Genomic DNA, 115,343 nt, shown 5'->3' with positions numbered 1-115,343 from the left:
TTGCTGGCAAAACGACATGATTGCCATAATATTTGCTAAAAATAGCCAGAGACTTCAAAACAAGCACAACATGGAATTATGCGGGGAGAAAATGATAGATCGTATTTCCAGAATACTATCTGAAACAGGGCGTTTCAGTAATATAATACTATTCACAAAAAATTTTTCACTTAAATCAAAATTTGCAGTAACAGAAGAAGACGATACCAATGGCATACTATTTGATTCAATTCTCTATTGCCTTGAAAAGTACCATGAATTTCTTGCAATAGGCGGTGATATGCCATATATAGACAAAAAAAGTATCGAGAATATCTTTGATAATTATAAAGGAAATAGCGTGGCATATAAGTCAGGTAATTTTTATCAACCCCTCTTTGCAGTATACTCTAGGGATGTGGAGCAACCTATGTTAAAATACAGAAAGGAGGGTAACGGAAGCATAAGAAAATTCATGGATGAATACAGTATGCTATTCATAGAAGGTGATCAAGAAAAACTAAAGAGCATAAATACAGAGGAAGACCTTATAGATGCAAGAAAAAATCTAAGGTGCCCTTAATATTGAAATAATTTTATTAAACTCCTCCGGATACTTTATGGATTCACCTTCATAGGTTCTGTTTGTAGCTGTTATCGTATAATCATGCTTTATTGCAAGGTAATCTTCACTGCCCAGGACAAGAAATTTAATTGATTTGTCGAATGCCTTGAAACCCTCAATAATGAAAATATCAACATCATTTTCTTTTTCTATAATTTCATCAGTGCTGGTTTCTTTCTCAACCATACTATATGTTCTTGACGGTGCTAACCCGTAAATTCTGTAGGCTCCAGCATTCTCCATCTTCCACGTATCTTTATATTCGGTATCCAGTGAAATATTATCATGTGGAATATTTTTGATATACCCTATTTTCATGCTTCCCGACAGTTCGGAAATAATGTTAGCAATTATAGTAGTCTTTCCAGAAGATGATGAACCAAAAAAAGAGAAAATTTTCATATTTCCTTATTAATTAAAAATATAAAATTTTATCACAGGAATAAATGGTATCCCAGTGCAAAATTAAGTGTTGCGGCAAATGTAAGGTACATTAACCATGTTCCTGTTATAAGCTGGAACAATGCCTTTCCCCTCTCCCATACTGGAGAATGGAAAAGACTTGCAGGTATATCGTTGATATATACCAGTGCCAGCAATATGAACAGTATTGTCACGGGGATATCATGGCCAAGTCCGAAAACCACTGCTCCTATTATGGAAATCCAGAGGAATCCAACTGCCATAAACCCATCCACTGTTGTATCCGCACCCTTATATTTGTTGTATCCCAGTGCAAACCAGTGTACACCATAAGATGTAAACGCAAGTCCAGCCATATACAGAATCGGTGTAGATCTGAACGCCGGAAATATGGTCAATCCGAGGAATATATATGTTCCCGCAATAAACTGCATAAATCCAGGCATAAATATTCCCCAGAGACCCATTGCATGGTTTATATTTTCATTGTTCTCCCTGGGGAACCTGAAAAAAGTGGATCCGCCAAACACAAAATAGCCTATTCCAAGGCCAAAGAATCCGATTGCCAACGGTGGCAAAGCAGCAAATACTACCATACGTAAATACGCTTTCATTAAATATAATCTTATTGATATACATTTGACTACATTACGGACAAATACCTATTCATACTGTTTTATACATGTCTTCAGGAAAAATTTTTATTGATGGCATTCCTTTGAATATTAAGGGCGAGGAAACAATATTGCAGGCAATGATGGATAACAATATCGATATACCGCATGTCTGCTACAATCCTGCACTGGGAGCCATAGAATCCTGTGATACGTGCATAGTCAATGCCGATGGAAAATATGTCCGTGCATGCACCACTCAAGCTAAAAACAACATGAAGGTTCTGTTTAACTCTCCAGATGTAAAAGCAAGGGAAACCGAGGCTGTGAACAGAATATTGCACAACCATGACCTTTACTGCACTGTATGCGAAAATAACAACGGTGACTGTGCATTGCATAGCGCTGTTGATACCTTGCAGGTAACAAGGCAGAAATATCCCTTTACCAGCAAGGGATACGAACCAGATTATTCCAATCCTTTTTACAGGTATGACCCGGACCAGTGTATTCTCTGCGGCAGGTGCGTGGAGGCATGCCAGGATGTGGAAGTCAATGAAACGTTGCATATTGACTGGTCTCTGGAAAGGCCAAGGGTTGTCTGGGATGACAATAAGGCAATTAATGATTCTTCGTGTGTATCATGCGGGCACTGTGTTACAGTATGCCCTGTAAATGCACTTATGGAAAAATCCATGCTTGAGGAAGCCGGGTATTTCACTTCACTTACCAGGAAAGCAAAGTATAACCTCATAGAGTTTGGAAAAGACCTTGAAAAGCCTGTTGGAAATGGCATGATAATGAAAATTAGCAACATAGAGGCTAAAATGAGGGAGGAACAGATAAAGAAGACAAAAACAGTATGTACCTACTGTGGTGTTGGCTGTTCTTTCACCATGTGGACCAAGGGGAGAAAAATATTAAAAGTACAGCCAGAGGTTGAATCACCTGCAAACGGAATATCCACCTGTATTAAAGGCAAATTCGGATGGGGCTTTGTTAACAGCGAAGAGAGGCTTAAGTATCCATTAATCAGGAAAAATGGAAAATTTGTCCAGGCATCATGGGATGAAGCCATTGACTTTGCTGCTAAAGGCCTGAAAAAGGTAGGTGAAAAGTATGGCAATGAGTCATTGATGTTCATAGCGTCATCCAAGGGAACCAACGAAGAATCATACCTTCTCCAGAAAATGGCGAGGCAGATATTCCACAATAACAATGTGGACAACTCATCCAGATTCTGCCAGGCTCCAGCAACAACCGGTCTGTGGAGAACTGTGGGATACGGCGGCGATGCAGGGTCAATACAGGATATATACAAATCCGAACTGGTTATGATAGTGGGTGCAAATACAGCAGAATCACATCCGGTACTTGCAACAAGGGTAAAGAGGGCACATAAATTAAACCACCAGAAACTTATAGTATCCGATTTAAGAAAAAATGAAATGGCTGAGCGTGCTGACATATACCTTCACCCCTCCCCGGGAACTGATATAGTACTCCTATCTGCACTATCAAAATATATAATAGACCAGGGATGGCATGACAGAGAATTTATTGAGAAGAGGGTAAATGGCTTTGATGAGTATTATAAGAGTTTAGAGCCATTCACACTGGAAAATGCATCCAGCATAACAGGAATTCCTGAGAAGCAAATTATCGAAACTGCCGAAATGATACACAGCGTAAAGAGCATGTGCATACTGTGGGCAATGGGAATAACCCAGCATTCTGCAGGATCAGATGAATCAACAGCAATATCAAACCTTCTTGTTCTAACAGGAAATTACGGAAGGCCTGGCACCGGTGCGTATCCATTAAGAGGACACAACAACGTCCAGGGAGCAAGTGATTTTGGAGCAATGCCCACATACCTTCCGGGATACCAGCCAATAAAGGACAAAGAAGTAATAAAGAAGTTTGAAAAGGCATGGCATACTGAGTTGCCAACTAAACCCGGAATAGACAACGTATCATGCATTGAGAATATAGATAACGATAAAATCAAGGCAATGTACGTGGTAGGTCAGGAAATTGCATCAACAGGGCCCGATTCCAATATGATCAGGGATTCCCTTGAAAAACTTGATTTCCTTATAGTAGAGGATGTATTCTTCTCAGAAACCGCAAAATATGCTGATGTCGTATTGCCTGCAACTGTAAGTCTGGAAAAGGAAGGAACATTCACCAACACGGAAAGGCGTATACAGAGGATATATCAGGTTATGGAACCATATGAACAAACAAAGCCAGATTGGGAAATTATACAGGGAATTGCAAAATCCCTGGGTTATGACTGGAACTATAAGCACCCATCCGAAATAATGGATGAGGCAGCATCATTATCTCCTATGTTCCATGGAGTATCATATGAGAGGCTTGAGGGATTCAAGAGCCTGCAGTGGCCAATGAAAGAAAACGGCGAAGGATCAGAGTACCTCTATGAAGACAGATTCAACTTCCCTGATGGAAAGGCAAGGCTTTATCCATTATCATACAGGCCACCACTTACAGTCTCCGAAGAATACCCGCTGCATCTTAACAATGGCAGGATGCTGGAGCATTTCCATGAGGGTAATGAAACATTCAAAACAGAAGGGATAAAGGAGAAGGTTCCTGACACATTCCTGGAAATATCTGAAAAACTTGCCGCTGAGTATAAAATACAAACCGGAGATTTCGTAAGGGTCACATCAAAGTGGGGCAGCATAAAGGCCAGAGCATTGATTACAGAAAGGGTGAGTGGCAATGAGCTTTACATGCCAATGAATGCTGCATCTGATGACGCAACGGTAAATCTGCTCACATCATACACAAGGGATCCAGATTCAGATACACCTGCCTACAAGGAACTGCCTGTGAAAATTGAAAAACTGAAGAAAAATGGCGGGAGCCCGCTTCCTGCAAACAATTCCAGGTACGGAAAGCCGGAACCACAGATTGGAATACTTGTCAGTGAGAAATGGAAGAGGAAAGATTACTCAAAGTTAACGGATGATTAAAATGTCGAAGCCTATAGAATATGTTGAAACGGAAGAAGATAAATTGCCTGCGATGATACCGGATGAGTACAGGGAAAGCTTCAATAATTTACTGAAAACTATTAAACGTCTCAATGATTCTGGATTTTTAACCCTGGTAAATGCCATGTCTGTAAACTATAAGTACATAATAGACACATTTTCAGAACAGTTCAATTCTGACACAACCAAGAAATCACTAACCAACGTAATGAGTATATTTGACCTCCTTTCTAAGCTCGATCCGGATATGATGGTAAGCCTTATGAATCGGCTCGGTGATTCTATAAACAATGCAGGAAAGCCGGAATCAGGCGGTTTAATGTCTATTGTCAGAATGATGAACAGCAGTGATGTGGCTGGCCCAATATCTGTATTATTAAAAATTCTGGCAGGCATGTCTGAAAAGAAATGAGTGGATACATAAAACGCCAGATTATCCACTCCGTGTCCGGTAGCCGGGAGCAAACATACGATAACGTTACGGTTGAGGAACCACTGGAGATAAGAATAGACTATGAGAATAATACATACGATGTATCTGTAATTATGAGGACACCAGTGGATGATTTTGCACTTGCTGCCGGGTTTCTATTCACAGAGGGAATAATAAAGCCAGAAAATATAATAGATATTAAATATCCCACAGATGCTGGTATTTCTGAAAAGAATAACATAGTAATTGTTTCTGTTAATTCGTTTGAGAAACAGTTAGTAGGGAACAGGAATTTTTATGTGAACTCCAGTTGCGGTGTGTGCGGAAAAACTAACATAAATGATATTTTTCTCAAGGCTGAGCACCTGATTAGCCAGAGGAATAAAATACATTATAATCAACTGTTGAAACTTCCCGGCATCATGAAAAACAACCAGAAAATTTTTAAAAATACAGGTGGTGTGCATGCTGCTGCTATACTTGATTACTCCGGCAATATTTTATCGATGGGTGAGGACGTAGGCAGGCATAATGCAGTGGACAAAGCAATAGGAAAAATGGTCTTAAAAGGGATAAACAGAAGTCCGGAAGCAGTGTTGCAGGTAAGTGGCAGAGCAGGCTTTGAAATCGTCCAGAAGGCGGCTATGTATGGAATTCCTGTGGTCAGTTCAGTATCTGCCCCATCATCGCTCGCAGTAGAACTTGCAGATGAATTCAATATGACTCTTGTATCCTTTGTTAGGGGAAACAGTTTCAATATTTATACCCATTCTGAAAGGATAGGCATGAAATAAAAATTTATAGTGGCACGAAGTGTAATCTATTTCAATGTTTATACACACAGGCTTACTGTTTATAAGATATCTTATTTATTATATATCGATATAACTTGATTCTCTCCGTATAAGTTCAATATTAGTATCATCAGAATAATTATATATCTTTTTAAACGTCCGCACATATAAAAATATTAGAGTGAAAATCAGGTAGAAACGCCTGTGTACCTTTGCATTTCTCATAAAAAACATAAGATTTCTCATATTATTGCATCCTACACCCCTCAAAACATCCACTGCAGACCTTGACTTCCTTTTATAATATTCAATGCCTTTTGCGTATCTTTTTTCCCTGTCGAATTCTACTGGTTCATTTTCCCATAACACAGGATTATTAGAAGGATAGGTTAGCTTATATCCAAGGTTAATAAACCTCGCCTCTCGTTCCACATCCTCCGCTGCCGTGAGGTCTTTCCATGGAACTGCATGGTTTACATCATAGTAACACAAATGATTGTCTAGAAAGACTGTTTTATGGTCTATATGGGCATATGCGTATTCAACCAACCTGGCAAATTCAGCGTTATATATTGTATCTAGATCTATAAACATAAACATATCATCATTAGATGCCTTTTCCTCTGCCTTTTGAATTGCGAGATACCTGCCCCATCCACGTGTGCAATGGGCCTGAATTACAACCATATTATACTTATCCTGATTCTTCCGCAATAATTCGAAGGTGCCATCGCTAGAATAATTATCTACTATGTAAACAGATTTTTCAATTTTTATGCCTATTATAGAATTCAGAGATTGAAGTACACGTTTTCTGGAGTTATAAACAGTTCCGTATATATACAGCATAAAAAGAGGATAATTATAATATATATAAATCTGAAGTCAGGATTAACATAACTTTTTAAATTCTTTGACTATATCCAAAAAATTGCCAGACAAAGAAGAAACATTCGGTTCTGGAGTCGCTCTCCAATATGGTGCAGTAGCTTCAATGTTCTTGTCGTCCACCGTATTTTATTTTCTCATAGCACATTTGCTTTCAACCACGTTAGTAGGTTCAATTTCCCTTCTCTATGCTATAATGAACATTGCTGGAGTTGCTTTTGTCCTGGGTTTTTCCCAGGGGCTGGAGCATTTTATATCATACCATATTTCAAGGGGAAACTATAGAAATGTAAGGGCAATGATACGAAGAATCGGAATATTTGCAATAATTTCCTCTATTGCAGCAATGACTATTATATATTTTATATCGCCATTTATTGCAATAACACTGTTTCATTCAGACTTTTATGTGGAATTCATCAGATTAATAGGAATAGCCATCTCGGCATTTATCTTCAGGGACCTTTTTTCATCTATTATTCTTGGATTGAAGCGTTACCGCACCTATTCATTGAGCTACATATTTGTAAATATATTTTCTTATTTCTTTCCAATACTATTGCTATTTTATTCCGGAAAGGCAATTTATGTAATAATAGGAATAGCACTCGCGGGATTAGTAAATGCCGTAATTTTTATAATTATGGTCTTGAGAATTTATCTCCATCTGGAAAGAACCTTGAATTCTGAAACCATTGATCCTTTCAAAACACTATTTATTTACTCATTTCCACTATTCTTCGCGTCAATTATGACAACAGGTGCAAATTATCTTGACAGAATAGTAGTATCTTATTTTCTAAATTTATCTTTTATTGGAATATACAACTTTGCACTGGTTATCAGCAGTGCAGCAACTGTTTTCATAATGCCCATTTCTAATATGTTGATACCGAGATTGTCATCTTATTTCTCACTGGATGATATTAGAGGATTTAAGAGAAGTATCAGGATGTTGCTTAATATAGCTTCACTTGTATATATTCCGGCTGCAATGGGAATAGCCGCCATGTCAAGGATTACACTTTATAACTTTGCAGGGAAAAATTATACTATAGCATACATTCCCATCATTATAATAATGATCGCAACATCTTTATTTGTGGGGTCAGTGATACTGGCTTCAGGAATAAAAAGTGTCCGGAAAACAAGAATATTTTTATTATCATCCGGCCTTGCACTTTTAACAAATTTAATATTCTCAATAGTTTTGATTCCAAGATTTTCCATTATTGGTGCTTCCATAGCATACTCATCCATGACCATTGTTAACTTTATAGTTATATATGTCTATGCAAGGAAATTTAATATTTCCAATTACGATATTAGAACTATAGGCAAGATATGGGGGTCTTCATTGATCATGTTTTCTATTTTATTTTATCTGCAAAGTATATTCAGTTATAATATACCCCTGGAAATTTTATACATATTCCTGGGTATAATCATATATACTCTGGAACTGAAACTTTTCAGGGTTATAAAGCCAGATGAACGTGATTTCCTCTTCACTATAATTCCAGAAAGATTCCGGAAAATGAGGGATATGCTAAAATATATTTCATCCTGATTTTACACAGACTTTCGGATAATATATATCATAAGCCTGAAAATATCTGAATTGGCAATATTTATAATTAGACTACAAATATCCTTTTCATGGTAGATGCCTCTGTTGTAATATTTGATTATGATAGAAAGAATTTCATTAAAGATATTGTTAAGTCCATTGCCGTTAATATAGGCGATAAGAATATTGAAATTTTAGTAATTAAGAGTTACGAGGATCCAGAAATAGATAATTTTTTAAAAGACAATAACATTAGATTTTTTACATTATTGGACCACAAAAAACAGAGCGATTACATTAAATGCGCAGTGAAGGAGTCTCTGGGAGAAATCTTGATGTTTCACGATGATGACGATCAATTTATAGATGAAAAAGTAAGTTATGTATACAATTTATTCTGCCAGCATGAGGATCTTGGATATTACCATAATAATTTTGATACCATAGACCAGGAAGGCAATGCTGTCTATAACAGAAATTATAAAACACCTAAGTTTGTATCGTTATACATTAAAAATTCTGAAAAAACACTGTATTTTAATAAAAAAATTGAATTATTAAACTATATCAGACCTGATTTTAATGCTACTTCTATCTGTATAAGAAAATCTATTATTACAAACTTTCAGAAAAACTTTGAATTCAATGTAAGGCCAGACACATTTTTACTGATTATGGCATTGCTCTCTGATCTATCACTTTTTTTCGATAGTAAAGTACTGACACATTACAGGTTATACGCAGATAACGTGAGTACTTCTTACAATGCCCCCGTGACTAAAATGCGCAATACATTCATGAGAGCTTTCTCGGAAGGAATTAGAATTTTCTGCTATTACTCAAATTTTTTAGAAAATACGTCATATTCAAGTTACATGAAATTACGTATAATTAATCTTAAACTGGCCTACAATTTCTGGGCACTGAAGAGAAAATATAAAATTATGCGTTCGGAATTAAAAATAATTTTAAAGGCAGATCTGCTACATGAATCGGCATACTATATAATATCTATATTGCCGGGCAGATTGAAATTATTGGTTATGAAGTTTGCCTATAAGGCCATTAAAGATTGAATTTAGAAACAAACCGTTTTTCATTTTTTTATGTTTAACATAGTGTTGCACTATTAATACATGTAAATCTTTAACCAAAGTAAAATTTTTAGTACTTATTATTTTTATAGAAGTATGTAATAATATCTTATGACGAAAACAATTGAACTGAGGGTATATGGTATGACATGCGACGATTGTCCGAAGCATGTTTCCACCGGTTTGAAGAATCTCAACGGTGTAAAGGAAGTCTCCGTTTCGCTTACAGATGGCATTGCACATATCAGAGCTACTGATACAGCTAATTCCATGATCTCATAAACTGGACGTCTTAAGGCCAGTACAGGGCACAGTAAGGAGTGTTAAAAATGACTGAATATGATCTAGCCATTATAGGCTGGGGTGCAGCGGGTTTTGCAGCGGCTATAAAAGCAAGCGAATTAACATCTAACCAGATGAAAATAGCTTTGATCGGGACAGGCGAATTAGGTGGTACCTGTGTAAACGTTGGTTGCGTTCCATCAAAGTTTTTAATAGAGGCATCAAAGAATTATAAGGAGGCTAAAAGTCCGGCATACGCCGGGATAACGTCTTCTGCGACCCTTGATTTTTCAGAATTTATGGAATCCTTGAATCAATTTGTTTCCGGAGAAAGGGAGACTAAATATACCAGCGTAATGAAAAATTTTGAGAATATTGACCTGATAGAAGGTCTTGCAAAGTTCATTGATAATGATACTATATCGGTAAACAACACAGAACTCAAGGCCACTAATTTTATTATAGCAACGGGCTCAAGGACATTTATACCGGAGGTCAGGGGGCTGACAGATTATTATACCAGTGATACAGTGTGGAAAATGAGAAAACTACCTGGAAAGTTAGCTGTCATCGGTTCCGGAGAAGTGGCACTTGAACTGGCATACGCCTTTTCAAATTTCGGATCAGAAGTTCATATATTTAACAGGTCTAACAGGATACTGAAAGGGTTTGATGATGATGTCAACAGCCAGCTGATGGCTGCTCTAAAATCTAATGGTATAGTGTTCCACCTTGGAGTTAATTTCTATGAAATTAAGAATGAGGAGGGAAAAAAGGATATAGTTACATGGACAGGGACATTTGGCGATTTCGATGAAATCATTGTAGCTACCGGAAGGATGCCCAACATCGATGGATTGGACCTCAGGGCAGGAGGGATTACAGCAGACAATGGTATTGTTGTTAACCCCGATTTTAGAACAACAAATCCGAAAATATATGCAGCAGGGGACTGTGTAAGGCAATCCCTTAAGCTTGAAACACTTGCAGGAAAAGAAGGCGTAATAGCAGTAGAGAATATACTTGGAGGGAATAGGAAGATAAATATGCAGGAGGTACCATGGGTAGTTTTCACTGAACCAAATGTTGCATCAGTTGGTTACACGGAAGCAGAACTGAAAAAGAAACACATAGAATACGATGTACGCACAGTAGAATTGAAAAATGTGGTAAAAGCAAATATTCTCAACAGTTATACTGGAATTGCCAAAATAATATCCGGAAAGGACAAAAAAATTCTTGGTATCCATGTGATAGCCCCCATGGCAGCTGAATTCATAACAGAAGGTGTATACCTTATTAAAAATGGTTTAACCTACGACGATCTTATAGACACTATACACGTATTCCCTACTGTGGCAGAGTCAATTAAAATCACAGGGCAGGCATTTATAAGGGATATATCAAAGATGAGCTGCTGTATGGATTGATATACTAACTTTTTTTGTTATGGGAAATCTTATATTAACATTTTTAATAACTAGTTATAAATGTCACACGAAAAATTAATTGGAAATATTGTCAGTAAGTTAAAAAAAGACCCGTACCTTCTGTGGATTTTCATTGTATCACTGGTATTCTCAATACTCTTTACAGTTTATTCATCAATGGCATTTAATCTTGTAGAGATGAGCGGCTGGGATATGGGCATTTATATGCAGGCATTGTCCTCAGGCATTTCCGGGCATCTTTTCTATTCGGCACTTGTTCCGGGGAGTTACCTTGCCGAGCATTTCTCACCTATTCTCTTCATCTTATTGATTCCGTACTATTTATTCCCATCAGCGTATACCCTTATTGTACTACAGTCATTTGCCATAGGATTTTCAACACTTGTGCTTTATCTGCTTTCTAAAGAAATACTTCAAAAGATAGAAATTATTAAAACAGGAAAATGGCTCAATACTTCAACAATCTCATTTATAATATCGATGGCATATATTATGTCTCCGTTGACAGAAAGCCCGGTTTTTTTTGATTTTCATTTAATGGTTTTTCTCCCCCTTTTCTTCTTTCTTGCCATCTATTCATTTATGAAGAAGCAATATATACTTAACATCATATTCCTGGCTTTGATAGTATCGCTCCATTCAACCTTTGTATCAATTGCATTGATGGCAATATTGTTTGAAATATTCCTGAACAGGACATTTATGATAACTAGTATTCATTCACCGGTCAGAAGTTCTATTTATTTTTTTATTTCCCTTGCGATTTTAGGGCCTTATTTTATACTTGCAGGAATTTTAAAAGGTGATATTGCGGGAGTACCAGCCTCAGTATTGCGTATACATGTTAGCGGGTCGGTAGGGCCCACAGCTCTAGTTATTGATACCTTTACCAATCCTGCACTTATCCTGCACCTCCTCGTACAGAATTATATTTTAAAACTTACATTATTATTTTTCGCATTCGGCGGATTTGCATTTTTATTCGTAAGGTATCCAGCATCCATATTAACATTTATACCTTACATTATTTATTCTATGTTTTCTACTTACCCCTCATATTATACGATAGGCTATCAATATACTATGATGTTCATTCCCATGGTGGCTGTAAGCGGGGCGATAGGAATATATATACTGATAAAGAGCCAGATGCATAAACCTTCATTTAAATTACAACTCCGTATAGCCCTGAGCGTTATAATAGTTATAGCACTTCTGGGATTTTCAATTGCCACTCCAATAGTATCGGGAGACACTAATTCCAATAGCATGTATGCCTCAGTTTCACAGTACGGAAATAATACATATATGAATCAGGTAATATTTGAACATAAAATAGCAAATTCAATTCCAAAAAATGCAACACTGGTAACATCAAATAACTTGTTCCCTTTATTTGGCAATGATCTGAATGCTACAGCATTTCCCTTTACGCCTGATGTAGTCATAAATGCTGATTATTACCAGTATCTTGTTGATAACCAGAATAGTATGTGGTCAATTGAAACAGCTAACATATCAGGAACAAGCATATCCCTGAATATGCTGGAACATGAATATATGGCATCTGGTAATTATAAGGTGTATGCAGATAACTATGGAGTAATTGTACTTGAGAGAAATTAATATGGCAACATTATGATACTGTTTCTATTCTGCTATTTCGAGATAACCTGTTTACAATATTATTTATTCCTGCCTCATATGAATGTTTGAGGGAATAATCGTAACATTTTTCAGCATATATTCTTTTAAATTTATCATAATTTTCGTATATTTCTATACAACTATCAAGCAACTGTTTCTGATTACGCAACTCTACAGGAACTATAAGATCCTTAACATCTATATATGTGTCCAGCAGGTAAGAAACAACAATATTGCCATAACCCCAGGCTTCATAGAATGTGATAGGTATCCCATCTTCCATGCTCGGAAGTATGTATACCTTAGCCCGTGAATATAAATTATATTTCTCCTGTTCGGTGAGATCCGGATGTATTTCTATATTTTCAATATTATTGGACTTCATAAAACTCCTTATTTCTGAAAGTGTTTGTTCCGTAGCAAAACCGCCCATTGCAAATTTAATATTATTGTATTTATTTGACAAGCCAGCAACAAGGTTAAGAAAATCATACATTCCCTTGTTATATGTAAAGGAAGTAAGGAATAAAAAATCAATATCTTTATTCAGGTTTAATATGTATGAAAGTGGCTTTAGATATTTATTATCAATTCCCGGACTTTCAACAATGATATTTGCCTTTGAATTTATTGATTCTAAATAATGTTTCATATAGGAATTTTCAGTGTATATGGCATTATAACTAACCGCCATAAACCAGATTCCAAGTTTATAATCAGCGTAATGAAGGAACTGTTTTATAAATTCCTTATGCAGTGCAGGTTTCGGTGGAATATGGTATGCAGGACCATAAATCATTATCTTTCTATTAAATATTTTAATCAATAGAGCAATTAAAACATCTGAAAAATATTCGTTTTCCATTATAATCTTATCAACTTTATTTTTTAATACATAAGTTAAAAGCCGTTTTATCATGGTCGTGTAACTTTTTTCGAAAATCATATATTTATCACCTGACCATGCTTTGTATATGGAAGTAAAAATTGCCGGGCCTCCTCTCATTCCGGTATCTGCGTGGCCAAGAAATAAGGTTTTGCCCATGCTGGTTTATAATAATAGGGTATAAAATATATTTGACTGTTAAAGAAAAATTATATATAAACATTCTATCGGTTTCTATTGAGAATAGCAATATTTGCAAATGGAATATTATTTAACCGTGTAGGTGGTGCTCAGAAGCATATGCGTGAGGTTATTGAAAGGCTTGCTACACATTATGAGATATATTATTTCCCCGAGCCACAAGCATATTTGGATAGATCTAAGTGCAATTCAGAGTATATTGTACATCTGGCAAAACTCAAAGTTGTAATAAGTGAATATTTTATCCAATATAAGGGAGATAAGATAAATATTAATGGCATTATTGAAAAATACTCTAAAGACATAAGTACATGTGAATTAATATATGATCTGGATTTTCAGTATTATTTTGAGAATATAAAATATGGAGGGGAGCTTTCATTATTAATGAGCAATAAAACAGGTATAAAGCTTGGTGTGTGCCTGCAGGATCTTGGTGATGTGAATATGCATTTTGTGCCAGAAATTTACTCCGGGTATAAATTTGCCAGGATTGCCCCTAAATTGTCTGGCCTGGTAGCTGGAATTGCCCTTTATGACTATACAAATAGAAAATTAACCATGCTAAAACTTACCGGTGCAAGGAACCTTGGCTTTATTACTATGGTTAACCGTTCATATACAACAAATATGAAAATTAATTTTAAAAATATATACATGCTTGAACCGTCAAATGCCCTTGATACCGGGATAAAAAACTTCAGAGGGAAAGAAAAGGAAAATAAAATTATATTTTTTGCAAGGCTTGTGTACAGGAAGGGAATATTTGATTTCATTTTAATCGTAAAGGAAATAGTAAAAAGTTTAAGAGTAGAAGTAGTAGTAGCTGGCCAGTTCCAGCATTCCTATGAGGAACGCTATTTTTTTGAACTATTGTCAAAATACCATCTGGAGAAATTTGTCAAATATAAAGGAAAATTAACAGATGATGAACTTTACAGTGAACTTTCAACAGCTAAGGCAATGGTATACCCATCACACAGTGATTCATTTTCCATTTCGATACTTCAGGCAATATACCTGAATACTCCTGTTGTAGCATATGATATAGCTGGCATTTCTGTTTATAAAAAATTCAACTGCGTAAAACTTGTAAAGGAATTTGATACAACAGCCATAGCAAATAAAACAATAGATATCATGAATGGAGAAAAAGTAGACTTCATTGACCCTGCACTGGATAGTTTCATTGAACAGCATATCAGCTGGGACAGAGTTGCTAATGCACATATGGAAATTATTGATAAATACATAGCCTGATCCATGCAATATAATCTTTATTCCATCCAATACTGAAAAATTTAATATATGCAGTTTAAATAATAAATTTCAAATGAACAAATTTATTCTTTATCTACCCTATTCAGAATTTATAGATGCCTATGAGCATAAAGCACTCGGTGCAATACCTGTTGGTTTCAGGGATACCGGTTACGATTCACAATTAATCGTTGGGATAATGAAATCAGAGAGATATAAAAAGCTGGGCATAAAAATTTATGAAACTGGAAATCTTGATACAGAATATGTTGATGATTATTCTGAAATGAACCTTATGAAGAGAATTAAAAATTTTTTAAATATACGGGAACTTATTCCTGTCTTGAAGATTTTAATTCGTGAAAAGCCGGATATTTTTATGGCTTACAATAATTCAACATTAACAGGGCTTATAGTATTTCTATATAAAGTGTACTGTAAAATCTTCCTGGTACACACCAGGCTTATATTAAAACTTGATAACGATGGATCCTCTATTGCAACTATGCCAGGAGCAAGAAAAAAATTAATAAATTTATATTATGGGTATCTGTCAGTTATATTCCAGCGCATATTAACCGAAACAACCTGCGGATATGATGTCTTTAAAGAAATGCCAGCATTAAAAAAACGTTTAAGAGTTGTTCCCAACAGTGTATCGAATGAATTTTTGAGTAAATACGACCCGGTTAAAAGGCAAAGAAATATCATAACAGTTTCAAGAATAACACCAGATAAGGGTCTGGATATTTTAATAAAATCGTTTTATCGTGTATCTAGTAGTTACCCTGCATGGAATCTTGAAATTATAGGCGAAATCACAGACAATGAAGAATATAATAAACTCATAAAGCTTATAGATGAATTAGGTCTCGGAGAAAGTGTAAAATTCTCTGGCATATTCACCCGGATACAATTAATAGAAAAATACAGAAGTTCAGCAATATTCTGCCTTGCATCGTTACATGAAAGCTTTGCCATAAGCAGGTTAGAAGCGATTTCCCAGGGAATGTATGTGATTTCAACCACCGCTGGTTGTGCAATGGATTTTTTAAAATATGGATTGCACATTGTTCCAGAGAGTGATATACAATCACTTGGTAATGCCATCAAAGAAGGAATACAAGTTATAGAATCAGGCGAGTTTAAATTCAATGCAGAAAACAGCATAATTTCATACGCCGATATAGCTAATATAATATTAAATTCTGATTTTTAATTGCCTGAAAATTCTTATCCGGATAAGTGGTATGGGAAGATTGTAAAGAATTTTAATATACAAATAACATATGCCTAATTATGAAAACGGCATTGATAACAGGGATTACAGGCCAGGATGGGGCATACCTGGCAAAGTTGCTTCTTAAAAAAAATTATAAGGTATATGGTTTGTACAGGAGAGTAAGTACACCAAATTTCTGGAGGTTGCAGGCTCTTGATATATATGACAGGGTTAATTTAATATCTGGAGACTTAAGTGACTTATCATCTATCCTTAATGCGTTCAAGGCATCACAGCCAGATGAGGTTTACCATTTAGCAGCCCAGAGCTTTGTTGAAGCTTCCTTTGAATCGCCATTGTCAACTGCTGATGTTACAGGTTTATCGGTCACAAGAATACTTGAAGCCGTTAAGCTATTCTCAAATTCCACAAAGGTATATTTTGCAGGAACAAGCGAAATGTTCGGCTCATCATATACCGGAGAACCATTAAATGAAAACCATCCATTTAACCCCATGAGCCCATATGCTGCAGCAAAACTATATGGATACTGGATATCAAAAATCTACAGGGAAGGATACGGCATATATGTTGCTTCTGGAATTTTATTCAATCATGAATCTCCATTGCGGGGAATGGAATTTGTCACAAGGAAAATAGCAAATGAAGTTGCAAAGATAAATCTCGGGCTTGAAAAGAAAATACATTTAGGGAATATCAATGCCAGAAGGGATTGGGGATATGCGCCTGAATATGTAGAAGCCATGCATTCCATGCTGCAGCTTGATAAAGCTGATGATTTTGTAATAGCAACAAACGAGACGCATTCCGTGGAAGAATTTGTAAAATATGCATTTGATTATATTAAAGAAGATTACAGAGATTATCTGGAAATAGATAAGAGATTCATCAGGCCGCTGGATGTCCCCGCACTTCAGGGCGATTATTCCAAGGCAGAAAAGACATTTAAATGGAAGCCTGAAACTAAATTCAGGGAACTGGTAAATATGATGGTTAAAGCTGAAATAGACAGGTGGAAGAGATATACCGAAGGTGAGAAATTTGCATGGGATGTTCCAAACTATCCTAATGAGAATAATCTGTTAAAAACATACAGGGGCAATGTAAAATGATTCCAGTATCAGAGCCTGATATAGGCGAGAAGGAAATAGAATATGTGGATGATGCGGTAAGATCAGGATGGGTAAGTTCACATGGCGAATATATAAACAGATTTGAGGATAATTTTAAGTCATTCATAGGCACAAAATTCGGGCTTACAACGTCAAATGGAACCACTGCACTGCACCTTGCATTATCTGCTATGGGCATTAAGGAAGGGGATGAGGTAATAGTTCCTGATTTAACATTCATAAGCCCGGTGAATGCAGTGCTATATAACCATGCAACACCTGTTTTATGCGATATTGATCCTGAGAACTGGTGCATTGATGCAGAAAAAATTGAAAAATTAATTACAGAAAAAACTAAAGCAATAATAGTGGTACATCTTTATGGCAACTCTGCTAATATGGATAGGCTTATGGAGATAAAGGAAAAATATAATCTTTATTTGATCGAGGATACAGCAGAATCACTTGGTACGGAATATAAGGGGAAAAAACTCGGTTCGTTCGGTGATGCCGGATGCTTCTCCTTTTATGGAAATAAAACAATGACAACAGGAGAAGGTGGGTTCTGCACAACCAATAATGAGGAAATTTACAGAATGATGCTGCTGCTCAGAGACCATGGAATGAGGCCTGAAAACAGATACTGGCATGATTATATTGGATATAATTACAGGATGACAAATCTCCAGGCTGCACTGGGAGTTGCTCAGCTTGAGAGGTTAAACTCTTTTATAGAGAAGAAGAGGCATATTGCATCAGAATATAAGAAAAACTTACCGGGAAATGTATTGCCACATCCTGAGGGGAAATTATATAAGGGAACCTACTGGCTCTACTCTATACTCGCTAAGGATAAGGATGAAAGGGAACGGTTAATAAGCTTCTTATTCGGTAAAGGAATAGATACAAGGAAGTTCTTTTATCCTGTGCATGTTATGCCACCCTATAAGGAGTTTAATAAGGTGAATTATCCCAATAGCACCAGCATCTCAGAAAGGGGAATCAATTTGCCCAGCAGTGTGAAATTATCTGACGATGAAATAGGATATATCTGTGATTGCATTAAATCATTTTATAAATTATAATAAATTTATCAGAACATTATCCAGATATTTTTTTCCATAAATCTATTCTCTAACATCTTGTTTATAAGTTCTCTTTGACTATTCTGTAAGTATATTTCCTATTATCCTATAATTATGCAATATCATGCGTCATTTTTTCGAAATGTATGCCAGTTGTTCTAAGCAGTTTCATAATATCTATCCTTTTTATAGTGTACATGTATTCATATAATTCACGGTAAAGAAGTTCCTGAAAAGGTAAAGAATAATAAAATTATAAATGAATTAATTACGGGATATCACACACTGAACTCAGCATAATTAACCTGAATCATTGCTGTGCGCGCCGTGCCTTTCTCTCACTATCTTCCTGTTCGATAGTATCCATCTGCACTTTATTTTTCCTGCTATAGGTTATGATAATAGCAAGTATTATCAATCCGGGAAGGAATATATACGCCGCTGATAATGGCCATACAAGGCCAATTAATGAATAATATATTGCTATACCGATCATTACTGATGCAGCAGTAGGTGCTATTATATGTGTCACTGGATTTAATTGTTTTAGCCTGTGCATTAAAACAGGGAGAGTTTCGTTTACTATTATGTGATAGGACAGGGTGAATACAGAACCAATAATTGAATTGATAACAAGTAAATCAAATAATCCATTATTTTCTCCATAGTAGTATACCAGCGGAACCAGCCCCAGGCTTATGCCGACTACAGCCACAACGAATACTGCTATGACAGCCATATACGGGATGCGGTATTTTTTATGTATTTTTGTAAAGGTTTTTGGCAATATGCCATCTCTTGCCAGGGAATATAAATCTCTAGCTGCACTGTTTCCGAATATCACCGTTGAAATAAGTGCAGAAACCAGGAATACACTGAATGCCAGTAAAGTTATATATATGCCATAATAACTATCGGTTACGTATAATCCTGGAGCAAAATAAGCCAATCCAGCCGGAAGGTTGGGGCCTAATCCTCCAACATTAGCGTATATAACAAATGTATCATAGGCTATCATTATAAGGAGCGATGTAACAATAGCCTTTTTTATAGTTTTGCCTGGCGTTTTTGTTTCCTCGGCAAGTACAACTATAGAGCCATAACCTGAGAATGCGACAAAACCTCCGGTTACCATTCCAAGGAAAAACCCATGGAATCCGTTTGTGGAATTAAAGATATTAAAGTACTGGATTACATTATATGGTGATTTGATTACTATAGCTACTGATAATGTTAAAAAGAAAGCCAGATCAAATAATCCTACTACTATGGCTATTTTCTGGCTGTAATTTAATGCTAATATTCCCACTACCAGATAAATTACCGGAGTTATGAATGAAACAAGGACAACAAATACGAATGGTAGGGTATAGCCAACCATTACCTCCAATCCTATATAGAGAAACCATCCAAGAAGAATGCTGGAACCTATAATGCTGCTTAAAACCATAAACAGGTAATAAAATCCAACGCTTTTGCTTAAGTATTTATTATGTGTTGCAACTTCCACATATTTGTAATAACCTCCGGCATTGCTAACTTTTTCGGAATAAATATAAACTGCTATAACCGCAAGGAAAAGAATTGCACCGCCAATTAAAAATGTAAGTGGGGCTATCTTACCGGCATATTCCATAGCACTGGCACCGGTGAATGCAAATGGCCCTGCAGGTGCAATAACCATTATGGCATAGAATACAAGGCCCCAGAAAGTCATGCTATTTCTGTTAAGAGCATTATCCATAATTCAATCAGACAGAATTAATATTTAAATAATTTATAAAGCGTGAATTTATGCAGAATTATCGGCATTGGTTTATACATACTTGATTAATAATGAATTATATATAATAAATACTATTTATATATATTTAATTACATTGAAGAAAATTTCAGTTCTACATTACTGGACTTATACAGTAAAAATATATTATTTGAATAGTTCCTCTTTAATTACCTTATCCCTTCTAAGTTCAATAAAGAAATAATATAGCATAAACAGCAATAGTATTATTACAACCCCTATATCCAGTGCCTCCCTGGGCATCCCAAGTATGAATACAATCAGCAGTATTATTCCGGCAATAATGGTAAATGGATACAGTGGAGTTTTAAAGCTCCCGAATTTCTTAATTCTCCTGAAATGTATTATTGCAAAGCTTGCTACCAAATACGATAAAAGCAATCCAAAATTGCTTATTGCGGCTATAATGTAAATATTTCCGGAGAATAGCATAACTATCCCGATTAATGATGAAATAATTACACCGTTAACCGAAACATCCTTTTTATAGTTGAACTTACGGAAAAATTTCGGCAAAAGCTTGTTGTCACCAATCTGGTATAATATTCTGGAAGAGGTCATAATCATGGCGAGTGTAGCTGAAGTTGTTGCAATAAGGGCACCGATGGTCACAAGCGCATAGATTGAATAGGGTGCATGGACATATTTTAAGGCAAATGCAAGCGGGTCAGCCGATATGGTATATTTAGAAGCAGGCACCATGAGTATAAGGGCCAGTACCACTAAAATATAAAATACCATACTGATAAGCACGGATAGAATTATGGCCTTTGCTGCCTTATTGGCTCCACCCTTTATATCTGATGTAAATGTTGAAATGGACTGGAAACCTGAATATGCAAAAAACACTGCAATGCTGGCAGCAAATATAGCCGATATATTGTCTTTAGCAACCGGCGTAACAAAATTTGAAGTGTTTAGTGATTTGGTTGTGTATGCGAGAATAACTGCAGCTATTACAAATATTGTTAATATAGCTAATTTGACCATAACAAGGTAAAAATCTGCTTTTGCAGCCTTTTTTATTCCTACAATATTTACAATTGCAAGTACAAATATCAAGATAATGGCAAATATGATAGGGTAATAGCCGGTGTGCAACCCTACCAGGGAGCCAAGATATGACCCGAAGCCCAATGCAATTGCTGCTATGGCTGTGGAGAAGCTAAAATATAATAATATGCCAGTAATAAAACCCATTTCACTGCCAAAAGCCTCATAAATATAGGAAAAGGAAGCACCTTTGGCATGGGGCATTATTGAACCCAATTCACCTAATTCCATTGCAATAATAATTGCAAGTACTCCTACAAGAACAAAAGCTATAAGTGCATTAGCCCCTGCCAGTGCTATGGTAGTCCCACTTAAAACAAATATGCCCGCGCCTATTATAGCCCCCAGTCCAACTGCCGTTGCCACAGGAACACTGATAAATTTCTTATCCTTCATTTAAGTATAAGAGATTATCCCGGTACAGTAAATAAATATTGTTGTTTATTAATTTTCTAAACCGGGCAATTCAGTATAATATTGACAGCATGCGCATACGCTTAAACATTCATATCTAATATAGCACCATTAAATACAAAAAATAATATACAGATGATACATATTTTTTTATGGCAGGAATATTAATTCTAGCATGGGAAGGAATTTTATATGGGTGATATCCAGGATGTAATCACGGTTACCACGCCAGAGGTATCGGGGATGACTATCGTGCGCACTATCGGCACAGTGTTCGGGATCGTAGTAAGAAGCCGCGGATTGGGAGGCAATGTGGTAGCAGGGCTCCGGTCCCTTGCAGGTGGAGAGATCAAGGAATATACAGCTATGTTGACTGAAGCCCGTATCCATGCGGTCGGGCGGATGAAGGCCAATGCCAGTGAACTGGGAGCTAATGGAGTTGTTGCTATGCGATTTGACTCCTCAGAGATCGGCCAAACCATGAGCGAAATTGTAGCATATGGGACGGCAGTAGTGTTGGAGCTAGACTCCAGGAATCATTAAGAACTTCATAGTCACCAGGGCAATAACAATATGGGAATTTAGTCTAATGAAAAGAATGGTCGCCAGCAATTTATGTGGGGATTTATAAAATTATTTTATGGGCTGGATATAAAATAAGTAATATATGCATTCCTGGCTGTACTCCTGCAATTTTTATTTATCATACTCCAGGGGATAAAACCTCACTCCTTCAGGAGAATCATATTTTCCAAATCGGGTATTGTATGTTTTTTCCAGAGTTTCTACAGTAATTGAGGAATCAGGCGGCCCGTATGAAACCATCTTTCCCTTTGCCATTAATATAGCAGTATCGGACATATTAATAGCTATATTAATATCATGCAAAACGAGCAGGATGCCTTTCCCCATTTTCTTTAATGATTTTATAATATTTTCAAGAAGGTGAATTTTATCTATGTCTAAAAACGATGTTGGCTCATCCATTAAAATATAATCTGAGTTCTGGTAAATTCCGCTGGCAATGGATACCATCCGTTTTTCACCTCCGCTAAGTGTGGCAAAATCCCGATCTATAGAATCTCCCATTTCGCACAGGTCAAGTGCTTTCTGAATATCTTCTTCCTTATTTTCCCGGGTATATCCTGCTATCTCCATAATATCCCTTACTGTTAATCCCATGGGCTCCGGTATTTCCTGCTGGACGTATGCTATCTTTGTTGCAATCTGGTTTATTTTCATATTTTTAATATTATTGCCATCAACATTGACTTCCCCCTTTTCCAGTTTAATATAATTATTTGCTGCAACCAGCGTTGATGTTTTACCGGAACCATTTTTCCCGCATATGGACAGGATTTCTCCTCTGCCCAGGCTAAATGAAAGAGGGCCGACTGTAAAATTGCCCCTTTTAAACTCCACATCTACAAGTTCAAGCATTGTAATACCCCTTCTTTGAAACCCTTGCCATTAAAATCATGAAGAATGGAACACCTATCATGCCCGTTATGACTCCCACAGGGAATACGATTCCTGTTATAATTAAATGTGCAATGTCATTGCAAAGCATAAGAAAAGTGGCTCCAAGTATTGCGGATGCAGGTATAACATACTTATTCGAGCCGCCGAATATTAAACGTGATACATGCGGAAATATTAAGCCAACAAAGCCGATCAGGCCGCTTATGGAGACCGAAGCTGAAACAGCTATCGTTGTAAGACCCAGAGCCCCGAGCTTGGATCTCTCCACATTAATCCCCGCTGATTTTGCATATACATCACCCATCTGGAGGGCATTTAACTGCTTATACATCATTCCCAAAATAACAGATGTAACAATTACCAGCGGGACAACAATTTCATCCTCTGACCACAATATCCCTGAAAGGGAACCGAGGAACCAGAAAAATATGGTATTTTCAAGTGCTGGCCTTGAATAAAGCATTATTGCCACAAGGGATGTAGCAAACAGTGAGATTGCAATTCCTGTAAGGAGAAGTATCACAGGAGGAGTTCTGCCACTTCTAATTGAAAGCATATAAACCAAAGACACTACTATGATTGCAAATACGAAAGCAAATATGGGAAGGGTAAACAACCCGAATATGGTAATGCTGAATACTATAGCCAAAACGGCCCCAAGTGCTGCTCCACTGGAGACACCGGTAACATATGGCTCTGATATTGGATTTCTAAATATGCTCTGAATCACCGCCCCTCCAACACCTAAAGCCGCACCCACAGCAGCGGATGCAACAACTTCTGGTTCCCGTATCATTGCTATTATTACATAATTCCCCTGTGTGGCGGTAAGCTTTCCAGCACCAATCTGGAATAAAATTATATTCACAATATTTTTTAATGAAATATGGACTGGCCCGGTATCCAGGGAAACAATAAACGCAATTATAAAAATAGCTATGGCTATGGCGAACATAGTGTCTCGATGATGTTGCATTTCACTGTACTTATTGCCAGGCATTTCTTTTCACCTTATATCAACGTCAGGTTTTTACCTTTTCCACTGTAGATGTGGGATTAACATTATATTCCAGGTGCAATGGAAACTCTGGAATATTAACTGTTTTATTATAAACAGACTGGATAAGGTCCTGTATTGCGAAAATATCCCTGAAGTTAGGTTCCGAGTAGACATCAGCATCAGTTATCTGGAAAACGCTGTCGTTTTTATAAGCAGGGGTGGACTCATATGTTGGCGTATTTATCTGGCTTAGGTTAACACGTGTGCCCAGAAGCAGAACCTGCGGTGAATCATTGGCAACAACCTGGGTAGATGCCTGGAAGAATCCGCTATCCGTCATAACGTTCTTTAAATGGGCATAATTAAACATACTGTTAATGAACGTATTATTTCCGGATGTCCATGGAGCATGATTTTCTATGCATAAGGCATAAAATACAGATTTATTTGTTAAACCGGTATCCTTAAAATCATTCAAAGAGGTATTCATCCAGCTATTCAATTTTGAAGCATTGCTCATGGTGCCGGTTAATTTCCCTAACAGTGTATCCTGTTTTTCAATAAGGTGAAATGTCGATCCGCTGCCACTATCCAGATAAATATAATTTATTCCAGCATCCAGAAGTTCCTGTACTTCTGTTGCCTTATAACTGGATGAAGAAATAACAGCATCAGGTTTTAAGTTGATAATCTGCTGTGCACTGAAGTCTGGATAACAGGTAACTTTCTGTAGGTTTTCTGTTACATTATAGGGAAAATGTGTACATGGGCCAACAGCTATAATATCGCTGGATACACCAAGGGCATACAGTGTCCCTGTTGCAGCCGGTGAAAGTGAGACAATTTTATTGATATGGATTCCATTGACATCTGTTCCGACTGTAATCTCTTTTCCCTTATCTACAGTGCCAGGATGAATTAAATCAATGTAACCTGCAATACTGAAAACTACAATCACAGCAACAATAACTCCGGTAATTCGTAAACGTTTAGTATGATCCATTCAAGGTCACTTGACGGTAAATCCATTTAAGTTTAATAAAGTTAACTTTAGGAAAAAACACATTTGCCATTTTAATTTTTAACGTATTGCCGGGCAAATATTCTACATCAAGAATACAAGTATACTGTTAAATAAAGGTTATAAATAGGCGTGGATTAATAGAGATAGAGTAATTTTAAAAGGTTCTATAAGCCAGTACATGGTTATTGATTTTAACAATATTCATGTACCATTGTTATGCCCATGGTGTTCCATGTATTCTTTTCCTGCTGCATAAACAGAATCATAGATGCTTTCAATAATTTTGTCTCCCAATGCAGTTCCAAATCCGCAGTAGCGTATACCCTCTTCCCCAGCAAAAACAACACATACTGCATCTGAAACTGTTCCCGGGGATGGGATATTCCCGAATTTTAAGCCCAGAGCAAAAGCAGCCATAGATTTCGCCTCTGTAGCTACTCTGAACATATCTGCCATAGCATTGCCTTCAGGCTTTCTTTTCACAATGACCATGACATTTATTGTTCCGGGTTTCCTGTTGCCTTTAAATGATGCTGGTTCCGAGATTCCTGCTGTTACGGCTATAAGGTAATCCTCCGTATTTATTATCTTCATATGGTTTATATCTACAAGTGTGACAAATACAGGGGTATTGGCTCCCAAACCGTAATTTTCCAATATTTTGTTTATATATAAATCGAATTTATCTTCCTGTATATATTCCTGAAGGGTGTTGAATACAATTGACCGGATATGCCCTCCTCCACTGATGGTAGAAGACAATGCAACTCCATCTGTGTAGAATATCACATTGTTATTTTCATGTACTATTTTTATGTCCATAAATGGCGGTATTCTTCTAAAACTAATAACTATTCTTTCCGCCTGGCTTATATGATGTGCCAAAAACATAACAGGAATGTATAGCCTTTATACAATGTCAGAAAGATATTCTATGTTAATTGTTTATAAGGACTTATGTGATTTCTTCAATATTATCTAAAAATCTTTTATACCAGTTGAGGCCATTATTATCCACGATATGTAATTCCACAGGCGCATCAATATACTTCAACACTTTAATATTTATTTCATCTTTTAAGTTCTTATTACTTTCCAGCACCAGTATATCTATATCACTTGATGCGGTTGTATTTCCAGTTAAAACTGACCCGAAAACGAAAACCCGTGCATTATTATCTATGTTTTTTACAAATATATAAACTTCTTTGCACACTTCCCGATAATTTTTCAGATAATTTAATTTTTTTAACTCATATTCTATTGACATATCTATTAAATACCTCTACTATAAATTTATATACATTTTTTGTTTCTTTTTCGTCAAATTCAAACGGCATATATCTTGCAGAAATATAAGCGTCTGTTAACCTGCCTATATAAAGTAAATCTTTCTCATTATTAACAAGGTCTTTTATATTATCATCAAACTCGGATAATTTATTTATTAATTCTTTTAATGAATGTGTATCAAGATAGAAACCCAATTTTGTCAGGATTTTATATTTTAAAATTAATTCGCAATATTGATCCAGATTAAAGATTGCAAGGTCATATTTTTTAATATCTATTAAGTGTGCACCCTCTTCTAGAAAATCATTGGCTCTTTTCTTTAAAATTTCAGCTTCACTAAATGACACCTATATCCTCTTAATATTTTATAGCCTTATTTAGATATTATGTATAAAGTTGTTGCCCTTCTATGTAGAATTGTATCTACAGTTTTGTGTACTAATATAAGATACTATTTTTTAAATATTGTCTTTGTTTCGGTTTCCAGTTTCTAAAAGATGTTTATTTCCTGTGAATTGCCTTTATAGGCAAACATTCTACACATATAAATATATAATTTGATAGAATATATAACTTCTTGTTTTTAAATTAAATATAATATTTTTATAACCAGATTGTTGTTCTGCACGTTTTGCCAGATCATTAGTGAGCTACCTCATGCTAAAGCATAGAAGCTTCCTGCTTCATTGACCATGCTTAACCTTCACATAGGGGCTTATATTAAGTCCTTCAAGATCAGAGGCAATAATCTGCCCAGGCGTTAATTCCCTACTATCCTCAGGTACAATAGCAATAAAGACTTGCAATAATATGTAGCTTTACATATTTTATAATATTTTATGCCCGATATATCATCAAGCATACTTATAATCCTCCCGGGTTATATCCAATTTGAATACATTTATATGATAAGAACTTCATTTCCATTAGGCATTTAAAATGTTAATATTGTACTCTGGAAACAACTATTACTACTTCATGATATTTTTAATCTCTTTATTTTATAATTTTTATTCAGAGATTTCTTCTAAAATGATTTCAACAGACTGGTACACAAATATTTAATAAAAAATTTTGCAATTAATAATTAAAAATTTAAAATTTTGGGATTGCATTTGTAAATGCCATTTCAATATTAGCTATAAGTGTATAGACCGTCATGAACCCAACGCTACTTGTCAACTTTCCTGTGTAAGTCATCTGATTGTAGAAATACGAATCCATTATGGAATTATATACAAATCCGTGAACGTCTGGTGAAACAAAAAACACCCCGTTGACCATCGGCAGCCAGATATACGCGTACTGGTCATAGACTAATTTTGAAACATTGTTTTTCATCATCTGTTCCTGGGTGGTTTTGTTTTCAAAATCAAGAGTTTTAAAGTATGTGTTTAATGTGCTGTTATCTACCCATGCATCATTGCCACCAAATGTACCACCATACAAGGGGCTGTAGATATCTATCAACTGTTGGCCTATTGGATCAGGATAATCTGGTAGCCAGTAAATATCGTAAAACTGTGGAGTTGAGTTATTAGTTGTATAGGTATCGGCTATGGAGTCAGTAACGAGTTTAGTTGTGAATGCCAATCCAATTTGCTCAAATGAACTTATTGCGGATGATAGCTGGGCCGTTTCTATACTTGTTGCCGGGCTTATTGCGGTTAGAGTGAATGTATGTGTAGATAGATCCGTTCCAGTTTTATCACCATATCTTGTGCCGTTGGATAATTTAACATAAAAGTGCATTGCATCTCCTGCTATAGATATGTTTTTTAGTGCTGCTGTAATGTTCTGTGAAGGCATAGGCAAATTATCGGGATTATAGAATGCGTGCCCATATATTGGCGATAATGGCCCCAATTCCGCGTAAGCTTCAGGTGTGCTGTTATAGTTATTGTCGTATATTTTTAACTGTGCAGAGTAGTTCATGGCATCGTACAATGCTTCCCTGAAATTGGTATTATTTGTGTAATTGTCGGCGACGTTCATAGATATATAGTATGTTCCTGCTTCACTGAATGATTTAACAAGAGCGCCTGTTCTTTCTGTTTTATTATGGAATCCGTCTATCATAGATTTAAATGACGATGGTGCTATTGTTGATATCTGCGATATTCCCTTATCAAAGTCTTCAAGCCTGTCTGCATGGGATAAACCGTAGTCTATTACCACAGTTTTAATGCTTGCCGGCTCGGCCATTACACTTATACTGCCATTTTTAACCATTGCGCTTGTTACCCAGTAATCAGGATTTGCCTTAAGGACTATTGTTGAGAAGCCTTTAACAACACTTGATATAACATATGGCCCAGAACCTATTGCGCCATTCGCATCTATATAAGAACTGGGAGTATTGACCTGTACACCGCCGTGGGCGTCAACATAACTTGGCTCCACTATATCCCCCCAGCTGCCACCAGCCAAATCACTGAGCAGATACGCATATTCATGTTCAGTATTAATGGTAAATGTGCCATTTGTATTAACAACGAGTGCCTGGTTCGGGTATTCCATAACTTTCATTTCAGTTGTATTATAGTTAAAGTTAGATAGCATGTCTGCAAGGTCAGTCGCAGCAATAGTGTAATTATATCTTGTTATTGTAAGTGTACTATTAACATGATACGTTACCATTGGTATATTGTATCCTGCGTTGACAAGGGCGTATGTTATATTTACAGGAAGATATATTCCAGTTATTCCTGCCATAGTTGCATTGAACAATGTTCCCGAATAATCAGATGAAAAAGGGCCTTGTCCCATTACAATTCCCCTGGCAAGTGAGAACCATACAGATGTTGCATTTAAGGATTGCCCATTGCTAAATTTAGCACCATTCCTCATATCAAATAGGTAGTGAGTGTCATTGATGTTTGTATAATGGCTGGCTAAAATTGGGACAACTGAAGTTAAACTACCATTATATGCTACTAGGCTTTGAAATGTCGCTGCGAAGAGAGGGCCGTTACTTATAAAAAATCCTGTTGCAGGATCTAATTCTTCTGGAGGGCACGCCTGGGATGTATCTGTGAATGGCTCCGTTGGATGGTATAAAACTAAAAATGCTGTACTGATAAGGATTATTGCAACCACAACTACTATTATTATCTTTAATTTATTTTTCATTAAATATTTAATTTATTATTATATTTAAATCTTGCTTAACAAATAAGAATAGGCTTTATATATTCAAACAAATTTTCTCGACAATTCACATATTTTTATTTGTATGAAATATGGGTATTTACACAATGATATAGCCTATTCATCCATTCACAGGGAGTTATTCAGTGGGTGAACTACTTCATGCCAAAGCATTGAAGCTTCCTGGTTCATCGACATAACTTTCCTTCACATATGGAGTATTACGTCCTTCGAAGGTATCGGTTAATGTTTCCCCGGGCGTAAATTCCCTGCTATCCTCAGGTACTGTATTTTTAAACTTTTTTGTTTTCATTCCATAATAAATCATATTCAATGAAGAATTATAATCCCTATCAATGATATAGCCACAGCTAGGACATTTATAAATTCTTTCATTTTTTTACGATTAGACGGTGTGTGAATTCGTTATACCTGGCTATAGTTCTATTCATTCAATTTTTTTATTATCCTATCTATACCGGCAAAATCCACATTGATTGCTTCGTTACTCTTTGTTTTAAAAGATTTTGCAATAATCATATAATACTCTTTATTCCTTTTAATATTAACACTTAATGACTTATATTTTAATTCGTTGTATATTTTTATTCCGTCAACATCTGGTACAAATTTAATTTCTATAAAGACAACATCATTTTTGTCGTTAGTAGCAACTCCATCTATTTCAACATCTTTATGCCAGAATTTGTTAACCTGGAAATTGTGAATCGGGATAGGTATTATTCCCCTGGAAACCATTTCAAGTGCAATTCTTTCAAAGGTATGCCCGTAGAATGTATTTAAATTATTATTGATTTTTTTAAAAACGCTCTCAATATTCCCCAGCTCCAGGTCAGACCTATTTGGATCTACAAACTTATAATAAAAATTTAAAAAATAATCATTAATTTCATAGATTCCACGCCTTTTTTGATTAAGAGGGATAATATATTTGATGAATCTACTGGAAATAAGGGTTTCCAGATACCTGGAGATATTTCCGGAATCTAGATGGAGTGCATTCTGCAGCTCTCCATATGTATTTTTACCCTCCGATATTCTTTTTAAAATCATTTCATATATCCTGGGTTCCCGGAATTCTTCTTTCAACAGTATTTTTGGTTCTTCATATAATATCTCCCCCTTTGAGAGTATTATATTTTTGATATTCCATTCAATATTCTGATTTTTATCTATCAGGGAAAGGTAGAATGGGACATTTCCAAAAATTGAATGTATTTTCACAATATCTTCGAAATCTCCAGGATAAAAATATTCTATTAAATTCGGATCGAAGCCAGATATTTCTAAACTACCGGTTCTCCTGCCATATACCGGCGACTTGAAATTTAAAATCTCATCCTCCATCATGCTTATGCTTGAACCTGAAAAGATAATAAACAGTCTGGAATTTACCATTAATTCATCATATATTTTCTGGAATATGGATAGAATACCTTTATTTAATGAAACTAGATAGGTAATTTCATCTAATGCTATTATGATTTTTTCATCTTTAATTTCATCTATTAGGTATTTAAACAGGGTAAACAGGTCCACTTCAAGATTCAAAAAATACGACTTGCCTGTAATACTGGAAAATTCTGATTTTAAATATGTTATATTCTCCTCTATACTGTCTGCTGTGCATAAATGATATACCGTCTTTTTTCCGGAAATAAACTCTTTGATAAGTTCAGTTTTTCCTATTCTTCTCCGGCCATATATTATTATTAATTGTGGTTTATCCTCATCATATTTTTTATTAAGAAAATTTAATTCATATTTCCTGTTTATAAATTGCTGTATCATAATTATCATAATTTGATTACAGGTTAATATAAAAAGTTATTTACTAATATCAGGGGATAAGACAATATAGAAATTGAATAGGCTCATTAATATAGTTAGCTGACTCTCTATGAATCCAGACATAGATAGGATCTTTAAATGCTGTTCTGGATAAAATGACCGGGGATTTCCGGTTAACAATGTTAAATTATCTTCTATTGTTTATATGACTATTTATGTTTAAATTCTTCCTGTCCTTGCATTGTTTCCGTAATGCACTACCTTTTTCCATGGCACATTAATAAAGATTCTTTTTTATATCTTAGTCTTATCATTGAAATCATACCGGCGAATGCGCCGATTGAAAGAAATGAAAATGCCCAGTGCCAGCCTACAATATTTCTCAATATATCTATAGCATAAATTGATCCAACGGTTATTAAAAAACCTACAGCCATTTGAAACGTTAATGCACTCCCCCTTATTGCATCGTTACTTAATTCTGTGACAGCGGTAGAAAATTGTGCTGAATCTGCTATGGCGGTTATTCCCCAGACAATACCTAGAATTATTGTAATATACGGGACAGCTCTATATGTTAATCCTATTAATATGGCGGCTGTTCCGCTTATACTGAGGTATATGGACGTAGATAAGGTTCTCCCTATCCGGTCAGATATAACCCCACCAAGGACAGACCCTGTTACACCGGATAATCCTATAATTGAAAATGAAGCAATTCCCGTTATAAACAATAACCTGCTTCCCGTATAATAAAAGGCAAAACTTGATAGGAGAAATATTGGAATCCACGTCCACATAGCATACAGTTCCCACATGTGTCCAAAATAACCGAAATTTGCAAGCATCACCGGTTTATTTTTTATTATCTGTTTTATTGTATCCCATTTGAATTTAGGTGCTTTTATCTGATTTTTATCATCGTGCAAAGCAAATAAAACCATAGCTCCACCCAGAATGGATAACAACGATGAAAATTCCATCAATGCCCTCCATTCCGTAATAAATGGCAAATCCAGTATTATATGTGGCAATGCAGTTCCAAGCGTTAGCCCGGCTATTACTATACCAAGTGCTAAACCTCTTCTCGTGGGAAACCAGCTTGATACAATTAAAACTGCCACAGGGTAAACCCCTGCCATCATAATTCCGGTTGATAGCATTAAAACCATTTCAATTAAAAAATGGCGATATAATAGAACAAATAACAGCGTAAATATCGCACTCATAATTGAAGAAAAGGTGAATAATTTTCTTGGGTTAACTTTATCAGCCAGCCCCAGAGTAGCACTTATCAATGCACCCAGAACAAAGCCTATCTGTACCATTAAAGTTACAATAAGGGTACCTAATCCGGAAATACCCCATACAGGTTCCAGTTCGGGTGCTATGGTGGATGCACTAAACCATAAACTCATCACCATCAATTCAGAAACGCTCATTATTATGAGAACAAACCATTTATATTTTTTAGCCTCCATACAACCACCACTATAAAACTATCTGCACAATTCCTATAATTATAAACACAGTTCCCAGGATTTTATATGTTGATAAGGGATTTATGTTATTTCCAATTCTGGAAAAGATAAGTCCAGATAATATTGATATACTGCCTATAATGAGAGCCGCTATTATCATGATATGGCCGGCAATTAGATATCCGACAGTTCCGGAAGAAGCAGATATAATCATAGAGAAGGTAGATGTTCCCACAGCTGTTTTTATATCAAGTTTTAATATTAAAATTGATATTATCAAAAACATTATTCCACCACTTGCTCCAAGTATCCCGGTTGCAAGCCCTACCGGTATTGTAATCAATACAATTTCCCAGGGCTTGATATTTAATAATCTTTGAGTATCTTTGGTATTTTGCATTTCTTTTCGTCTTATGAGTGAATAAATACCCATAGCAATTATAAAAACGGCAAAACCAATTTTTACAGATTCAGCTGGAATAAGAAATGCTATTCTTACACCAATCTGTGAACCTATGATAGCTCCCAGGATCATAGGTATTCCCTTTTTGATATTTACCCTGCCACGTTTAAAATATACATACGCAACCATAACTGATGTAATTACATCGATTAACAGGCTTGTGCCAATGGCCTCCTGGGGTAATTCAGAATTTATAATTATCAAAGCAGGAACAACAGCAACAACTCCACTGGAACCAAGTACACCGGTTAATGCCCCCACAATTATTCCCAGTATGATGAATTCTAAATAGAAGAGATAGAACATAAATATATATTTTAATTTACTATTTAATAATTCTTAATTGTGATTTACTATTTATAATAATCTTAAATGAGATTAACCCCGATGCAACGCCCTAATATAAAAATTTCAGGATAAGGTTAAAGGTATCTGTTTGATTTTATTGCTTCTATTAATCTCAGCACCATGGGAAGATACCTTGCGCTGATAAATAATTCAAAGCCGTCATTTGATATCATAAGCTGTGAAACATTTATGTAATTGAATGACAAAGTTTCCATAAAGGTCTGTATTGATTCCTCATTTATTTTCTCCCTGTCTATTGTTATGTTAATTTCTATAAAATCACCATATAACTTTTCAGGATATGTTTTTTTTATATTTTCCGGTGTTTCCCCTGAAATCATAACCCACATAGTATGGCTCTCTGGCGTTATACGTATTGCACGTGAATAAGGATAATATGCTCTCATAGCCTCATCGTCATAATCACAGTATAAAAGTGAAAGCCCTGTAATAATATTAATTTTCATGTCAGAAAAAGGGTTGTTTGTAGTTTTTTGCCTGGTAGCATCATAATCTTTCCTTAAAATTGTTGAAATTGTATTAATTTTGGGGGTATAATTATATTTCTCTTTTATTTGATTCTGGATTATACGTGATAATGAATTATAATTAACAACACCTGTATTGAGCATCCATTTAAAGGCTTTATTTTCATTTAGAATGTTAATTACGTCATTTTTAATGTTTCCCCTTTTTGTTACTTTTGGTTTTTTACCGGATTGCTGCATATATGCATATATTCAGAATCTATATATAATAATTATTGGATATTATAAATTTCATGCAAATCAAATGGTATTTTCCCTATCAATATAATATAGCCATTATCAAAGCTATGGAATTATATAGCAAATCCAGGCAAAGTATCTTGAGCATTCAATAAACTTATTAATTTACACTTTTCCGCATATCAGGCAATTTAAAATATACCGGTTAAGTTGAATTATAATGCGATTTCCATGGCACTATTCAATTTTGTCTGTTCAGACTGCTTATAATGTAAATTAAAATTTCGGAAATAGAAATATTATTATCAATTGGAAAAATGCAATAAAGTCATGCTTGAAAAGGGATTGTATGAAAAACTGATAAATTTTTGCCTGAGAAATGAGCTAAACAATAACACAGAAATTGAATCACTGGAAAAGGCACTTGTTAATGATCAACTATCACGGATATTAGCTGCATATGTTGGTGAAAGAACGAAACATAGGCTGGACATTATGGAAGATAAACGTCTACCTGTTTCAGACCGTCTGGATTTCGTCAATAATCTTTTAGATAAAATAAACAGCGATGGGAGAGAAAGTACATCCAAAGAGAAAATTCATATCAATAATCCTCTGGACAAAATAAGCAGCAAGACAGAACAAAATTGTGATAATATAGAATCACCCCCAAAGATTTTGCTTTCCGCATATCCTAAAAATAATGAAAATAAAAAAATCGATTTAACAATCAGGCCGGACACATCTGTTGCATACAGTTCCCTTTTCACCGGTTCATCAAATGAGCCACAATTTTATTATGAGTTGCAGAAAGAGATACAAACATCTGATCAGGTAGATATGCTGGTATCATTCATAAAGTGGACTGGATTAAGGTTAATAATAAAAAAGTTGAAGGAATTTACAGATAATGGTGGGAAATTAAGGGTCATAACAACCACTTACATGGGAGTAACGGATATTAAAGCTATTGAAGAATTAGCCAAATTGACCAATACAGAGATAAAGATATCATACGATACAAAAAATACAAGGATGCATGCGAAAACATATATATTCCTAAGAAACACAGGATATTCAACAGCTTATGTTGGCTCTTCTAATCTCTCAGGTGCAGCGATATCCAGTGGACTTGAATGGAACTTGAAGATAACAAAGATTGACATGCAGGATGTTTTTGATAAAATAGATGCAACTTTTGATTCATACTGGAGTTCTGAAGCGTTTGAAAGTTTCTCGCCGGATCAACTGGCTCAATTAAACAAAGCCCTGAAAAATGAATCTTCAATTAACAATAGCGGCAATGAATATTCTTTTGATTTTCATCCCTACCCATATCAATCAAAAATCCTGGAAGAATTGAGGGCAGACAGGCAATTACGGGGAAATTACCACAATCTTGTTGTTTCAGCTACAGGTACTGGAAAAACCATCATTTCAGCATTTGATTATAAACAATTTGTTAGAGAACATCCTGATAGCTCCAATCGCCTTCTCTTCATAGCCCATCGGGAGGAAATCCTCAAGCAAAGCATTGCCTGCTTCAGAAATGTGCTGAAAGATCCTGAATTTGGAAATTTATATGTTGGGAACTACAAACCATTATCAGATGAACATCTCTTCATGTCAATTCAGACATTTGAATCTATAAGGCCAGATCTACAACTGGATAAGCATTATTATGATTTTATTATTATTGATGAATTCCACCATGCCGCAGCTAAATCCTATGCAAATCTCCTGAATCATTTCAATCCAGAAATTATGCTTGGACTTACTGCCACTCCAGAAAGGATGGATGGAAGGGATATCCTGAAATATTTCAATAATCATATTACATCAGAAATAAGGCTTCCCGAGGCTATAGATCAGCATCTTCTCTGCCCATTCCAGTATTTCGGAATAACAGACTCTGTTGACCTTGAAAACATAGCATGGAAAAAGGGCTCATATGATGTATCTGAACTGGAGAACTTATACGTTAAGAACAGTGGAGCCAGAGAAAGAGCTAAATTAATCATAGACGCTGTACGGAAATATAGCACAGATATTAACAGCATGAAAGCCCTAGGATTTTGCGTTACAAAAGCCCATGCAAAGTTTATGGCCCACTATTTCCAGGAATCTGGAATACAATCCATCGCATTAACAAGCGATTCCACACACCAGGAAAGAAATGATGCCAGAATAAAACTTGTGTTCGGTCAACTACCCACAGCTAAAGCAGTGAGCTTGCAACTGGGCTGCCACAATGGACAAAAAAATCACCCGCTACAATAGGCTGGTTGGCAACAGCCCTGTTCCTGATATTAAGGGAAGCAATATAATCCGCTTCTCCCTTTAATCCACAGGAAATGCATTTAAATGTAGATCTCTCAGGCCTGTTCTTTTTAGATATAGTATGGCAGTTGGGGCATTCCCTGCTTGTGTTATGTGGGTCTATAACCATTACCGGAATTCCTGCTTCCATAGCTTTGTACTCAATAAATAGCCTGAGCTGGTAGAAAGCCCATGAATTATGCATATATCTATTTCCTTTCTTAACAGTTTCCCTCATTCTTATACCACTGAGATCCTCAATGGCAATAGCGGAAGAGGTGCCTTTGGCTTTATTTACTATTTCTTTAGATATTATATGGTTGGTATTTGTAGCAAACCTATGCTCCTTTCCTGAAAGCTTTTTAAGATGCCTTTTTGCTGATTTAGTATTAACGGATTGCAATCTGGAGCGTAGATCTAAATTATGCTCCCTTACTTCCTTTACTTTTTCTCCGGAATAGTATTTGCCTGTAGAATCTACTGAAATATTAGCAATCCCCATGTCTACCCCTATAACATTCTTAGGTTCTATAACTGGTTGTTCGGGTACATCAACACTTACCATTAGATAGAAGAGCTTATGCTTCCTTACAAGGTCACATTGGCCCCTCATCCTATTGAATGGTATTTCAACGTATTTTCCAATGGTTACCGGTATTCTTATTCTTCCCTTGATGGTGTTAAGGCTTACTTCATCCATGCTTTTAAAGCTCATAACTCTCTGGTCATATACTATTGAACCGTATTCCCGGAACTCATGGAATACTGACCTATCAGTTAAATAAGTGTCCACAACCTTTCCAATAACTCTTATGGTTAACTGTGCTGATAATCCGAATTTGTTTCTGATATCATAATATACCAATTTCTGGAGGGATATTTTATTGTATATTTTATTATCCCATGCTATTCTGGATACAAAATTACATGCTTCATTGAACTTTTTAAATGTGCCAAGGAGTATATCTTTCTGATTATCCTCTGGAAGCAATTTGATTTGAAGGGTTTTAAGCACATTATTCAAATATAAACTCAATATATAAAATTGTCGCAATTCCTCCTGTGACTAAAGTCGTAGGCTTCCTTGCGAGGGGATCGTGAAATTAAAGTAATTTTCGCCGTTGATTTGTATAACGAAGGCGTAGATATACCGGAAATAAATACAGTATTATTTCTGCGGCCAACAGAGAGCCTGACAGTATTTATCCAGCAACTGGGTCGTGGGCTACGGCTTTTTGATGGGAAAGATTGCCTCACAGTGTTAGATTTTATTGGGAAGGCAAACCAGAATTATAATTTTACAGAGAAATACCTTGCTCTTTTGAAAGACGGCTATATGGATCCAGGGAACGAGATTACCAATGGATTTTCACATCTGCCCGGAGATTGTTATATTGAACTGGAAGAAAAGGCTCAAAAATATATACTGGAAAATATAAAAAAATCTTTCCAGTCTTCATCAGGGCTGGTTATAAAGATCAGGAATTTTAAAGCCCATTCAGGCCTTCCCCTGACACTTCAAAACTTTTTAGAATATTATCATATAACCCCGGAAATTATATACTCGAAAAATACATTTTCCAGACTTTGCGCCAATGCAGGAGTAATAGATAACTTTAATGAAGATATAGAAAAAACCATGGCAGGGGCATTCAAAAGAATCTGCCAGATCAATTCCTATTCATGGATTTCATTCATAGAAAAAACTCTGGAAGAAAATAATAAAACATGGGAAGAGTTAAGTGCAACAGAGCGCAGGATGGTCAATATGTTTTATTTCACAATATACAACAGTCCACCGGAGAAGCTAAATTATGCCAATTCCCTTGATGCACTCAATGAAATAAGTACATATCCCGTTCTGTTTTCCGAGTTGAAAGACCTATTGTTATATTTATTATCAACAATTAACTTTGTTGAATCTTCTAAAAATATCAATGGTGATATTCCACTTCATGTACACAGTGAGTATTCGAGAAATCAAATTCTTGGAGCACTGGATATTATGGACCCGGCTTCCATGCGTGAAGGAGTGAAATATATTAAGGAAAAGAAGATAGATATCTTGCTTGTTACCGTTCACAAGGAGGAAAAATCATATTCACCCACTACTATGTATAAGGATTATGCAATTAATGAGAATGAGTTTCACTGGCAAACACAGAGTACTGTATCATCGGATTCAGATACGGCCAGAAGATATTTTGGCGAGACGGGCCAGGAACATAAAATTTTACTATTTACCAGGGAATACAGGGAGAATGACCTCGGCGCTTCTCCGTATGTATTCCTGGGGCGGGTACGTCATGTCAGGCATACTGGAAGCAACCCTGTGAGCATAATCTGGAAACTTGATGAGCCAATACTGCCACAGTACCTGGAAAAACTCAGTAACGTACTTCCATCATGAAATAGCGGAAATGTAATTGCTGTGCTTAATAATTCAAATTGTCAATGGGTCTCAGGCGAATTTAAAATTTTATTTCATTATCAGTAAATTTTTGATTGTATTGTTATATATTTATTAATTGTTCAGATTTAATTTTTCTGATTGTACAAAAAAGAGGAATGAAATAGATGGAATACTCCTGGTAATCAAAACAGTTTCTATCAAGATAGAGTTATAAATAAACGAAATTAAAAAAGACTTAGAAGGCGGGATTAAAATCCAACAGTCTCTGATTCCCGGTATTTTTTATCAAAACGGGTAAATTCAGTAATATTATTGGTAAAGGCTATGCAAGATAAGAAAAATCAGTATGAATTGATGGAAAAGGGATAAAGCCCAGGAATCAGGCAAATGCACCTGATATGGCCTATATAATTATATAATGCACATAGCAAAACTTCAGCAATGCTGTTCTCTTTATTTTTCTAAAAATACAGGGAATAATTAATATTTATAACAAATTATGAATGATATTCTATTATCAAATGACATAATATTTAAATATAATGATTTATTTTTAACATTATATGACTAAAAAAGTAATAGAATATAAAAAAAGAAAACTTAAAAAACGAGAACGGTGGGATATTATTAAAATTTTAGGTTCATCATTTACCCTCTCAATGATATTCTGTTTACTGATATTCGGGCATATGATATTCTTATATCTTTCAGTTATACCTCCAATTATGATGGCTTTTCCGAGGGGAGAGGATAGGAGGAAACCACTGGTTACAATGATATTACTTGGATTTGCAATGATTTTTTCATTTCCCACAACAGAAGGGTATTTATTTAACCAGAACTACCTTATAACCCGCGAAGATCTATTTATAATTCTTGCAATGATTCCACAATCAGTGTATATAGGAACAAATGTTAGAAAGATTGTAACTCTTATAAAAAGGCCTGAAAGAAAGCATATTGTATTACAGGAATAATACATTTTCATAAATAATTGTGTCTATAATTCTGTTGATTTAAGAAGGCCACTGCTATATGAAAAATTTAATTTATAATATAGAAAATTCTGTGAATGAGTATCGATTATACCTGTATGAACTAGTTTTTTGCTTATAAATTTAACAGTGTAGAAGTAATTTTACTTTCGATAAACCTGCATTCGCATTATTCAAGGATGAAAAAAACGGGAAATAAAAGTATTTGCAGAATCTGTCTAACAAAGGATTATATTTTAGTATCGATTTTGCCGTAATAGGTGGAGAGTCTAAATACTTCAAAGTCATTACTATGTTCCCGGAAAGAACAGGAGGGAATAAAAAATATATTGAGATAGGCAGTAGCGATGTGTGCCGGTTTTTATAACCAGTTTGCCGTCTATATTATCTATCAGCAATGCTAATTTATATTTAGGAAACAGTGTGGCGGTATACGTAATTAAGAGTAATTACGGGAAAGGTGGATAAATGACAACAATTTCAAAGTTAATGAGTGGGGGAGGAACATTCTCTAAAATTAGAAAGCAGACCCCAACCGTAAAGATACTTGCTCTGGTATCCCTGCTAAGCAGTGCAACAAGATATCCAGTGTGGATTGTCCTAACACTACTCCTTTCATCCGTTTACCATACACCGTTCCTTATTATCGGGGTGATATTCTTTCTTTCATCAGCGATTTCTTTCCCATTCAATATACTTGCTGGAAGAATTATGGACAGGATAGGGAGAAGAACATTGTCTCTTATCATTCCCATTCTTATTTCCATAACATATTTTCTTTTATTTTATACGGCATACCGGGAACTGCAACTCATATACATAATCATTGAGACTGTTGCTTCAACAACTCTTCTTTCTGTACAGAACGTCCTTATAAACGCAATAACAACGGATATGTCTATTGACCAGGAGAGGCTAAGTGCATTCAGCCTCATCCGCGTGGCTGCAAATGCAGGGGTTGGCATAGGCTTAGTTATAGCAGGTGTTATGTCATTGATATCGCCCTATGTATTCTTCATAGTTCCTGTAATAGCTTCAATATTTGAATTTTACATATTTTACCGGTTTGTGCCTGAATCGCTAAATAGAGTATTGGAGAAGCTGAATACCATAAAAAAGAAGTTTACGGTGCACAGGGATAGGCTCCTTGTAGCTGTTTCCATATTTATGGCAATATCCATGTTGTTTGCTGACCAGTTTGAAATGCCAACCCTTCCACTATATCTTGAGACTTACAGGCACATAACTGAATTTTATATAACCCTGATTTATGGTGTGAATGCGCTTGTTGTGATCCTGCTGCAGTTCAGGCTTAATTCGATAGGGGAAAGATTTGGCTATATAAAGAGCTTTTCTGTGGGCATGCTCCTCTACGCATTCTCCTTCCTCGGGTTTGCGGCAACAGGAAATTTGGTATTGCTTGCTGGAAACACTGCTATGCTTACTGTTGGAGAATGCCTTTGCAATCCGTTCCTTTCAGTAACAATATCAAGGATATCTCCTGCCAATAAAAGGGGAGAATATTTCGGTTTTAGTTCATCGCTTATTGGAACCATTTTTCCACTGGGGCCTCTTGTGGGAACAATTTTCCTGACATATCTATTTAATCCACAAATCTTAATGTGGGCACTGTTTTTCGCTATAAATGCCTCTCTGGCCATTATTTCTCTGGTAGCGAGAAAATCCATAAAGAGCAGGGAACGCCAGCTCGGTAATTTATCGCACAGTTGATTAGAGCAGCATTCTTTCAATTCCATTATATTCCTTTTCATTACAGGTATGAATTGTTATATATGGAAAACGTTTTAAAAGACAAAATTGAAATTATAGCCGGGGCCAGTTCTGGAGTCCGAAAAGAGATAGCTATGTTATTTGGAAGCTAGGGTCTAAACCTCCTGCGCGCAGATATTGTCCAGGAAAGGCGTAAAGATATTGAATTACTTCTGACGGATCGTAGAATTGATTCTAAAACACTGGCTTTAGACATCAGGGATATAGAGAGTGTCATGGAACAACTGGACATAAGGTCATTAGTTGAGTTAATAGTTGCCAATTAAACAGAGAAGTTACATCCATGTGCCTGAAACATAATATACTGTTATTCTTCCATTAATCCCAGAAATGCCTGAAAACTTTTATTTTTATTTAACCTGTTATAATCCAGTTTGCTGCTATAGGATGGTAATTTATCCTTCCTGTATTTACCAGAATGCTCTTTTTCAAAATCGTTTAAAGCCTTAGCAGGGGGTCTCTTAGCACTATATTTAATTTTTAATGAATCACATATCCATTCTTCTATTTCAAATTCTATTCCAAGCAAATAAATATTATTCTGGTACTCCTGGCCAAGAATATTTTTTATCTGTTTTGTTATCCTGCTACAATTACCATCACAATCATACTCTATTATAATTTTATTACATTCCTCTTTACCTGCTGTCACAGACCTGATAATACGCTTCAATTTAGTGTTTAGTGTTAGCTGTGCCAGGTACTCTACCTTAATATTTTTTTTAATTATATTTTTATTTTTCAGGTCTTTTATGATATTTTTAAAGAATTCGCTGCCAAAAGCATCCTCATAAATAATACAGATTTTAGTGATCTATACCACCATAAAGCAGGGATTCACTGGGCGTTATCCCTTCCTTAATCAAACTTTCCGCTTTCCGCCGTGGATTTGATATACGTTCTACCTTTGTCTGATTATTAACCATTTTTACTATTAATATATTTTTAAGGTCAACAAGGTCAACCACCATTGGGGAATGTGTGCTAATTATAGTTTTTATGCCTCTAGCACTTATTGCATCTAGAATATATTCTATCATTTTTTCATGAAAAGAATTCTCAATCTCATCTATTATAAGAAGTTCGGGTTTTTGTTCTATAAGTTCGAGTACCATAATTAATTTATAGAAACCAAGGGGAAGATTGGGGGGATAAAAATAACCATCGCCGTATTTGACAACAAGAGTTACGGTGCCATCTGGCATTGCTTCAAAATTTAATTCCCATCCGGGGAAAAAGGTTTTTATTCCATTCTCGACCAGTTCTGGCAGTGACCTGTTTTTTAAGAAATATTGATATAGCATTCTAACCAATCCACTGCCATCTTCGGAAATTAATGATGGGCCTGCAACCGGCACACGGTTTTTTATAGCCTTATAATCTATTGGCCCGGCTGCAATTATATTGTTAAAAATATTTCTTAGTCCTGAGAAGAATACGAAATCTGCCAAATTATTATACATATTTTTATTATCAGGTTTTAAAATAGGTGAAGCGACAATTATGTAATTTTTCATATCAAAAAAATTTTGAGTTCCCATATTTCTGTTTATATTTAATCTGGAAATTCCAGAACCCCCAGCGTTCATGGATGAACCAACCAGGGTCATCGAAATAATGCTTTGATTGGTACTTATATCATTTATATACTGCGTTTTTTTGATTTTGGAGAATATTTCTGCCTCATCTATATTTAAATACTGAATATTACCAAAATCTGTTTTTGAGAGTTTTTCTATGGCATTATCAAGGTGCTTAATTTCGACTTTTGAACCTTCCCTCAATATATCTACATAATTCTCAATTACAATGTGTTCTGATATAAAATTTGGAAGTCCATTATTATCCATTATGTCATATTCATAGAATAGTTTATGGCCATCCACTGTAAAGTTAAAAGAAAACGATATTGGCTCTTCTATATTGTGATTATACACTAGATTTGAATACCCCCACCATTTTGTAAAGGGAGATTTAATAGGCTCCGGTTTAAAAAGGACTTTATTAAAATTTATAGCTTCAATTATGTTTGTTTTTCCTGAGCCATTTTTTCCAACCATCACTATCAAATCATTAATATTTAAAGTAATATTTTTAATACTCTTAAAATTTTTAATTATAATTTTCTTTATTTCAATATTCATTTATAAACAAATTTTAAATTAATATTTAAATATTATCTTAGTGTTACTTTATGTCATATTACTTCAAAAATAAAAAAGATCAAGAATCGAAGACTCTTCAATTTCTATCTGTTTCTATGAACTTTTTAATTCTACAGGAGTCTACCAGATTTATTTCAAAAATTATTAAAGTACCGGGCATACAAATTCATAATTTTTTATATTCCATTACCCTTCCATCGCCGTATGTCCTGTAATAATATTTGAATTCTTCATTTCCGGATTTCGCTGTACATGTCCTTCCACTGCTATAATTTCCATGGAGTTCCAGGTAATCTATTTTATTCCATCCCGTTTCATCCTTAACCTTGTTTAACATGCCTTCCAGTATATCTGCACATATATTGCAGCAGAAAAACATCTTTTCTCCTTCTATTTCCCTGTAGTATTCTCCCCAGGTTGCGTTGCATAATGCGCATCCTTCAGTATTGTTTGTTTTCAATCATTTCGCCCCTTTCAATCCTTGCCTCAAGATAGTTATAAAACACATAGGTGGAAGCCAGATAGGCGTCCTGTATATTTTCAATATTGTAATCCCTGCTGTATTTTTCTATAATATTTAATGCCTCTATGGAATGCGCATTATCACTATGGTAACCTTCCATAAGGAATGCTTTAACAGTTTCCGGCACATTATTGTTGTCAAAGGCACCAAGATTGAAATAATCATATCTGGCTCCGTATGGCCTTAATGCACTATTAGCTATAAGTTCAAGGGAATGCATTGCAGCCATAATTTCTATCCACCCATTATTCTGTGCTATTTCACGCCACCTGTTAATTGCGTTTTCTGTGTTTTTTAGTGGTTTTGTTTCCATAATCTTTTTTCTGCTTATTCCAAATCCCTCAGCCATGTCCAGCAAAAGTTCAATATGTGGCTTTTTGCCGTTTCCAAAATATTCTGTAACCATATTCTCCATTTCATATGTCTGGACATCATTATAATCTGTTTTGGATATTATAGCGGAACATGACCTTACCCATTGCTTCAGGAAAAAGTAATGTTCCACAGCATAGCCTTGCAGAATATATTTATTATAATCCTGCATTTTTATTATAAACGGGTGTGGATTATTTCCCCTGTATTCTGAAACAAACCGGTTAATGATCCAGGATTTTATTCCTCCACCATTGAGATCATAAAGGTTTCTAAATAAGGGCTCTAATCCTTTTTTATCTGCCTTTGTTTTTGTAAGGTTCCTGTTCAGCCACATAACATGCAGGGGATCGCTGTCTTTAGCTTTCCCTATGAAATGTTCCGATAGTGCCAGAAAATCATTATTGCCGAATTTTAAGTTGCATACAGGGCATATTGCCATAGATAAAAATATGTTAAACAGTATATAGGGTTTCAGCTAAGGGATAAAATAACAAAATTTTAAAATAATTATATAAGTCTTGATATAAGTGTGTCTTATTTTATCGATAGTACAAAGCTGATTTTCAGTTCGTTTATAATTGTTCCCGCACCTTAATTACAACAAAAATATCAAATAAATAAGTAAAAGTTATAATATAACATTCACTTACTAACACGAAACCCATTGGATGATTCCTTAGCGGCCAGAGATTAAAACTTGCGGAGTTACAGGATTATGTAATAGATATTATATACGAATATTCCGGGAAGGATACATTTCTATACAGCGGTACTGCTATCTGGAGATGCTTTGGAGGAATGCGATTTTCTGAAGGCAGTGATATTTACCTTGATAGAAAGGAATTTGATAAATTTCTTCGCTCGCTTGATGAGTATAGCTTAAAGTTAATCTGGCAGTATCCGGAGTTACCAACCAGAATCAGGGTTGCCGGGGATGAAGCAGATCTCCTTATAGAATCAAAGCCAGGTATTGCAGAAAATGAAATAAGGGCTTATTCACGCGTTGATGGGAGCGTTAAAACGATAAGTGTCCTCAGCGCTACTGAATTGATGTCCAGAAAAATAGAGGCCTATCAGAGCAGAGGTTTTGTTAGGGATATTTATGACCTCTATGTTTTGACAAATTGGCTGGATAGGTCAGCCTACATGGTAAAATCAAAAATTTCCAATTTTCTGCATGGAATACAGGCACCTGTGGATGAAAATATATTGCCTTCATTGCTCTATGCAGGTTCTGGCAATTTAAATTTTCATAGAATGGTAGACTATATCAGGAGGTGGGTCAACGAAATATAAATCCTCTTTTATTGAATTTTTTTCAAACCAGATAATGTTCACTACGGGTGATGCCCGGAGATTTCTCACAAAACTGGGGGCTGATGAATTTTATATACGCCTGATGCTGCATTATCTTGTTGAGTCTGGAAGCCTGTACAGTATTGGTAAAGATGCATATACGTTTCATAGAAATGAAGCTGCAATTGGATTTAAATTCAGGCCTTTTGACTACGGGCTTCAATACGCGCTCATCATAAGAAAAATCTGGACCCAGCAATCTGTTCCCGCCATTGTGACAACAGGCAAAGCCAATCCAGGAGCCAGGGAAATCATGGATACAAGGGTAATCCTGCACAGAATAGATAGAGCCAAGTTTTTTGGTTTCGAGTACGTTAATTACGGAGAGGTTTTTGTTCCCGTTTCAGATTTAGAAAAAACCCTGCTTGATTTTAACTATTATCATATAAAACTGAGCAATGAAACACGGGAGTCAATAAGAAAAAAGATTGATAAAGTAAAATTTCTAGAATATGAAAAAAGGATGATAAAAAGTTCATAGAAGAGTTTATAACTTAGTTCTTGAGTCCTTTTATTTCCAGTTCTATCCAGTTAATTACTAAATATTTTAATACCTCATTATAATTTTATCTCAATGGATGCTTCTTTCAAGTTAATTATATCACTTTTGCTTGCAGTTCTAATGGGTGCTGTGGATTCTTCTACCATAGTCCTGCTTTCACTTCCCACCATAACAGATAGTTTAAAAACCCAGCTTTCCCTATCAATATGTATTATTCTGATTTATCTGCTGGTTATTGCTGTGGGTACAACACAGCTGGGGAGGCTGGGTGATATCCTGGCAAGAAAAAATATTTTTATATCGGGAATTGCTATATTTACAAATCTATCTACCAGAAATAAAGCCACTGAGTTTACGATGTGGATGAATTTCTGGAATTGTTAAATATTCAATAATTAATATTTAAACAATTTTCAAATCCCATGAATGGCATAATTTTTAAAATAACAATAAATTGAATATTTTTAAGATAATTATAACATATGCATATATAACAGCAAGATTTATACAATAATATTATATACATATGAGAAAAAGAGCCATGATGCCTGAAGAACGAAGAAATAAAATTAAAAATTCGTTAAGAATAACAGGAGAAAGAAGAAAAACACAGGATGTAATAATACTTAAACTAAAGATAGACAATGATAAATTAAATAACAATACTATAAAGGCATTAAACACAATGTTTTTAGAAGCTAAATGGCTATATAATTATATACTAAACAAAGAATTCAACAATGATATTTTTAATATAGATTCTAAAATAAAGAATGTAAATGTATATGTTAAAGACCATTATGAAACAAGGGAATTAAAATATTTATCATCACAGATGAAGCAGGAAATAATCAATAGGGCAAAGGACAATATAAATGGATTACACAAATTAAAAGAAAAGGGATTTAAAGTTGGAAAATTGAAATTTAAATCATTTATAACATCAATACCATTGAATCAATATACTATAACATATAAAATAATAAACAATAATTATATTAAAATACAGGACATAAAGCAGTTATTAAAAGTAAATGGCCTGGATAATTTAGAATGCTATTATGAACCGGCAAATGCATTGTTAATTAATAACAATAACAATAATTATTATATTAACATAACAGCATACAAAAATAAATACATTTTAGAAAAACCGGTAAATAACCAGAAAATATTATCATTTGACCTGGGAATAAAGAATCAGTTGACATGCTCTAATGGGTTAATATTAAACTATAATATACCAAAATCCAAAAAAGAAAAAAGACTGCAAAGGTCATTGTCAAGAAAAGCTGAATATGTGGAAGGTTCTAAGAATAAACTCAGTAAAAAACAATCCAAGAACTATTATAAAAATAAAAACAGATTAAACAGAGAACAAGATAGGACAAAAAACAAAAGAAAGGACACTATTAACAAAATAACCCATTATCTAACATCCAATTATGATATAGTAGTAACACAGAACGACAATATATCCGGATGGCAGAGGCTATTCGGAAAGAAAATAGAATCTACAGGTATAGGTGGAATAATAGATGCACTTAAACATAAGGCATCAACACTTATACTTATAGATCGTTTCATTCCTACAACAAAGGAATGTTCTAATTGCCATAATAAATATAATATAAAATTGGATGAAAGAATATATAAATGCCCTAATTGTGGTTTTATTATAGATAGGGATTATAATTCTGCATTGAATATGATTTATTATGGAATAATAAAATTAAATGAGTTATTAAAAATTAAAAATAAAAAATTAAATAATTATTTTAAGAAATATAATATAAATTTAAATGTACCTATGGAGCGTAGGGAACTAACGCCTGTGGAGATTATTGCCTCTGGCTTTGAAGGGCTTAATATAAGCCCCTATGTGAAGTTAAGCATGGTCAATGAAGCAGGAAGCCTCTATGCTTTAGCATGAGGTAGTTCACCGTTGGATCTGCACTATGCGGTGCATCAGCAGATATAATAGAACTCATATTTTTCAGGGTTATACAGGGTGTTGGAACAGCTATGGTCCAGTCAAACGGTGGCGCAATAATAGCTGATAATTTTCTTCCAAACAAAAGGTGAAGAGTGTATGGGTATACAGCGGTAGGTCACAATGTCGGTGCAATGCTCGGAATAGTTTTAGGTGGAGTAATTACCACATTTATTGGGTGGAGATATATATTTTACATAAACGTCCCAATAGGCATATTTGCTATCTATTACGCGATTAAATTCATTAACAGGAGCACACCGGTAAGGAACAAACTTGATTTGCCTGGCATGTCAACACTTGGAGTTGCTTTAATATCCATATCATATGCGGGTGTAAATATTTCAACTTCCGGCATTACAACATTTAACCTCGCATTAATGGGTTTTGGAGCGCTTTTGATTTTACTGTTCATATACATAGAAACGAAGGTTGCAAAGCCATTATTGCCATTAAAAGTATTCAGGATTAAAATATTGTCATATTCATTATTCGCATCCTTTTTCCAGAGCCTTGGATTTTTAGCAGTTGTTTTTATTATTATAATGTATTTGCAGGGTGTGAGGGGATTGTCCCCGTTTGATAGTGCATTGCTGTTATTGCCAGGATATGTAATAGGTAGCATGCTTGGCCCATATTTTGGAAGGCTTGCGGACAGGATAGGTTCCCGTATACCGGCAACTGTGGGGCTTTTAATGATGGCTGGTGCCATTATAGTTTATTCACTAATTACTGTTAATTCTACGCTTTACATAGTTTTAGTTGCATCAGGGATTTCAGGTACTGGATCATCAATGTTCTTCCCTGCTAACAACAGTGCGGTTATGGCAAATTCCCCAAAAGAACTTTATGGGATGTCTTCCGGTTTCCTTCGCACTCTGGCAAATATAGGCATGCTGGGAAGTTTTGTTATCTCGGTCTCCATTGCAAGCCTGAGCGTACCCAGAAGTGTTGCATTTGAAGTTTTTGCAGGTGTTGGCAAACTTGTTGGAGGTGTATCTACATCATTTATGTCAGGAATACATTATTCGTTATATGTTTCTATGGCAATACTACTGTTCGGTGCTTTTCTATCATTCTCGCGGGGGAAAGAGGAAAGGAGAAGCAGTGATATCACTGTTAAAAGTTAAATTTATTTTTATTATTGTAACAAATCATAATTTGAAAACCATGGGTATACATTACTTCCGGATGTTTTTACCGTGAATTGCAGTGTTTCTATATTCAATAGACAACATATTTTAAAAAAATATTATAACATATAGTTTATCAATTATGATAAACAATGGTGCTATATACTTAATTAAAATATTGAAATATGAATACAATAAACTTACTTGATACAATTAAAAATGACTATAAAGGCGTGTTCAGAACATATGATATAGAAATAATAGAAAATAGCAATATAAAGTATTCATCACTGGTGGCGAACCGTTTAGTAGAACACGGCTATGCAAAAAGAGCAGGCAGGAATAAGTTCTATCTGCCAGGAACAGATATATTTGCAATAGCCTCTAATATTCTGGAACCATCCTATATAGGGATATCGTCTGCTTTTTCTTATTATAACCTGGTAACCCAGATATACGATATAATATACGTTATTTCACCAAAAAGGCATAAAGATATAGAAATTGAAGGGTATAGAATAAAATTTATAACATTAAAGAATACAAAAATTTACGGTTACCATATAGATAAAAACACATACATATCTATTTCCAATCCGGAAAAAGCAATAGTTGATTCTGTGTATTTAGCAAACCCACCAATCTCATATATAGAAGAAGCTCTTGATAACGGTATTGAAAATAAATTAATAAATATAGATAGATTATTATTTTATTCAGAAAAAATACACTCAAAAAAAACATATGAAATAATTCTGGCATTAATTAATAAAAGGCGGTAATTTTATGGATAATATTGAAATCAAGAAATGGAAAGATTACACAAAAATTATGGGATTTAAAAATTCGTACAGTACAGAAAAGGATTATCTTCAAGAAATTGTTCTAAACAGTCTTTTTTATATTAGTCCAGTTAATGATATAATATTTATCGGTGGCACTGCTATTTCAAAAGTTTATGGTTCCGGAATATTTTCGGAAGATCTTGACTTTATTTTTGATAAAAGTTATGATGTATATGTTGTAGAAAATAGAGTTAAAAAAGCTATCGATGAAATAAATAATTTTTATTCTATGGAATACGTTAAAAGTAAAAGGAGGGATATGCTTAGATATAATTTAAAAATTAAAGGGCCTTTTTATGAAATGTCCCATAGTGTGAGAGCAATACAGACCATAAAACTGGATATAAATTTGTATGTACGTCCATTTTATAATCCTAAAAAGGTTTTAAGAACTACAATTTATCAGGAATTAAGGCCCTATTTTCTTTTTACTCTGGATACCGAGGAATTCGCAGCAGAAAAAATAAAAGCTATTATGGAAAGACCGACACCGGTTGCCAGGGATTTATACGACTTATGGCTACTAATCACAAAATATAATGTTAAAATAAATATACAAATGATAAATTATAAACTGCAAAAATATACGCAAGTTCAAGGATTTAATATAGATGAATTCCTGGAAAAAGTAATTTCAATAGGTGAGATCTGGAATACAGAAATGGAAAGTTTATTGAATGTAATTGTTCCGTTTGATACTGTTAAAGATACCGTTATTGGTTATGTAATTAAATAAAACAATTACGATATAAAATTTTAACATTTGCCAATTTTTTATTATATTTTTGAAAATTATTATACATGAAGAATATGTAATTTTACGAGTGATCAGGGAAAAAATATTTAAGTCACGTGTATATAACAATATTGTTATTGTGGTATGATGAAAGAATTGACATTATACAAAATCAGAGATATGGCATTGAAAAATAATGTTTCGGTATATAATGTAAATGAATTTGCAAATCTAATCCAGAAAAACAATAAAGTAGCTATTGTATACATGAATAGATTAGTTAGGAATAACCTTGCAACTAAGCCTGTAAACGGGAAAATTTCATTTATTAATGACGATTTTATTATGGCATCGCAATTAATTTATCCATCGTATATCTCTATAAATTCTGCATTACTATTCCATAAATTGGCGCAGCAGGTTCCTGGTAAGGTGGAATGTGTTACTACGATAAACTCAATAAATTACAATAAATTAGGAATATCATATCATAAAATAAAGCCTGAATTATTTTTCGGATATAAACGGTATAATTATAATAATAGCTATATTTTTGTTGCGAATCCAGATAAAGCAGTCTTTGATGGATTATATCTGAATATTTTTTCAGAAAATGATATTAATGAATTCAAAAATAATATAGACTTTTCAGATCTTATTCGGAATTTAAAGAATATTAAGATAAGAAAAATAAAAAAAATCATGGAGATATTAAAATGATTGATAAGGATGATATAATTAAACTATCAAAATTGCATGGTCTAAGGCCATGGCAGGAGGAAAAAAGGTATATGCTTTCAGTAGTCTTAAATGCAATTTATGGTGAGCCTTTGATATTTAAAGGTGGCACATATTTATGGCTTTTCCATGGTTTACGAAGATTTTCAGAGGATCTTGATTTTACAGAAAATTCAATGTTAAAAGGTAATTTGCCTGATAAAGTTTCGGAGAATCTGAAATTACAGGGGATTAATAATGAGTTAAAAATTGTTAAAAATGATAATATAACATTATCATTCAGGCTCCTTTCAGAAGGGCCATTGTATACAAATATTTTGAGTATGGTTCCTGTTTATGTTGAAATAAGTAGAAGAGAGAAAATTATTAAACAGGCAATGGCATTAAATTTTGATTTTCCAGAATATAATTTGCCAATAAGAATATTATCAGGAATGAATGTTGATGAAGTGGCAGCAGAAAAAGTAAGGGCAATATATACAAGGAAAAAAGCGAGAGATATATATGATTTATATTATTTAATTTATTTTAAAAAAGTAATTTTTGATCCAGAATTAATTAATATGAAGCTAAAGTTTTACAATATAATTTTCGATAAAATGGAATTTATTAATGAAATATTAAAACAGGAAAAAATATTCAGTAATGAATTAAAACCAATAGTAATGGGAGAAATACCGGAAATACAAAAAATAATTGAAATTGTATCATCATGGATTAACATCTAAAATAGTTTATACTTTAAATATGGAATTCACCAAATAGATACACCTATATATACAGGATTACTGGATATATCTTACTTTTTTCTCCTTATTGCTACTATTGCGGCAGAAATGATTATTGCAATTGCTGCTACCACTCCAATCCCATAATATAGGCTATAATTGTGTTCCGGTGTATATTTAATATTATTAACTGTAACATTTTTACCGTTTACATCTACATTTCCTGAACTGCCGGATATTTTATTTCCATTTACCCCGCTTACGGTGTATGCATATGTTCCATTGTGCAAGGCAAACAGTATAGTATTGTTATCGGACAATTCCGTAGTTCCATTAAGTGTAACTAACCATGTTGTTCCAGCAGGCAACCCGTTTTCAACAAATTTTACAGTGTAAATTCTGGAGAATGTTAGCGTTGTTGAAATATTGCCCCCATTTACAACTATTCCGGAAGAGGATGGTACGGGTTCATATGGTTCATTTGCAATGGAAGTTCTATATGTATACGTGCCATTTATAAGTGCAAATGAAAATGAATTCCCTGTTATTGGGCCTGATTTCACTGTACTGGATAAATTGACATACCATACTGATCCGCCCGGAAGTCCCACCTCTATAAATTTAACTTCATAGGTTACCTTAGAGAATTTTATTATGCTCTTATAGGAATAACCATTTACTATGATATCCCCAGAATAATGTTCGGCTTTATAGATCTTGTCCAGCGTTTCTACCATATATGTGTATGTGTCGTTAGCCAGTACAAATACAATGGTATTAGTATCGGATGATTCTGTCTTTCCGTTAATAGTAACTGACCATGCTGTTCCTGCAGGCAATCCTGTTTGTGTAAAGCTAATATTGTATTTTGGCGCCACATTTAATGGCAAATATTCTCCAGCTGTAAGATTAACTGTTAAATTTTTATAAAGTATAGTCCCATTATAAATAGATAAATTATATTCACCAGGAGCAAGAGTCAGGTTAACTTCGTGTTTTACGAAACTATATTCCGTTCCGTTCACACTTATACTCCCGCTTGAAAATGGTGTTGAGATATTCAATAATGATATATCTGCTGAACTGTATACCTGTGATAGAGAACCGTCTCCCGCAGTCACATTTTCGAAAATAGTTCCGTTTGAAGTGTAGTACTCTGCGCTGGATTGAACGTTGCTTATGATTTCTGCAGTATCACTGCCATAATTAAAGGCATTTGTTATTTCCTGGTAATTATGCCCATTCCAGTATTCTATCCCTAGTTGAATGTTTGAAGACATATCTACGGTTGAAGAACCATCGCCGGGTCCTCCAAGAATGAGTTCTGCATCATAGAAAGAATAACCGTCCGGTTCATAATTATAGCCATCAACAACAAAACTCTGATCTGAAGTTACATTTGTTGCAAAGATAAAAACCGGGCTGTCATAGGTCATCCATCTGTATCCATCATTATACATAAGCTCTACTTCAGGACTTCCGTTTTTCATGGTGCTATTTACCATAAAATTTATGGTTGCCGGATTTGGTAATTTAATATCATTGCCCGGTAAAGTACAGGATGCTATTGAATAATAATAACCGGAATCTGAATAATTGCCAACTTTTCCGGCCCCATTAACAGTAGAATTGTACATGCTTGCACCACTGGATGTCATATTCCAGATATTGTCAATAAAAGTGATAGCCCTGGAGGATGTGTTAATGAACGCAACGTCCTGGACCCAGTATACATATTTATTATTGCTATTATTAAAAACAAGATTGATATTGAATTGGACTGACATGCATTTATTTCCTGATGAACTGTTAGCTACAGACAGATTATAGATTTTAGCTGAGCCTAGGAATGATGTTGTATTGTATTCATATGGAGTATACCCGCCAAGTAGGGTCTCGGTACCAAGTCCGTAATCAGCCATGCCCACAGGGGCAGGCTCATTCCTGTATAAATTCTCCGGGTTTACAGAGGAATAATTACTTTCATTTGAGGGCAATCCTAATGAACTGTTTGTTACCCCGGAGCCCTCAGAAGTATGCGAATTAACAGATGATGAAAGAAAATGAGTATCCTGATTCGTTATAGAAGAGAAGGATATTAAAACAAATAACAGTGCAATTGCTATGGGAAGTATTTTCTTCCACTTTGGTTTTTTTCCGTGCACCATTCATCATTAAATAAACGTATATATATTTCATTCTTCGAATATTTTCTAGCGCATATATTATCCATTGCAAATATTAGTTGATAACTATAATGCACACAAATGACCAATAAAATTTGCCATTACTTATTGTTTTCAATTAAAATAAATTTAAGGTGAAAATTCCTCCTGAAGCTCAAGTATTACCTCATTTAATACTTCTTCTAATGTCATACCGTTGTATTCACGCAAGCCACCCATGTCGGTTCGCAACCTGGCGCTAAATCCATTTTCATCCTTTTCAAATTCAATATTGCAAAGTAGCTCTTCCATGCCAATCACTCCATAATTACCTGTGGTATTTAAAAATTGTTATTGGCACGCCCGAAGAACCCGAGCATTATATCAGATACATTATTTCCGGTCCTACCAGTTATTATAGCGCCATGGGCTTTTGATAAAGCTGTATATGTATCATTATTGGCAAGGTACTCTTCTAAATTGTCAATTCTTGTGGAATTGTCCACTATCCCTCCCGCTGCAATGCTCTTTCCATCTATGCCATCCGTACCCATGGAAATAAAAAGAAAATCATTATTACTTATATCTTCCATTATCCTCACTGCGAGTTCCTGGTTTCGCCCCCCGCTGCCGTTTCCTGTTACTGTTACAGTGGTCTCACCCCCACATACAAACCAGAAAGGTTCTCCCTTGATTTCCAGTATATTCTTTAGAATGTCAGTTATATCCCTGGAAACTACCTTAACATCTCCGTTGATATTGCTTCCAAGATTTATCTTTTCACCATCAAGTTCAGAATAAATATAATCCACAAAATCACGATTTTTTAAAACAATTGTGTTTTTCACATTAGTAAAATATTTACTATCCAGTGTTTCTGAAATATCTACTTTTTCGATTATATCTCTCAATCTATTATCTTTAATGTACTTCTTTGCCAGTTCTTTCAAGTTAGCTGGTGCTGGAACATTTACCAGAGGCCCGGAAGCGATTATGTTCAGGTTATCGTAAACCACGTCTGAAATAATATAGCCAGCCACAGATGCTGGGTATAGATACTTCGCCAGTTTGCCGTTTTTGACTGCCGAGAGCGATGACCTGAGACGGTTCAATACGTATATGTCACCATCATTTTCCATGATTTCAGCTGATATATCCTTGAGGTCATTGACATCTATTCCGGTTTCCAGTATCTCGAATAGGGATGAACCTCCCCCTGAGATCAAAACAATGACAAGGTCATTTTGATTCAGCCTATCTAAATGTGAAAGCAATTTTTTTGAAGATTCTACAGATAAACTGCTAACATATGGATGCGTACCACGCAAAACCTCCAGTTCCGGATATGACTCATTGTGTACTTCATCATCTGGTATAATAATTCCAGCGTATGATAGTTTTTTGAGCACCCGTTCACGTATTCCGGAGTACATGCTAAATGAAGCTTTGCCGAATCCAATTACATAGACACGGTCAAATTTTTCTGTGTCCACATTGAAATTCCTTGACATTGCAGCTGATGGATGAAGATTATTAATAGCATTCTGAATTTTTTCCAGTGCATATACCCTTCTTGAATTTGTTCCAATATTATCCATGTTAAGAATCTGCATAGTGATATATATTACCGGTGGTTTTAACTTTTTTCAATAGGGCAATATGCCTGAATTCTAGACAGTGCAACCTGAGATATGCCCGGTTCCCTATATATTCTACATTTATTGCGAAATCCGTAACCAGTTAAAATCCGGATTCATAACAAAAATTAAAATATAATTCAGTTATTAACTGTTACGTGATAAAGGAAGAAGTTTTTCGTCCCAAAAAGGAATATAAACATCTTGGATATAATCAGCTATCACTGAGGCACGCTGTGTCTCAGGCTGTTGGGCTTAATGCGCCTGGAGGGACGATCGTCCTTTACGTGGCCGGAACGGCAGCGTTGTTGACCTTTACATTTTCCAAATATCCTGATGGTGCTTTCTCAATTCCTTTAATATTGTTGCTAGCCCTTATTGTTTATTCAATGATGAGTTATTCATCCTTTGAATTTTCAAAATACCTTTCAAGTTCCGGTGGATATTACACATTTGTGGCAAATGGACTTGGAAAGGGTTTCGGCCTTACCACGGCATTATCTTATATAAGTTACCAGATTTTGAGTTTTACAGGCTTTGGAATACTGGGTTTTATTGGATTTGCCTATGCAATTCTTCCCAGCCTTGGCATTACAGTTCCCTATGTTAACATATTATGGATTCCTGTTACCATTATTTTTATTTTATTTGTGAGTTTTCTTATTTATAAGGGAATCAAGCCCTCCCTGAAATATGTCACCTATGCCATCCTTATTGAGGTAATTTTCTTTATTGCCAGCTCAGTCTATCTCATAGGCGTGAACCATACTAAAATCAGCATCAAGCCATTTACAGCTATTCCGGTTGGTGGAAATTTTATAATTCTGGCGGCTATGATGGTTTACGCAATTGGTTCATTTGTTGGTGTTGGCGGTTCAATACCCATAGCAGAGGAAACTAAAAATCCAAAAAAAACAGTTCCCAGATCCATTATAGCAAGTATAGCAATTCTGGGTGTAACCATTATTTTAGCAGCATATGCTGAGGTTATTTCATGGGGATATGGAAATATGGCTTCATTCGGGACAGGGAGTGGCATAGGCGCATATCCGGTACTCTCCATATACAAATATGGATTCTCGGGCATGGGGCTTGTTCCCTTCGCAGTATTGCTTATAATTGTAATAAATTCCTTTTTCACAGCTACAGTCTCACTGGGTACAAACGCATCCAGGGTAATATTTTCACTATCAAGGGAAGGCGTAATTCCTGAAAAGCTATCAAGGACAAACACAAGAGGAGTTCCGGTATATGCCATTTTATTTATTACAATAGTCTCACTGGTGATTGTCCTGGCTACAGGAATATCCTTTGAATTGCTGTATCCCGGAAAAATAATTGATGCTTTGCTATATTCGTCTGTATTTTTACTGGTACTTGAATCCCCGATTTCATACATAGTACACATTCTTACAAACACATCACTGCATATGTACCTGAAAAAAAGAAAAATGAAAACACACATATTCAGGCATATTATTATACCTGGAATTTCCAGCATAACACTTGTTGGAGCAATAATTGCTGCAGTATATTTTGACCTCAGCGCACCATACATATACGGTGTTTACGGTGCCCTTGTATGGGTAATTGTAATAGCAATTGTGGTTATAATAATGTATACAAAGTATAACAAAAATCTTGATGATATAGGGAATTTTTCCCTATAAATTCATAATATTTTCTATCTGCGCCAGAGATCTTTGCCTGACTGTTTCTATATCTTCATTTTTTATAATTTTGCCCTTTTCCATATATGGCTTCAATATATTTTCCATTGTCTCACCACAATGGCAGATTGGTTTAGTATCAGAATATCCAGCAATAACATCATTGCAATTCTTGCAGCGGTAAACACTTTTAATGCCTGAAAATTTTCCACGCTTTGTTATATCTGTGCCATCTATATTTACTATGTCCATTCCAAAATCTACCGGTTTTGCGGATGATATTGATGTGCCTATTCCAAATGACTCGACACCTGCAGATATGAGTTCAGGTATATCCTCGAGCTTTATTCCGCCTGATACCATAATTTTAATGTTTTTATGGCCGCGGATGTCAAGCTCCCACCTGATTTCCCTTATAAGGTTTGGAAAGTTCCCACGCCTTGATGATGGTGTGTCCAGCCTGATAAAATCTATGTCCGGGAATTCATCCGCTGCCTTTATTGCGGCAAATTTTTCATCCATGAATGTATCAATCAGAAATACCCTGAAACTTGCATTGTCATGCTGTACTTTCCATGCATCATGGTCTCCAAGGATCAATGAGAGTGCGTGTGGCATTGTACCTGATGGTTTAATGCCAAGGATTTTAGAACTGAGTACCCCGGAAACGCCTGCAGCACCGCCAATATATGATGAACGATCTATCATTGGTGATATAGCAGGGTGCATTCTCCTTATTCCAAATGATATAAATGGTATATTCCCCAGTGATTTTTTAAGCAGTGACGAATATGATGATATCCCGGATGCCTGGCAGAGGAATCCAAGCAATGGTGTTTCAAGCTCGGCGAAATCTAAGTATTTCCCGGATATTCTTAAAAAAGGAACAGGAATTCCATTTATATCCCTTGCCTTTAATACTGTACCCTCTGGAATTGCATGGACATCCACATTGTGAGATTCAAGTAATGACAGTACATCATTTAGCCCTGTAAAATTTATATATCCATATGTTGATGACTGTGTAGTAACCTCCATTGTTACATAGGGATTTTTTTTAAGCATGGTAAGATATTCCATAGTTTTTTCAAAATACACATCGGTGACCGATCCATTCATTATATCCGAGTCGTTTGCCATGGTGAACCTGTTCATTTATATAACCTCTTTTAATAGTTCCTCTGATTTTATACTGGTATATCCATAATTTATTTTAATGTTGGTTAAGGCGGAAATCTGGTGTGACGCGTCAATGCACGCGCAGAGGTCGGATATAACTTTCACATTGTAATAACGGTAAAATGCACCTGCACATGTGTGCTCAACACATATATCTGTGCTTATTCCGAAGATGTAAATATTGGTTATGCCAGATGCACGGAGGAGAGAATCGAGATCAGTATCGAAAAAAGCATCGTAATGGCGCTTCTTTAGAATATAGTCAGGAAATGGCTTTAGCGCATCTACTATTTCAGAGCCCCATGTTCCATCTATGGCATGTTCCCCCCATACTTCGAATTCCGGGTCATTCTTTATGTGAGAATCCTTTGCAAATATTATAGGAATATTGCCCTTTAGCTGTTTTAATGCTATTTCTGCAAGTTTTAAACTCTCAACTGCATTACTGTTTCCAAACTTCCCTGTAACAAAATCATTGATCATGTCCACAACAAGAACACAACTTTTAGTTTTATCCATTATTTACTGTTATAGGAAATATATATTAATTCTTTATCCACCAGATCGTTTTATTTCCATTGTCCTCTATGTAGATATTATTCTCCTCCAGTTTCTTCCTTATGTAATCCGATATTGCATAGTCCTTCTGCGATCTTGCATGGTTTCTTATATCTATTATAATGTCCATAATATTTGATTCCTGATTCTGCTTCCTGTAGATTATATTGAGAAATGAGTCTACATATTCCACAATATGTATAAGTTTAGAAGCAGCAGCAGATGAAATATTTTCCATGTTCTTATTTGCATCTGAAATAAAAGCAAGAAATTCCCTGATAAGTGACCTGGTATCAAAATTTTTGTCCATAACAGCGTTGAAATGGTTTATAATTTCCTCTGCATCTATATTATAACTTCCTTCCGTAGAATTAAGCTCTTTCATTTTGTTATAAAATATGTTAATCCTTTCCACTGCATCCTTTGAGCTTTCCATTAATTGCGCGGAATAATCTATAACTGTATTGTAATTGGAATTAATCATGGCAAACCGCAATTCTTCCGGTTTATAGCTCTTCAGTATGTCTTTTGTCTGGATAAAATTCTTTAATGATTTGGACATTTTTTCCTTATTAATGTTTACCATGCCTGTGTGGATCCAGTACCTAGCAAGGTATCTCTTTCCACTTACAGACCTCATCTGTGCAATTTCTGCCTCATGGTGCGGGAAAATAAGGTCGTTTCCACCGCCGTGTATATCATATTCAGAGCCAAAATATGCCTCTGTTATAGCTGTATCCTCTATATGCCAGCCCGGGCGACCCTTTCCCCATGGAGATTCCCAGAATGGTTCACCTGGCTTCATCTTTTTCCAGAGAACAAAATCTTCAGGGGACTTTTTTTCTTCCTTTATAACACCCCTGGCATTTTCCCTTATCTGGTCCATATTCTGATTTGATAATTCACCGTAATCAGAAAATTTCCTTACATTGAAGTATACACCATCAGCGGTCTCGTATGCGTACCCGTGTTCCATAATTTTTTTGATCTGACCTATAATTTCATCTATATACAGGCTTGCCCTTGCGTAGTAATTGATACTGTCTATTCTCAGTTTGCCCATAATTTCCTTATATTCTTCGAAGTAATGATCAGCAACCTCACTGTATTTTTTGCCTTCCTCAGCTGCCCTGTTAATAATTTTATCATCTATATCTGTAATATTCTGCAGGTAAAATACAGAATATCCTCTGGCCCTGAGATACTTTGCTATAACGTCAAAGAATATATTCGTCCGGGCATGGCCTATATGTGAATGGTCATATACTGTGGGGCCGCAAACAAACATATTAATTCTGCCTGGATGCATTGGTTTAAAATCCTCATCTTTCTGGCCAAGTGTATTATGAATTATCATCCTGTTGTAATCAGCAGATTATAAATAAATTTAATGTATAATCCAGTAGATATTATATCTATGATGAGTCAAACCTACATTCTTTATATTATGCTACCGCACCTGGAAATATTAAATAAATTTAGCAATAAACGAAAAATAAGAGATAAAAATATGTTTATCCGTGTTTATTCATTTAAATCTTGTAAATAATTCATCATCCTTGACGGAATCTATTTTATTCGCATGGATACTTTGATTGCCCGCATAATTGTTATTCTTATAGCCGCTGGCATAATTTTTTCCAGTATTAAGATCGTTTATAAATTTAGGTGAGGTTTTAAGGACTGAGGAATCCAGTGAAGATTCCTTAGACGTTCTGTTCAATACAAATACTGGCATTAACAGCACAAACTGGTAGAATCCCCAGAATGCCGTTATAAAATCTAATATCCCGCCTTTATACACGAGCATTGTTGATGCAACAAATAGAACTATCATTATTATTATCTGTGGGGAAAATTTATACCATGGCAATTTGCCACCGGTTCTTGCGGTTTTAAAAGACCTCCCACCTTTGAAGATGACCCCAAAAGTAGCAGATATACTGATGGGAAACAGTATTAAATTTGCAGCTAAATTATAAAAAACGGTTTTTAATGGCGCACCTCTATCCATATATACCAGCACAAAACTCATGGTTAGAATTAAGGGATATAGTATCCATGCCAGCAAATATACATAAATGTTCAGTGCTGATACGTATATTCCAAAAATGTTGAACAGTGGAGAAAGCAAAAATACCAGATAAAACCAGCCATATAAATACCACAGGGAAGTGGCCAGCCAATCTATTTTCATTCCTAAACTATATTTCTTTTTAAATAGAATATTTTTAAAAATTCTCTTTATTAACCCTATGGAGCCGGCAGCCCATCTATATTGCTGGTTTACATAGCCTTCCATTGTTACAGGTGCCCTTCCATAAACCAGCTTTTTATTATAATATAGGCCTCTATATCCCATGGAAATCATATTAATCGATGTTGCCATATCTTCTATAAGGTTGGTGTCATCGAAATAATTTACTGCTGCCAGTGCAGATTTCCTGTATATAACATTTGTGCCACATGAGAATAATGAACCGGAAATACTTTTACCCTCTGTCAAGATTTCATAAAACATAAACTGCTGCGCCTGTGCCATTTCAGCTAAAACGTTTGCATCTGTATTTGCATAATACTGTGGAACCTGGACAAAGGCTATATCTTCATTATTGTCAAGCAACGTGACAACTTCCTTTATAAAATCATGTGACGGCATCTGGTCTATATCTATTACAGATACATATTCCTCATTTACAAAATTTTTTAATGCATTATTCAGGGCACCGGCTTTATATCCTGACCTGTCTGTTCTGTGTATATAAACAGCGCCTATTCTACCAGCTATTTCTTTTATTGCTTCCGAACTGTTATTTGTTGAATCATCTAAAATATATAAATTAACCATTTGCGATGCACTGCTATGTATCGCCATTAAATTCCTTGCTACCATATCTTTATCCTCATTATATATGGGAACAAGAACTGCTATTTTTTTTACATGTGATCTTAAAAAAATGTTTGACTTTGGCACTGTATTACTATATTTATATTTGCTCCTCCTGTAAGAAAGCATTAGCGCTAAACTCTGTATTCCGAAAAATAAGGTTGCAAGCCAGAAGTAAAATGAAAATAAAAAGGTTATAATGCTATTTTTATAATGCAATATTATAATAGAGTAACCTAGAGAAAATATGCCGATAAATATGAAAATAATGGACAATAATGTGATTATATTCATTAAAAAAGAATATTTTTTCATATACCCTCACTTATATGATTTAAAAAAGGCATATTCATCAACAGGTTCTTCCTTCTTAGTATAATTATTTACGGCATTAACCTGATTGGTAACTTTTAGCTTATTCTGGTTAACTACGTAATTTACCTTTGATGTGATTTCTATTCCGCTGGAAGTTATGGCAAAATGCATAGGCATAGTATTGTTCAGTGGAACGGGCATTTTAGGTATCATCATTGTCCTATCAATCCCTTTTGTGCTTAATTTATAGTCCAGTTTTATTATGCCAGCTACATAGTTCTCTTCAGAACCATAAACACTTAAATCGGAATTCTTTAAAATGCTTGTTATAATTACTACTACACCTTCCATGGCAAGGCTATTTATAAATAAATTAATATAATCATCATCCGGGATAAGTAATGGCATTACCATATCTATAACCACCCTTTTAATGTTATTTGCCACTATAACTTTTTTTAACCCGGAAATAACTTTTGTGATAAATTCTCTATAATCTGCTTTATTTTTCATATTTTCCAGTTTCAATGATTTTGTCTTGTCAGAAATTTCCATAATTTCTATCATGTCGTTTTTATAGCTCTCATAGAAATTTATATCCATTGTCCTTATATTTTCAACAAATGCCTCAGGAAATGTATCTGTTAAAATAATCAGGCCTTTCTCACCATTTTTTGCACCTTCGGCAAGAAAAATGCTTGATAGTGTTGTTTTTCCTGAACCTGTTTTCCCTGATATTAAATAAACAAAACCCGGGCGCAAGCCACCTGAAATAGCCATGTCTATTTTATGTATTCCAAAACTATAACGATCGTCTAGACCCATATAATTCCTATAATCGACGGCTTTTATATTATAAGCCTTTAAAACTTTCTGCTCATCGCCATTTAATTCTCTGTCAGTGATTGCTATACTGTTTTTAATATTGCAATCTTCCAACTCGGCATAAAATCCCATCAAATCATGTACTGCGTCCTGTTCATTAATAATTTTAATAGGAATATATACATCATTTAAGGCAACATAATCAAATTTGTGAGGTATGATTTTACCCTGTATTTCATAGTTTTTATGTATATTGTTTACGGTTACATCAAATACATCTGACACTATTTTCTTGATTTTATATTTACTTATCGTAATATCCATAATATCAAAGCAATAGCCTGTACATATATAATTCTTTCTATGGGTACCTGTCGGACAATAAGTGTCTGCTGTGTTTTCTATTACATTTGTTTGGAGCTTTTCGCTTAAAAAATTATTCTAGGGGAATCCTATGTTATAGCATTTCATTATATCTGTGGCATTTGCGATCCAGAAACAGGAATATTAAACCACTTATCCATGGTGGCATCCAGGATAACGGCTTTTATTGCATCATCCCGGCAAAACATGTAAAAAATAATTCATTATGGATTAAATATAGTTATTCTATATATAATCCAGGGCGGTTATAATTAAGTTAATGCCCGGACTTCCACTTTTCATATTCTCCTGATATGATACTATATGCATTAAATGAACTCTCGGTGGCTAAAATTTTTTCCTTTAGTTTAAGTGTGTTATCCGACATTGATTTTAATTTATCTCTGTTTCCTGTAAGTTTCAATATTGCTTCCCTGAAATTTTCTGATTTTTCAACTACCACAGCACCGGACAAATCATACTGTGATAACCCCCTTATGCCGATCTCTGTGGATATAACAGGCAGCCCGTGCATAATGTAATCGATCATCTTCACATTCCTCCCCCCTCCGGTAAATATAGGATTCAGTGCAATACAGGAATTCCTGAAGAGATTATCCTTTTCTGCATCCTGAACCAGCCCGTGAAATTTTACGTTTCCCGGTTTGTGGGGAAATCCATGTGTATTTACATTTCCTATTATATGGAATTGAAAGTCCGGCATTGTTTTCGCCAGTGATAAAATAAACTCCGCAGCTTCTATATTCGGCCCATAAATCGACCCTATAAATATTATATCAGTTGAATTCTCTCCATTCCATTGGTATTCAATGTTTTTTAGCAAATGTGTTAAAAGTATTGCATTTCCTGGATTAAATTTTTCTTTGAAATATTTAAGGTCATTTTCAGATACAGAAATTAATAAATTTGACCTTTGAACGAGTTTCCCTTCAATCTCCTCTGTATAATCATGGTATTTATTTCCTTTTCTGAGAAGGCTTTCCACATTATGGGCATCGTATACTACAAATTTATTTTCCAGTGACTTTTCAAATAGAGAGTATTCCCATGGCCCTTCAAAAATAATTGCATCAGCCTCTGAAATCAGGGCTTTAACCGAATTGATATATTTCTTCCTTAAAAGTATCCCTTTCGATATGGCAATTTCCAGCGACCTGTTTCCTTTTAGTACGGAATAGGCTGTTGACATCAATGACCTGTATTCCTCAACGTTGTTTTCTTTTTCATCATGGAGTATTAAGCCGCCAACAGAACATATCTTCCATGAATTGCCGTCCAGAAGATGGTTGACCCTCATGGCATATGCAGATATGTAATCAGGGATTATTTTCCCATGGGAAAGCTGGAGGATTTTAATCGTGGCCATTAAGGTTGATATTGACTGATATATTTAAAAGTTCTTTTCCTGTAAAGGCAGTACATGATTAAAAATTCAACTTTGCTGCTGTTTGCCCTTTCTTTATTACGGCGATCTTTTCCTATGGCTCTATAGAGCATTCAAATAATTAGTAACCCCGGAATCATCCTATAAAGCCATAATTTGCTAATTGGGCACATATTATATAGTAATTGGGCATTAATAAATGATTTAAATGGACGATGTTAGAGCAAGCGTCCTGAGCACCATCGGGAATACTCCCCTGGTTAAGCTTAACAGGACCGGCTGCAGAAACATAGAAATTTATGTTAAACTGGAGTACTATAGCCCCGGTTTCAGCATTAAGGATAGGATAGCAATAGGAATGATTGAGGATGCAGAACGGAAAGGCATACTTAAAAAGGGCGATACGGTAATAGGAAAAACATCTGGAAATACTGGCATAGGCCTTGCAATTGCATGTGCAGTCAAGGGATATAAATTTATTACTGTAATGTCTGCCGGCAATTCCATGGAGAAAACAGTAATGTTAAAGGCACTTGGGGCTGAAGTTGTTCTTGTACCGCAGCAGCCGGGAGAAGGGCCGTATGTTGTATCACGGAAGGATAATGAAGCTGTTGAGAAGAAAACAGATGAATTGACAGAGGAGCTCCACGCCTACAGGCCGAACCAGTACATAAACCCTGTAAATTACCTAATCCATGAATACACAACTGGAAGTGAAATTATAAAGCAATCTGATGGAAACATAGATGCCTTTGTTGCCTTTGTTGGCACCGGTGGAACATTTGTAGGAATATCAAGTGCACTTAAAAAATTCCGCAAAGATATAAAATGTTACCCGGTTGAACCTGATTCGGCACAGTTTTTAGCAGGAAAGCAGGTTATAACAACCAGGCATAAAATTCAGGGTGGCGGGCATGCCGTGAAACCACCATACTGGGATGAATCACTTGTCGATGGATATCTCAGTGTAACCGATGATGAGGCTATTGATACAGCAAGGCATCTTGCATCAAAGGAAGGCATATTTCCAGGTTTCTCCGGCGGTGCAAATGTTGCTGCTGCCATGAAGCTTGATAAAACAATGGATCGTGGTTCAATTGTTGTAACGGTACTGCCTGACAGTGGATTGAAATACCTTTCCTCCGACCTCTATAAATTTTAATTTTTTTATAAATATTTATTCTTCGGCCGCATGAAAATCCATGTCTGTAATTTTTCTGAATATTTCTTCCCCTTTTTCAGGATCAAGATTGTATATCATGTGGAAGAACAATGTTTTCTTTTCAGGGTTCTGTTCAATCAGGTTAACCAGATAATCTACAGCCTTATCCCTGGATTCAACTGCAAGCTCCCGTGAACCGGAATCTTTTCCGGCATTCTTATGTATATTTTCCAGGTCTGAAAGGAACTCATCTGCTACTTCCACATGCACAGGGCATACGTTTAGATGGATAGTTGAGGGTAATCCAAGTTCCAGGTTTGAAGGCTGGATCTGTGGATACCATCCCTTTTCAATCATATTTACTCCTGTGGTAAATATGCTATTGTTGTTGTCCTGGAATGCGAAGATGGTTGCATCCGGTTTTCCTGTAATTTCATAGCCAATATTTTCTATTCCTTTTGTCAGTGTTTTATATGCAGATAATGTTTTTGAAGCCAGATCAGTATATCCTTTATACCCGAGATAGTTCATAATTGACCATGTGCCTGCTAAAGGCCCTGCAGATTTTGTTGCCTGCATCCCTGCGTTTGACATGGGATAGCCTGGCCACTTTGCGTTTACATAGATCTGGTGCTTTCTAAGTTCCTCGTTTTTATACATAATAACAGATGAACCCTTAGGAGTAAACCCGTATTTGTGCAGATCGACGGAAATGGATGATACACCAGGAAGGGTGAAATCAAAATCCTGGACATTGTGGCCAAGCCTTTTAAGAAATGGAAGAATCATTCCACCAACACAGGCATCAACATGCAGCCATAAATTATTTTCAAGGGCAATATCTGATAATTCCTTAACAGGATCAATTGTGCCATATGGGAAAGAAGGTGCTGAACCTACTATCATTGCTGTATTTTCTGTAATTGCTTTTCTCATGAGTTCCGGGTCAGCCAGATAGTGTTCATCAACAGGCAGGCGTATTTCCTTAAGCCCCAGGTATTCAACAGCCTTGCTGAATGATGGATGTGCCGTTACAGGCAATATTACCTCAGGAACACCGTGGTGCTTTTCAAAAAATCTATCTCTTGCAGCTTTCATTGCCAGAATAATGCTCTCCGTTCCACCGGTGGTAAATGTCCCGGCGCTTCCTTCTTTGCCATGCAACAATGAAGCCATCATGGCTATTACATCATTTTCAAGTTTCAATGTACTGGGAAATGCATGGTAATCCATTCCATTCCTGTTTGAAAATTTCAGGAAAATATCCTGGAGTTTATTTAATTCATCTATTCCCGGGTCATAGAAATATGTAAATAATCTTCCCCTGCTATTTTTTATATCATTTTTTCCAAGTTCATCAAGCGTTTCATGGATTTTCTGTATGTCCATGCCATTCTCCGGAAACTGTTTTAACATAATTTAATATCCGTGCAAAGTTTAAAATATTTTCCGGCAAAGTTTATTTATTATAAGGCTTGAGCCGTTTTCCCGCAGATAATATTATTTTCTCAGCAAGGATGCGGTCTGAATCTATCAATGGCAGTTCTGTATCCTCCCTATTCAGTATAACAGGTATTTCAGTGCATGCCATAATAATAGAATCCGAGCCATTATCTTCAAGTTCTTTAACCACTGGCTTCAAGGTAGCCTTTGCCCTGGAAATCTCTCCAAGTTTCACCAGCTTCACCGCTTGCATTACTGTATCCTCCTGTTCCGGAATTATGGCAGAGATACCGGCTTCTTCCAGATTTTTAATGTAAAGCCTGGATTTGATAGTTGCAGTAGTTGCCAGAAATCCTGGATGTTTGTATCCAGAGTCTAGTATAGCTTTTACTGTAAGGTCAACCATATTTAGCAGATTGACACCTGCTTTAAACTCACTGAACCATATATGTGCCGTATTGCAGGGTATAGCTATTGTTGTTATGCCGTTCCTTTCAAGAAAATCTATGCCTTTGTTTATGGCATCCACCGGGCTTTTGGTACCGTTGAAATAAGCGCCTATCCTGTCAGGAATCTCAGGATCACTGTAAAGTATATATCTTACATGTTCCTGGTCATTCGCTGCATCTGTCAATTCAGTAATTCGGTCCAGAAACTGGTTTGTTGCCTTTGGGCCCATGCCACCTATAATGCCAATATTTATTTCCATGAATCTCAATATTAGAAATAGCAAATATCATTTAAATTATTCCATGGCATTCAGTCTGCTAGTTCAATAGGTATTCCCTTGCCTGTTTCTTTGCCCAGAATATACCATGCAACAGCACCTGCAGAACCTATAACCCATACAAGGATATTGAATAACATATACTGATATATATTGTATGTATAGGTAATATAAATTGTAGGGATATATAGGCCTATGCCAAGAAATCTTACAAGAGCAGTAAGGCTCCCTCTGGATTTTGTAGCCCATACTTCAGATTTTAATGTATCCTCAGCCAGGTAACCTAACTGTACAAAGGCATTCAATATAACGACGAGAGCCCAGAACAGTATAATATATTTAGACCAGGTGCCTATAAGTTCATACGTTATAATAGTAAAAGCAAGTGCACCCAGATTTCCCCATAGCAGCATTGATTTCCTGCTGATTTTTTCGCCGAAAAATCCTATTAAACCCATTGCGAAGGCTGCTACACTGGAAACCAGAAGTATCAGATCTGTGAGGTTTGGAAAGATTATAGGCCCCAGTTCATAGGCTATGAGCCCGAATCCTGTGGTTCCTGCAAATGCTGTTGTCAATGTGGCAAAGAACTTAAGCCAGAAGTGGCTGGTTTTATTCAGATCTCTGCTATCCGAGAGATCCTTTGTGTTGTCTGTCCTTTCCAGATAGCCTGCTTCGCCATAATATTTCTTTGCATCAGCTATTGCCTGTTCGTTTTTCCCTTTGCTTGCGAGCCATAGAAAACTCTCCGGCAAATAACGGCGGGAAGCAACAAGGACAACCAGGACTATAATTATTGTCAGGGCTACCATAAGCCTCTGGAAATAAATAGAACTGTATAAACTTGAAAATGCAACCGCAGCAAGAACCAGCCCGCCAAGTGGAATAAAATTTAATTCCAGCAGCATAGTTGAACTCCTGTGCTGCCTGGGCATAATTTCCTGCGATAACGCCATAATTGTATTCATTTCCCCTCCTGAGGCAAAGAGCAAAATTCCAAGGAAAATTAATATAAGGTAAAATGTGTAACTGAATGTTATCCCTATTGCGCCGATAGCGTACAAACTCATTGTAATATAGAAAACCTGTTTCCTCCCAATGCGGTCGGATACAGGGCCTGCTATTCCTATGCCTATTATCAGCCATAAGGGAGACCTTGATAATAGCAATGCCTTATAGCTGTCTGGAATTTTAACCCAGGTAGTGGCTATAGAAGACATTCCGAATATATATGATTCTATGAACATTCCCATGGCAAATGAGATAAATGCCCATGTGTCAATCCGGCTCCAGTTTCTGTGAGGTAAACTTTTATGTTGAGAATCCATATTAATTAGTAGGGATAAACGAATTCCATATTAAAATATAATGTTTTAAACCATTATTTTTATACAGTGTAATGGATGTATCAGCCAGTAAAACATTGATAATAAGAAATTTTGTTAATATAGAAAAATAGTTACGGGTCTGATTCCATATTTCCATCATTTACCGGGCCATAGGATTCCAGGGTAAGCCATGCAAAATTATTTAAATCAATTTCAGTATCTATTATCTGCTTAAAGTAATCTTTTGCCCTGTAGGTCGGCAGAATAAAATTAATAACTAGTCTGTCACCATACACATACAGAAACATAAAATTTAATGTAAGATTATTACTCATAGCTTTAGATGCAAGCAAAAGCAGTATGCTATCGTTTGTCTTTGTCTCATATATGTGGTCTCTTTCTGATATTACAGTCATGTTCTCAACACTGCTTAAATCTCTATCTGAATAGATGATGGCCCTGAAAGAGCCATGGATCGGATTATTATCCACAAACTGCACGGTAGCATTTGTTTCTTTTAAAATTTTAATTACCCTGTATTGTGAAAATTCGGCAACTGGAAGGCTTACAATTATGCTTTGAAGAGCTGTGTCTGTATTTTTCATGAAGTAGTAAAAACCAGGTGATGGCTTTAATGTTATTTGTACAATATTAAACTCTGTATAGTTATATTTATAAATCAGGTTGGAAAAATCCATTTCAGAATTCTCATGCATAAAGCCTTTTATTATCATATTTCCGGATTCTATCCCGGCATAGGAAATTACAAGCCCATTTATGTTGTCAAGGTCAGTGAAAAATTCCACCAGTGCAGGGTCTGTCATTTTTTCCCTTACCAGGAAGTAGTGTTCCCTTTCATTTACCTCGGCTAATTGAAATAAAGGCTTTAGCCTCCCGATATCTTCTGATTTAAGTATAAAAAAATCAAAAAATAAATCATCGCCATCCCTGAAAAGGGCACCAGCCCCCTCATATCCTGTTGCCTGGCTTAATGCAAGGTGATTTGATTTAAAGTTAAGTGCAATTTCGAAATATTTGTTAAGTTTTGTATCAATACGGGAGAGTTTCATTTATCTTTATAATATATATGTATATAAAAATATTCTTATCATCTTTCCCGGACGATTATGAAATTTCAAATTGCCGGGATTTGCCATACCTGGTTGTTTATTTTATAAAATATGCAATAGTGGCAATATTTAACTTTTCAATAGGAAAGTGGAGAAGGGTCTAGAAACAGCAGGTTGAAATTCAGTTTAATCAGGCTTATAATAAACAGGAGATTGGATAAATAATGATAATGGTAATTATTGCACGTTTAAAGTATTATGGGGCTAAAATCCATAGGGGGCAAATTTTACAATGTTATAGTATTTACCGGAATATTCTGGCGGGAAATCCAGTTATTTATTAAATAAAACTAATTCAAATCAATTAAGTATAAAATTATTACGGCTATATTTATAGGGAGTCATGCAGAGAGGGGTCAAAATCGGTACAGTTTTCTAATCTGATAAAATTTTTCCCATACAGGCCCATAGAGGAAGCAAATGTTAATTTTAAATATTCCATCGCTCTATATGTATTAACGGAGGAACTTGAATAAATTCTTCCATCCTTTATCTTAATAAATAGCTGATTCCTGAATATTCCCCTTTCATTTGCCTTATTCCTTATTGTACTGAGTAACTTATTTGTGGAATATGCCTCATAAATTTTATCTTCGCGTGATATAACACGGATTTTGTCATTTTCTTCTACAGGATTTTCCAAAAACAGGTGTAACTTAAAATTGTCCCTATCATATGGGCTTTCCACAACCTCTGCTATTCCATTATTTTCTTCAAGTATTCTTGAGATATCATCTCCATCATGGATAGAAAGGGGGAGTGAATACTGAATTATGGATAGTGGCACTCTTTTATTCTTTTTTTCGAGCAAATATGTGAATCCTTCATTTTTAGTTAGTATGATGTCATCAATAAAATATGGAATTACAAGGTATCTATTCAGTATCAGGGATAAATCTTTTTTGTAATTGCTGTGGAATATTATGCGCAGGATTAGTTTTCCATTCTCAACTGTAGTTTCACTGAAGGAAATAGATGGTACAGTCCATAACTCCTTGATGAAATTTAATATTTTTTGGTTTACCAGTGGGCGTACGACAAGAAAGAAATGTTCTGATTCTATAGCGCCATATGCGTCTATAAGCTCCTTGAATCCAGCAATTTCCTGGTCTTTTGCTATAAATGCCTCGAAATAATAATCTCCACTATTCTGTGAATCCTCTTTTATAAAAATGCTCATAGTTATGTTATGCAACTTTGACCATCGAAAAATATCTGCATTACCGGATATGACAAGTTTCATCTTCATATCCATCTTTAAATTGACATCTTTTCTATCCATCAATGATTAATTATACCGGTATATATATAATTACTCTATGGTAGTAATCAATAATTATACATAATTTTCTTTTAAACTATTATAATCCTCCGGGTTTTATACTCTATATATTTCTAAAAATACTTATATCTTTCCGGTATTATTTCCGGATGCTTACTATAATTATTTCTGATGACCTGAGCGGCGCGGCTGGTATGGCATCCTTAATCGCCCCCCATATTCCTGTGGTGCCATATAACAGATTACATGACCACGGCAAACCGGATTCAGAAATTGTTTCCATTGATCTGGAGACCAGGAATTTAGAAGATCCGCGGCCAAGACTGGATATGGTTAAACACACATTTCCTGGTGCACGCATTCTGGCACGAATTGATAGCCTGTTCAGGGGTAGCACACTGGATTTTGTGGCATTTATTGCAGAATACGGAAATATACTCCTCACAGATACAATTCCTGAATACGGCATGTATACCTTCAATGGTTCCAGTATAAACAGAAATGGAAGCATAAATATAATTAAAATGCTACCTGACAACTTAAGCCCCTATGTTAAAATTGCGGATTCGCAATCCTATGGAGATATTGAAAAACTGGCTAAAAAATGCGTGGACGAAAATTTAATGCCTGTAGATCCTGGTGTGCTGATTAAATATTATCTGGAGATGAAGTAAATGGATAAAATAGGAATTATTATAGGCAGTCTCACCGTCATAACAGAAAAGCAGGTGGAGTATCTGAAACGTACTTTGCGCTCAGATAGCTTGAATATTAAAAATTGCCCGGAAATTAAATTATTTTATCTCCAGGAAACAGATTTTTCAACTGTAAAGGATATGGGCTTCATATCATTGCTCATGGAATGCAATGCATTAATTATGAGCGGTGGAGAAACAGCATTTTGTGTACTGAATACTTCCGGTTTTAACTACCTTGAAAGTGAAGAACAGATATTGCCACTTATCTCCACAGGAACTGTGCATGGCGGTATGCTTGATGGGAAGAGATATGTGATCAAAGGAGGCAGCCTGGGCGACGATGATATCTATATAAAATTGATTCAACATCTATCTATAAATACAATGTAAAAATAACATGCCATGGTTAATATAGGGATTACACTGGGCGACCCTGCTGGAATAGGCCCGGAAATTGTTGCAAAATCAATTAACGCAATAAAGAACAGGAAATTCAAAATAACTTTATTCGGTGACATGGACAATTACAATAAAACACTTGATTACTGCAGCCTGCATATGGAAAACCAGAAAAATCTTAATTTTATAAATACAGGAACAGGTGAACCGGTTGAAACTGGCAAGGTAACTGCAAATGCCGGGAAAATTGCGTATAAAAGCATAGAAACAGCTGTGCAGTTTGCATTAGCTGGAAAGGTTGATGTCATCTCAACTGCCCCCATAAACAAAGAGGCTATAATAAAAGCCGGATCGCCATACATAGACCATACAACCATGCTCAAGGCATTGACAAATTCAAAATTCACCACAACTTTATTTGAAGTAAAAAAATTGAGGATAACCTTTCTTTCAAAACATATGTCCTTAATGGATGCAGTTAAATTTGTAAAGTATGAAAATGTGTACAATGCTATAATTGACACTGAAAAAAGCCTTAAACTTCTCGGCTTCATGGAACCTGACATTGCTGTTGCTGCACTTAATCCACATGCTGGTGAAGGAGGCATGTTTGGCATGGAAGAAAAGAATGAGATTATTCCTGCAATTGAAAAGGCGAGGGAAACTATGAAAGTCACAGGGCCGGTTCCAGCTGACTCTGTTTTTTACCTGGCATCAAAGGGGAAATATGATGCAGTTCTCTCACTGTACCATGACCAGGGCCATATAGCTGCAAAAACCTATGATTTTGCCCACACTGTAAGCATGAATATCGGCCTTCCATTTCTGAGAACATCTGTTGATCATGGAACCGCATTTGATATAGCGGGAAAGAATATGGCAGATTATGTTAGCATGAAGGAAGCCATCCTTACAGCGGAAAAATATGGTGTTACCTACAAAAAAAGATTGAAATTACTGGGTTATTAGCTCCTTTTTTTATTACACTGATAATTCTAAAGCCATAAATATACTTTATAGATAAACTGTTTGTTTTAGTAACTATTAAATACTCTATTATCATTAACTATAAGTATTGTCCTATAGCAACTAAATGGGATATAGAACAATGTATTGAAGGGTAATAAAATGGAAGAACAAACATATGATAAAAAATATGCCAGATTCGTACTGGCATTGTTCGCTATGATAATCGTTGCTGTTATGTATGTTGAGGGAATGTTGACTCCATCACTTCCATCCATAGCAGAGGGTTTTCATATTACAGTTGACCAGGTGAGCCTGGTACTTTCCACATATCTGTTAACCGGTGTGGCTCTAAGCCCTATCGTTGGAAAACTTGCAGATCTCTATGGGAAAAAGAAAATGATGTCAATAGTAATGTTGATTTATGCCGGAGCTGTATCCGTAACAGGATTTTCTCCCAATTTTACATTTATGGTGATATCCAGGGCAGTCCAGGGCGTAGGACTTACTATAATGCCACTTGGAATGGCTATGGTAAGGGAAGAGTTTCCAAGAAAAATGGTTCCAAAAGCCCAGGCGCTGATTAGTGGAATGTTCGGTGTTGGATTTGCTGTTAGCCTTCCACTGGGGTCATTCATATCCAATTATTATGGATGGAGAATGACATACCATACTGCTATACCATTTATAGTAGCCCTGGCTATACTCACACTGTGGAAAGTTAAGGAATCCAGATACAGAAGGCCTGATGTTAAGGTAGACTATGTAGGAGCTATAGCACTCGGTGTGCCACTGGCATTAATAGTCCTGGCAATGTCAGAAGGTTCATCATGGGGATGGCATTCATTACTATTCCTGGGCATGGCCATAACAGGTATTGTACTGCTTATTCCTATGTTTATATACGAAAGGCATTATTACCACCATGGTGGAGAAGCCATATTCGATATGAAATTACTATCAAAGAGGAATGTGCTTATTGCAAATATTTCACTTACGATATCAGGAATAGGAATGTATCTGTCAATGCAGGCATTGTCATACCGCTTTGAAACACCGGAACCATACGGATTTGGCTTTTCTATACTGGAAACAGGAATTTCAATGGTGGCATTTGCTGCAGGAATGATAGTATTTTCCATTGTCACTGGAAAACTTATTTCCAGGACTGGAATAAAACCGCTGGCAATAGCAGGATCAATTGTTTCAGCAATAGGATTTTTCATGCTCTCAGCATCCCCGGGGCTTGTTATGACACTTGCCGATGAAGCCATAATAGGGTCAGGAATGGCAATAATGAATGCTTCAATTATCAACCTCCTTGTATTATCGGTAGAAGCAAGGGATATGGGGCTTGCCACATCTATGAACAGCACATTCAGATACATAGGAAGCAGTATAGGGGCTCCCATAGCAGGAACAGTACTTTCACTGTATACTGCAGTTGACGTTGTACATTCTGCTACTGGAAATGTGATATTTTCCTTCCCTGATGCGACTGCATTCAAATATGCATTCATGATAGGTGCCTTCACATTCGTGATTTCTGCATTTGTAGTACTCCTGTCAAAGGAGGTTCTTGGAAGGAGGATGGAAGTTGTGAAAAAAAGCACCGTTACTCCTTCTGAGGAGTAAGTTTTTTAACTTTTTTAATTTCTAAAATAGTTTAGTTATTTTATTAAATTTTATATTGAGTTATAGCCACATAATTTATATTTCTGTAAATTTAATTAACCTTTTTACATTACACATCTATGGCTACAGTTTCTGCTAATAAATCCATAATTTTTGACCTCGATGGTACAATATGGAATTCAATAATATACAGGATAAAGGCATGGCAGCTGGCGTTTAAAGATTACGGAATAGATACGGACCCTGAAGTAATTCGCCTGATGATAGGCTATTCTGGCTCCATGCTGATTAAAAAAATGAACGCACGCGACCCTGCAATAGAAAAAAGGGAAGAGATGTATTTCGAAAAAATGCTGCCGGATGTTAAATTTTATCCGGATGTGGAAGGTACATTCTCACAGCTTAGAAATATGGGATTTAAAATTGCAATAGTTACCTCATCCAGAAGGGATATGATTGAAAAAATCAATGTCCATGCAGAAGCTATAGTAACCATGGATGATGTGGAAAAAGGTAAACCAGACCCTGAGCCATATAAGAAGGCTATCAAAATTATGGATGGCACACCGGAAAGAACAATAGTTGTGGGGGATATTGACAATGACCTTGTCCCTGCTAAATTGCTGGGATGCGTAGCGGTTCTGGTTTCACATGGGACTCAAAAACGAGCAGAACACAAGGATTATGAAATATCCGAAATAGGTGATATTATAAAAATAATTGAAACGCTAAAATGGCGGTGAAACCCTTCCAACTAAACACAAGCCTCCTGCTACAGTGAGTGTTTTGGCCTTCTAGATTAGTTCTGATAATTTTTTCAAATCCATAAGTTCTGTACACCATAAAACAATATTGGTATCCCCTTCAGGAGAAATATGAAATAAAATAATCCTTTATGTTCCCAAATTATTGATATTTTGTACAACCATGAGACAGGTAAAAAGCCTGAACATAGAGATAATATTAATAATAATATCATATTAAGTTAATTGAGATGGTCACTTATCTAGACGAAGACGAATATGCGAGATGGATGTCTAATGCAAAATATACTTTGAAGTCTGCAGAAAATGATAAGTCAGCGGAATTTTATAACTGGGCATGTTTTAAAGCACAGCAGGCTACTGAATATGCAGTTAAAGCGTACATAAGAGGTACGGGAAGCGATTCATTTGGACATTCAGTATCCTTATTATTAAATAAAGCAGGGTTTGATAAGAATTTAGTTAATATTGCCAAGGTTCTAGATAAGTATTATATACCAACCCGATACACAGATGCCTGGACAGAAGGTGTGCCTGAAGATTATTATACACTCGATGAAGCAAATGAAGCCATAGCTAATGCAGGAATAATAATAGAGGAGGTAGAAAGCAAATGGAAATCATTGAAAAAAGAATAAAGGAGAGGAATAGTGTAATAAATCAATCAGGCGAGTATGCAAAAACCCTTGACTTTAAATGTACTGTGATATTAATAGGCTCCTACGCCCGCGGAGATTTCAATTTGTGGAGTGATATTGATATATTAATTATAGGGCATTTTGATGCTAATCCTTTAAAAAGACTAAAAAATATTGATTTTCCTGCGGGTTATGAAACTGTATTGTTAACTCCGGATGAAATAAAAAAAATGGCAGGTAAGAATAACAAATTTATAAAGGATGCATTTAGCCAGGGAATAGTATTGAGGGATGATTTTGGAATTGCCAATATTAGTATTAATTCATGGTAAATTTGTTATATATACTATATAGCTATAAATTACAATTGCATTAGATAATAAGTGTTGCAATGGTAACATGATAAAAATTTATTTCATTCTGATAAAATTATAGAACGCCAGCTTTATATATTGTAAACTGGTAAATAATGATATATTCACCACATTAATATTTTTTCCTTTGTAGAGGATGGTAACCCGAAAGTTTTGCAGAAATCCGGATGGTTCCATGGTGGAAGTTCAGACCTTACAGAGCCTGGTGAATGCGGGTCTATGGTCGCAAGCCTTCTTGCTTCGTTATCCCTAATTTTAGTCCTCCAGACCTGCCCCCATGATATGAAAAATCTCTGCTCAGGTGTTAAACCATCTATTTTTATGTTCTTAGCCGGTTCAGCCTTAAGCCTTTTCTGCAGTGCCTCATAGGCTATCAAAACGGCCCCAAGGTCAGCAATGTTTTCACCCAGGGTTAATTTCCCATTCACGTTCAGGCCCGGGAGGATTTCCACGGAGGAATAAAGTTTGACTACTTTTTCAGCCATCTCATCGAAACGCTTCTTATCCTCGTCTGTCCACCAGTTCACCATATTTCCATTTTCATCGAAATGGCTTCCCTGGTCATCGTATCCATGTGTTATTTCATGTGATATTACGCCACCGATTCCACCATAGTTTACCGCATCATCCATTTCAGGGTCAAAAAATGGCGGCTGCATTATTCCTGCAGGGAATACTATTTCATTGCCCATGGGATTGAAATATGCGTTAACCGTGGGAGGGGTCATGTACCACTCTGTTTTATCTACCTTGGTTCCAATTCTTTTGAGCTGCCTGTTCAGTTCGAATGATGCTGCACGTTCAACATTGCCTATATAGTCATCTGGATTAATTTCAATGGAAGAATAATCCTTGAATTTTTCAGTATATCCTATTTTGGCATTGAATTTGGAGAATTTTAGCAAAGCTTTTTCCCTTGTTTCCTTACTCATCCAGGGATTGTTTTCCAGCCTTTCTTTAAAAATGGCTTTTATATCATTGACCAGTACGGTTATTTTTTCAACAGCTTCCTTTCCGAAATGCTTATCAACATAAACCTGCCCCAGAGAGTCACCAATAGAGGCATCTACTACATTGACTACCGTTCTCCACCTTGGAGCTATCTTTTCCTGCCCTAGCAGTGTTTTCTTGAAAAAGTTGAAGTTCTCATCAACTGCTTCCTTATGCAGAAACATTGCGCTGCCGGCTAATACCTTCCACTTTAGATAGGAAACAATATTTTCAATTGCTGTATTTTTCAACAATGCACCTGCTTGTTCAAAGAACTCCGGTGCATCCATTATGGCATAATTCATATTGCCTGAACCGATTATTTTAAAATACCGGTCAAAGCCTAGTTCTGGGAATTTCTGGAAAAGTTCCTCCATACTATATTTGTTGTATGCCCTTTCTACATCCCTTAAATCAGTTTTGCTCCTGCTAAACTTAGCCAGTTCTGTTTCCAGTGAAACAACTCTCTCTGCCGTATTTTCTGCATCATTCTGAGTATAGCCATATAAGGTAAACATCCTGGCTATATGCTTTTTATATGCATCCAGGATTGGTTTCATCTGTTCGTTTAAATAATAATCCCGATCGGGAAGAGATAGCCCACCCTGGCCAATATATAGTGAATATATTTCTGCATTTTTTGCATCCTCTGCACTTCCTATATCGAAGGGAATCTGGACGCTTTTCATGGTTAATTCTGCGAAGAGTTCGGGAAGTTTTTCCTTTGTAACATTATTAATATTATCCATCTCACCCTTAATGGGGCCGAATTTTAATTTTTCTATCCTCTCTGTATCCATAGCGGATGTGTAAAAATCGCCAAGCTGTTTTTCCATGCTGTTATGGGAACTCTTTTTAAGATCTTCAAGTATGCTTTTCAATATATACATATTTTTTTCGTAAAGCATGTCGAAAGCCCCATATCTTGATCTATCTTCGGGTATAGTTGTCTCTTCAAGCCATTTCCCGTTGCAATATCCATAAAAATCTTTTGCAGGATTTTTAGACCTATCTATATATTTGACCGAGAAACCAATATCTCTTTTTAAAATACTTTCAGCTTCTTCCATTCCTTCCTATAACGGGCTTTTATAAAAATATTTGTTAACCGTATGGTATAAGGCTAGTTTTCCCATCCAAAGGATATAGCTACTGCCTGTTTCCAGCCAAAATATCCTGAGTGTGCACCTCCAGAACTATTATCAGGAGAAAACTTTCTTTCAGTCGATGACATGGCACCCAGCTGGTCCAGCTTCCAGAAACCTGATGCAAGCCCTGCTATATATGCAGAACCTGTAGCTGTAATTTCAGTGGTATTAGTTTTTATAATATTTAAGCCGGAAAGATTTGACTGGAGTTGCATAAGAAATTGGCTGCGGGTCAATCCCCCATCCACCTTTAATTCCTTCACCGGTGTTACTTTTTTAACTTCCTGCAAAACGTCCTCTGTCTGGTAAGCTACTGATTCGTATGCCATCCGTGCCATCTCATTCCTGCCGGTGGAATGGGTCAATCCAACAATAGTTCCCCTGGCCGTAGGATCCCAGTATGGAGAGCCAAGCCCTGTAAAGGCAGGGACAAGGTATGCATTGGAACTGTGCGCCTTCAATGCCATTTCTTCCAGTTTATCGTAAGATTTCACATTAAGAATATTCTTCATCCAGTCAATAGAAGAACCCGCACTGAAAATGCTTCCTTCAACAGCGTAACTCACTTTTTTATATTCTAACCCGTATGCTATAGTCCCGATCAGGGAACCGGTTGCCGGGATGTTATTTCCTGTGTTAGCCAGCATAAATGAACCTGTACCGTATGTGTTTTTTGCCATGCCTTTTGATATGGCAGCATGACCGAACAGGGCAGACTGCTGGTCTCCTATAATTGCGTATACAGGTATTTCCTTTCCTGGAGAAATAGAAATTGATCCAAAATCATTGAGCGATGGCTCAACGTCAGGGAGCAAGGAATCTGGAATATTGAATAATTCCAGCATTTCACTATCCCACTCCAGTTTACGGATATTGTATAGCATTGTCCTTGATGCATTGGTATAATCGGTAGCGTGGGGCCCTGACCCCGCCATATTGAATAAGAGCCATGAATCTACGGTGCCGAATGCTAATTCTCCCTTCGATGCTTTTTCCCTCGCACCTTCCACATTATCCAGGAGCCATTGTATTTTTCCAGCGCTGAAATATGGATCTGGCCTGAGGCCTGTTTTTTCCTCTATAACGGTTATATAATTTTCCATTTTTCTCATAACATTTTCAGTACGCCTGTCCTGCCATACAATTGCATTGTAAATCGGAACACCAGTTTTCCTGTTCCAGATAACAGTAGTTTCCCTCTGGTTTGTAATTCCTGCCGATTCAATATCTCCAGGATCAATGCCAGCTATTTTTATTGCCTGTGAGATAACTTTTTTCACTGCAGAAATAATAAAATATGGATTCTGTTCTACCCAACCTTCCCTGGGATAATATGATACCATGCGTATGGATGATTTGCCAGTTATTTCACCACTTCTATCAAAAATAACGGCTTTGCAATTTGTAGTTCCTGCATCTATAGATAATATGTATTCTCCTGCCATACCTTTACAATACAAATCAATTATTATAAGTTTTTACAAAAAAATAGAATAATTCGAAATTTTCATCGCTTTCTTAATTTTTAAACATAACTACCTTAATTTGATGCCAGATATTTACAATTTAAGTTGAATATAACTGATACAAAAGGCTTATAAATAGTGATTTCATAATTAATTATAGGGTGGAACAATGCCAGAAGTAGTTATAGGCCATTCAATAACTGTGCAGTTGCCACATGGTTTCAGATTAATAAAGGCATCCGATACAGGGAAAGAATTTATCTCTGAAGATCGAAAAATGCGTGATTACAAAATATCTTATTTTTATGACTGGAGCAAGGAGGACAATAACATTGTCATAGTCCATGAATCCCCCGATGGCAAACTCAGTGGAGTCGTTATGTTCCGGCTGGTGCCAAATATATATCATCCAAAGAGAATAGTGGTAGAAATGCTTGCAAGGAATTTTGCCAGTGCCGGGAGTTCTGGTTCAGGATATGATTTGCTAAAAGTCATAGAAAACAATGTTGCCAGAGCTCTGCACATTAAAAGAATAGATATTGAAGCGGTTAAAAGCCTTAAAGATTATTATAATTCGCTGGGGTATGAGGAAACGGGGGAAAATTATTACGATTCTTCGTGGAAAGAAATAGTAAATATGAGCAAAAGTGTTTGATTTGTATAGGTTTGAAAAAGAATTATGGCAATAGCAAAGTCAATTAAATGCCGAGATAGAGTTCTTAAGGTCATTTTTGATAAGCAGAATCAACGGAAGGGTAACAAGTGGAATAATGCCTGTAACGATCCAGGATACGCGGTAACTGTAGCTATATGCAATACCTGTGAAAATAATGGGGGCTATGGCAGCAATTGCTAGCTGTATGGAGTTGTTAAAGGATAAAGATAAGGATACTAAGTCTCTCCTTGAAATATACCTGATAAAAGTATACATGACAGAGAAACCATATATTGTAAGCATTCCCAGGGCAATAGTAATGAATACAATAATTATGTAATTGTGGACGAACCCCAGTGATATAAGAAGAAAAGACAGCATTAAATTAATTATGACAAACATTGCTATTTTATGTCGTGTCCTGGAAAAATGGTATCCTCCAAGTATGCCGCCTAAAAACCCTACGAGCAAATATATTGATGACACCAGGCCTGCTGATGATGGACTGAACCGTATTGTTTCAAGGTGAACTACTTCATGCTAAAGCATTGAAGCTTCCTGGTTCATCGACATAACTTGCCTTCACATATGGAGTATTAAGTCCTTCGAAGGTATCGGTTAATGTTTCCCCGGGCGTAAATTCCCTGCTATCCTCAGGTACTGTATTTTTAAACTTTTTTGTTTTCATTCCATAATAAATCATATTCAATGAAGAATTATAATCTCTGTCAATGATATAGCCACAGTTACTGCATTTATAAATTCTTTCATTTAATTTTATATCATATTTATTATGGCAATTATTGCACTCCTTTGTTGTAGGAATGAAACGGCCTACAGGTATAAGATTTGAAGCCTTACTTTTAAGTGCTTCAATAATGCTTCCTATACCTGTATTTTCTATTTTTTTGCCAAATAGTTTTTGCCATCCGGATATATTGTCATTCTGCGTTATTATTATATTGTAGTTAGATGTTATATAATGGACTATTTTATTTTTTACATCTCTTTTCTTATTGTTTCTCTTTTGCTGTTCCCTGTTTAATCTGTTTTTATTTTTATTATAATTCTTAGATTGCTCTCCACTTAGTTTTTTCTTAGATCCTTCTGCATATTTAGCTTTTCTTGATAACTCTCTCTGCAATCTTATTTCCCTTTTAGATTTTGGTATATTATATTCCAATTTTAGTCCATTTGATAATGTCAGTTGAGTTTTAATCCCTGAATCTATGCCTATTATTCTATTATTATTTCTTTCTTCCTTTTTTGTATATGCTGTTATATTGATATAATAATTATTGTTCTTATGTATTAGCATAGCATTTCCAAAATCTAAATTATTAAAATCATATTTTAATTCTTTATGCTTTATGTTTTCATTATCAGTAAAAGTTTCATAAAAACCGTTTACTTTTAATGGTTGTTCTATTCTCTGAATTTTAATATAATTAAAATTATTTATTATATTATATGTTTTACCTTTGCCGAATTGTCTTAGAGGTATAGAATTTATTTCTTTTTTAAATTTTAATTTGCCTGTTTTAAAGCCATTCTCTTTTAATTCGTGTAGCCCGCTTATATTATTTTCAGTTCTTTTTAATAAATCCTGTTTCATCTGTGCTGATAAATAATTTATTTTTCTCCTTTCATAATGGTCTTTTACATATACATTTGCATAATTTGTTTTATAATCAAATTTAAAAATATCATTGTTGAATTCCTTATCTAAAATATAATTATATAGCCATTTTGTCTCTAAAAACATTGTGTTTAATGCCTTTATAGTATTATTATTTAATTTATCATTGTCTATTTTTAGTTTAAGTATTATTACATCCTGTGTTTTTCTTTTTTCCTTTGTTAGTTTTAACGAATTTTTAATTTTATTTCTCCGTTCTTCAGACATCATGGCTCTTTTTCTCATATGTATATGATATTATTGAATAAACCTTGCTATTATATATGCATATAGTATAATTATCTTAAAAATAGTTAATTTATTGTTATTTTAAAAATTATGCCATTCATTAGATTTGAAAATTGTTTAAATATTAATTAATTATTGAATATTTAACAATTACAGAAATTCATCCACACCGTAAACTCAGTGACTTTCTTTCTGGTAGAGAGATTTGTAATATACAAAAAACTGCCCTATTATTGTTTCTGATATTCTGGCACCGATCCCGATTAATGCTATAAATATTATAACTTTAGATGTGAGCACATGCTTCAACCCTTTTTTCAGTGCTGCCCTATCTGTCTTTATTTTCCTTACATCTCTGAAGGAAATTTCAACCAGAATAAATGTAGCCAGTGTTATTATCCCTGCTATTATGAACGGAATTTTATAGCCTATGTACTGGTCAAGTATAGCCCATCCAAATATTCCGATACCACCGCCTGCAGCAAATGCCCCATTGTAAACACCAATATGGAATGCAGATTTGTTTTCCGGTATAACAGAGAGTAGAAGGCTTAAGGTCGATGAAAAGAAAAAAGCTCCGGATAATCCGGAAAAAAATCTTGAAATAATTAATTCGGTGAAGTTGGTAGAGAGACCGGAGATAATTGCGAATATCCCCATGAGCAGCAATCCTGTTAACGATGTTTTTTTATCACCTATATAGGATGCAAGTAACCCACCCACTACCTGAAATATAGCTATGCCAAGATAGAATGAGGTAACCAGGGCACCCAGTGCAATTAAGTCAATATCGAAGCTGGATTTTATGTATTTAAGTGCCGGGGCAATGTCCATCCAGTTAAGGGCATACAATGCCCTAGCATTATAGATTAAACCTGCCCTTGCATGGTAATTCATATGAAATGGGACTAAACAATATATATTAAATTTATATTGGAATGGTAATTAAATACCATTCTATCCTCTTAAAACAATTTTCTTGCGGCGCTGTCCAGCCCTTCGAAGGTCATAGGGTGCTGGTGTGGCAGTTCTGCGAAATCCCTGGCTGTTAATCCCTTTGAAAGTCCCATCGATATTTCATTGATTATATTCCCCGCATCATTTCCGATAACATACCCACCTATTATTTTCATATCTTCATCAAAAATTAAATCTAGCTCCCCTCCTGGCTCATTGTATATCTCTGCAAGGGAATCATCCGCCATTTTATATTTTGACTTTATGTATTTTATGCCCAGTTCTTTTGCCTTCTCCGGTGTAATTCCGGTAAAAGACATATTTGGAATAGTGTATACGGTAAATGGTACACAATTGTCCTGGAAGCGATCAACAGGCATATCTCCTGACATGATGCAGTTTGCGGCTATCAGTGACTGCCTTTTTGCGGCATGAAATAATGGTGCAATGCCATTCACATAGCCTGTTGCATATATATTCGGTATATTCGTCTGCATTGATGAGTTTACTATAATTCCCTTTCTGTTAAATTTAATGCCCGCTTCTTCAGTTCCTTCCGGAATAAGTGGTTCACGGCCAGTTGCCATCATTACACAGGCAGTAATAACACTGTCACTTTTTCCGTTATTATCAATTATAGTAGTTTTGTAGCCATCCCCATCTGGTTCTATTGAAATTACACTGTTGTTAAAATGTACCCTCATATCAGGCAATAATGGCTCTAATTTTCCAACTATCTCCGGATCCATGTCCATCAGGATTCTATCAGAACGTTCAATAAGCTCTACCCGGGAACCCATGATAGACATGTATGAAGCTGTTTCTACACCTATGTAGCCTCCGCCTATAATAGCTATAGACTCTGGAAGGTCCTTGATTTTAGGGTCAATCCTGAAAAGGTCTGCACTTGTTATTGCGTATTCAATCCCTTTTATTTGCGGCATATATGTGTATGCCCCACTTCCAATGATTAAGTGCTTATAATTGAGTTTTATATTGCCAGCCTCAGTTTTTACCTCTACTGTGCTGGAATCTATAATTTTTGCAACACCCTTTAAGATTTCTATTCCTGCTTCCTCCAGTTCTTTTCTGTGGAGCCCGTTTCTTAAAATTTGAACTTTGTCCTTTCTTTTTAAAATATCCCTGTAATTTATCCTGAAGTCGCCAAAATCGCTTATACGCTTATAAGTGTGGACTGTTTCTATGATTGCTTTTGAAGGCACACATCCTTCAGCTAGGCAATTTCCAGACATTATTCCCTTATCATCTATCATAATGACAGAGAATCCCGCCTTTTTGAGCCTGAAAGCTGCAGGGTAAGATGCTCCACCTGCCCCTATTGTTACCACATCGAATGATTTCATCTTATTGCATTATACGATTCTATAAAAAAATAGCCCATTACCGGATAATATTCAATATGATATGTTTCAGGCAATCAGGCTACGGGCTCTTTAACTTCAGTTAGTTATATACAGGTTAATTAATCACTTCATGAATCTGCATATCAATTCTTCCTGTAGCTTAATTTGCCTATTAAACTAGCATAAATTATAAGAACACAAGGTAGAAATGCGTGATAAGGTGTACCTGTGGGAAGTGAGCTACCTCATGCTAAAGCATAGAGGCTTCCTGCTTCACTGACCATGCTTAACTTCACATATGGGCTTATATTAAGCCCTTCAAAGCCAGAGGCAATAATCTCCACAGGCGTTAATTCCCTACGCTCCATAGGTACATTTAAATTTATATTATATTTCTTAAAATAATTATTTAATTTTTTATTTTTAATTTTTAATAATTCATTTAATTTTTTAATTCCATAATACATATCATTTAATGCAGAATTATAATCCCTATCTATTATAAAACCACAGTTATGGCATTGATATATCCTTTCATCTAATTTTATATCATATTTATTATGGCAATTAGAACATTCCTTTGTGGTAGGAATAAATTTATCCAGTAATATAAGTGTTGATGCCTTATGTTTAAGTGCATCGATTATTCCACCTATACCTGTAGATTCTATTTTCCTGCCAAAGAGATGCTTCCATCCTCTTATATTGTCATTCTGTGTTATTACTATATCATAATTGGATGTTAGATAATGGGTTATTTTGTTAATAGTGTCTTTTCTTCTGTTCATTGTCTTATTCTGTTCTTTGTTTAATTTATTTTTGTTTTTATAATAATTCCTGGATTGCCCTCTACTTAGTTTTTTAGTTCCTTCTGCATATCTGGCTTTCCTTGACAATGACCTCTGCAATCTTATTTCTTTTTTGGATTTTGGTATATTATAGTTTAATATTGATCCATTAGAGCATGTCAACTGGTTCTTTATTCCTAAGTCAAATGATATTATTTTTTGATTATTGACAGGTTTTTCTAAAATGTATTTATTTTTATACGCTGTTATGTTGATATAATAATTATTGTTATTATTGATTAACAATGCACTTGCCGGTTCATAATAGCATTCTAAGTTATCCAGGCCATTTACTTTTAACAACTGCTTTATATTCTGTATTTTAATATAATTATTGTTTATTATTTTATATGTTATAGTATATTGATTCAATGGTATTGATGTTATAAATGATTTAAATTTCAATTTTCCAACTGTACTGTCCCATTATTATTTCCTTTATATACTGTATGAATTTATATTTTTTCATTTTACCACCATTTTATTTTTATATGCCATTGCTGGTGTAACTATATTATCACCATCTGACAGTGAGTCATGCATCCTTTCATAGTTGTAATGGTATACTACCTCTTCCCAGGTACTGAAATATGGCCTTAAACGTTTTATGGTATAGTTTAATCTCTCCAGTTTTCCATTTGTTTCAGGGTGTTTTACCCTTCCAAGTATGTGTTTTATATTACTGTTATCTAAGTATTCCTGGAACTTATTGTGATCTCCAGGTATTCCATTCTTACCATTTGAAAAGAACTGTGTTCCATGGTCTGTTAATATCTCTTCAGGCTTACCGTAAGTGTTTATTGCTATTTCCAGTGCTTCTATTGTATTATCTATTGTTTCCTCACCGTATATTCCCATTCCTACTATGAACCTTGAAGCATCATCTTCTATTATTATTAACTTCTCACTGTCACTGTATTTAGTCCAGTCCATATGCCATAGTGAGTTGCTATGTTTCCTCTCATATTTTATATATTTTCTCTGTTTCTTCTTATTATTGCTGTTATCAACCATATTTAATAATAACAGTATTCTGTATATATTGTTTTTAGCTATTATTATCCCCTTTCTTTTAAGGTATTTCCTTATTCTTTCAGGTCCTGACATAGGGTATTCATATCTTATTTTTTTAACTATTTCTATATCCTTGCTGTTTAATTCCCTATGTTTCCTTTTACCTATTGTATATTCTCCATTATCCCTGTATTTTTTGTATATGTAATTTACATACCTTGTTGTTATTTTCATTTCCTTAGCTATTTCTGTAGATGATCTTCTCTTATTTTTCTCCCTTATTATATATTTTATTTTTTTCTCATTTAACTTCATTCTGGGCTTATATTCTTTTATTATATTTTTAGAGGGTATATATAGGAAATATTTACGGGACAATATATTTCAATTTTCCAACTTTAAAGCCATTCTCTTTTAATTTATGGAGGCCTCTTATATTGTCCATTGCCCTGTTAATAATTTCCTCCTTCATCTGTGATGATAAATAATTTAATTTCCTTGTTTCATAATGGTCTTTTACATATACATTTACATTCTTTATTTTAGGGTCTATATTAAAAATATCATTGTTGAATTCTTTGTTTATAACATAATTATATAGCCATTTAGCTTCTAAAAAGATTGTGTTTAATGCCTTTATAGTATTATTATTTAATTTATCATTGTCTATTTTTAGTTTAAGTATTATTACATCCTGTGTTTTTCTTCTTTCTCTTGTTATTCTTAAGGAATTTTTAATTTTGTTTCTCTTTTCTTCTATCATACTTTCTTCTATTAATTTTATTATATCAATTTAATATATAAATTATTTCCATTTATTTCTTTATTTCCAGAAATCCATCCACATCTTAAACTCAGTGGCTTTCTTTCTGGTAGAATGATTTGTAAAATAAAGGATTTTGAGAACCCCCATATTATTTATTACCTGACCGGTCAAACAGAACACATAAATGTTGTTAGCTCTATGCAATTATTCCGGAACTCCCACCAGTATCATTTTTAATGCTATACTTACCATTATCTAATTGATTTCCTCTTAGTTAACTATGTTCCCCGGCAATATTTCTATTGTTTTTTTCAATAATATTTATTAGTGTATTCTATATATTAGTTTATGGCCACAGAGCATCTGGAAATTAAAAAAATCAAGGGCCAGAATTACGCTTACAGTACAGTTAACCTCTGGGACAGGGAAAATAAAAAAGAGATAAAAATAAGCAAGTATATCGGTAAAGTAAATGGAAATAATGAGATCATAAGAAAGGTGAACCTCCCCGACAGGTCATACCAGTACGGTGATGTGGCATTTCTGGTTTCAATGAACTATAACTTAATTAAAAAAATATCGGAAAATTACGATAAATACTGGAAAGAAATTATTACATCTGCCTTGATAACAATAGTAGGGCGCATTCCACTTGAATATGTAAAGGGATACTACAGAAAAACCATACTCTACCATTACTGGCCAAAATTGAAACTTGAACCAAAAAATATTACCTCAATGCTAAGGTATCTGGCATATAACAAACTTGCATTTGAGAATCTTGAGGAATATGACGATAGTTCATTAATAATGCACGTTGAAATAGTAATACCTGTATACGCATTTAATGGAAAAAGCAGATATGCACGTGATAACATCACACTGGACATAGTTTTTGAGCCTGCCCAGATGCGGATACTGAATGTGGAATATTTTACTGGGTCCGAGTATATGCTTTCCAGATTTATTTCAAGGACTGAAGAAGCCGCAAAATATGACGGGGTTCTTATACTGGACTCCTTACATTCTACTAAAAAGGACATTAACCTTTTAATACGGGAAAATAAATTTTTTATTGTGGAACTTTCGCCGGATGAAACAAAAAAATTTCTGGATAAGGTAGACCCGTCAGGGAAAACAATGCTAAGAAGGTCTTTTAATTCGCTTTTGAACAGGTCAATTTATTATTACAGAATCAGCATGGGCAACCTTCATTATTTTATCATGGATGATGCATATCACGGGGAAAGTGAGTCCATCAAAGTATCCGGCAACAGCTCTATTATGGTTGCACTGTCCAATATGGATATAGACCAGGGATTGGTGTACCAGGCAATTAATATTAAAAGATTCATGTATTCATCCATATCAAGTTCTAAATACCGCCTGGATTCAGACAGAAAGATGATATCAGGTAAAATGGAACTGGATGGATATGTACTTTTTAACATTATTGCCATGAAATTCTATATGTCACTGTACAGGAATACTATTATTCCAAATCCCGGGAGGCACAAACTGGTGGATTCACTTATGATCGAACTGTCCACGATAAATATGTATCTTGTAAAGGGTGAACTGTACCTGCCCCGCATAGGAAAATCAATAATGTCCGATTTGAATTCAGTTGGTGGCGGTATTGCTGATAAAATATTTTCTAAGGACCTGTTCAGTGAGTTAAATAATAAAAAGTAAATATTATATGAGTTTATTTTTCCCTGTATATATCATTCTGTACTTCCATATCTGTAGACCCTGCTCTCTTTATTGCTTCCGGATGTTTAATTGCGTAGATGACTATGGCTATTGCTGAAATAATTATGAATACCACCGCAGTTATTATGGAATAGTCAACAGGGTATGCCGGAGGCACGAAGCTGTAAAACATTGCAATTGCAAGTATTACCGTTGCAATAGCCGGAATCACAGCATGTGTTAGTATTTTAAATTCCTTTAATTTTTTATAGGTCACGCCAAGGCCGAAATTGCTCAGTATATGGCCTACGAAAAGTGCTGCAGATGATGCGGTAACAAGATAAAGGAAACCGTCTTCCGGGCCAATAAGCAATCCCGCTGCCAGAGACACTACATAGGCTACCCCGGCCATTGTTATTATTGCTATATATGGAGTTTTGTGTACAGGATGCACTTTAGAAAACATGGAAGGGCCAAGGCCGTCCCGGCTCATGGAAAATATCATCCTTGAACTTGTGTTTAATGGTGCAAGGGAACCGGCAAATAAACTATTTATGATAAATACGAAGAGCACTATGGTAAATGGCAGCCCCAGATATTTATCTGACACGATGAGCCCGGGTACGCTGGATGTAAAGAAGGTGGACATCTTCGATACACCCCATCCAACGGTAAGCGCATATGAAGTAAGAACAAATACAACCCCGGTAATAATGAAACTGATCAGCAATGCCTTTTTGATATTTTTCCTTGGCTGCTGTGCCTCTTCGCCCAGTGTTACGACTGCAGATGAGCCTGACATGGAAAATATTGCAAGCACCATTCCCACTGCTACTGCGGCAAAGCCATCTGCAGGCCCCGCGGTAAATGGTACATATGTGTTTTTTGAACCCAGTGCTACAATTATAACCACCGATGTAATAACAAGCAGGGCTATTTCTATAACGGATGCTGTAAAGCTATATGCCAGTGATGGCTTTATTCCAAGATAGGCAATTACAGTCAATATTACTATAAATGCTGTCATAATTGGAATCCAGGTATATGACCCTATGTTAAAATGCAGGAAGTAGGATATGGTTCCGGGTATAAACACCCCGGATGTAAATAGTATGGCGTTTGTTATGACCATAAAATAACTGAACCACATCATATAACCTATTATTAAACCATAAGTTGGGCTTGCACCCTGGGAGTTAAATGTATAAAACCCGCCTGCGCCGTTTATCTTTTTTGAGAACTGGTAGGGTGTATTAATCCATATTAAAACACCAAAAATAGAAATTATATAAGCAAGTGGCAATGAACCCTTCGCGAATTCGGCTGCACCTGTCATTGTGGCTGCCACTGCACCGAGCGGAGAAATCATAGCGATGGATTGCCCGAGCAACGAGTAAAATCCAGCCGCCCCCTTTTTCAGGGTTCTGCCTTCAGAAATTCTTTCCATGAATCCCGTATTTTATTATTAATTTAAGGCTTTCTGAAAATTACATTTCTATTCAGCGTATTCATCAATATACTGTTCTCCAGATTCGATCATATCGGTAATTTCAGATGTCCTGAATCCTGATTTTACAGAAAGGAAGTAAAATATCAGGGATACCACCATTACTACAAGGAAATCATATGGAAATGGAAACAGATTTATTCCTCCAAAGTTGGATTCACCAAGGTATGAGAGAATAGTTAATGCAATTATTAAAAGTGGCACCCAGTATCCGCCTTGTATATTTTCCTTTGTGAATATATTGTCAACATGATGAAATGCAAGGAATACCAGATAAACAGCGAAGCCGGCAAATAATATTATAGCGATATACGCAACGGTTGGCCACCCGGTCCAGTAGACTATCAGGGAAGCACCTATAAAAGCAACAGGTGAGAGGATACGTGCGTATGGCAGTTTAAATGGCCTCTTCAGATCAGATGCCTCTCGCCTCAGTACCATTAATGTTGAACCACCCAGTATATAAGTAAAGCCTGCCACACCGGAAACAAGGCCAACAACCACATACCAGCTTGGCAATGGCACCAGGAAAATTAAACCCAGAACAAGGCTTATTAATAATGAAAATACTGGAACCCCTGTCCTTTTGCTTACCTTTCCAAACGTACGGGGAAAATATCCAATTTCTGCCAGGCCATACAGAGATCGGGTAGCGGTCCCTGCTGCAATATTAAGTGTTCCGGCAGGTGATATATATGCATCTGCATAGAGAAGGTATGTTAACACAGCCAGAATGGCTAGGCTGGAGGATTTTGCCAGGAATGCAAAAGGAGCGCTATCAATGCTTTTTGCGTATGTTCCGGCAGAAGCTGACGAAAGCCCCAGCCACCCACCTGATGCAGTTAACAGTGATGGGTTGATGGCGGAAATGAAGGCAAACTGTAGCAGCACATAAACTACTATAGATGTCAGCATAGCATAAATTAATGCCCTCGGTATGTCCCTCTGTGGATTTTTTGCCTCCCCTGCAAAATTCAATGTATGCCTGAATCCTAAATATGAAAAGACTATCCCATCAGTTGATATGGCTTCAAACACTAATGAAATATTGTTATGTGGAAGAAATCCACCTAATGCAGGATTGTTAAAGTTCCCTGCATGGAATAACAGGAAAACCATCAGTATTATGGTAATTGATGGAATGATGAGTTTCCACCAGGTGATGCCCTGGTTTGTCTTCCCCATTAACTTTACGCCAAAATAGTTCAGAAAATAAAAACCCGCTATCAGTGCAGCTGCAATAAGAATGCCGTAGCCTGATAATAGGGTAACACTTGACGAGGGGTCAAGTGGATTTTTTGCGTAGTATATGAGTGCTGGTTTTGTTATATATGATCCGGCATATGTTATAGCGGCTTCAGCTTCCAGGGCGGGTGCTGCAACCCTTGCCGCAAAATATCCCCATCCAAAAAAAAGCCCTGCAATGCCTCCATGGGAATAATGCCCGTATCTTGTTATAAATCCACTTCTGGGTATCATTGCACCTATTTCGGCATATACAAGTACCAGAACCAGGACTATAGCACCCCCTATTATCCAGGACAGTATAGCAGCAGGGCCAGCTGTGCCAGCAGCTGCTGATTCGGCAAAGAGCCATCCTGATCCAATTATAGCGCCAAGGCTTAAGAAATATAAATCCCATGAAGTAAGCACTTTCTTTAATTTTTTATCATTGGATATAGAACCTGAATGCAGGCTATCAGTATCGCGCATTTGAAAGTATGGAAAAACATAATATAATATTTTCCCTGTAACTGCCAGACATATGTTGGCAATAGTATTATTCATAATATAAACTCCGGCCTCGGTGAAATGTTGAGGCGAAACGTTTTATTATGGACAATGTTGTGAGGTTATTGTTTGAAAAGTTCTATCATTTAATGAAATAATTTATAATCTAACCTTACACCCTGCCTTTTATTTCCTGATAAAGCCTTATAGCTGCTGGACTTGTTTTCCACATTCTGTTTAACCTTATACCAGGAAGCCTCTATGATTTGCCATGAGGTAGTTCACCGCATATTATACTATAGTCCATGATTACCTTAACGTGCCTGGAATAATATTATTATAATATTTAGTAATGTCACGGAATGGTTTCATTTTCATCAGATATACGCAACAGGCAGGTAGTCATAGTAAGCCTTTCTTCTATGATGCGATCCCTGGGCATGGGTGCTTCATGGCCTTTTATGGCCATCTTCCTGAGCCTGTATATCCATCTAGCTGTTTACATTGTGGGAATCATATTTACACTTCTTTCACTGATGTCAATGGTATTCAGTATCCTGGGAGGGTATCTGGCAGATCTGAAGGGCAGAAAATTTACACTTATGCTTGGAAGCATTTCCGGTATTTTTATTTACCTTTCCATTGCCCTAACATTTCTGTTCCACATCTATACTTTAACCATTATATTATTTATATTCTCATCATTTTCAGGGTCTCTTGTTTACCCTTCGGCCAGTGCCCTTATTGCAGATGTAACTAACCCGGAAAGCAGGGAAGGCGGTTATTCAATATACAGGATACTGTCCAATGTGGGATGGGCTGTCGGGCCGTTGATGGGTTCTTTTATTTATTCTACAGGCATTATTTACATATTTTATGCTTTAGTTGTGGCAAGCATCCTGCAGACTATAATAATTCTTTTTGTAAAGAAACAGAATGTGCTTAAAACAGGAAAAGGAACGAGAAACCCGTTTCTTGTGTATGATAAATACCTGTTTATTTTCAGTATTGCAACTTTCTTCATAATACTGCTTTCCTCACAGTTTTCGGTCTCACTTCCATTGTACAGCGAGATTGCAATAAAAATTAACGTTGCAGACCTTGGCTATATTTACGCGATTAACGGATTGGTTGTGGTTATCGGCCAGTATCCCTTAATTCAGCTATTTGCCCGTTTCGGGGATCTCATTACCTTCATAGCCGGGGCACTTTTTTATGCCCTAGGTTATTTTATAATAGCATTTTCAACCAATTTATACGGGTTAATGTTTGATATGGTTATTATAACAATGGGAGAAAACCTGACTACACCTACAATTAATACTGTTATATCAAAAATGTCTCCTCCTGGAAAAACAGGAAGGTATATGGGATTTAACTCAATGGTAAATTCCATAGGGCGGGCATTCGGGCCATCCATGGGAACATATATAATGTATACATTCCATTATAACGGGCTGGCAACATGGTCTCTCATAGCTATATTTGGCGTATTCTCTGCGATTGTCATTGTAATATTTGCAATAAGCTACAATAAATCTGGAAATACATACATTGCAAGGGGAACAAAAACCTGAATTATCAACATTAATAACATTATATATTTTAGAAAAATAAGAAATTCACAATCTAAAAAATTAATACATGATGTTAATATTAATTTCCTGTATTTAGCCTCATAGCAATAATGTCACAATTATTTTGGTTCCAGTGCCTCCTCCTCTATGGACATTTTAGCTGCATTTCTTACCTTATCTGGATGTATTTTGTACTCAATAAAGGTTAAAATCCCGGCAATGGGAATCCATGAAATTCCAATATAAACGGCAAGATTCTCCGGGTATTTACCTGGCGATATTACTGTGCCTGCCATTATTATAACGAGAATTACAATACCAATAACAGGAATAATTAAATGCTCAATCACCTTAAATTTGTGTATGCGCCTCATCATTACAGGCAGTGATATTGAAGCTATAATATGCTCCACATAAGCTGCATAGGCATTGATAAGCAGCATCATAAGTCCACCCTTCACAGGCCCGAATAATACACCAAAGATTATTGCAATTACAAGAGAAAATGCAAATATTGCAAGTGCGGCATTTGATGGAGTTTTGTATTTTTTATGAATCCTCCCTATACTTTCAGGGAGAAAGAGAATTCCATCCCTTGCAAAACTGTAAAAAATTCTGGAATCCGCATTGCTTACAGATATATTATATCCCATAAAACTGTTCACAGTAACCAGAATCAGCAGGATGTATATTACAGGGTTGAGTTTCCTGAAGAGAATGATACCGGGGTCAGGGCTGGTTGCAAATGATGCCATAGCAGATGGTCCCCATCCGATTGTAAATGCATATGATACAATGATAAGTGTTATTCCTGAGAGTATTACTGTTCCTATAAGGGCCTTTTTAATTGTCTTCTGTGGCGATACTGCCTCTTCTCCCATTGCAGTTATAGAAACAGTGGTGCCGAAATAAAGAATCATGGAGTAAATCATGGCAAAAAGAAGCTGAGATGCACCTGAAACATACTTTGTTGTAAAGACAGCCAGAGTATTCAGGTTTCCTGCATGAATTATTATAAGAGCAGAGCCAATAAGAAGAACTGCAACTTCTATCACGCCTCCTGCTATCTGGTAATCCGTGGATACCTTCATGCCCCGATGGGTGAAAATAAATGATATAAGGGCAGCAAAAAAGGCAACAGGAAGCCAGAAAACAATGCCTTTATAAGCAGGGTCGAGCAGGGTTATAAAAGCTGCAAGCCCCAGAAATCCGAAGCTGCCATATCCAATTAACCCGTAAAAAGCCATATTCCACGCCTGAAATGTTCCGGCTATCCCTCCCAGGCCTTTCCCGGCAAATGTATAGTACGACCCGGCTGAATTCACATGCTTGGAAAATTGATAACCGGTATTCATAATAAAGAGGTATGCAAAAACGCCAAGCAACAGTGCAAGTGGAGTGGCCCCCAGTGCATATTCTACTACTCCAGTTAATAAATATGCAGCATCTGCTGCAACAGAGAGAGTACCCATCGCCTGCCACACTAATCTGAAACCTCCAAGTGAATTTCTCTTTAATTGATCCACTTCAACCATAGAGGCTTAAGATATATCTATATTTAAAACTTTATAGGCGAAAATTAACTTTCTATTTTAGTTTTCTTCATAAAAGCAGTAAATATAAATCCGAGGATAACGAATATTACACCGATTAGATATATATAATTATACGCCGTACTATCAGGGAAAGGTAGCTGGATTTTTGTCGGTATGCCATTTATTATCTGTACACCAACAGTTACCTTTAGTGTATACATTGTTTCAAGTGCTCCTCCCACAGCTGGAGCAATGGACATTCCAATATCCCTGAATACCGTATTCATTCCTGTAGCTTCTCCGGCATTTGCCCTTGGCGTGGATGTTAAAAGTACGTTTATAATTCCTACCAGCATTAAAGAAATCCCTGCGCCAACGAACATGGTGTCCAGCAGAATTTCCGGTATAGTTGCCCGGTATAAGTACAGCAACCAGAATCCTACAATGTCAACTGAAAGGCCTATAATGATGGATAGCCGGGGGCCCCTGTGCTTTATAATTCTGGCGGCAACGGGTGCAAAAACCATATTCATAACTGTAGCAGGAAACATTATCAAGCCGGAATAAAATACGGTCTTCCCGAATCCCACAGGAGACGGATCCTGCAGAAGCGTAGGAACGGTAAAGAAAAGGAAATACATGGCAGCCATTGCAAATAATCCTACTATATTGGAAAGGAATATGTTCCGTTTCTTCAATAGTTTCATGTTTATAAAAGCATATTTGTAATGGCTTTCAAAATATGTAAATGCCGCGAAGAGGATGAATGCCAGGATAAACATTCCAATTATAAGATGTGAGTACCATCCATAATGTTCACCTTCGGACAATCCGAATATAAGCAACACAAGCCCTGCACCCAGCATTGAAACACCGGCAAAGTCGATCTTCTGCTTGCCTGTTACAGTGTTTTCCCGTATGAATATGTACGTTAATATTAAGAGAATTATTGCTACAGGTATTGCTGTATGGAAATCCCACTGCCATCCAAGGGTTTCTGTTATGTATGACCCGAGAACCAGCCCTATGCCTGACCCTATTGCAAAAGTTGCACTCATTATTCCCTGTGCAAGTGCAAGTTTTTCCCTTGGAACAACGTCATTTATTATGGCAAAGGCTATTGGAATCATTCCAAAGCCGATCCCCTGAACAGCCCTTACAGCTATGAGCTCATCCAGCGTATGTGCAAACCCGCCGAATGATATGGCAATTGTATATATTATTCCTAGAAGCAGGAAAACTTTTTTCTTTCCCACTATATCAGCCACCTTCCCGAAAATAGCAGCGGATACGGTACCTGTAATAATATAAGCAGTAAGTATCCACGAAACGTTGCTGTAGGTAGAGTGGAAAAATGTTATAAATACAGGAATTGCAGGGACAATCATAGTCTCTACATAGATGATAAGCAGGCCGGAAAAAGCCATTAATGCAATGGTGATATTTATTGATCTCTTAGACATTTTAATTTCAGACATATGTTTGCATATATAAAATTTATAAATAAACATTTTTTAAAACGAAACAATACAAATCCGTATTCAATATTAAAAAATTTGATAAATAAATTCAATATTAAGACTTTATACGACGAGTACAGGAATCTCCATTTCTTCCCTTAAAAGGCCACTATGTGCACCCTTCATCGTATATTTTCTCTGATTGAGGGGAAAATGGTATATGTCATTGTTTTTAGCAATCCCAATTACCCCCGGAAGGTTGCTCAGTGTATTTGCATCCACTTTTCCAAGAAGCTGGTAGTAATTCTGGCTTCCCTTTTCCACTAATTCCAGGTTGGTATAATGCTCTTCCAGATAGTCTTTAATATCCTTCCTGTTTTCCAGGAATAATGCACGTGAATCTCCATATGGTGGGAGTATCGAGATGTCCCTGAGCCCGGAATCATTGCCGAGATTTATTGTATTTCCAACCTCAACATGGCCATGGTCAGCTGTTATAACATAATCATATTCAGGATATTTTTTCATGATCATAGAAAGCTGCTGAAGTATATACCTCGCGTTTTCAATGGTATATGGATTGTTCGGACCAAGTTTGTGTGCTATCTGGTCAACATCAGCTGCATAATAGGAAATGAAATCCCTTCCCTGCTTTAAATTTTCTTCAAGGACATAGAAGCTGTGCACCATATTTGCATATGTGTCGGTTGTATTGTCTCCATATAAAATATTTGAGAATGATGTTTTGTTAATAAACCCCGGAATAATATTAACGGTAGAATAGCCTGCACGATTTAATGATGTTACCTTAGACTCAAAATTAAATATGCTGCTCATTGGATATGCCTTTTCCATTGAATCCCGCATATATGCAGCGGATGAAGTATAGCCCAGTATATTCACTATAGAGCCCAGCTGTTTGATATACAGCTGATATCCTATAATCCCGTGTTGCCCTGGAAATTTATTCAGAAAAAATGATGACAATGCATTTGATGTGGTTGAAGGAAAAACTGATGTGCCTTTAATCTCATTTTTAAACTCAATGCCTGTTTGCCTGTATATATTCCACCCAAGGCCATCCAGCAATATGAAACAGAGTTTTTTATTTTTATAATTCAGGCCAATGCCCTCCGATTCTGTACGCAATCCAAAATGCCCGAATATATCGCTTGAAAGGTTTACCAGTGTCTTTTCTTCCGGCAAAATAAAATTTTTATCCATGCTTCCATATGTTTTTTTAATATATTATTCCACGGTTTTATTTTTATATTCCACGCACTGCTTTACAAATCTTTTCGGAACGTTCTGGTTGGAAGGGAAATATAAATGTGCATATCCTGAAAGTATGTTTTTAGAGGAGTAGCCCTCTGATTTCCCATTCTCAAATTTATATGCTTCACTATGGCTTTTATTGAAAACTATACGTGAATAATGAAATTCGTGCCCCATTGCTTTCTCACCTTCTTTCAGTATTTCTCCCGGTGCTGCAGGATATATTTTCCGGTATCCCAGTGATAATCCCTCCATATGTGTTCTTGCAGGTATTGCCCCGACCATTGGATATTCAGCATCGCCATAATTTATGGATTCAGATAGGTACATATAACCCCCGCATTCAGCAAATACAGGCATGCCATCATCAATTTTTTCTTTAATTTCGGCAAGCAATGCACTGTTGCCAGAGAGTTCACCTGCATATAATTCAGGATAGCCGCCACCGATGTAAATTCCATCCATATGTGGTAGTTTTCTGTCAATTACTGGATCAAAATATATGATTTTCGCACCAAATTTTTTCAACAGTTCAATATTTTCTGGATAGTAAAATGTGAATGCCTTATTGTATGCTATTCCTATTGTGCACTTTTCCTTCTCCCGGCGATTATAAATAACTGGCTTATATTTTGATGGTTTAGATGCCGTAGATGAAATTTTTACAATCTGTTCCAGGTCAATACTTTTTCTTATAAGGGATGATAAATTTTTTAAATATGCATCGTTTATTTGATTTTCAGCAGCGGTTACAAGCCCCAGATATCTGGAACCGAGTTTTAATTCATTATTTCTCTTTATGCACCCCAGAACTTTTATCCCGGTTGTTGTTTCAATTGCCTCCTTTACCATGCTACAGTGGTAATCCGAACCTGCCCTGTTGAGGATAACCCCTTTCAGGAGGGCTCTTTTATCAAAATCCCTGAACCCTTTTACCACTGCGGCTGCACTTCTTCCTGAAGCTGAAATATCTATTACCATTACAATGGGAATTCCCAGAATGCGTGATATCTCGAAGGAACTGCCTTTCAGTGAATTGCCTGCCTTTCCATCAAATAGGCCCATGACTCCTTCAATAATTGATATGTCCTTTCCTTCTGAATTATGATAGTATATTTCCTTCACGGTATTGTTGCTTCCCATGACACTGTCAAGGTTATGTGATTCATTTCCTGAAGCAAAGTAATGGAATCCTGTATCTATATAATCCGGGCCAACCTTGAATGGCTGTACTTTCAGCCCCATATCGGTTAATGCCTTCATGATTCCAATTGACACTGTAGTTTTGCCCGTACCACTGGAAGGTGCAGCTATCATCAATCCCTTAATGCCCATGCAAAAACACCGATATTGTTGTGTTATTAATAATTTCCTTTGATACAAGCTCTTTACCGCCTGATGAGGATATCCTTGCAGATGCGTTGCTAACAGAGTATGCGCCTGTTGCCCTGTAAACTGCCGCAGACCGGGTTACTGAATTTTCATTGAGTTTTTCCGGTGGATAATAATTGAGCATACAATTTAAATCTCCAGCAAGCACTTTAAGGTCTGTATTCCCTTCTTTAATTGTAATGGTTGAAATGGACCTTATTGCTTCAAGATAGAGACTGTACTTCCTGAAAACTGATTCTATAGCGTTTTTCATATCAGTATACGTGGCATCTGTGGAAAAGCCGATACCAACATCAAGCACTTTTGGAATCAATATTATTCCATATTTATTATCCTCTATTTCATAGGAAACTGTTATCCTTTTACCACTGCCTGAATTATTCAATTCAGGTATCACAATATTTGTATTATTTGTTACCTGTACTGGAAGGCCGTCTATCAGATCCATGGAAACCGCAGGGAGATTTTGAGTATTTTTTATAGACATTGAATATTTTTTCGCCAGCATTTCCAGTGATGGAACTCCATTTACATCGGAAGCAGTGGTTATCACCGCTGAAGCATTCAATATTCCTGCAATACCCTTTGAAAGTTCATTTGAACCATGATGCCCCCCGATAACCGGAATAACAAATTTACCCCCGTCATCTATGACAATTATACAGGGATCCTCAAATTTATTTTTGATATATGGGCTTATAAGGCGGACAACCGCGCCCAGTGCCATTATAAATATTATAGTTTCATAACCGGTGAATAACTCCTTTATTGTTTCTTTCAATGAAACAAATATCTTTACTTTATTTTCAGGCTGGAATCTCTGGCTTGCAAAAATATCTGCCGGAAAACTCTCTGAAATCTTCCTGCTAATTTCCAGGCCATTTTCAGTGATTGCCACAATTGCCAACCCGTATTTTTCCATTGGGGATTATTAAATATATTATAATATATTTATGCTGTATCCCATGGTAATTATAGCCCGATGTATAAATAAGGGTAATAATGGAATTTTCCTTAAAACGGAATTGCTTCATAATTTCATATATTTGTATATGATTACCTGAAATTGAGAATTGTTTGATTGTGTCCAGAATTCTGTGTATTTATAAAGGTGATCTGCACCACTTAATTTAGGACAGTTATCATTGAGAATATATAAAGATATGACAATATCCTAAGAGTCTGCTATATTAATGATTATTGCCATATATAGAATATGCAGGTTAACCATTCTAGGAACTTAAAATATCTGGCAACCCAGTAAAAATCACAAGGATATACTGCAAAAATATGATGATAGTGTTTGCCTATGTAGATATAGTAAAATAAAGGATTTCATTAATCTAACTATATCATTCAAAGTGTCCAAATGTAAGTGGGGCGCACTATACTTATTCTCCCATTTGTATTTAAAATCATTGAATCTTATTATAGCTTCTTCCTTATTATCACATTTAAACATCTTATTTGCGTCTATAGTTATTTCCTCAATATCTTTCTCCCTTACATTGGATTTTAATCCTCTTGCATAGTGTATTGTACATAGCTGGAACTCTGATCCGGGATATATTTCCATTACTTCTTCATCTAAATTCTTTATTCCATCTGCTACAATTAACAATGGCTCCTTTAATCCTCTATTATAGAGGTCTTCCAGTACATCCTTATATGCATTATGTGATTCTTTAACTGTTAAATAGAATCCTAATAACTCATACTCTCCTGTTTCTTTAATTCCTAATGCAAATATTACGGGTTCTTTATCTACATTCCCCCTTCTTAAATAGAAGAATAAACCATCTAAAAATACTGCTATATACCTTTTATCCAGTGGCCTGTTAATAAACTTATAAACCTCTTCCATGGTTAAATCTGTTATTCTTGATACTGTGGATTTAGAATATTTATTTCCTAAAATATCTTCAAGTATACCTGCTATTCTCCTTGTAGATATGCCATTGGAATACATTGATACTATAAGATCTTCCATTCCTATAGACCTGTTATATGGTTCTATTACCTGTGTATGGAAATTGCTATCCCTGTCCCTTGGGATATTTAATTGTTTTATTTCACCATACTTTGTTTTTAGGTCTCTCTTATATTTTCCATTCTTTACTCCTGGATTCTCCTCTAAATATGCATTTAACTCTATTTCCATTAATTTCTCTATTTTCTCTTTTATTGTTTGCTTCAGTATTTTATCTATATCTACATTATCAAGAGCCGATATGTTTATATGTGTATTTTCCATATTTTATTACCTCCCTGATCAAAAGAGGTATCCTTCCCTGTTATTTAATGATTAAATTCATTGATAACAGGGGGTTTATATTTACACAAAATTACATACACAACCTATATACTATAAAATGGTATAAAAAATAATTAGTTAATGGAATATAATTACCCTAGTATCAATGGATAAATATTTATATTTTCTAAAAATAGAGTTATACCGGGGAGCTAAAATGCTGAGAGGATAAGGATCGACCCGTGCAACCTGATCCGGACAATACCGGCGGAGGGAGATGGATACGAATAAACAGTTTATAAATGAAAGGTGTATAATACGCTAAGTTCGAAGCAGCGCTTCATGTTAATGTCAAGCGCATCCGGACTTACTTTCTGGGGCATAGTCGCTACATTGGGGCCACTGGCTGCGGCTGGTTCCATCATAGGTGTTCTTCCACATAGTTATAAGGTTCTTGTTCTTCTCATAGGCCCATTGTTTGTGCCCTTCGGAAACTTTACAATGGGGATACTCACAGATCGTATTGGAAGAAAGAAGATTTTTTTAATCACCATGATTATGTATGGCATCGGCATTGTAATAATATCTTTAAGCTATACATTTATCCCTCTTATTATAGGGCTTATGCTTGCTGAATTCGGGGTTGGTGGAGAAGAAATTCCTTCCCTTTCCCTCGTTTCTGAGGATTCCCCAATATCCCAGAGAGCAAAATGGCTAACAATAATATCTGATTTTGACAATATTGGAAGTGCCATAATTGCAGGGCTTTTCCTGGTTCTGGTAACTTCCTTTGCAGATAGGGTTGTACTGCTTTTAGCGGCATCTTTTCTGATTATTGTAATGATATTTTCCCGGCTATCCTTGCCGGAATCGTTCAAATGGGAAAATATCCATGGAAAAGTCGAAAATTCAATAAAAACCAGATCCAGCCTTTATATAGATTCTGCCGGGGAAACTGTTAAAAAACCATCCTACACATTGACCCTTTCCGTGCTTATGGCTATGGCAATCTCACAGTATACAACGTTCGGGCTTATGGCATATATAATAGGGCCGTATGAATTTCCCGGAGTTTTTACGGACGACATGATTATATTCGTTGCACTTCTAGGTGCCTCTGTTGCAGGATTTATTGCTGCACCGCTTATTACAAGGGGAAGGAAAAAATATACATTATATTCATACGGGCTTGGGTTTATATCAACTGTTGCTATTTTCCTCGTTATTCCACTTCTCAATAACGTTTTGATATTCTACCCGCTTCTGTTTTTTAATATGATGATGAGTGAATTTGCCTGGGCTTCAAGAACTACCCTGGAGCCGGAACTCTCGCCAACACGGATACGTGGAATTTTTATGGGTACCGTAAGGCTTGCACCTATGATTGTATATCCCTTGCTTGTGTATCTTACAAGCAATGTCTCAATTAGAGTGTTTATAATCATAAATGTAGGCCTGTGGCTACTTGGATTCATAGCAGCTATAGTATGGCACCACTATGGAATTGAGACGGCTAAGGTCAATATAGATTATCCGGAAGCCTGAATCGGGATTATAGTTTCTCAGATAAGTTAAAGCCACCTTTAAAAACAATAGTCCCATAGATACATAAACTCCGCATATGAATATGAATCATTTATACAGATAACAAAGGCCTGAGGAATGTTCAATTTAATAATATCTATTAGAAACTGAAATCTGAACAGATAAGCTGACATATTTTGATTTTGTGAGTCTTTTTTTATAAAAATCCCCGTGATATTCTGGGAAAAATATTCTATTTTTTAAGTAAAAACTGATTTGACAATAGCACACGAAAATTAATATATACTTTTCTTTATTAAGATAAGACCTTTAATGGATATAGATATAGACGAGAGTATTAAAAAATGGGAAAAAGATGTTATAGACACATCAAAAAACAACAGGCTGCTTTATTTTAATCCAGAATCATTTCTTAAAATAACTACGCCATCAATGTTATTCCTCTTTGATGACCTTGTTAACAAGGACAAAAAAATGAAAATACACCTCTCAGGCGCAGAGGAAAACAGGAAGAAAGACGAGCTCATATTTTCGAAGAATGAAGATATATCGAAATCTTTAGGTAATTTGTTTTACCAGGCTAATGCGTCATTAAAGGAACACGGTTCAAATGTACTGTATATATCATTCGGTGTCCTCAAATGGAGCGATGAAAATGGTAAAGAGGTGGAAACACAGCTTTTCTTTGTCCCTGTCACGCTTAACAGGAAAATGTATAATAACTATTCAATAGAATCCATGGAAGGCGATATATTTTTTAATCCGGTTCTCAGGGAAAAACTGGAACAGTTCGGTATAAAGTTTGATTTCAACTTTGATGATAACCTTAACCTGTCTGAAGCAATCAAAACTTTCAGGCTCACGGTAAAGGATTCTAAATGGACAGTTGGGAGGAATTCCTATCTTGGCATAGTCTCATTCACAAATAACACCATTTATAATGATATTAAAGGAAACCACGACGCAATAAAAAAGAACGACCTGACAAGAGCACTCGCCGGGGACTTTGAGGTAATTAAGAAACTTAACGATAAAATGCCGGCTGAAATAGATTATAATATCAATACAGTTATGGATGCCGATTCAAGCCAGCTTATGGCTATATATGCAGCCAGAAGCGGCTCGAGTTTTATTCTTAACGGCCCTCCTGGAACAGGCAAGAGCCAGACCATTGCGAATATCATAGCGGATTCAATGAAAAATAATAAAAGCGTATTATTTGTTAGTGAGAAAAATGCAGCTATTGAAGTGGTAAAAAGGAGGCTGGAAGAGGTTGGCCTGGGGGATTTCATTTTAAATTTTCATGGAAATACCCCTAAATCCGAAATAATTAAATCACTTCACCGTTCGGTGGAAAATGACACACATGCCCAGAGAACCCTTGTGCCAACAGACAGGTATTCAGGAACACTGAATTCCTATGTACGTGCAATACATGAAAAAAGAGGAAAGCTCGGGCGGTCCATCTATGACGCATGCCAGATAGAGCTCAAAAATAAGGGAAATCTGGATATAAAAATAGACAGGCGCCTTCTTGACCTTACAGGTGAAGAACTTGATTCCCTCGAGTTCCAAATTTCCGAATTCAACGATTACCTTGACATCATAGAAAATTATGGCAAGATACCTGAGAATTTCAGGCTTGACAGATACCGTGAAGACCCCGAGCATTACTACAGAGGATTGGAGTTAATTCAGAACGCGCTGGATCGAATTGAAGAAATAGCTCCAGCTATACTCACCACAACTGGGGTAGATATACAGTCAATGGAAGATATCAATATGCTATACAGATTCGTAAATGTCCTTAACGCTGGAATAACCCTGGATGAAGCATATACGAACCCGGATTTCATTAAAGAAACTGCTGCCTTGCTGGATTCCGGGGATAAAATCAGGTCTGAACTGGATTACATGATGGGGATATTCCTGAAAAAAAGGAAAAAGCAATTTCTGGACATGAACCTGAATTCCATCAGGAAGGACATGGAGGAAACCTATTCATCAAGATGGAAAAGACATTCAGGAGAATACAAAAAACTCCTGAATGAAATCATGGAAAATACAGAGGACAAGTCCAGGAAACAATACGAAGAGATATTGGAAGACATTACATTTGCATTAAAAATAAAGGCAAAACAGGATGAACTCTCCGTTGTAGAAAAAGAAATTTCGTCCAGAGATATTGGCGCTTCCAATGTATCAGAAAAAATAAGGTATGCCAGAAAATTAATTTCAATATTTCCGGAAAATGCATTGAAGGATGGCCTGAGAGAGCTTATATCCCATCCTGTTGACCCAGAATATATTGAGGACATAAAATCAATTCACAGCTCACTCATAGATGGAATAAATTACCTCTCGGATATATTCCCGTCCTACAGTGGATTAAACACAGCCACCATGGAACAGATGCGGCAGGCAATTGATGCGGCTTCCTCCTTTGATATTGACAGGTATGTTAAATTCAGGGAACTATACGAGGGGGTAAAAACTTCCGGAATTGATATTGCCCCACTTTTAAATACAAGGGTGCACATGAATTCTATTCTCCATTCCTTCAGGTACATTTTTAACCATGAATTCGCCACCTATTATGTAAGAAATGATCCCGAATTAAAGAATTTCAGAGCATCTTCACACGAAAGGCTCATAGGCATGTTTATAGATTTTGATCGGAAGAGAATAGAAATAAACAGTGCAAACCTTGTTGTTGAGTTATCAGCCCGGAGGAAAGAAGCACTTTCCAGATATCCGGGGTCAGCCATGGTGATCAAAACTGAAAATGCCAAAAAAAGGCTTCAAAAACCGTTAAAAGTTTTATTTTCGGAATTAAAAGATATACTGCCCGGATTGAAGCCATGCATTATGATGAGCCCGGATAATGTTGCTGCTTATCTGGAAAATGATGCGAGCTTTGATTTGCTTATATTTGACGAAGCATCCCAGCTCACCCCGCCGGATGCTGTTGGTTCCCTCATAAGGGCAAAACAGGCAATAATATCCGGGGATACGCAGCAGTTGCCACCCACCACATTTTTTGAGTATGTTAATCCATCAAAGTATGAAGATGACTATGTGGTTCTTGATAATATACTTGACCAGTTCGATGCCATAGGGCTCTCCAAAATATGGCTCAAATGGCATTACAGAAGCGTCGATGACCGTTTGATAGCTTTCTCCAACAGGTATTTCTATGATAATTTGCTTGAGACATTTCCTTCTTCCTATAGAAAGTCAAAGGAGTCTGGAATACAGTTTGTCCGGGTTGAGGGAGTGTATACCAGAGGCAAAAGCAAGACAAACAAAGCCGAGGCGAATGAGGTTGTAAGGGTAATAAAAGAGGAACTTTCAAATACAGATTCCATCGGCGTCGTTACACTCAGCGAATCACAGAGAGTTGCCGTGGAGGATACATTAAATTCCTATTCGCGCCACGACCCGGTTCTGGCTGAACTTCTTAATAATGATACAATTTTCATAAAAAATCTGGAAAATGTGCAGGGAGATGAAAAGGATGTCATTATACTCAGTACCGGCTATGGAAGGGATGAAAATGGAAAAATAACAATGAATTTTGGCCCCATCAATACGACTGGGGGTGAAAAACGGCTGAACGTGGCCATAACAAGGGCACGGAAAAAATTCATAGTTGTGTCGTCCATGGATCCTGAAGATATAAGGGTTCCGGCAAATTCTGGCAAAGGCCCTGACCTTTTGAAGCAGTACATGATTTATGCAAAAAATGAGGGAAACAATGAGCATCTTGAAGAATTCAAGAATAATGATGCAATTATAAACGATATTGCATTGAAATTGGAGCAGGAAGGATTCAAAGTAGCTAAAAATGTAGGTTATTCAAGGAACAATATACCACTGGCCATTATAGACCCGGATGATCAGGACCATTACATACTTGGCATAGAGACGGATGGAAAAATATACAATAGTATGAAAACCGCATCGGAGCGTGAGCGCATAAGGAAGAAAATCCTTACAGACAGGGGATGGAACCTGTACCGTATATGGTCTATTGACTATATGAAAAACCCTGAAAAAGTATTGCATGATTTAATTAACTCGGTTGGTAGGCTTGGAAATGGCGAAAATGCAAAAAGCGCTGGGAGGGAGATTTGAACTCCCGGGCACTTACGTGCACAGGTTTTCCAGACCTGCGTCTTACCAGGCTAGGCTATCCCAGCTTTAACCCTTAATAGATTTTTCTTATAATACCCTTTCGAATAATGGAATGGTTACACTTTTCTCTATCCCATCCATTGTCCTTAGCTGTTCAAGCACAAATTTTGATAGATCCCTCATTGATTTCTGTGCGGTAAGCAGCACTATATCCCAGTCACCGGTTACAATTGAGGCCGATATGACATTGTCCATTTTTGATAAATTTAAACACAGTGTCCTCTGGTCTATGGATGCTTTGGGGTTATACTGTATCATAATATATGACATAACAGAATACCCGAGTTTGTCATAATTAAGGTCAACTGTATACTTTTTAATAAAGCCGTCCTTCCTCAGGCGTTCCATCCTCTCGAAAATAGTAGCACGGGGAATTTGAAGTGCGTTGGAAATATCAGAAATTTTATCCCTGCCGTGTTCCTTCAAATATTCAATTATTTTCATGTCCTTTTTATCGATATTCTCTAACATTAAGGCAAAATGATATAGCAGTATATAAAAGATTTGTTTTAAACACGGAAAACCATGTAAAATGTTTATAAATTGTGATTTAATTAATATGTTATGGAAACGATAAACAAAAATGAAGAGTATGTAAAGGAAGAAATTACAAGATCAATGCAACACCTTTCTGATAAGCGTGTGCAGCATGCAATAAAAGTACAGAGCTATATACGGTCATATGTGACAGATTTCCTGAGGGAAGCAGGATATATTGAAATTGCACCGATTATTATTTCTCCATTGACAGACCCACTGAACCATCCGGTTTATGACCCGAAAATCCATGCTTACGGCGGCGATATGTGGATTACCCAGAGCATGATATTCCATAAGCAGATAGCTGTCCAGGAACTTAAAAAAATTTTTATCATGTCACCAAACGTAAGGCTTGAAACAGAGGAAAAATCAAAATCCGGGCGGCACCTCTATGAATTTACCCAGATTGATGTTGAGGCCCTAGAGAAATCAAGAGAGGAGATGATGTCACTTGCAGAGGATATGATAATATATACAATATCAAGGTTGAAGAAAGAACATAAGGAAGAGCTGGAATACTTCCACAGAACACTGCCAGATTATGCAAAGCCATTCCCTGTGATAACATTCGAGGAAGCGGAAAAGAAATATGGAAAAGGATTTGAAACACCATTATCAAAGGAGAGCAGCACGCCTGTATGGGTTGTAGATATCCCATTGAAAGAGAGGGAATTCTACGACCGTGAATATCCTGAAAAGCCGGGAATATTGAGAGATATGGACCTTATATGGCCTGAAGGGTTTGAGGAGGCATCTTCCGGTGGTGAAAGGGAATACGAATTGTCACAGATACTGGATAGAATCCAGAAGAAAGGGCAGACAGAGGAGCAGTTTAAATGGTTTATCGAGCTTGCAAAACAGGGCATAAAATATACAGCCGGATTTGGAATTGGCATAGAAAGGTTCACCAGGTTCGTCTGTGGCGTTGAAAAAATAGAGGATGTTACAACATTTCCAAAGGTTCCAGGAAGAATTTCCCTGTAGAAACACAATATTTATTTTTTAATTTATCTATATTAAAAGAATAAAATTTTAAAAATATTCAATCAAAGATCGTCTATAAGCGTTGCAAGGTTTAATGATATTTTATACAATTCCTTTCCCTTATCTGTCAATGAGTATTTTACACGCACAGGTTTTGCCGGTATTATAACTCTCTCCAGCAGGCCATACTTTTCCAGCATTCCCAGGGTAGTTGAGAGTGTTGTGGAATTTATGCCCCTAACATCCTTTTTAATCTGGTTAAAACCAGCTTCCCCGTGCCTTTCTATAGCCAGCATAATAGGTACTGTCCACATGCGCATAATATCAGAATATTTATCCAGGAACTCTTTTCCTGAACCTATCTCCTTTAATTCCAAGTAGGTCAATTCAACTTCACCTGATCGTTTTAATAATACTTTCTAATATTTAAACTTGAATATAATTAACATATCATGAACAACATAGAAGAATTAAACAACAACACAGTAGAGATAGCAGAAAAAGCAAGCAGGGCTGTGGTAAGCATAAACAGCACAATCTACAGCGGCAATTTTGGCTATGGCATAACACCTGTGAAGGGAGCAGGGTCAGGCTTTATTATCAGCCATGATGGGTATATACTTACAAACAACCATGTTATTGAAGGAGCCGAAACCGTTGATGTGGTACTCAATGACGGAAGAAAATTCAAGGGGGAAATAGCCGGAACAGACCCCCAGACCGATGTGGCACTTGTGAAAATCCCGGGAGATGACTTTCCCGTAATAGAACTTGGAGACTCTGAAAAGATAAGGGTAGGTTCAATAGTACTGGCTATAGGCAATGCGCTGGGGCTTCCCGGCGGGCATACTGTATCAATGGGCGTAATAAGTGCCAAAAACAGGCCAATGCCATGGGCAGACTTCATATTTGAAGGGCTATTGCAAACAGATGCTGCAATAAATCCAGGAAACAGTGGCGGCCCTCTGGTAGACTTAACAGGCAAAGCTGTTGGAATAAATACGGCAATGATAGCACAGGCAAATGGAATAGGATTTTCCATTCCGGTAAACACCATTAAAAAGGAACTGAATGATATAATAAATACCGGCAAAGTTAAAAGGAATTATATAGGCATCTCCGGAATTGAGATCAATGAATCATCCCAGGGAAGATATGGCGTCAAACTGGAAAATGGTGTTATGGTTGCAAGAATAGACAGATATTCACCTGCTTACGATGCCGGGTTGAGGCCAGGGGATGTGATTACAGAATTTGCCGGAAAACCTGTAAAATCTATGAGAGACCTTATTAAAGGTGTAGCTGAGATGAAAGGCAACACAGATGTTATATTTATCCGCGGAGGTTCAAAATACAGGACAACCATAGAATATAAGAAGGAAACTAAAAAACGTATAGAAATACTGGATGCATAAAAATTTTATTTTTTATAAATATATGAATTTATAAAATCCAGATCCAGCAGTTCTTCTATTTTTATTCTTTTTTGTTCTGCCGTATCCCTTGACCTTACCGTTACTGTATTGTCTTCAAGTGTCTGGTAATCAACGGTTATGCAGTATGGGGTTCCAATCTCATCCTGCCTGGCGTATCTTTTTCCTATTGTGCCCGCCTCATCGTATACTATATATTTATCCTGTTTTTTCATATTTTCATAAATATATTCTGCCTTTTCCTTCAAATTTTCTTTTTTCATCAGTGGAAACACTGCAAAATGATATGGGGCTACAGGATAAGGGATTTTAAGGACATTCTTTCCATCCCTGGTTTCAAGTGACTGTGCCATCAGTGTGAGAAGAATCCTGTCTATCCCGTATGACGGCTCTATGACATATGGAATGAATTCTCTTTCCTCTATTTTTGTTGTCATGGTCTCACCGGAACTTGACTGGTGGTTGTTCAAATCGAAATCTGTCCTGTTTGCAATCCCTACAATTTCGAACCATTCATTGTCTATTAACCCTTCAGCATCCCATGAATCAGAAGCATAGTGCGCCCTTTCATCTGGATCATGTTGCCTGAATCTCAGTTTGCTGCTTTCAATGCCGATATTTTCAAGTATGTTCTGGGTTTTAAGTACAAAATATGCAAATGCCTGGCTGCTGATTAATCCTCTCTCAAATGCTTCCTTTACAGTAATATCCAGCTCCTCTCCGGTATTTGGCTTTATTTTAATTTTTTTATAATCGTAGAGGCTTTTAAACTCAAGGTTTTCAGGGTCAAGAAAAACCTCGATTTCACACTGATTAAATTCCCTGAGCCGGATAAGGCTTTGCCTGGGCGAAATTTCATTTCTGAAGCCTTTCCCTGCCTGCCCCACAATCATTGGTAGCTTCCCCCTGTTATAATTGAAAAGCAATTTAAAATTTACAAATATTCCCTGTGCAGTTTCCGGCCTCAGATAATAATCGCCAGATACTTTGTACATAAGGTTAAAATCATAAATGTTTGTTATGCGGCTCCCGCATACAGGGCATTTGAGATATGTATCGGATGCCATTTCCTTTGCTTCCTCAAGATTTGCAGGGATAATATCCTGTTTATTGAATGCCAGCACTGATTCAAATTTAAATTTGCTCTTGCACTTTTCACATTCAGCAGCCAGATCTGAAAATCTTGCAAGATGTCCGGATGCCCTGAAGACAGGTTCAGGAGTTATATTCGGCGAATCAAGGAATATTGCCCCATCCTCCATGTAGGATTCCTTCCATGTACGTATAATATTGTCTTTTAATAATACGCCAAGGGGGCCATAATCATAAAAACCAGCGAACCCACCGTATATTGAAAATGATGGCCAGAAAAATCCCCGCCTTTTTGCCAGTTCAACTATATCATCGTACATATTAATCCTTGAAAATTTTCATGATTTCTATATCGTATAGCATACCGTAAATCTCACCATGGCCTGTAAGGACTGGTAGCTGGTTATAATTTTCGCTTGACATCAGTTTAACGGCGTCCTCCAGGTCAGATTCCAGGTAAATTACTTTAGGTGAACCCACCATAAGTTTTTTTACAGGTATGTCAGGAACTGTAATATTTGATTTTGCTATAAAATATGTAAACACATTCTTTATTCCATCCCATGACCAGGGGTCTTCATCATCTGCTATTCCTGATTCCGAGGATTCTATGGTCTGGTACATTTTAACCTTGTCAAATATATCACGGTCCGTTACAAGGCCAGTGAATTTGCCTCCCCTGTTTACAACAGGGAAGGAATAAATCTGGGACAGGTTCATAGTAAGAAGTGCAACAGATAAAGGTGTATCCTCCCATATGGGCACTGATATGTACTCCAGAACCTCCTTAACCTTTACTTTCCCGTATTTTTCCTTTATAATGTTTAAAAAATTCTGCGGTGTGAGTATGCCTGTTACTTCATTTTTATCATTAACCACTACAAGATGCCTTTTTTTCTGCGTATAAAGCTGCCTGGCTGCTGTGTTAATGGAATCGTTTTCATTGACAGTAGGAGCTTTTCTCATCACCAGTGCTGTCTGTGTCTCATCCGGATTATAAAAAATATCCCTTCTCGTTATTACGCCCTGATAATGATTCTGATTATCCTTTACCGGTATGCCTGTTATATTATTTTTAATAAGTACCTGTATTACGTCTGAAATTGCACTGGGAACAGTATAGCAAAGCGGGTCTCTTGTCATAATGTCTGAGACTTTATAATC

The 115,343-nt window shown here is 36.0% G+C and carries 102 protein-coding genes and 1 tRNA gene (2 of these 103 only partly in view); 44 read left to right on the top strand and 59 right to left on the bottom strand.

All coding sequences use genetic code 11. The features are described from left to right. Both FACI_RS09530 and mobA read left to right on the top strand, forming a co-directional pair. Window positions 1-20, top strand: partial view of a molybdopterin molybdotransferase MoeA gene (locus tag FACI_RS09530; protein ID WP_009888111.1) — the end only. 1,735 nt of this gene lie to the left of the window's left edge; 20 of the gene's 1,755 nt are visible here — the last part of the coding sequence; its start codon lies beyond the left edge, outside the window; the stop codon is at window positions 18-20. Further along, the gene (mobA, locus tag FACI_RS09525; RefSeq protein ID WP_009888105.1) at window positions 17-562 is read left to right on the top strand and encodes a molybdenum cofactor guanylyltransferase; all 546 of its coding nucleotides are present in this window, start codon (window positions 17-19) and stop codon (window positions 560-562) included. Before FACI_RS09530 ends, mobA begins: the two co-directional genes overlap by 4 nt. Here the strand turns inward: mobA and FACI_RS09520 are convergent. Continuing rightward, window positions 548-1,006, bottom strand: a complete 459-nt coding sequence (locus FACI_RS09520) for a molybdopterin-guanine dinucleotide biosynthesis protein B (protein WP_009888103.1) — start codon at window positions 1,004-1,006, stop codon at window positions 548-550. The genes mobA and FACI_RS09520 overlap by 15 nt on opposite strands. A gap of 32 nt (window positions 1,007-1,038) precedes the next feature. After that, window positions 1,039-1,623 carry a hypothetical protein gene (locus FACI_RS09515; protein WP_009888102.1) on the bottom strand — a complete coding sequence of 195 codons (585 nt, stop codon included), beginning with the start codon at window positions 1,621-1,623 and terminating at the stop codon, window positions 1,039-1,041. A gap of 86 nt (window positions 1,624-1,709) precedes the next feature. Here FACI_RS09515 and fdhF point away from each other — a divergent pair, with 86 nt between their 5' ends. Genes fdhF through fdhD form a run of 3 tightly spaced genes read left to right on the top strand, consistent with a single transcriptional unit; the run spans window position 1,710 to window position 5,894 of the window. Further along, a complete protein-coding gene (gene fdhF, locus FACI_RS09510) occupies window positions 1,710-4,646 on the top strand; it encodes a formate dehydrogenase subunit alpha (RefSeq protein WP_009888100.1) in 2,937 nt (978 codons plus the stop codon). 1 nt (window position 4,647) lies between these two features. Further along, window positions 4,648-5,079: a DUF1641 domain-containing protein gene (locus tag FACI_RS09505; protein WP_019841824.1), complete on the top strand. Its 432-nt coding sequence runs from the start codon at window positions 4,648-4,650 to the stop codon at window positions 5,077-5,079. Next, on the top strand, window positions 5,076-5,894 hold the full coding sequence (fdhD, locus tag FACI_RS09500) for a formate dehydrogenase accessory sulfurtransferase FdhD (protein WP_009888097.1): 819 nt from the start codon (window positions 5,076-5,078) through the stop codon (window positions 5,892-5,894). Before FACI_RS09505 ends, fdhD begins: the two co-directional genes overlap by 4 nt. 78 nt (window positions 5,895-5,972) lie before the next feature. Here the strand turns inward: fdhD and FACI_RS09495 are convergent, their stop codons facing one another. Further along, a complete protein-coding gene (locus tag FACI_RS09495; protein WP_009888095.1) occupies window positions 5,973-6,743 on the bottom strand; it encodes a glycosyltransferase in 771 nt (256 codons plus the stop codon). Between the two features lie 82 nt (window positions 6,744-6,825). Between FACI_RS09495 and FACI_RS09490 the strand changes: the two genes are divergently transcribed. The 5 genes from FACI_RS09490 (at window position 6,826) to FACI_RS09475 (ending at window position 12,805) form a co-directional block, all read left to right on the top strand. Further along, window positions 6,826-8,352: an oligosaccharide flippase family protein gene (locus FACI_RS09490; protein WP_009888093.1), complete on the top strand. Its 1,527-nt coding sequence runs from the start codon at window positions 6,826-6,828 to the stop codon at window positions 8,350-8,352. A gap of 89 nt (window positions 8,353-8,441) precedes the next feature. Then, complete coding sequence (locus FACI_RS09485) at window positions 8,442-9,428, top strand: glycosyltransferase family A protein (protein ID WP_009888091.1); 987 nt, start codon at window positions 8,442-8,444, stop codon at window positions 9,426-9,428. Between the two features lie 129 nt (window positions 9,429-9,557). Next, window positions 9,558-9,728 (top strand): heavy-metal-associated domain-containing protein, encoded by a 171-nt coding sequence (locus FACI_RS10060; RefSeq protein WP_019841821.1) that lies wholly within the window; start codon window positions 9,558-9,560, stop codon window positions 9,726-9,728. A 47-nt stretch (window positions 9,729-9,775) separates the two neighbouring features. Beyond that, on the top strand, window positions 9,776-11,158 hold the full coding sequence (gene merA / locus FACI_RS09480; protein WP_009888086.1) for a mercury(II) reductase: 1,383 nt from the start codon (window positions 9,776-9,778) through the stop codon (window positions 11,156-11,158). Between the two features lie 60 nt (window positions 11,159-11,218). Then, window positions 11,219-12,805, top strand: a complete 1,587-nt coding sequence (locus FACI_RS09475; protein ID WP_009888084.1) for a DUF2079 domain-containing protein — start codon at window positions 11,219-11,221, stop codon at window positions 12,803-12,805. Window positions 12,806-12,815: 10 nt separating this feature from the next. Here FACI_RS09475 and FACI_RS09470 read toward each other — a convergent pair whose 3' ends face one another. Then, on the bottom strand, window positions 12,816-13,871 hold the full coding sequence (locus FACI_RS09470) for a glycosyltransferase (protein ID WP_009888082.1): 1,056 nt from the start codon (window positions 13,869-13,871) through the stop codon (window positions 12,816-12,818). A gap of 78 nt (window positions 13,872-13,949) precedes the next feature. Here FACI_RS09470 and FACI_RS09890 point away from each other — a divergent pair, with 78 nt between their 5' ends. From FACI_RS09890 to FACI_RS09450, 4 genes are all read left to right on the top strand, one after another. Continuing rightward, window positions 13,950-15,173 (top strand): glycosyltransferase family 4 protein, encoded by a 1,224-nt coding sequence (locus tag FACI_RS09890; RefSeq protein WP_009888080.1) that lies wholly within the window; start codon window positions 13,950-13,952, stop codon window positions 15,171-15,173. A gap of 73 nt (window positions 15,174-15,246) precedes the next feature. Continuing rightward, window positions 15,247-16,392, top strand: coding sequence for a glycosyltransferase (locus FACI_RS09460; protein ID WP_009888078.1), 1,146 nt, complete (start codon window positions 15,247-15,249; stop codon window positions 16,390-16,392). A gap of 80 nt (window positions 16,393-16,472) precedes the next feature. Then, the gene (locus tag FACI_RS09455; protein WP_009888075.1) at window positions 16,473-17,528 is read left to right on the top strand and encodes a GDP-mannose 4,6-dehydratase; all 1,056 of its coding nucleotides are present in this window, start codon (window positions 16,473-16,475) and stop codon (window positions 17,526-17,528) included. Further along, the gene (locus FACI_RS09450; protein ID WP_009887995.1) at window positions 17,525-18,613 is read left to right on the top strand and encodes a DegT/DnrJ/EryC1/StrS family aminotransferase; all 1,089 of its coding nucleotides are present in this window, start codon (window positions 17,525-17,527) and stop codon (window positions 18,611-18,613) included. The genes FACI_RS09455 and FACI_RS09450 overlap by 4 nt, the downstream gene beginning before the upstream one ends. Window positions 18,614-18,923: 310 nt before the next feature. Here FACI_RS09450 and FACI_RS09445 read toward each other — a convergent pair whose 3' ends face one another. Continuing rightward, entirely contained in the window at window positions 18,924-20,357 is a 1,434-nt protein-coding gene (locus tag FACI_RS09445; protein ID WP_009887994.1) for an APC family permease, read from the bottom strand. Window positions 20,358-20,543: 186 nt separating this feature from the next. Beyond that, window positions 20,544-21,866 carry an APC family permease gene (locus tag FACI_RS09440; RefSeq protein WP_009887993.1) on the bottom strand — a complete coding sequence of 441 codons (1,323 nt, stop codon included), beginning with the start codon at window positions 21,864-21,866 and terminating at the stop codon, window positions 20,544-20,546. 210 nt (window positions 21,867-22,076) lie between these two features. Between FACI_RS09440 and FACI_RS09435 the strand changes: the two genes are divergently transcribed. Further along, entirely contained in the window at window positions 22,077-22,427 is a 351-nt protein-coding gene (locus tag FACI_RS09435) for a heavy metal-binding domain-containing protein (RefSeq protein WP_009887991.1), read from the top strand. 153 nt (window positions 22,428-22,580) lie between these two features. On the opposite strand, the gene FACI_RS09430 is transcribed toward FACI_RS09435, so the two are convergent. The 12 genes from FACI_RS09430 to FACI_RS09380 all read right to left on the bottom strand — a co-directional run bounded on the left by FACI_RS09430 (window position 22,581) and on the right by FACI_RS09380 (window position 34,665). Continuing rightward, a complete protein-coding gene (locus FACI_RS09430) occupies window positions 22,581-23,324 on the bottom strand; it encodes an ABC transporter ATP-binding protein (protein WP_009887989.1) in 744 nt (247 codons plus the stop codon). Next, window positions 23,317-24,366, bottom strand: a complete 1,050-nt coding sequence (locus tag FACI_RS09425; protein ID WP_019841818.1) for a FecCD family ABC transporter permease — start codon at window positions 24,364-24,366, stop codon at window positions 23,317-23,319. Before FACI_RS09425 ends, FACI_RS09430 begins: the two co-directional genes overlap by 8 nt. 22 nt (window positions 24,367-24,388) lie before the next feature. After that, a complete protein-coding gene (locus tag FACI_RS09420) occupies window positions 24,389-25,369 on the bottom strand; it encodes an ABC transporter substrate-binding protein (RefSeq protein ID WP_009887987.1) in 981 nt (326 codons plus the stop codon). Between the two features lie 222 nt (window positions 25,370-25,591). Beyond that, on the bottom strand, window positions 25,592-26,212 hold the full coding sequence (locus FACI_RS09415) for an adenosylcobinamide amidohydrolase (protein WP_187288947.1): 621 nt from the start codon (window positions 26,210-26,212) through the stop codon (window positions 25,592-25,594). Window positions 26,213-26,345: 133 nt separating this feature from the next. Then, window positions 26,346-26,660 carry a nucleotidyltransferase domain-containing protein gene (locus FACI_RS09410; RefSeq protein WP_009887985.1) on the bottom strand — a complete coding sequence of 105 codons (315 nt, stop codon included), beginning with the start codon at window positions 26,658-26,660 and terminating at the stop codon, window positions 26,346-26,348. Beyond that, window positions 26,644-27,030, bottom strand: coding sequence for a HEPN domain-containing protein (locus tag FACI_RS09405; RefSeq protein ID WP_009887983.1), 387 nt, complete (start codon window positions 27,028-27,030; stop codon window positions 26,644-26,646). The genes FACI_RS09410 and FACI_RS09405 overlap by 17 nt, the downstream gene beginning before the upstream one ends. 748 nt (window positions 27,031-27,778) lie before the next feature. Then, the gene (locus FACI_RS09400; protein WP_009887982.1) at window positions 27,779-29,815 is read right to left on the bottom strand and encodes an ABC transporter substrate-binding protein; all 2,037 of its coding nucleotides are present in this window, start codon (window positions 29,813-29,815) and stop codon (window positions 27,779-27,781) included. A 178-nt stretch (window positions 29,816-29,993) separates the two neighbouring features. Then, entirely contained in the window at window positions 29,994-30,146 is a 153-nt protein-coding gene (locus FACI_RS10350) for a hypothetical protein (RefSeq protein WP_187288946.1), read from the bottom strand. A gap of 131 nt (window positions 30,147-30,277) precedes the next feature. Further along, window positions 30,278-31,645 (bottom strand): ATP-binding protein, encoded by a 1,368-nt coding sequence (locus tag FACI_RS09395; protein WP_048074248.1) that lies wholly within the window; start codon window positions 31,643-31,645, stop codon window positions 30,278-30,280. A 257-nt stretch (window positions 31,646-31,902) separates the two neighbouring features. Beyond that, window positions 31,903-33,126 carry an MFS transporter gene (locus tag FACI_RS09390; RefSeq protein WP_009887972.1) on the bottom strand — a complete coding sequence of 408 codons (1,224 nt, stop codon included), beginning with the start codon at window positions 33,124-33,126 and terminating at the stop codon, window positions 31,903-31,905. Window positions 33,127-33,136: 10 nt separating this feature from the next. Beyond that, window positions 33,137-33,895, bottom strand: coding sequence for a sulfite exporter TauE/SafE family protein (locus FACI_RS09385; RefSeq protein ID WP_009887969.1), 759 nt, complete (start codon window positions 33,893-33,895; stop codon window positions 33,137-33,139). Between the two features lie 116 nt (window positions 33,896-34,011). Continuing rightward, entirely contained in the window at window positions 34,012-34,665 is a 654-nt protein-coding gene (locus FACI_RS09380) for a hypothetical protein (RefSeq protein ID WP_009887967.1), read from the bottom strand. 330 nt (window positions 34,666-34,995) lie between these two features. On the opposite strand from FACI_RS09380, the gene FACI_RS09375 reads away from it, so the two are divergent. After that, window positions 34,996-36,945, top strand: a complete 1,950-nt coding sequence (locus FACI_RS09375; RefSeq protein WP_009887966.1) for a DEAD/DEAH box helicase family protein — start codon at window positions 34,996-34,998, stop codon at window positions 36,943-36,945. Here the strand turns inward: FACI_RS09375 and FACI_RS09370 are convergent. Then, window positions 36,884-37,999, bottom strand: coding sequence for an RNA-guided endonuclease InsQ/TnpB family protein (locus FACI_RS09370; RefSeq protein ID WP_009887964.1), 1,116 nt, complete (start codon window positions 37,997-37,999; stop codon window positions 36,884-36,886). The genes FACI_RS09375 and FACI_RS09370 overlap by 62 nt on opposite strands. Before the next feature lie 69 nt (window positions 38,000-38,068). Here FACI_RS09370 and FACI_RS09365 point away from each other — a divergent pair, with 69 nt between their 5' ends. The 3 genes from FACI_RS09365 to FACI_RS09355 all read left to right on the top strand — a co-directional run bounded on the left by FACI_RS09365 (window position 38,069) and on the right by FACI_RS09355 (window position 42,123). Continuing rightward, window positions 38,069-39,394 (top strand): DUF3427 domain-containing protein, encoded by a 1,326-nt coding sequence (locus tag FACI_RS09365; protein WP_019841817.1) that lies wholly within the window; start codon window positions 38,069-38,071, stop codon window positions 39,392-39,394. Between the two features lie 566 nt (window positions 39,395-39,960). Then, window positions 39,961-40,374 (top strand): hypothetical protein, encoded by a 414-nt coding sequence (locus FACI_RS09360; RefSeq protein WP_009887962.1) that lies wholly within the window; start codon window positions 39,961-39,963, stop codon window positions 40,372-40,374. Window positions 40,375-40,860: 486 nt separating this feature from the next. Beyond that, window positions 40,861-42,123, top strand: coding sequence for an MFS transporter (locus FACI_RS09355; protein ID WP_009887961.1), 1,263 nt, complete (start codon window positions 40,861-40,863; stop codon window positions 42,121-42,123). Between the two features lie 367 nt (window positions 42,124-42,490). Here FACI_RS09355 and FACI_RS09350 read toward each other — a convergent pair whose 3' ends face one another. The 4 genes from FACI_RS09350 to FACI_RS09335 all read right to left on the bottom strand — a co-directional run bounded on the left by FACI_RS09350 (window position 42,491) and on the right by FACI_RS09335 (window position 45,685). After that, window positions 42,491-42,835 (bottom strand): hypothetical protein, encoded by a 345-nt coding sequence (locus FACI_RS09350; protein ID WP_009887959.1) that lies wholly within the window; start codon window positions 42,833-42,835, stop codon window positions 42,491-42,493. Between the two features lie 154 nt (window positions 42,836-42,989). Further along, complete coding sequence (locus tag FACI_RS09345) at window positions 42,990-44,327, bottom strand: AAA family ATPase (protein ID WP_009887958.1); 1,338 nt, start codon at window positions 44,325-44,327, stop codon at window positions 42,990-42,992. Window positions 44,328-44,514: 187 nt separating this feature from the next. Then, window positions 44,515-44,808, bottom strand: coding sequence for a TA0938 family protein (locus FACI_RS09340; protein WP_009887957.1), 294 nt, complete (start codon window positions 44,806-44,808; stop codon window positions 44,515-44,517). After that, a complete protein-coding gene (locus tag FACI_RS09335; protein ID WP_009887956.1) occupies window positions 44,789-45,685 on the bottom strand; it encodes a thiaminase II/PqqC family protein in 897 nt (298 codons plus the stop codon). Before FACI_RS09335 ends, FACI_RS09340 begins: the two co-directional genes overlap by 20 nt. 359 nt (window positions 45,686-46,044) lie before the next feature. On the opposite strand from FACI_RS09335, the gene FACI_RS09330 reads away from it, so the two are divergent. From FACI_RS09330 to FACI_RS09290, 9 genes are all read left to right on the top strand, one after another. Then, the gene (locus FACI_RS09330; protein WP_009887955.1) at window positions 46,045-46,542 is read left to right on the top strand and encodes a hypothetical protein; all 498 of its coding nucleotides are present in this window, start codon (window positions 46,045-46,047) and stop codon (window positions 46,540-46,542) included. Window positions 46,543-46,576: 34 nt separating this feature from the next. Then, window positions 46,577-47,083, top strand: a complete 507-nt coding sequence (locus tag FACI_RS09325) for a type IV toxin-antitoxin system AbiEi family antitoxin domain-containing protein (protein WP_009887953.1) — start codon at window positions 46,577-46,579, stop codon at window positions 47,081-47,083. 93 nt (window positions 47,084-47,176) lie between these two features. Continuing rightward, window positions 47,177-47,488 (top strand): multidrug efflux permease, encoded by a 312-nt coding sequence (locus FACI_RS09320; RefSeq protein WP_009887952.1) that lies wholly within the window; start codon window positions 47,177-47,179, stop codon window positions 47,486-47,488. A gap of 142 nt (window positions 47,489-47,630) precedes the next feature. After that, window positions 47,631-49,037, top strand: coding sequence for an RNA-guided endonuclease InsQ/TnpB family protein (locus FACI_RS09315; RefSeq protein WP_009887951.1), 1,407 nt, complete (start codon window positions 47,631-47,633; stop codon window positions 49,035-49,037). A 155-nt stretch (window positions 49,038-49,192) separates the two neighbouring features. Further along, window positions 49,193-50,227, top strand: coding sequence for an MFS transporter (locus FACI_RS09310; protein WP_019841814.1), 1,035 nt, complete (start codon window positions 49,193-49,195; stop codon window positions 50,225-50,227). Window positions 50,228-50,415: 188 nt separating this feature from the next. Beyond that, window positions 50,416-51,012, top strand: a complete 597-nt coding sequence (locus FACI_RS09305) for a type IV toxin-antitoxin system AbiEi family antitoxin domain-containing protein (protein WP_009887949.1) — start codon at window positions 50,416-50,418, stop codon at window positions 51,010-51,012. A 4-nt stretch (window positions 51,013-51,016) separates the two neighbouring features. Then, on the top strand, window positions 51,017-51,811 hold the full coding sequence (locus tag FACI_RS09300; RefSeq protein ID WP_009887948.1) for a nucleotidyl transferase AbiEii/AbiGii toxin family protein: 795 nt from the start codon (window positions 51,017-51,019) through the stop codon (window positions 51,809-51,811). Window positions 51,812-51,991: 180 nt separating this feature from the next. Beyond that, the gene (locus FACI_RS09295; protein ID WP_148285756.1) at window positions 51,992-52,531 is read left to right on the top strand and encodes a type IV toxin-antitoxin system AbiEi family antitoxin domain-containing protein; all 540 of its coding nucleotides are present in this window, start codon (window positions 51,992-51,994) and stop codon (window positions 52,529-52,531) included. After that, entirely contained in the window at window positions 52,528-53,277 is a 750-nt protein-coding gene (locus tag FACI_RS09290; protein ID WP_009887946.1) for a nucleotidyl transferase AbiEii/AbiGii toxin family protein, read from the top strand. The genes FACI_RS09295 and FACI_RS09290 overlap by 4 nt, the downstream gene beginning before the upstream one ends. 71 nt (window positions 53,278-53,348) lie before the next feature. Here FACI_RS09290 and FACI_RS09285 read toward each other — a convergent pair whose 3' ends face one another. The 3 genes from FACI_RS09285 to gck all read right to left on the bottom strand — a co-directional run bounded on the left by FACI_RS09285 (window position 53,349) and on the right by gck (window position 57,055). Further along, window positions 53,349-55,445 carry a thermopsin gene (locus tag FACI_RS09285; protein WP_009887944.1) on the bottom strand — a complete coding sequence of 699 codons (2,097 nt, stop codon included), beginning with the start codon at window positions 55,443-55,445 and terminating at the stop codon, window positions 53,349-53,351. Window positions 55,446-55,592: 147 nt separating this feature from the next. Then, window positions 55,593-55,754: a hypothetical protein gene (locus FACI_RS10345; RefSeq protein ID WP_009887943.1), complete on the bottom strand. Its 162-nt coding sequence runs from the start codon at window positions 55,752-55,754 to the stop codon at window positions 55,593-55,595. Window positions 55,755-55,783: 29 nt separating this feature from the next. Continuing rightward, window positions 55,784-57,055 (bottom strand): glycerate 2-kinase, encoded by a 1,272-nt coding sequence (gene gck, locus FACI_RS09280; protein WP_019841812.1) that lies wholly within the window; start codon window positions 57,053-57,055, stop codon window positions 55,784-55,786. Between the two features lie 182 nt (window positions 57,056-57,237). Between gck and FACI_RS09275 the strand changes: the two genes are divergently transcribed. Further along, complete coding sequence (locus FACI_RS09275) at window positions 57,238-58,749, top strand: APC family permease (protein ID WP_009887941.1); 1,512 nt, start codon at window positions 57,238-57,240, stop codon at window positions 58,747-58,749. On the opposite strand, the gene FACI_RS09270 is transcribed toward FACI_RS09275, so the two are convergent. The 6 genes from FACI_RS09270 to FACI_RS09245 all read right to left on the bottom strand — a co-directional run bounded on the left by FACI_RS09270 (window position 58,744) and on the right by FACI_RS09245 (window position 66,263). Continuing rightward, on the bottom strand, window positions 58,744-59,904 hold the full coding sequence (locus FACI_RS09270) for a nicotinate phosphoribosyltransferase (protein WP_009887940.1): 1,161 nt from the start codon (window positions 59,902-59,904) through the stop codon (window positions 58,744-58,746). The genes FACI_RS09275 and FACI_RS09270 overlap by 6 nt on opposite strands. After that, complete coding sequence (locus FACI_RS09265; RefSeq protein WP_009887939.1) at window positions 59,905-60,447, bottom strand: isochorismatase family cysteine hydrolase; 543 nt, start codon at window positions 60,445-60,447, stop codon at window positions 59,905-59,907. 25 nt (window positions 60,448-60,472) lie between these two features. After that, entirely contained in the window at window positions 60,473-61,843 is a 1,371-nt protein-coding gene (gene cysS, locus FACI_RS09260; RefSeq protein ID WP_009887938.1) for a cysteine--tRNA ligase, read from the bottom strand. A gap of 171 nt (window positions 61,844-62,014) precedes the next feature. Continuing rightward, window positions 62,015-63,688, bottom strand: coding sequence for a glycosyltransferase family 2 protein (locus FACI_RS09255; RefSeq protein WP_009887936.1), 1,674 nt, complete (start codon window positions 63,686-63,688; stop codon window positions 62,015-62,017). Window positions 63,689-63,694: 6 nt separating this feature from the next. Next, entirely contained in the window at window positions 63,695-64,837 is a 1,143-nt protein-coding gene (locus FACI_RS09250) for an RAD55 family ATPase (RefSeq protein ID WP_009887935.1), read from the bottom strand. Window positions 64,838-65,153: 316 nt separating this feature from the next. Next, window positions 65,154-66,263 (bottom strand): glycosyltransferase, encoded by a 1,110-nt coding sequence (locus tag FACI_RS09245; protein WP_009887934.1) that lies wholly within the window; start codon window positions 66,261-66,263, stop codon window positions 65,154-65,156. A gap of 226 nt (window positions 66,264-66,489) precedes the next feature. Here FACI_RS09245 and FACI_RS09240 point away from each other — a divergent pair, with 226 nt between their 5' ends. Beyond that, window positions 66,490-67,443 carry a PLP-dependent cysteine synthase family protein gene (locus FACI_RS09240; RefSeq protein WP_009887933.1) on the top strand — a complete coding sequence of 318 codons (954 nt, stop codon included), beginning with the start codon at window positions 66,490-66,492 and terminating at the stop codon, window positions 67,441-67,443. Between the two features lie 15 nt (window positions 67,444-67,458). Here FACI_RS09240 and FACI_RS09235 read toward each other — a convergent pair whose 3' ends face one another. The 5 genes from FACI_RS09235 to FACI_RS09215 form a co-directional block, all read right to left on the bottom strand. Next, a complete protein-coding gene (locus tag FACI_RS09235) occupies window positions 67,459-68,859 on the bottom strand; it encodes a pyridoxal phosphate-dependent decarboxylase family protein (protein ID WP_009887932.1) in 1,401 nt (466 codons plus the stop codon). 43 nt (window positions 68,860-68,902) lie between these two features. Continuing rightward, window positions 68,903-69,595 (bottom strand): cysteate racemase, encoded by a 693-nt coding sequence (locus tag FACI_RS09230; RefSeq protein WP_009887931.1) that lies wholly within the window; start codon window positions 69,593-69,595, stop codon window positions 68,903-68,905. Between the two features lie 50 nt (window positions 69,596-69,645). After that, window positions 69,646-70,941, bottom strand: coding sequence for an MFS transporter (locus FACI_RS09225; protein ID WP_019841807.1), 1,296 nt, complete (start codon window positions 70,939-70,941; stop codon window positions 69,646-69,648). A 131-nt stretch (window positions 70,942-71,072) separates the two neighbouring features. Further along, entirely contained in the window at window positions 71,073-72,011 is a 939-nt protein-coding gene (locus FACI_RS09220) for a hypothetical protein (protein ID WP_009887929.1), read from the bottom strand. 391 nt (window positions 72,012-72,402) lie between these two features. After that, window positions 72,403-73,353 (bottom strand): hypothetical protein, encoded by a 951-nt coding sequence (locus FACI_RS09215; protein WP_009887927.1) that lies wholly within the window; start codon window positions 73,351-73,353, stop codon window positions 72,403-72,405. Window positions 73,354-73,502: 149 nt separating this feature from the next. Here FACI_RS09215 and FACI_RS09210 point away from each other — a divergent pair, with 149 nt between their 5' ends. From FACI_RS09210 to FACI_RS09180, 7 genes are all read left to right on the top strand, one after another. Beyond that, window positions 73,503-74,027 carry a hypothetical protein gene (locus tag FACI_RS09210; protein ID WP_009887926.1) on the top strand — a complete coding sequence of 175 codons (525 nt, stop codon included), beginning with the start codon at window positions 73,503-73,505 and terminating at the stop codon, window positions 74,025-74,027. Next, window positions 74,028-74,441 (top strand): nucleotide-binding domain containing protein, encoded by a 414-nt coding sequence (locus tag FACI_RS09205; protein ID WP_009887925.1) that lies wholly within the window; start codon window positions 74,028-74,030, stop codon window positions 74,439-74,441. A gap of 12 nt (window positions 74,442-74,453) precedes the next feature. Further along, complete coding sequence (pdxA, locus tag FACI_RS09200; protein ID WP_009887924.1) at window positions 74,454-75,419, top strand: 4-hydroxythreonine-4-phosphate dehydrogenase PdxA; 966 nt, start codon at window positions 74,454-74,456, stop codon at window positions 75,417-75,419. A gap of 159 nt (window positions 75,420-75,578) precedes the next feature. Beyond that, a complete protein-coding gene (locus FACI_RS09195) occupies window positions 75,579-77,051 on the top strand; it encodes an MFS transporter (RefSeq protein WP_009887923.1) in 1,473 nt (490 codons plus the stop codon). A 119-nt stretch (window positions 77,052-77,170) separates the two neighbouring features. Next, window positions 77,171-77,794: an HAD family hydrolase gene (locus FACI_RS09190; RefSeq protein WP_009887922.1), complete on the top strand. Its 624-nt coding sequence runs from the start codon at window positions 77,171-77,173 to the stop codon at window positions 77,792-77,794. 251 nt (window positions 77,795-78,045) lie between these two features. After that, window positions 78,046-78,453 carry a HEPN domain-containing protein gene (locus tag FACI_RS09185; protein WP_019841806.1) on the top strand — a complete coding sequence of 136 codons (408 nt, stop codon included), beginning with the start codon at window positions 78,046-78,048 and terminating at the stop codon, window positions 78,451-78,453. Then, window positions 78,429-78,785, top strand: coding sequence for a nucleotidyltransferase domain-containing protein (locus FACI_RS09180; RefSeq protein ID WP_009887920.1), 357 nt, complete (start codon window positions 78,429-78,431; stop codon window positions 78,783-78,785). Before FACI_RS09185 ends, FACI_RS09180 begins: the two co-directional genes overlap by 25 nt. 146 nt (window positions 78,786-78,931) lie before the next feature. Here FACI_RS09180 and FACI_RS09175 read toward each other — a convergent pair whose 3' ends face one another. Together FACI_RS09175 and FACI_RS09170 are read right to left on the bottom strand one after the other, a co-directional pair. After that, the gene (locus FACI_RS09175) at window positions 78,932-80,887 is read right to left on the bottom strand and encodes a M13 family metallopeptidase (RefSeq protein ID WP_009887919.1); all 1,956 of its coding nucleotides are present in this window, start codon (window positions 80,885-80,887) and stop codon (window positions 78,932-78,934) included. Window positions 80,888-80,940: 53 nt separating this feature from the next. Next, on the bottom strand, window positions 80,941-82,410 hold the full coding sequence (locus FACI_RS09170) for an FGGY family carbohydrate kinase (RefSeq protein WP_009887918.1): 1,470 nt from the start codon (window positions 82,408-82,410) through the stop codon (window positions 80,941-80,943). Window positions 82,411-82,600: 190 nt separating this feature from the next. Here FACI_RS09170 and FACI_RS09165 point away from each other — a divergent pair, with 190 nt between their 5' ends. Further along, entirely contained in the window at window positions 82,601-83,086 is a 486-nt protein-coding gene (locus tag FACI_RS09165) for a GNAT family N-acetyltransferase (RefSeq protein WP_009887917.1), read from the top strand. 39 nt (window positions 83,087-83,125) lie between these two features. On the opposite strand, the gene FACI_RS09160 is transcribed toward FACI_RS09165, so the two are convergent. The 7 genes from FACI_RS09160 to FACI_RS09130 form a co-directional block, all read right to left on the bottom strand. Then, on the bottom strand, window positions 83,126-83,602 hold the full coding sequence (locus FACI_RS09160; protein WP_084593865.1) for an MFS transporter: 477 nt from the start codon (window positions 83,600-83,602) through the stop codon (window positions 83,126-83,128). A gap of 19 nt (window positions 83,603-83,621) precedes the next feature. Further along, window positions 83,622-85,010, bottom strand: coding sequence for an RNA-guided endonuclease InsQ/TnpB family protein (locus FACI_RS09155; protein ID WP_048074087.1), 1,389 nt, complete (start codon window positions 85,008-85,010; stop codon window positions 83,622-83,624). A 180-nt stretch (window positions 85,011-85,190) separates the two neighbouring features. Next, a complete protein-coding gene (locus FACI_RS09150; RefSeq protein ID WP_009887914.1) occupies window positions 85,191-85,910 on the bottom strand; it encodes an MFS transporter in 720 nt (239 codons plus the stop codon). A gap of 68 nt (window positions 85,911-85,978) precedes the next feature. Next, window positions 85,979-87,334, bottom strand: a complete 1,356-nt coding sequence (locus FACI_RS09145) for a dihydrolipoyl dehydrogenase (RefSeq protein ID WP_009887913.1) — start codon at window positions 87,332-87,334, stop codon at window positions 85,979-85,981. 245 nt (window positions 87,335-87,579) lie between these two features. Continuing rightward, window positions 87,580-88,587 (bottom strand): RNA-guided endonuclease InsQ/TnpB family protein, encoded by a 1,008-nt coding sequence (locus FACI_RS09140; protein ID WP_009887912.1) that lies wholly within the window; start codon window positions 88,585-88,587, stop codon window positions 87,580-87,582. 60 nt (window positions 88,588-88,647) lie between these two features. Further along, on the bottom strand, window positions 88,648-89,511 hold the full coding sequence (locus tag FACI_RS09135; RefSeq protein ID WP_009886695.1) for an IS481-like element ISFac5 family transposase: 864 nt from the start codon (window positions 89,509-89,511) through the stop codon (window positions 88,648-88,650). Between the two features lie 52 nt (window positions 89,512-89,563). Continuing rightward, the gene (locus FACI_RS09130) at window positions 89,564-89,959 is read right to left on the bottom strand and encodes a hypothetical protein (protein ID WP_009887911.1); all 396 of its coding nucleotides are present in this window, start codon (window positions 89,957-89,959) and stop codon (window positions 89,564-89,566) included. A 351-nt stretch (window positions 89,960-90,310) separates the two neighbouring features. On the opposite strand from FACI_RS09130, the gene FACI_RS09125 reads away from it, so the two are divergent. After that, complete coding sequence (locus FACI_RS09125; protein ID WP_009887909.1) at window positions 90,311-91,657, top strand: hypothetical protein; 1,347 nt, start codon at window positions 90,311-90,313, stop codon at window positions 91,655-91,657. Window positions 91,658-91,670: 13 nt separating this feature from the next. On the opposite strand, the gene FACI_RS09120 is transcribed toward FACI_RS09125, so the two are convergent. Both FACI_RS09120 and FACI_RS09115 read right to left on the bottom strand, forming a co-directional pair. Continuing rightward, entirely contained in the window at window positions 91,671-93,104 is a 1,434-nt protein-coding gene (locus tag FACI_RS09120) for an APC family permease (RefSeq protein ID WP_009887907.1), read from the bottom strand. A 48-nt stretch (window positions 93,105-93,152) separates the two neighbouring features. Then, window positions 93,153-94,877: an APC family permease gene (locus tag FACI_RS09115; protein ID WP_048074242.1), complete on the bottom strand. Its 1,725-nt coding sequence runs from the start codon at window positions 94,875-94,877 to the stop codon at window positions 93,153-93,155. A gap of 380 nt (window positions 94,878-95,257) precedes the next feature. Here FACI_RS09115 and FACI_RS09110 point away from each other — a divergent pair, with 380 nt between their 5' ends. Further along, entirely contained in the window at window positions 95,258-96,472 is a 1,215-nt protein-coding gene (locus tag FACI_RS09110; RefSeq protein WP_009887903.1) for an MDR family MFS transporter, read from the top strand. A 119-nt stretch (window positions 96,473-96,591) separates the two neighbouring features. Here the strand turns inward: FACI_RS09110 and FACI_RS09105 are convergent, their stop codons facing one another. The 6 genes from FACI_RS09105 to FACI_RS09080 form a co-directional block, all read right to left on the bottom strand. After that, window positions 96,592-98,007, bottom strand: coding sequence for an APC family permease (locus FACI_RS09105; protein WP_009887902.1), 1,416 nt, complete (start codon window positions 98,005-98,007; stop codon window positions 96,592-96,594). 44 nt (window positions 98,008-98,051) lie between these two features. After that, entirely contained in the window at window positions 98,052-99,485 is a 1,434-nt protein-coding gene (locus FACI_RS09100; protein ID WP_009887901.1) for an MFS transporter, read from the bottom strand. 105 nt (window positions 99,486-99,590) lie between these two features. Further along, entirely contained in the window at window positions 99,591-100,691 is a 1,101-nt protein-coding gene (locus FACI_RS09095; protein ID WP_009887900.1) for an alkaline phosphatase family protein, read from the bottom strand. 24 nt (window positions 100,692-100,715) lie between these two features. Beyond that, entirely contained in the window at window positions 100,716-102,077 is a 1,362-nt protein-coding gene (locus FACI_RS09090; protein ID WP_009887899.1) for a cobyrinate a,c-diamide synthase, read from the bottom strand. Further along, window positions 102,067-103,056: a cobalt-precorrin 5A hydrolase gene (locus FACI_RS09085; protein ID WP_009887898.1), complete on the bottom strand. Its 990-nt coding sequence runs from the start codon at window positions 103,054-103,056 to the stop codon at window positions 102,067-102,069. Before FACI_RS09085 ends, FACI_RS09090 begins: the two co-directional genes overlap by 11 nt. Before the next feature lie 345 nt (window positions 103,057-103,401). Then, the gene (locus FACI_RS09080; protein ID WP_423782681.1) at window positions 103,402-104,295 is read right to left on the bottom strand and encodes an IS256 family transposase; all 894 of its coding nucleotides are present in this window, start codon (window positions 104,293-104,295) and stop codon (window positions 103,402-103,404) included. Between the two features lie 435 nt (window positions 104,296-104,730). Between FACI_RS09080 and FACI_RS09075 the strand changes: the two genes are divergently transcribed. Then, window positions 104,731-105,933, top strand: coding sequence for an MFS transporter (locus tag FACI_RS09075; RefSeq protein ID WP_009887896.1), 1,203 nt, complete (start codon window positions 104,731-104,733; stop codon window positions 105,931-105,933). Between the two features lie 312 nt (window positions 105,934-106,245). Further along, entirely contained in the window at window positions 106,246-110,070 is a 3,825-nt protein-coding gene (locus FACI_RS10055; protein ID WP_009887895.1) for a DUF4011 domain-containing protein, read from the top strand. Here FACI_RS10055 and FACI_RS09050 read toward each other — a convergent pair. Both FACI_RS09050 and FACI_RS09045 read right to left on the bottom strand, forming a co-directional pair. Continuing rightward, a tRNA-Ser gene (locus FACI_RS09050) sits at window positions 110,052-110,135 on the bottom strand. The two genes, FACI_RS10055 and FACI_RS09050, sit on opposite strands and share 19 nt — an antisense overlap. Before the next feature lie 22 nt (window positions 110,136-110,157). After that, entirely contained in the window at window positions 110,158-110,601 is a 444-nt protein-coding gene (locus tag FACI_RS09045) for an Lrp/AsnC family transcriptional regulator (RefSeq protein WP_009887894.1), read from the bottom strand. Window positions 110,602-110,694: 93 nt separating this feature from the next. On the opposite strand from FACI_RS09045, the gene FACI_RS09040 reads away from it, so the two are divergent. Beyond that, window positions 110,695-111,654, top strand: a complete 960-nt coding sequence (locus tag FACI_RS09040; protein ID WP_009887893.1) for an asparagine synthetase A — start codon at window positions 110,695-110,697, stop codon at window positions 111,652-111,654. Between the two features lie 62 nt (window positions 111,655-111,716). Here FACI_RS09040 and FACI_RS09035 read toward each other — a convergent pair whose 3' ends face one another. After that, on the bottom strand, window positions 111,717-112,040 hold the full coding sequence (locus FACI_RS09035) for a winged helix-turn-helix transcriptional regulator (protein WP_019841798.1): 324 nt from the start codon (window positions 112,038-112,040) through the stop codon (window positions 111,717-111,719). 66 nt (window positions 112,041-112,106) lie between these two features. On the opposite strand from FACI_RS09035, the gene FACI_RS09030 reads away from it, so the two are divergent. After that, window positions 112,107-113,069 (top strand): S1C family serine protease, encoded by a 963-nt coding sequence (locus FACI_RS09030; RefSeq protein ID WP_009887890.1) that lies wholly within the window; start codon window positions 112,107-112,109, stop codon window positions 113,067-113,069. A gap of 5 nt (window positions 113,070-113,074) precedes the next feature. Here the strand turns inward: FACI_RS09030 and FACI_RS09025 are convergent, their stop codons facing one another. Beyond that, window positions 113,075-114,499, bottom strand: coding sequence for a glycine--tRNA ligase (locus FACI_RS09025; protein WP_009887889.1), 1,425 nt, complete (start codon window positions 114,497-114,499; stop codon window positions 113,075-113,077). 1 nt (window position 114,500) lies between these two features. Beyond that, on the bottom strand, window positions 114,501-115,343 hold the 3' portion of the coding sequence (locus FACI_RS09020; RefSeq protein ID WP_019841797.1) for a CBS domain-containing protein. 3 nt of this gene lie beyond the right edge of the window; the window shows 843 of its 846 coding nt (coding positions 4-846); the start codon falls outside the window, past its right edge; the stop codon is at window positions 114,501-114,503.

This window comes from Ferroplasma acidarmanus Fer1 (assembly GCF_000152265.2).
GTDB lineage: Archaea > Thermoplasmatota > Thermoplasmata > Thermoplasmatales > Thermoplasmataceae > Ferroplasma > Ferroplasma acidiphilum.
This window is presented reverse-complemented; position numbering and strand designations above follow the sequence as displayed.

What these genes read in the sequence shown, in the direction of transcription:
- FACI_RS09180 (WP_009887920.1), top strand. Translation starts at nt 78,429, where the DNA reads ATGGAAATCATTGAAAAAAGAATAAAGGAGAGGAATAGTGTAATAAAT.
- FACI_RS09040 (WP_009887893.1), top strand. Translation starts at nt 110,695, where the DNA reads ATGGAAACGATAAACAAAAATGAAGAGTATGTAAAGGAAGAAATTACA.
- FACI_RS09265 (WP_009887939.1), bottom strand. Translation starts at nt 60,447, where the DNA reads ATGGATAAAACTAAAAGTTGTGTTCTTGTTGTGGACATGATCAATGAT.
- cysS (WP_009887938.1), bottom strand. Translation starts at nt 61,843, where the DNA reads ATGATAATTCATAATACACTTGGCCAGAAAGATGAGGATTTTAAACCA.
- FACI_RS09320 (WP_009887952.1), top strand. Translation starts at nt 47,177, where the DNA reads ATGGATGCTTCTTTCAAGTTAATTATATCACTTTTGCTTGCAGTTCTA.
- FACI_RS09330 (WP_009887955.1), top strand. Translation starts at nt 46,045, where the DNA reads ATGCGATTTTCTGAAGGCAGTGATATTTACCTTGATAGAAAGGAATTT.
- FACI_RS09090 (WP_009887899.1), bottom strand. Translation starts at nt 102,077, where the DNA reads ATGGGCATTAAGGGATTGATGATAGCTGCACCTTCCAGTGGTACGGGC.
- FACI_RS09210 (WP_009887926.1), top strand. Translation starts at nt 73,503, where the DNA reads ATGCTTACTATAATTATTTCTGATGACCTGAGCGGCGCGGCTGGTATG.
- FACI_RS09215 (WP_009887927.1), bottom strand. Translation starts at nt 73,353, where the DNA reads ATGGATAGAAAAGATGTCAATTTAAAGATGGATATGAAGATGAAACTT.
- FACI_RS09460 (WP_009888078.1), top strand. Translation starts at nt 15,247, where the DNA reads ATGAACAAATTTATTCTTTATCTACCCTATTCAGAATTTATAGATGCC.
- FACI_RS09100 (WP_009887901.1), bottom strand. Translation starts at nt 99,485, where the DNA reads ATGTCTGAAATTAAAATGTCTAAGAGATCAATAAATATCACCATTGCA.
- FACI_RS09380 (WP_009887967.1), bottom strand. Translation starts at nt 34,665, where the DNA reads ATGCAGCAATCCGGTAAAAAACCAAAAGTAACAAAAAGGGGAAACATT.
- FACI_RS09270 (WP_009887940.1), bottom strand. Translation starts at nt 59,904, where the DNA reads ATGAACAGGTTCACCATGGCAAACGACTCGGATATAATGAATGGATCG.
- FACI_RS09445 (WP_009887994.1), bottom strand. Translation starts at nt 20,357, where the DNA reads ATGGATAATGCTCTTAACAGAAATAGCATGACTTTCTGGGGCCTTGTA.
- FACI_RS09025 (WP_009887889.1), bottom strand. Translation starts at nt 114,499, where the DNA reads ATGTACGATGATATAGTTGAACTGGCAAAAAGGCGGGGATTTTTCTGG.
- FACI_RS10055 (WP_009887895.1), top strand. Translation starts at nt 106,246, where the DNA reads ATGGATATAGATATAGACGAGAGTATTAAAAAATGGGAAAAAGATGTT.
- FACI_RS09190 (WP_009887922.1), top strand. Translation starts at nt 77,171, where the DNA reads ATGGCTACAGTTTCTGCTAATAAATCCATAATTTTTGACCTCGATGGT.
- FACI_RS09255 (WP_009887936.1), bottom strand. Translation starts at nt 63,688, where the DNA reads ATGAAAAAATATTCTTTTTTAATGAATATAATCACATTATTGTCCATT.
- FACI_RS09435 (WP_009887991.1), top strand. Translation starts at nt 22,077, where the DNA reads ATGGGTGATATCCAGGATGTAATCACGGTTACCACGCCAGAGGTATCG.
- FACI_RS09045 (WP_009887894.1), bottom strand. Translation starts at nt 110,601, where the DNA reads ATGTTAGAGAATATCGATAAAAAGGACATGAAAATAATTGAATATTTG.
- FACI_RS09440 (WP_009887993.1), bottom strand. Translation starts at nt 21,866, where the DNA reads ATGAAGGATAAGAAATTTATCAGTGTTCCTGTGGCAACGGCAGTTGGA.
- FACI_RS09360 (WP_009887962.1), top strand. Translation starts at nt 39,961, where the DNA reads ATGACTAAAAAAGTAATAGAATATAAAAAAAGAAAACTTAAAAAACGA.
- mobA (WP_009888105.1), top strand. Translation starts at nt 17, where the DNA reads ATGATTGCCATAATATTTGCTAAAAATAGCCAGAGACTTCAAAACAAG.
- FACI_RS09470 (WP_009888082.1), bottom strand. Translation starts at nt 13,871, where the DNA reads ATGGGCAAAACCTTATTTCTTGGCCACGCAGATACCGGAATGAGAGGA.
- FACI_RS09235 (WP_009887932.1), bottom strand. Translation starts at nt 68,859, where the DNA reads ATGTTAAAACAGTTTCCGGAGAATGGCATGGACATACAGAAAATCCAT.
- FACI_RS09220 (WP_009887929.1), bottom strand. Translation starts at nt 72,011, where the DNA reads ATGAAACTCTCCCGTATTGATACAAAACTTAACAAATATTTCGAAATT.
- FACI_RS09425 (WP_019841818.1), bottom strand. Translation starts at nt 24,366, where the DNA reads ATGCCTGGCAATAAGTACAGTGAAATGCAACATCATCGAGACACTATG.
- FACI_RS09110 (WP_009887903.1), top strand. Translation starts at nt 95,258, where the DNA reads ATGGTTTCATTTTCATCAGATATACGCAACAGGCAGGTAGTCATAGTA.
- fdhF (WP_009888100.1), top strand. Translation starts at nt 1,710, where the DNA reads ATGTCTTCAGGAAAAATTTTTATTGATGGCATTCCTTTGAATATTAAG.
- FACI_RS09285 (WP_009887944.1), bottom strand. Translation starts at nt 55,445, where the DNA reads ATGGTGCACGGAAAAAAACCAAAGTGGAAGAAAATACTTCCCATAGCA.
- fdhD (WP_009888097.1), top strand. Translation starts at nt 5,076, where the DNA reads ATGAGTGGATACATAAAACGCCAGATTATCCACTCCGTGTCCGGTAGC.
- FACI_RS09475 (WP_009888084.1), top strand. Translation starts at nt 11,219, where the DNA reads ATGTCACACGAAAAATTAATTGGAAATATTGTCAGTAAGTTAAAAAAA.
- FACI_RS09515 (WP_009888102.1), bottom strand. Translation starts at nt 1,623, where the DNA reads ATGGTAGTATTTGCTGCTTTGCCACCGTTGGCAATCGGATTCTTTGGC.
- FACI_RS09130 (WP_009887911.1), bottom strand. Translation starts at nt 89,959, where the DNA reads ATGATAGAAGAAAAGAGAAACAAAATTAAAAATTCCTTAAGAATAACA.
- FACI_RS09400 (WP_009887982.1), bottom strand. Translation starts at nt 29,815, where the DNA reads ATGAAAAATAAATTAAAGATAATAATAGTAGTTGTGGTTGCAATAATC.
- FACI_RS09495 (WP_009888095.1), bottom strand. Translation starts at nt 6,743, where the DNA reads ATGCTGTATATATACGGAACTGTTTATAACTCCAGAAAACGTGTACTT.
- FACI_RS09245 (WP_009887934.1), bottom strand. Translation starts at nt 66,263, where the DNA reads ATGGCCACGATTAAAATCCTCCAGCTTTCCCATGGGAAAATAATCCCT.
- FACI_RS09325 (WP_009887953.1), top strand. Translation starts at nt 46,577, where the DNA reads ATGTTCACTACGGGTGATGCCCGGAGATTTCTCACAAAACTGGGGGCT.
- FACI_RS09300 (WP_009887948.1), top strand. Translation starts at nt 51,017, where the DNA reads ATGGATAATATTGAAATCAAGAAATGGAAAGATTACACAAAAATTATG.
- FACI_RS10345 (WP_009887943.1), bottom strand. Translation starts at nt 55,754, where the DNA reads ATGGAAGAGCTACTTTGCAATATTGAATTTGAAAAGGATGAAAATGGA.
- FACI_RS09455 (WP_009888075.1), top strand. Translation starts at nt 16,473, where the DNA reads ATGAAAACGGCATTGATAACAGGGATTACAGGCCAGGATGGGGCATAC.
- FACI_RS09170 (WP_009887918.1), bottom strand. Translation starts at nt 82,410, where the DNA reads ATGGCAGGAGAATACATATTATCTATAGATGCAGGAACTACAAATTGC.
- FACI_RS09240 (WP_009887933.1), top strand. Translation starts at nt 66,490, where the DNA reads ATGGACGATGTTAGAGCAAGCGTCCTGAGCACCATCGGGAATACTCCC.
- FACI_RS09085 (WP_009887898.1), bottom strand. Translation starts at nt 103,056, where the DNA reads ATGGAAAAATACGGGTTGGCAATTGTGGCAATCACTGAAAATGGCCTG.
- gck (WP_019841812.1), bottom strand. Translation starts at nt 57,055, where the DNA reads ATGCAGATTCTTAACATGGATAATATTGGAACAAATTCAAGAAGGGTA.
- FACI_RS09030 (WP_009887890.1), top strand. Translation starts at nt 112,107, where the DNA reads ATGAACAACATAGAAGAATTAAACAACAACACAGTAGAGATAGCAGAA.
- FACI_RS09225 (WP_019841807.1), bottom strand. Translation starts at nt 70,941, where the DNA reads ATGGATTCTCAACATAAAAGTTTACCTCACAGAAACTGGAGCCGGATT.
- FACI_RS09345 (WP_009887958.1), bottom strand. Translation starts at nt 44,327, where the DNA reads ATGAATATTGAAATAAAGAAAATTATAATTAAAAATTTTAAGAGTATT.
- FACI_RS09305 (WP_009887949.1), top strand. Translation starts at nt 50,416, where the DNA reads ATGAATACAATAAACTTACTTGATACAATTAAAAATGACTATAAAGGC.
- FACI_RS09390 (WP_009887972.1), bottom strand. Translation starts at nt 33,126, where the DNA reads ATGGAGGCTAAAAAATATAAATGGTTTGTTCTCATAATAATGAGCGTT.
- FACI_RS09095 (WP_009887900.1), bottom strand. Translation starts at nt 100,691, where the DNA reads ATGGATAAAAATTTTATTTTGCCGGAAGAAAAGACACTGGTAAACCTT.
- FACI_RS09145 (WP_009887913.1), bottom strand. Translation starts at nt 87,334, where the DNA reads ATGAAATCATTCGATGTGGTAACAATAGGGGCAGGTGGAGCATCTTAC.
- FACI_RS09355 (WP_009887961.1), top strand. Translation starts at nt 40,861, where the DNA reads ATGACAACAATTTCAAAGTTAATGAGTGGGGGAGGAACATTCTCTAAA.
- FACI_RS10350 (WP_187288946.1), bottom strand. Translation starts at nt 30,146, where the DNA reads ATGAAAACAAAAAAGTTTAAAAATACAGTACCTGAGGATAGCAGGGAA.
- FACI_RS09520 (WP_009888103.1), bottom strand. Translation starts at nt 1,006, where the DNA reads ATGAAAATTTTCTCTTTTTTTGGTTCATCATCTTCTGGAAAGACTACT.
- FACI_RS09290 (WP_009887946.1), top strand. Translation starts at nt 52,528, where the DNA reads ATGATTGATAAGGATGATATAATTAAACTATCAAAATTGCATGGTCTA.
- FACI_RS09505 (WP_019841824.1), top strand. Translation starts at nt 4,648, where the DNA reads ATGTCGAAGCCTATAGAATATGTTGAAACGGAAGAAGATAAATTGCCT.
- FACI_RS09395 (WP_048074248.1), bottom strand. Translation starts at nt 31,645, where the DNA reads ATGATACAGCAATTTATAAACAGGAAATATGAATTAAATTTTCTTAAT.
- FACI_RS10060 (WP_019841821.1), top strand. Translation starts at nt 9,558, where the DNA reads ATGACGAAAACAATTGAACTGAGGGTATATGGTATGACATGCGACGAT.
- FACI_RS09230 (WP_009887931.1), bottom strand. Translation starts at nt 69,595, where the DNA reads ATGGAAATAAATATTGGCATTATAGGTGGCATGGGCCCAAAGGCAACA.
- FACI_RS09295 (WP_148285756.1), top strand. Translation starts at nt 51,992, where the DNA reads ATGGCATTGAAAAATAATGTTTCGGTATATAATGTAAATGAATTTGCA.
- FACI_RS09430 (WP_009887989.1), bottom strand. Translation starts at nt 23,324, where the DNA reads ATGCTTGAACTTGTAGATGTGGAGTTTAAAAGGGGCAATTTTACAGTC.
- FACI_RS09175 (WP_009887919.1), bottom strand. Translation starts at nt 80,887, where the DNA reads ATGGAAGAAGCTGAAAGTATTTTAAAAAGAGATATTGGTTTCTCGGTC.
- FACI_RS09450 (WP_009887995.1), top strand. Translation starts at nt 17,525, where the DNA reads ATGATTCCAGTATCAGAGCCTGATATAGGCGAGAAGGAAATAGAATAT.
- FACI_RS09250 (WP_009887935.1), bottom strand. Translation starts at nt 64,837, where the DNA reads ATGGATATTACGATAAGTAAATATAAAATCAAGAAAATAGTGTCAGAT.
- FACI_RS09155 (WP_048074087.1), bottom strand. Translation starts at nt 85,010, where the DNA reads ATGAGAAAAAGAGCCATGATGTCTGAAGAACGGAGAAATAAAATTAAA.
- FACI_RS09105 (WP_009887902.1), bottom strand. Translation starts at nt 98,007, where the DNA reads ATGGTTGAAGTGGATCAATTAAAGAGAAATTCACTTGGAGGTTTCAGA.
- FACI_RS09165 (WP_009887917.1), top strand. Translation starts at nt 82,601, where the DNA reads ATGCCAGAAGTAGTTATAGGCCATTCAATAACTGTGCAGTTGCCACAT.
- FACI_RS09315 (WP_009887951.1), top strand. Translation starts at nt 47,631, where the DNA reads ATGAGAAAAAGAGCCATGATGCCTGAAGAACGAAGAAATAAAATTAAA.
- FACI_RS09385 (WP_009887969.1), bottom strand. Translation starts at nt 33,895, where the DNA reads ATGTTCTATCTCTTCTATTTAGAATTCATCATACTGGGAATAATTGTG.
- FACI_RS09375 (WP_009887966.1), top strand. Translation starts at nt 34,996, where the DNA reads ATGCTTGAAAAGGGATTGTATGAAAAACTGATAAATTTTTGCCTGAGA.
- FACI_RS09115 (WP_048074242.1), bottom strand. Translation starts at nt 94,877, where the DNA reads ATGCGCGATACTGATAGCCTGCATTCAGGTTCTATATCCAATGATAAA.
- FACI_RS09080 (WP_423782681.1), bottom strand. Translation starts at nt 104,295, where the DNA reads ATGGAAATAGAGTTAAATGCATATTTAGAGGAGAATCCAGGAGTAAAG.
- FACI_RS09125 (WP_009887909.1), top strand. Translation starts at nt 90,311, where the DNA reads ATGGCCACAGAGCATCTGGAAATTAAAAAAATCAAGGGCCAGAATTAC.
- merA (WP_009888086.1), top strand. Translation starts at nt 9,776, where the DNA reads ATGACTGAATATGATCTAGCCATTATAGGCTGGGGTGCAGCGGGTTTT.
- FACI_RS09335 (WP_009887956.1), bottom strand. Translation starts at nt 45,685, where the DNA reads ATGGCAATATGCCCTGTATGCAACTTAAAATTCGGCAATAATGATTTT.
- pdxA (WP_009887924.1), top strand. Translation starts at nt 74,454, where the DNA reads ATGGTTAATATAGGGATTACACTGGGCGACCCTGCTGGAATAGGCCCG.
- FACI_RS09415 (WP_187288947.1), bottom strand. Translation starts at nt 26,212, where the DNA reads ATGGACATAAAAATAGTACATGAAAATAACAATGTGATATTCTACACA.
- FACI_RS09135 (WP_009886695.1), bottom strand. Translation starts at nt 89,511, where the DNA reads ATGAAGTTAAATGAGAAAAAAATAAAATATATAATAAGGGAGAAAAAT.
- FACI_RS09485 (WP_009888091.1), top strand. Translation starts at nt 8,442, where the DNA reads ATGGTAGATGCCTCTGTTGTAATATTTGATTATGATAGAAAGAATTTC.
- FACI_RS09205 (WP_009887925.1), top strand. Translation starts at nt 74,028, where the DNA reads ATGGATAAAATAGGAATTATTATAGGCAGTCTCACCGTCATAACAGAA.
- FACI_RS09185 (WP_019841806.1), top strand. Translation starts at nt 78,046, where the DNA reads ATGGTCACTTATCTAGACGAAGACGAATATGCGAGATGGATGTCTAAT.
- FACI_RS09150 (WP_009887914.1), bottom strand. Translation starts at nt 85,910, where the DNA reads ATGAATTACCATGCAAGGGCAGGTTTAATCTATAATGCTAGGGCATTG.
- FACI_RS09120 (WP_009887907.1), bottom strand. Translation starts at nt 93,104, where the DNA reads ATGGAAAGAATTTCTGAAGGCAGAACCCTGAAAAAGGGGGCGGCTGGA.
- FACI_RS09195 (WP_009887923.1), top strand. Translation starts at nt 75,579, where the DNA reads ATGGAAGAACAAACATATGATAAAAAATATGCCAGATTCGTACTGGCA.
- FACI_RS09410 (WP_009887985.1), bottom strand. Translation starts at nt 26,660, where the DNA reads ATGTCAATAGAATATGAGTTAAAAAAATTAAATTATCTGAAAAATTAT.
- FACI_RS09075 (WP_009887896.1), top strand. Translation starts at nt 104,731, where the DNA reads ATGTTAATGTCAAGCGCATCCGGACTTACTTTCTGGGGCATAGTCGCT.
- FACI_RS09420 (WP_009887987.1), bottom strand. Translation starts at nt 25,369, where the DNA reads ATGGATCATACTAAACGTTTACGAATTACCGGAGTTATTGTTGCTGTG.